Genomic DNA, 115343 nt, shown 5'->3' on the forward strand with positions numbered 1-115343 from the left:
CGCGCGGGGGGGCGGCCGCCCCCCCCCCGCCCCCCCCGCGGCGCGCCCCCCCCCCCCCCACACCGGCCCGCGGCCGGGTACGGGGGCTGCCCCCGTACCCGGCCGACGTTCGTGGTCAGCGCAACTCGTAGTCGGCCGGATCGACGGCCCGGGTGCGCCGCCAGTAGTCCTGGGCCGGGAACGGCCAGTTCTGCGCGGTCCGCCCGGCGGCGTTGACGAACCAGCTGCTGACGTTGGAGAAGCCCCAGGCCCGCTGGGAGTTCGCCTCGTCCACCCAGGTGTTGAACTCGCGGAACACCTCCGGGCGGACCTCCATGGCTCGGTGCCCACCCTGCACCAACCTGCGCACCGCGTCGACGAGGTAGGTCACCCCGCACTCGGAGAAGTAGATGATGCTGCCGCCCTGCCCGGACAGGTTGGTGTTCGGCCCGTACAGACAGAAGAGGTTGGGGAAGCCGGGCACGGTCAGTCCCAGGTACGCGCGTGCGTCGCCGCTCCAGTAGTCGTGCAGGTCGACGCCGTCGCGCCCGGTCACGGTCATCGGGGCAAGGAACTGCGAGGCTTGGAATCCGGTGCCATAGATGATCACGTCGGCCGGGTGCAGCTCGCCGTCCGCGTCGCGTACGCCGTCCGGGGTGAGCCTGTCGACGGCCGTGGTAACCAGGCGGACGTGGTCGCTCTTCAAGGTGGCCAGCCACTTGCCGTTGTCGCGCAGCACCCGCTTGGCTCCGACCGGGTAGCGCGGCAGGAGGAGTGGCAGCAGGTCGGGGCGGTCGGTCAGCTGGCTCTCCAGATATGTCGTCAGCGTGGCGCGCAACTGGTCGTTGAGCGCCGACACGGCACGCTCGCTGGGTGGATAGTCCGGGTCGACGACCCAGCCCTCCAGTACGCCGCGCAGGCCTGGCGCCAACAACCAGAACCGCTGCCACGCCGCGTAGTACGGCAGGTGTTCGTAGAGCCACTGGACGCCGGCCGGAACCGCGTCGTGGTAGTGCGGGGTGGGCCGCAGCCAAGGCGGGGTGCGTTGCAGGACGGTCAGTCGGCTCGCCTGCTTGGCCACCTCCGGAATGAACTGGAAGGCGCTGGCACCGGTGCCGATCACCGCGACCCGCTTGCCCGTGAGGTCCACGCGGTGATCCCACCGGGCCGAGTGGAACGCCGGACCGGCGAACTCCTCGCTGCCCGGGAACTGCGGCACGTGCGGGCGATTGAGCTGACCGACGGCGCTGACCAGGACTGTGCACTGCTCGGTGCGTGGCCCGTCGGGAGTGTCCGCGGTCAGCCGCCACTGACCGGCCGCTTCGTCCCAGTGCGCCGCGCGGATCTCGCTGTTGAAGCGGATCAGGTCCAGCAGGCCGTGCTGTTTGGCGAAATCCCGCAGATAGGACAGCAACTCGTCGTGTTTACAGAAGTGGTCGGGCCAGTCGGTACGAGTGGCGAACGAATAGCTGTACAGGTGGCTGGGCACGTCGACCCGGCAGCCCGGGTAGTGGTTGTCGAACCAGGTGCCGCCGAGGTCGGGGTTCTTCTCGTAGACCACGACCGGCACGCCCGCCTGGGTGAGCCGGTGCGCTGCGAGCAGTCCGCTGAGGCCGGCGCCGATGACGACCACCCGGGCGTCTCGGTCCGGGGCCACCTGGTCGAGCCGCCAGTCGGGCGCCTTCGGGTCCTCGCCGGGCAGGATCAACTCCTGCTCAAGCAACGGCACAAGGTCCTCGGTGTCGCCGCCCATCGCCCAACTGGTGACCCGCCGCAGCGTGCCGCGGTCGAGCCGGGGCACCGCGGCTCCTTCGCGCAGCCGCCGCAGCGCGTTGAGGGCGAGTTCGCGGGCATGATCCTGCTGTTCGTCCGTCAGGCCGCCCTGTGGCAGGAAGAGCCAGCCGTTGGGTCGCAGATCGTCACGCAGGATCGACAGGTCGCCGGTGAGGTGGGCGACGGTCATCAGTAGGGCCGGTGCCTCCGCGTCGCTCAGGTGGGCCCGCAGCGTGTCGTCGTCGGCGGTGATCGGCTTGATCGCCGGCATGGCTTCCCCCGGTGTCGTCGTCATGGGCCGGCCGGTCCGCCGTCAGCCGGACCGCGCAGGTGGTGAAAGCCACGGTCGAAGTAGACCGCTGGCTCGGTGTCTCCGGTAACCCGCACGTCGCAGACCGCGCCGACGAGGATCATGTGATCGCCGGCGGTGTGCCGGCTGTGCACCGCGCATTCCAGCACCGAGGCCGCGTCACCCAGCACCGTCGCGCCGCCGGCGGTGCGTTCGAATCCGCCGGCGGCGAACTTGTCGACGCCTTTGCCGGCGAAGCGCCGGGCCAGCTGGGTGTGGTGTGCGCCGAGGATGCTGACGGCGAAGGTCCCGCTGCTGGCGAACACCGGGTAGGAGTTCGCCGTGCGAGCCAGACAGACCAACAGCATCGGCGGGTGCAGCGAGACGGAACAGAGCGAGCTGGCGGTGAACCCGTAGGGCGTACCACTCTCGTCGTGGGTGGTCACGATCGCGACCCCGGTCGGGAACCGGGCCATCGCGTCGCGATAGTCGGCCAGGTCGAAGGTGGAGGCGCCGTCGACCGCGGAGTCGGTGGAAAGCATCAGTTCCTCCTGTCGGTTGCGGTCGCCCTCACACTCAGGACGCGGACCGCTGAACGAAACCGGTCACCGAGACTGTGAAGTCCTGCCGGTTCGGCCGGTAGGCGACGCAGTACTGCGTCGGGTACCAACCCGCGACCTCCCACGCGGCCGGCAGCTTGATGGGAGTGCAGGAGTTGGCGGCCCGCCCGGCGCCCAAGTCGTCGAACCAGGCCTTGTTGATCATCGGCTCGTAGAACGTGATGTCGCCGTCGAAGGCGCCGTACAGGAAGGTGTGGGTGAACGGTGCGCCGTTGAACTCGGGAGAGGCCGGATCGCCGAGGTGGTTGCCCATGCCGGGCACCACGGCGTCGATGTCCACGTAGCCGGCCGGCAGGTAGGCCGGCGGCACCGGCTTGCGGCCCCGCGCGTAGTCGTCGCAGTCGATCAGGTTCATCCCGCCGCACGGCCCGGTGCCGATCGCCATCGTCTCGGCTTCCTCCTGCAGATAGAAGTGCAGGTCGAAGTGGGGCACGCCGTAGATCGGATCGGGTGCGTGGCCGCGCGGGTCCCAGTTGAGCATGGCCCACTTGAACGGGCCGCCGACGCGCTGCCGGAAGCGTTGCGGCAACTGGAGCATGTACTCGTGCTCGTGAACGCACTCCGCGTCGCGGGTGATGGCGCCGTCGCCGTTGACGTCGTAGCAGTGCTTGCCGTCGGACAGTTCGGCCGGCAGCCCGGTGAGCATGCCCTTGTCGAAGACGAACGACATGCTGATCGGGCGCCTGCCGACGCTCTGGGTGGCGATCCGCACGCTGCCACCCGTACCGACCCGCTGGGCCGGGCCGTAGTCGGCGCACGGACCCGGGTAGGAGCGGGTGCCCTGGTAGAGGCGTTCCGCCACGCTCGCCGGCAACCGCAGGTCCTGTTCGATCTCCGGCCTGCCCAGCACCAGACAGACGTCGACGGCCTTGCCGGTGGCGTCGGCGCGCTGCGGCGCGGGTTCGTCCGACGCAGCCGAGTGTTGGGAGGAGGTGGTGTGTCCGGCCGCGGCGAGGTGCGGGGAGTGGGCGCTCTGGCCGGCCGCCGTTAAGGCCGCCGGCTTCCCCTCGCTGCGCAGCGGCTGATAGGAAAGAGTGAGGACCGCGGCGGCGGCGACCGCTACGGCGAGGACCCGGCGCATCGGCCAGGTACGCGGTGAAGTCATCGAATGTCCTTCGAGTAAGCGGGTCAGGCGAAACAGGCAGGCAGGCGTCCGTCGTTGAAGGCGACCATCTCGCCGAAGACGCTGACCACGTCGAGCGGGCGCCCGAGCGGTCCGTCGGCGAGTTCCGCGTACGCGCGGTGCAGGTTGCCGACGATCCGTTCCGGGTCCAGCAGGTGGTCAAAGGCGGAACGATCCGCCGACAGCGCGGTCTCCAGCGGGCTCATCCCCTGCGCCGCGCCCTCCTCGGCGAGTTGTTGGATCCAGCGCAGGTAGGCGAGGTTCTCGTCGATCACCTCGGGCCCGGCGAGGGGCCCGTGCCCACACACGATGACGCGCGGGTCGAGCTCCCGGATGCGCTGCAACGCCGTCACCGCGCCGCTGACCGAGCCCATCAGGTTGAACGGGGCCGCGCCGCTGAGCAGCACGTCCCCGGCGAACAACACACGGGTGTCAGGCAGCCACACCAGGACGTCGTTGGTGGTGTGCGCCGGGCCGACGTGGACAAGCTCGGCGACCCGGTCACCGAGGTGCACGGTGGCCCGATCGCGGAAGGTCAGAGTCGGCAGAGTGACCCGTACGTCACCCCACGACACGTCCGGCCAGAGCCCGGTGAGCGCCAGGCCGGTCTCGGCCATCTCCACCCGCGCCTGCTCGTGCGCGACCACTGTGGCCGTGTCGAAGACGTGGTTGCCGAAGTTGTGGTCGCCGTGATGGTGGGTGTTGACGACCAGTCGGCGCGGCCCGCCGAGGCCGCTGAGGGCCGCGTGCAGCCGGCGGGCCCGCTGCTCGGTGGCGAGTGTGTCGACGACCATCAGCGTCTCGGGCCCGGAGACCGCACCGGCGTTGCTGACGCACCACCCGCCGGGCAGCTGCAGGTAGGCGAAGACGCCGTCGGCGATCTCGACCAACCGCTGGCTGCCGGACGGACCGTCGGTACGGCTCACGCCGGCCATCAAGCTCATCGCGGAACGCCCTCGTCCGGCGAGACCGCCGCCCGTTCGCTCGCGTGGGCGCCGGCGTACGTCAGGGTGGCCCGGCTGTTGCGGCCGAGGGCCGCACGCAGGAAGCTCCGCGCGTCCGCCACGGTCTTTCCCGCGCCGAGCACGCTGGTGATCGCGGCCGGGTTGATCGCGACGGTGTGTTCCGCAACGACGAGCGACCCGCCCGGCCGCTCACTGAACAGCCATGAACCGCTGTGCCCGGTCAGCAGCGCCGGCGGGATCAGTTGCTTGTAGACGATCCGCTCCCCCGGCAGGCAGACCCGCACCGAACGTGTCGTGTGCGTGCTGCCGTCGCTGGTGACGGTCTCCATCTCCATGTCCTGGATGCCGGGCTCCTCTTCGCGCAGCACCACCCGCCGCACGTGCGGCAGCGCGTCCGGCCAGCGGTCGCTGCGGTAGACGAAGTCGTACACGTCGGCGGCGGTGCCCGGCAGCTCCACCTCGTCGGAGAAGGTGAAGACCAGGTCGTCGACGGGATGTTCGAGCTCGCCGATGCGGCCGAGGGCAGCCAGCTCACGCTCACTGTTGGCGTCCAGTGCCTGCTCGAGCAACGCCACCTGCCGTTCGCCGCCAGCGACCGAAAACTCGTGCACGAGCACGATCTCGGTGCCGCCGTCCGGCTGCGGACGGAAGATCCATTCACCGCTCATCAAGGTGACCGGTGGCTGGCTGTGCTCCTGGCGGAACGTGATCCGCAGGGCCTCCGGGTCCAGGGTGCGCCGCGAGGTCCAGCTCTTCACCGCGCCGTTGACCATCGCCCACAACTGGAAACGCTCGTGACCCTCGCCGCGTTCGAGGTGGTGGACGTGGATGCTGGGCTCGAAGATGACCGGCCAGCGGCTCACGTCGGCCACCAGGCCGTAGACGGTGGCGGCGGGCACCGCCACCACCCGCGAGTGCACCCGCCGGTGCGTCATGACGCCTCGACGAGGACGGCGTTCACCACGTCGACCACCGCGCGCGGCGTGTCCAGCTCCACGATCTGCTCATCGGGAATGCGGACGCCGTAGTCCTGTTCAATCCGTGCGGCGGTCTCCATCAGGGCGAGCGAGTCGTATCCGAGATCGTCGAACTGGCGGTCGGCGATGTCGCCGTTCAGGTCGGCCTCGCTCTCGCCGGCACACGCGATCAGGATGCGGCGCAGGTCGTCGACGGCGAAGTTGCTCATCGGTAGGTCTCCTTCTCGAGCGAATCGTTGACCCCACGGACGACGACGGCGGCGTTGAAGCCCCACAGACCGCGAGCCAGCACCAGAGCGGTACGGACCGGAGCGGAGCGCGGGGTGCCGCACACCAGATCGATGCCGTAGTCGGCGGGTACGTCAGCGGTCCCGGCAGTGGCGGGGATGACGCCGTCGCGGATGGACAGCAGGGCGGTGACCAGGTCGGTCGGACCGCCGCCGGAGTACAGCCGGCCGTAGAGCGACTTCGGCGCGGTGACCGGTACCTCGTTCGGGCCGAACAATCCACGGATCGCCTCGGCCTCGGCGGCGTCGGAGGCGGCGACACCCAGCGCGTCGGCGAACACCACGTCCACCTCACCGGCCTCGATCCCGGCGTCAGCCAGGGCCATCTCGGCGGCGCGGCGCAGGCCGGGCGGGCGGCCCGAGTCGGCCGGCGGATCGAAGGTGGACGCGTAGCCGGCGATCTCACCGTGCACGCGCTGCACGCCCCGGGCACGGGCCGCGGCGGCGTCCTCCAGGACCAGCACGGCGCCGCCCTCGCCGGGCACGTAGCCGCAGGCCGAGGCGTCAAAGGGGAGGTACGCCCGGGTGGGGTCGACGGCCCGGCTAACCCTCCCACTGGCGATCTGTGAAACCCAGCCCCACGGGTCGAAAGCGGAGTCCACGCCGCCGGTCACCATCAGCGCGGTGCCTCGCCGGACGGTTCGGCGAGCATGGCCGACCGCGTCCAGGCCACCGGCCTGCTCGGCGACGAGCGCACTGCTCGGGCCACGCATGCCGTGGCGGATCGAGATCTGGCCGGTGTTCACCGCGTAGAACCAGGCGAACGACTCGTAGACGCTGACCGCCTGCGAACCGATCGACCACAGCTTCTGGAACTCCCGGTGGGTGAACTCGAAACCGCCGGCGGCGTTCGAGGTGACCACGCCCATGTCGTAATCGGTCAACTCGGACGGGTCGACCTTGGCGTCGGCGAGCGCCCAGTCGGCGGTCACCAGAGCGAGCCGGGTGGACACGTCGGTCTGCGGCAGCAGTCGGCTGGGCAGGTGCTCGCGCGCCTCGAAATCGGTGATCTGGCCGGCCAGAGTGGCCGGGAAGCGCTGGACGTCGAAGCGGGCCAGCGGCGCGATGCCGCTGCGCCCAGCCAGCAGGCCGTCCCAGAACCGTTCGAGACCCAGCCCGCTGGGCGCAGCTACGCTCATGCCGGTCACGTACACCGGGGTGGTCATCGGGTCTCCTCCGGACGTCGCAGCACCATCGCGCTCTGGAAGCCACCGAAGCCGCTGCCCACCGTGAGCACGCTCGGCACTGCCTGCTCACGGGCGGTCAGAGGGACGTAGTCCAGGTCGCATTCGGGATCGCGGGTGTGCAGGTTGGCCGTCGGCGGGACCACGCCGTGCTCGATGGCCAGCAGCGAGGCGGCGATCTCCACCGAGCCGATCGCGCCGAGCGAGTGCCCGACCATCGACTTGATCGAGCTGATCGGCACCTCGTACGCGTACGGCCCCAGGCTGCGTTTGAACGCGGCTGTCTCGTGCCTGTCGTTCTGCTTCGTGCCGGACCCGTGCGCATTGACGTAGCCGACGTCGCTGCGATCCAGCCGGGCCTCGTCCAGCGCCACCCGGATCGCCTCGGCCATCTCCCGGCCGTCCGTCTTCAGGCCGGTCATGTGGTAGGCGTTGCAGCGTGTGGCGTAGCCGGCCAACTCGGCGTAGATGTGTGCGCCACGGTTGCGCGCGTGCTCGTACTCCTCGAGAACGAACATGGCGGCGCCCTCGGCGAGCACAAACCCGTTACGGGTCGCGTCGAACGGCCGGGACGCGTGCTCCGGGTCATCGTTGAGCGTGGTCGTCGCCTTGATCGCGTCGAAGCAGGCGACGACGATCGGGGTGATCGGCGTGTCCGATGCGCCGGCCAGCATCACGTCGGCGCTGCCCTCCCGGATCAGCTGCCCGGCATGTCCGACCGAGTCCAGGCCCGAGGTGCAGCCGTTGGAGACCATCGTGACCGGGCCCTCGGCCGCCACTGTCCAGGCCACCTCGGCCGGCATGACGCTGGGCACCAGGTAGTCGAACATGTGCGGCGACACCAGCTCGGGGTCGACGACCCACTTGCGGCCGCTGTCCGAGAGCACGAGGTATTCGCGTTCCAGGCTGGTCGCCGCGGCGACCGCGCTGCCCAGGCTGACCCCGACCCGGTACGGGTCGAGAGTTCCGACGTCCAGCCCGCTGTCCGCGACGGCTTCTCGCGCACAAACCACGGCGAACTGGGTGGCCCGGTCCATCCGGCGGGTCTCCCGAGGGGTCAAGCCCTCCAGCACCGGGTCGAAGTCGACCTCGGCGGCAACCTGGGACCGGTACGGCGAAGGATCGAAGAACGAGATCCGCCGGGTCGCCGTACGGCCCGAGCAGAGCAGATCCCAAAATTCCTTGGCACCGTTGCCACCGGCGGCACGGACACCGAGCCCGGTGATGACGACACGCCGCGTCACCGGGCACCGTCCGGACGTTCGCAAGTCTTCGAGGTGAGCATCGACAGGGTCCTCACTGCTCATCTTGGCAACCGCCCGGCGGGATCCGCGGCGGTGAACCCAGCGTGCGATGAACGGCTCGAACCCGACTGGAAGATCGATGGGAGCCACCGGCCGGTGGCTCCCATCGCGTGTCACCCGAAGATCGGCGGAGTGTCGCGGGACCGCTTCAGCTCGAAGAACCCGGGCGTGCCCGCGACCAGCAGGACGCCGTCCCACAACCGGCCCGCGGCCTCGCCCTGCGGGGCGGGTGTCACCACCGGGCCGAAGAAGGCGACTGTCGTACCGTCCGGTCCGGGTGCGTGAATGATCGGTGTGCCGACGTCGAGTCCGACCGGCTTGAGCCCGGCGTGGTGGCTCGCCAACAACTCGTCGTCGTACTCTTCGCTGCCGGCCGCCGCGGCCAGGTTCGGATCGAGGTCGATATCGGCCAGGGCGGCCCGGTACAGCTCGTCACCGGGCTGCTGCCCACCGGGATGGATCCGGGTACCCAGTGCTGTGTAGAGGTCGCGCAACACCTCGGGACCGGCGGTCCGGGCCGCTGCGACACAGATCCGCACCGGCCCCCACGCCTCTCGGCGCAGAGCGAAGTACACCTCCGGGCGATCGGCGTACTCCTGCGGCACGCTGTCGTTGTCGGCGTTCAGCACGGCGAGGCTCATCACCTTGAACCTGACGCGTACCGGCCGGACCTGCTCCACCTGGAGCAACCAGCGCGAAGTCACCCACGCCCACGGGCAGAGCGGGTCGAACCACATGTCCAGCGTCTGGTGATCGGTCATCGAGGAGCCCCTTCGGGTAAGCGGTGTGGCGTGCGCCGCGAAGGCATCGTGGCTCATCGCGCTCAAAGCCCGATCTCACCCACGTAGGCCCGCCACCTGCCGGCTCCGATCGTCGCACGGATGTCATGTTCGTGAATCCGTGCCGTGGTCTCGGTCAGTGACGGCAACAGCGGGTGTGCCGCGCCGGCCAGCAGCGTCACCCGCCCCGCTGGCGCCTGGGTCACCTCTGCGTGTCCTGGGATCGTGGGCAGAATTCGGTGACCTCGGTCAGCTTGTCGCCCATGTCGCAGACCTTGTCCCGCATGTTTCGGGTCCCACCGTTCTGCATGGCGTGCATCGCGTCGCACGCCTGCCGCCACGCCCGGCAGGCGCCGGGCACCTCGTCGAGGCCCAGGTGTGCTTCACAGAGCAGGATCGAGGCCTCGAACACGCTGATCCGGTTCTGCGCCTCGGCGGCCGCGTCGACTGCCCGTTCGAGGTGCTCCACGGCCCGGTGCTGCTGGCCCATCGCACCGAGACACTCGGCCATCGAGATGCGGATGTCGGCCTCGTCCGTCGTCCATTCGCTCTTCTCACTGCGAGCGAGCGCCTCGTCCAGGCACGACATGGCCTCGTCGAGAGCACCGAGCCGGACGAGCGAGCGGCCCTGGGCCGCCGATGCCCAGATCTCACCCTGCTCGATGCCGGCGGCACGGTACCGGGCCAGTGCTCTCTCGTTCTCCTCCAGCGCACGCTGGTGCTGGCCGAGCTCGGTGTGGATCCGGTGCAGGGTGGAGTGCACGACGCCCTGCTCCGCCAGCAGGCCGTGCTCCGCGAAGATCTGTCGCGCGCCCGAGAGCAGGTCGAGGGCCTCCGCGTGCGCGGCGAGGTAGGAACGGGAGTCGGCCAGGCTACACATGACGTGCGCCGCGCCGACCCGGTCTCCCCTGTCGCTGGCCGAAGCCAGTGCGACACGCATGATGTCCTGCCAGTCGTGGAACCGCCCGCTGCGCCGCAACCACGGCTGCATGGTGAGGGCCAACTGCCACCCGGCGATGCCGAAGTCACCCTCGGCGGCGCGCCGCACCGCCTCCGGCAACACCTCGCGGTGGTCGTCGAACCATCGCATCGCCTCGTCGTAGGTGGTGGGCTGCTCCGGCGCGACGCCGGCCGGCACCGGAGACGGCGCGACAATTGGGCGTTCCGGTGCCAGCACCATCGCCGCCCGGTATCCACTGTGCAGATAGTGCTGTAGGAGCCGGGTGGTCGCCGCCGCCCTGTCCGAGGCGGGCTCGTGCGTCAGAAAAAGCTCCTGCGCGTACGCCTTGACCAGCACATGCGACGTTAAGCGCCCCCTGTCGTCCTCGTCCAGCAGCGCCGCGTCGGCGAGTTCCCGCAGTGTCGCGCGCGCGACCGGCCCCGGGTGCCCGGCCAGGCTGGCGGAGGCCGCGGCCGACAGGCCGGGCGCCATGGCGGCGGAGGACAGCCGGAACAGTCGGGCGGCGTCCGGGCTGAGCTGGCGGTACGACCAGGCGAAGGCGGCCCGCGGATCCCGAACGCTGTGGCTGCTGGAGAAGGCGGCGAGCCGCTGCGTGCCGTCACGCAACTCCGCAGCCACGTCGGCGAGGGCGAGGCGCGGACGGGCACTCAGTCGCCCGGCCAGGATTGCCAGCGCCAGCGGTAGGCGACCGCACAGCTCGATGATCTCGTCCAGGATGCCGGCCGGCGAGGCGAGGCCCGCCACGGCGCGGTTCGGTGCGCTCACGAGCCGACGCCGAACCAGCTCACGGGCGGTCAGCATGTCCGGAGGGTCAAGGTGCAGCAGGTGGGCTCCGTCGATGGCGGCAAGCTCGACGAGCGGCTTGCGGCTCGTCACGAGGACCAGGCTCTCCGGCGAGTTGGGCAGCAGCGAGCGCACCTGCGCACAGTCGCTGGCGTTGTCGAGGAACACGAGGATGCTCTTGCCGGCGGTGAGGCTCCGGAACGTGCCGACCCGCGCGGCGAGCGTCTCCGGGATGCTGGACACGTGGACACCCTGCGACGACAGCAGTGACCCGACCGCGTCCCCGGCGGACACGCTCTCGTCCGTGGTCTGGTCGCCGCGCAGGTCCAGGTACAGCTGCCCGTCGGTGAAGTCGCCGGAAACCAGGTGTGCGAAGTGCGCGGCAAGCGTGGACTTGCCGACCCCGCCCATCCCGTCCAGAGCGACGATCAGGGGGCCGGTCCGACCGGCGCCATCCGATCCGCTGCGCAGAGCGCCGAGCGTCGCGAGTTCTTCGGTACGCCCGACAAAGGTGGGCAGGTCGGGTGGCAGCTGCGCCGGTCGCACCAGCGGCTCCGGCGGGAGGCGGTCGACTGTCTGCCCCCGACCGGCGCCCGCGGCGTCCTGGGCCGTCGTCGCCTGGGTGAGCACGTGCCGGTGCGCGGCCTCAAGCGCCGTCCCTGGATCGATGCCCAGGTCTTCCAGGAGGCGGGAGCGCACCGTCCGGAACACCTTGAGCGCGTCGGCCTGGTGACCGGCCGTGCCCAGCGCGGAGATGAGACTCGCCTGCACCGGTTCGTTCAACGGCGCCATCGAGGCGGCCAGGCGCAGGGGTTGCAACACACGCCCCGAACAGTTCAGCGACACCGCGAGTTCGGCTGCGGACACGCACACGTCGAGGAACTCGCGGTCGAGCGCGGCGAAGATCGACGTCGCGGCCGACCCGGCGGCGTACGTGTCGCCCGCCGGCCCGCGCCACAGCTGGAGTGCCTCGACGTAACTGTCGAGCGCCCTGTCGCGGTCCCCCAGCGCGAGACTCGCCCGGGCGGCGCTGGTGAACTCGCGGAAGCTGACCAGGTCGAGGGTGCCAGCACCTGGCGCGAACAGGTAACCGCCACCGTGCCGGCGCAGGTACGAGCCGGTTGCGCGCGGGGGCAGCGAGGGTTCCATCAGCCGTCGCAGGGTGCCGACGTACTTGTGGATGACGTTTGTGGCGCTGGTTGGCGCGTCCTCGCCCCAGAGCAGCTCGATCAGGTTGCTCACGCTGATCGGGCGCCCTGCTCGGGCCAGCAGCAGGGCCAGCAGATTGCCCTGCTGTCGGGGCCCGGCGCTCAACTCGACGTCGTCGCGCCAGATTCGCAGGGGGCCCAGGATCTGGAACCGCAGGCTGCCGCTGACCGGCCGTGCTCCGTCGTCGGCGTGACGGGCAGCGGCCGATTTCGACAATTCGAGCTCCTGTTTCACTTGACGGATCGTGAACATCCCGCTGCTCGCGGTACCGCCAAGTCTACGTCCGGCCACGCCGAACGGACTCGTCACTCAGGGCGAAACGGACGTCCGCGCAGCCGCCGGCATGGAAGGGTGGAAATACCCCGGCGGCGAGCCGTCGAGAACACCACGTCTGTCGGTACGAGCGCCGGCCATCTGTTTCGGCACGGATGGGGATCTGTGCCCCGCGCGCTGAGGTTGCCGGCTGGGCTGAGTGGTTCGGCGGGCGGCGTCGCGCTCGGGCGTGGCCGTGCGGATCTGTCCGGTTCGGCAGTCACCTGGGCTCGCCTGTGGACAGCACTGCTCCGAAAGCTCACTCAGAAATTGTCAACTACCTGTCGTCATCATCTGCCGGAAGGTATTCCTCGGCAAGGACAGGGCTCCATGACCGCGTCAGCAAGCAACACTCGGACCGACTCGGACCGACCCGGTGTGTTCAACAAGCCGTACGAATCCCGGCGCGCCCCGCAGGCGAAGCGGAGTACCGCCGCGCAACCGGGTCGCCGGAAGGGGCTGACGCTGTTCGCGTTGGCCCTGGGCGCCTTCGCCATCGGCACCGGCGAGTTCGGCAGCAACGGGATCATCCAACTTTTCGCCTCCGACCTGGACGCGTCCATCCCGGTCGCGACGTACGCGATCAGCGCCTACGCGTTCGGTGTCATGATCGGTTCGCCGGCGATCACACTGCTCGCGGCCCGGGCCAACCGCCGTACCCTGCTGCTGGGCCTGCTCGCGCTCTTTCTCGTCGGCAACGTCCTCTCGGCCCTGGCCCCGAACATCGCGGCCCTCGTCGTCTTCCGCTTCGTCACCGGCAGCGTGCAGGGCGCCTACTTCGGCGCCGGCGCGGTCGTCGCCGCGTACGTCTACGGGCCGGGCAAGGGCGGACGGGCCTTCGCGACGGTGATGGGCGGCCTGACCGTGGCCACCGTCCTCGGGTCACCGCTCGGCACCCTCGTCGGCCAGCACGCCGGGTGGCGCGCCACCTACTGGACCGTCATCGGCGTGGGTCTCCTGGCCGGCGCGGCGCTGCTGGCATGGCTGCCACGCACCGACGACCTGCACGGCAGCTCCGTGGCACGCGAACTCGGCGCCCTTCGGCGACCCAAGGTCTGGCTCATGGTCACGGTCGCGGCGCTCGGCATCTCCAGCATCTTCGCCGTCTACACGTTCATCGGGCCGTTCGTCACCGCCGCGGCGGGCGAGAGCCCGTCACTCATCCCCGTCGCCCTCGCCGTCTTCGGTCTCGGCATGGCATTCGGGAACTATTTCGGCGGCCGGGCCGCCGACAGGTACGGCAGCCGACCGCTCATCTACGGCTTCGGCTATGTCCTGGTGCTGCTCGCGGCCATCGGTTTCCTCGGCAGTGAGATTCTGATCCTCCTGCCGACACTGTTCGGCGTCGGAGCGACGATGATGTTCGCCATTCCCACCATCCAGGTACGGCTTACCGAATTCGCACCGGACGCGCCCACCCTCATGGGCGCCCTCAACCTGGCCGCCCTCAATCTCGCCAACTCGCTCGGCGCGATGGGTGGTGCCGTCACCATCGGCGCCGGGTGGGGAACCCTCTCCACGGTGTGGGCGGGATTCGTCCTCACCACCGCGGGCCTGATCCTCTTCCTCGCCACCCTGGGCCGGACCAGGGCACCCGTCAGGCCCGCGTAACGCCGCACGCCGTGCCGGTGGGCGGCCACACCCGCTCTCGCGCAGCCCTTCGATATCGCCGCGCGGTCGACTTTTCGCGCCCTAGACTACGAGCGTGTACGGCAGGGCCGTCCCACTGTCGGCGGGGGGAATTGAGTGCCATGCAATCTCGGTCGACGCCTTCCAGCCCGCAGTCGTCAGAACGCTCCGACGCGGCGAACGGCGGCGTCACCCGGGATATGCCACCGGAACTGGGCCCGGACTCGGTCGGCGTATTCGAAGGCCGGACCTTCATGTTGTCCAATTCGACAGGTGACGTGCCGACGGACTCCATCGCTGGTCTGGTCCACGACGACACCCGCTATATCAGCCGTTGGGAACTGACCTTCGACGGGAAGGCCCCGCTCGTTCTCAGTGCGAACCCCGTCGACGCGTACTCGGCGGCCTTCTTCCTCGCGAATCCCGAGATCGAGGGCCTGGAGGCGAACCGGGTCGGCGTGCGGCGGGAGCGGTTCGTCGGAGACGGCATGTGTGAGCGGATCACGGTGCAGTACTTCGGCGCCGAGCCGGTCTCCGTACGTCTGCGGTTGGCTGTCGGCGCGGACTTCGCCGACCTCTTCGAGATCAAGAAGGCGGGACGGAACAGGCTGCCCGACATCCAGCGTGACCACCGGTCGGACGGTTCGGCCCTGCGATTCTCGTACCAGAACTCGCACTGGTCGGCCGTCACGACCGTCGAGGCCGAGCCGCACGCCGACCGGGTCGAGGGCGACGCACTGGTCTGGGACGTGCGCCTGGGACGGGGTGACAGCTGGGGTTGCGAGCTGCGGGTGCTGCTGAACTGCCAAGGCAGGGACTACCTGCCGGTCAGCAGAACCTTCGGCGAGGAGCACGACCCGGGCGCCGACGACGCGGCGTGGCGGTGGAGGGCGAACAAGCCGGACCTCAGTACGGATTCGGGCCTGTTGCGCGACGTCTACCACAAGTCGGCCGGCGACCTGGTGTCGATGCGGATCGTCAAGGAGATCAACGGCGAGCAGGTCGTTCTGCTGGCCGCCGGCATGCCCTGGTTCCTGGCGGTGTTCGGGCGGGACACCCTGATCACCGCCTACCAGAGCATCAGTTGCGGACCGGACGTGGCCCGGGGGGCACTCGTCACCCTTGCCGCACACCAGGGCAACACCGTTGACGACTTCAGCGACGAGGAACCGGGAAAGATCCTGCACGAGTACCGGTCCGGCGAGCTGACGCAGCTGGGCATCATGCCGTACGGCCCGTGCTTCGGCGCGGCCGACACCACCCAGCTGTGGCTCATCCTGCTCTCCGAGTACTGGCGATGGACTGGCGACGACGCGTTGGTCCAACGGTTGCGTCCCAACGCCGACGCGGCACTTCGGTGGATCGACCACTTCGGCGACCGTGACGGCGACGGTTACGTCGAGTACGCCACGCGCTCCCCCGAAGGTATGCGCAACCACTGCTGGCGCGACTCACCCGACGGCGTCCAGTTCGCCGACAGCAGGCTTCCGTCCCTGCCGATCGCCACCTGTGAGATCCAGGGTTACACCTACGACGCGAAGCTCCGCGCCGCACAACTCGCCGACGGGCCCTGGGCCGACAGCGCGTTGGCGCGACGTCTGCGGGCCGAAGCCGCCGATCTGCGCGAGCGCTTCAACCGCGACTACTGGCTGCCCGCGCGCGGCGGCTACTACGCGATCGGCCTCGACGCCGACAAGCGCCCCATCGACTCGATGACCTCGAACATGGGCCACCTGCTGTGGAGCGGCATCGTCCCACCCGACCGGGCCGCCTCGGTGGCCCGGCAGTTGATGTCCGACCAGATGTTCTCCGGCTGGGGTGTCCGCACCCTCTCCACCGAGGACGTGGGATACAACCCCATCGGCTACCACCTCGGGACCGTCTGGCCACACGACAACTCGATCATCGCCGCCGGGCTCGCCCGGTACGGTCACCGCGACGCGGCGAACCGCATCGCCATGGCGATGCTGGAAGCGGCCGCCCACTTCGAATACCGCCTCCCGGAGGCCATTTCCGGGTACGACCGCTCGCTCGGCCGACGGCCGGTCCCCTACCCCACCGCCTGCAACCCCCAGGCCTGGGCCAGCGGAGCGCCCCTGCTGTTCCTGCGCACGATGCTCGGGCTGGACGTCGACAACGGGACCGTGGCCACCGATCCGCACGTCCCCGATGCCCTGGGCACCATTCGGCTGACCGGTGTCACCGTGCACGGCGCGCGAGAAACCATCGAGGCGTCCGGCTCGCGCCTATGATCGTCCACCTGAGGCGCACTCCGAGTCATCGGGTGGTGCGGCTCGCACGCAGGGCGGACAGCGCGTGGTGGTGCCGGGACCGGACCGTGCGGACCGGGACTCCGAGCACACGGGCTGTCTGGTGCGCGGTCCGTCCGGCCACATAGGTGTGCAGCAGCACGGCGCGATGTTCCTCGGGCAGTCGACGCAGCAGCGTGACCGTCTCGGCCGTGGCGACGGCGGCGTCCGCGTGATCCGGTTCGGGGACGTCGACCTCCGCATCGATCGTCTCGCGCTGGACGGCGACCTCCCGCAGTGATGTGACCGCCAGGTCGCGCGCCGTCGTCATCAACCAGTCCCGGACCGAGCCCTCCCCGAGGCGGTGGCGGTTGGCGTGCCGCCAGGCGCTGATGAAGGTCTCCTGGACGATGTCCTCCGCGAGGTGGTGATCCGTCACGAGAGTCCGGACGAACGTGAACAACGGTGCCGTGTGGTCGATCATCAGCTCGTCCAGCGAGAGAGTCTGGCCGGTGGCCGGGCAGGTGGGGTCTGCGGCTGTCATCTGGCGTCTGGCCTCCCGGGTGCAGGGGTGGGACCAGCCCCGCCAGCGACACCGCTCTGCCGCGAACGCAATGCGGTACCGGCGACCGGTCCCAGCTCAGACGCTACGTGCGGCCACCATCCAGCCTCTTGACGAACTCTTGACCGGCAGCGCCCCGTCCGGGTCGGGGCGCCCACCACCGCGCCACGGTCTGGTCACTTCGGGCGCGCGACGTCGATCTGCCCCGTCGACCTGACGGTCACCCAGGTCGTGACAGTTGCTCCGGCGACCTCCGCGGTGCAGGTGAACCGGTGTCCTTCGAGGACCGGCTGGTCCACCGGACAGGCGACGGTGTCCGCGTCGAGCCGGTAGTCCTCGCGAAGCACCGTCAGCACGTCTCGTTGCAATGCCGCGGTGTCGAGGACCTTCCGGTCCGACGACCCGGGCCGGATCACGGCCAGGACCGTCCCCAGCACGACCAGGAGGGCCACCGGCACGGCGACGGTCCACACGAGTCTCGGAGCGACCCGGCGCCTGCTCGCGCCCGATGCGGCCCTGGCCGGCCCCCACTGCGGCGGGGGCGCCGGCTTCCAGCGGGGCGCCAACAGGGTCGCCCCGCTCGCGCCGGCAGCGTCGGAGCTGTCGAAACTCCCGGGTGGGCTGCTCATGCTCGGCTCCTTGGGCTCAGCGGGCGGCGGGGGTCGTCGGCACGGTGACGACCTCCGGTAGCGGTTTCGTGCGGTCTCCGGTCGGGCTGACCGCGAACCAGGTGCCGCCGACCCCCTGGCCCTTGATGTCGCCGGGTGCGGCGTCCTTGGCGAACCGGTAGACGGGCCAGCCTGCGATGGTCACCTGGCAGGTTCCGTCGGGACGCTCGACGTACCCGACGAACTGCGGGTCGACGCCGTCCGGGTAGATCCGGCCGGGTGACGAGACGAGCAGCGGGGGCCAGGTCTTGGCGCAGTCACCAACGCAGGTCGCCTTCGACGGCTTCGCCGAGTCCTTGTCGAACCGGTAGAGGGTCATCTCGCGGCCGTCCGCGACGTAGGTGCCGATGTCGGCCTGGTTCATGGCCTTCAACTGGATCACGGAGATGCCCCGACCGCGGTCCGTGACACTCGGCAGCGGAACGTCGGACGGCCCGCTGAAGATCTGGACCCGGCGTTGCGTCTTCGCCACCGTCGGCGCCGGGACGGGGGTGACCTCGACCACCTGCGGGGTCGGGTCCGTGCTGGCGGCGGCCGATGGTGCCGACCCCGGGCCCTCAGACGGCGAGGCGGTGGCGCCCGCGCCCGCGTCGTCGCCGCAGGCGGCCAGCGCCGCCAGACTGATCAGTGCGATCGCGCCTCGTGCGATCCGCGCTTGCCCCACCATGTTCGCTCCCCCTCGTGCTCCCTGTGGGCCGGGCCTGTGCAACCGGTCCGGCACCCACACGAGTGACCCCACGAAACGGTTCACCGGGACCACCCACGCCGCGCCCGCCCAACAAGTCGGAGCCGCTCTGAACCAGATGGCGCGGGCATCCGTGTGGGTGGCGGCGTCGGCGGATGACGGTCCACAGGGGGATCGGCTCGCCGGCCCGAAAGCTCAGGACAGGAGAGAGACATGGCTACGTACCACATCGTCAGCGAGGACATCCAGGAGTCCGCGAGCTGGCTCCAGCAGAACATGCAGACCCTGCTGGACGGGATGACCCAGGCGAAGAGCAAGATCGACACTCTGATCCAGGGTGGCTACAACACCCCGGGCGCCCAGCAGCAGTTCGGTCCGTACTTCGAGGAGTACAAGGGCAGCGTCGACCAGACCCTGCACGGCATGGAAGGCATCAGCCAGTACCTCACGCAGGTCAGTGACGCCTTCTCCGAGACCGACACGCAGACCGCTGCCAGCCTCAGCCGCTGACGAACGAACGACCGGTCGGGGCCGCGTGGTGCGCACTCACCACGCGGCCCCAGCCGTATTCCCGACGGATCATCCGACCAGGAGATACCCGTGCGCCTGTTGCTCACCGTCACGGACCAGTCCACCTCTGCCACCGACTACCAGGTCGAGGCCGCCCTCGACTCCACAGTCGCGGAGCTCGCCGAGGCGCTTGCGGAGCGCCGTCCGGACTCCGGCACCCGAGCGCCGACGGTCTTCGTCGCCGGTGCGCCGCTGGACCCGGGGCTCACCCTCGCCGACGCGCCGCTGTGGCAGGGCAGCGTGCTCGAGCTGGACCGTCCCGCACCCGAGTCACCCCCACGTCCGCCGGGCCCACTGGAGATCCGGGTGGTCAGTGGCCTGGGCGCCGGCGGCCTGCACCAGCTCGACATCGGTGAGCACACCATCGGCACCGCCGACGACAACGACGTACGCCTGAACGACGCCTCGCTCGCTCCCGTGATCGCGCGGGTCCGGGTGACCGAGGACGGTGAGTGTTGGCTGCACCCGACCGAGCCCGGGTTGCTCCTCGATCGGGTGGAGATCGAGGACGAGCAGGTCTGGGCTCCCGGCGCGCAACTCGCCGCCGGTGCGTCCCTGCTGGAGCTGCGCCGCCCCGTTCGGGACGAAGCCGCGCTCCAGATCTCGGAGGATCGCACCGGCCTGGACTACAACCGTCCGCCGCGGCTGCTGCCCCCGGCGCGGACCACCCAGTTCACCCTGCCCGGGCCGCCCACGCCGCCCGAGCGACGGCCCCTCACGCTGATCACCGTGCTCGCGCCGGTCGTGCTCTCCGGTGCCGCGTTCCTCATCACCCGCAACCCGCTCACGTTGCTCTTCGCGATCCTGTCACCCCTGGTGCTGATCGCCGGCCAGATCGGCGCCCGTCGGCAGGGCCGGGCCACGTACCGCTCCCGACTCGCCGAGTACGAGAAGAAGAAGGATGGCATCAGCTCCGAGGCGCAGAAGGCGTTGACCACCGAACGGTTGGCCCGCCGGGACAACTTTCCGGACCCGGCGGCGATCGGGCTGATCGCCGTCGGGCCGCAGCGTCGGCTCTGGGAGCGACGTCGCACCGACCCCGACTTTCTCGAACTACGGGCCGGCAGCGCCGACCTGCCGTCCGAGGTGGTGCTCCGCGACCTGAGCCAGGACGAGAACCGGCGCGAGGTCCGGTGGAGCGCCCTCGACGTGCCGGCGACGGTGCCGGTACGCAAGCACGGCGTCGTGGGGGTGGCCGGCGGCGCCGTCGCCCGCACGACGGCCCGTTGGATGGTGGCCCAGGCGAGCGCGCTGCACAGCCCGGAAGACCTGCAGATCTACCTGCTGGCCGGTGCGGACGACGAGAAGGGCTGGTCCTGGGTCGGGTGGCTGCCGCACGTGCGGCCCCGCGACGGTCAGGACACCCTCGCCACCGTCGGCACCGACACCCAGACTCTGGCCCGCCGGGTGGCCGAGTTGGTGACCGTCATCTCGGCCCGGTCCGGAGAGCGGGCCAACGGCGCGTTCCGCGACATCCTCGTGGTGCTCGACGGGGCACGGAAGCTGCGGTCTCTGCCCGGCGTCACACAGATCCTGCGGGAGGGCCCGTCGGTCGGGGTCTTCGCGATCTGCGTGGACGCCGAGGAGAGGCTGCTGCCCGAGGAGTGCCAGGCCGTCATCTCGCAGCAGCCCGACGGGTCGCTGCTGGTGACCCAGACCCTCGCCGCCCCGATCGACGACGTCCACCCGGACGTCGTCTCGCCCGAATGGCTGCACCGGGTGGCGCGAGCCCTCGCGCCGCTGCGGGACATCGGTGGCGCGGACGAGGAGAGTGCGCTGCCCGGGGCGAGCCGGCTGCTCGACGTACTCGGGATGGAGCCGCCGGAGCCGGACGCCGTGGCGGCCCGGTGGACCTCCGGGGGTCGGACCACCGAGGCGGTGCTCGGCGTGTCACTGGACGGGCCCTTCTCCCTCGACCTGAAACGGGACGGGCCACACGCGCTTGTCGCCGGCACCACCGGCTCCGGCAAGTCCGAGCTGTTGCAGACTCTTGTCGCGTCGCTGGCCGTCGCCAACCGGCCGGACGCGATGACGTTCGTCCTGGTCGACTACAAGGGCGGTAGCGCCTTCAAGGACTGCGTCCTGCTGCCGCACACCGTCGGCATGGTGACCGACCTGGACACCCACCTGGTGAGCCGGGCGTTGACCTCACTCTCGGCGGAGCTGCGGCGACGCGAACACATCCTCGCCGAGGCCGGGGCCAAGGACATCGACGACTACGTCGCGCTGCTGCGCCGCGAGCCGTCCCGCGTCCCGATGCCCCGGCTCCTCATCGTGATCGACGAGTTCGCGTCGATGGTGCGTGATCTGCCCGACTTCGTGACCGGTCTGGTCAACATCGCGCAGCGGGGTCGGTCGCTCGGTATTCATCTCGTGCTGGCCACCCAGCGACCGGGCGGTGTGGTCTCACCGGAGATCCGGGCCAACACCAACCTGCGCATCGCCCTGCGGGTCACCGACAGCAGCGAGAGCCAGGACGTGTTGAACGCCCCGGACGCGGCCACGATCTCGAAGACGACGCCGGGCCGCGCCTTCGTCCGGCTCGCGCAGTCGTCGTTGGTGCCGTTCCAGGCGGGTCGGGTCGGCGGGTTCCGCCCCGGTGCCCGCACCACCGCTCGACCGGCGCCGTGGCTGGCACCGCTCTCCTGGCCGGATCTCGGTCGCTCGGCACCTCGCCGGCCCGGCGCCGCGGCCAAGGCGTCCGCCGAACTGACCGACCTCGCGGTGCTCGTGGAGGCGGTCCGCAATGCCAGTGACCGGCTCGCCATCCCGACGCAGCACAGCCCCTGGCTGCCCGCGCTGCCGTCGAAGCTGTCCGTGGACGCGCTGCCCACGGCCCGCGCCGGCAGATACCACCTCCCGCCGGTCGCGTACGGGCTGGTGGACCTGCCCGCCCAGCAGGACCAGGTGCCGTTGGCGCTGGACCTGGGGACGCTGGGGCATCTGCACGTCATCGGCTCCTCGCGCAGCGGCCGGTCCCAGACGCTGCGGACGATCGCCGGGGCACTCGCCCGCGTCCACTCCGCGGCGGACGTCCACGTGTACGGCGTCGACTGCGGCAACGGGGCGTTGTTGGCCCTCAACGGCCTGCCACACTGCGGGGCCGTGGTGCAGCGCACCGAGGCGGAACGGCTCGGCCGGCTGTTCGCCCGGCTTGTCGCGGAGCTGGCCCGGCGGCAGCAACTGCTCGCCTCCAGTGGCTCGGCGAGCATGGTGGAGTACCGCTCCGGTGCGGTCGAGGGTGAGCGACCGCCACACATCCTGCTGTTGCTGGACCGGTTCGAGGTCTTCGACAAGACCTTCGCCGACTACGACAACGGCACGGTCATGACCGGCCTGCTGACGCTGCTGCGTGAGGGCGCCGGGGCGGGCATCCACGTGGTGCTCGCCGGTGACCGGGCGATGTTCTCCAGTCGGATCTCGTCCACCACTGACGACAAGCTGGTGCTGCGGCTGACCGAGCGCGGCGACTACAGCATGGTCGGCATCAACCACCGGCAACTGCCCGACGAGATCGAGGCGGGCCGCGCGATCCGGGCGGCCGACGGTGCCGAGGCGCAGATCGCGCTGCTCGGCGACGACGTGTCCGGCCAGGGACAGGCACGCGTACTCGCCGAGATCGCCGAGGCGGCCCGGCAACGCGACGCGGACCTGACGGCCGCGGACCGTCCGTTCCGGATCGACGTGCTGCCCGACGAGCTGACGCTGCGGGACACCGAGACGCTCGCCCGGCCGAGCGAACCGCTCTGGACGATGGTGGGGGTCGGCGGCGACGAACTCGCCGCGATCGGACCGGACCTGGCGGTCATTCCGAGTCTGGTCCTGGCCGGGCCGCCACGCTCGGGACGCAGCACCGCGTTGCTGACCATGGTGGCGGGTCTGCTGCGGCAGGGGACGCCGGTGGTCGTGGCGGCACCCCGCCGCTCGCCGCTGCGCGAGCTGGCCGGCCTGCCCGGGGTGCTCGACCTGGTCGCGAGCGAGAACCTCACCTCCAAGGGGTTGACGGCGGCGCTGGAGGGCAGGACCGGACCGGCCGTGGTGGTGCTGGACGACGCCGAGTTGCTGCTCAAGTGCGATGCGGGAAGCGATCTCGGGGAGATCGCGCGGGCCGGTGCGGAACAGGGCCTCGGGCTGATCATCGCCGGCTCCATCGACGGGCTCTCCGGCGGCTTCGGTGGCTGGCACGTCGACGCCCGACGCAACCGGCAGGGTGCGCTGCTCAGCCCGCAGGGCCTCGGCGACGGAGAACTCATCGGCGCCAAGCTCTCCCGCGGCCAGCTCGGCGTGGGGCGTCTGGGCCGGGCACTGGTCCACCTGGGCGACGGCACGGTCCGCCTGGTGCAGATTCCGCGGACCGACCCGTCCGCCCTGCGGGCGCTGCTGGGGGCCGGCGCGGCCGAGGAGTGAGGTAGGCGCGCCGCGGCGGAAACGCTCAGGGGGACACCGGATCACCGGTGTCCCCCTGACCGCGCATGGCCGGATCACTCGCCGGCCGTGCGCTCCCTTGTGGACTCGGTCGCAGCGGCCAGCGCCGGGACGCCGTCCGCCCAGGTGAACTCCAGCGTCTCGGTGATCGCACCGAAGAGCCCGAAGATCTCCTCCGCCTCGGCGAGGTTCGGGCTCGATCCGGTGACCACCACGACGTCGGCCGAACCCGGCATCGGCACGACCGTGTGCATCACCGCGCAGCGCATCGTCGCGCCGTCCTGGGTGACGTTCTGGATGCCGTACACCCGGCCCACCGTGCCGATCCCGGAAATCTCGGCGGTGGTCACCCGCCGCCAGGTTCCGTCGGCCCGCGTCGGTTGCCCCACCGCGCTCAACGCCCCGAGGATGTCGCCGCTGGCCGGTGGGGTGGCCACCGCGACGAGCACCGTGGCGGTGAACGGGCCGTCCTCGTACAGCTGGAAGACGCCGGCCGCGTGGACCGCGCCGGAGCGTCGGGCCTGGCGTACCGATCGGCGCACCTGCTCGGCGAACCGTTCCGCCTGGTCCGCGGTGAACTCGGCGGCCACGGCGTGTCCCCGCGCCTCGTCGGCCAGTCGGTTCTCACTCGCCTCGTCGGCCGTGGAGAAGTCGTCCCACGCCTCGGGGGTACGCAGGTGAAACCCGGTCGGGGTCGACGCGGGAGCCCTGGTGTCCGTCGTTTCGCCGCTCACTGTGCCGCCCCCTGCTCCGGTGCCGTCAACGCGTTCGCCGTCTGGGTGTCGGCCTCCTTGAACGCGTCGGCGACGGCCTTCGCCGCGTCGCGCACGCCTTCGAGGTCCTTCGCCACGACATGCCGGCCGTCGCCCCACCGCTTCTCGAAGTGGTGGGCGGCATCCTCCAGATTGCGCTGCCCGAGCGTGTCGACGACCGCGCCCATCGACCTGATCGACGCGCTGTCCATCAGCTCCTTCGTGCGCCGCAGCAGTTCGTGGACCCGCTCCAGCTCCGCGCCGGGTACGTGGATCACGCTCATCGCGCCACCTCCCCGGCCGGCCTGCCATCCCGTTCGCTCATCTCCGCACCCCTCAGACGTCACGGCACCTGCGCGGTACACGGACCGGCGCGCGGAGCGGTTCAGCGGCGGTGAACCGATCTCCCGCCGGCTACGTGTGCGACTCGGCTCCCGGCGGACGGTTCGGGCGCCGGCCTGACGATGCGATGGGGAGGTTCGTCATGACGCGTCCGGGCGACGCCGAGTGGTCCGTGTTGCAGCTCGACTCAGATCCCGTGCCGGGTGACTCCGAGTCCTTCGAAGAGATCACCCGGGCATACCAGGAACTCGCCAGAACCACCCAGGAGGCCCACGACCTGCTCGCTTCCGGAAGCCAGGTCGACGTCGGCCAGGGCAAGGCGATGGACGCCTTCCGGGATCTGATCGGCAAGCTGCCCGGGCGGCTGGACGGGATGGCGAACTCCTACGCCGCGGCGGCGGACGCCTACCTGCGCTATCTGCCATCGCTGGAGGAGGCGCAGACGATGTCGCTGCGTGCCCTCGACCAGGCGCGGCAGGCGGCCGGAGACCAGCGGGCGGCGCAGGCGTCGGTCGCCTCGGCGGTGGCGGTGCTTGTCACGATGAACGCCGACACCGCGACCGCCCCGGACGCGAAGGAACAGGTCACCGACGACGCGAGCGCCGCCCGGAGCCGGGCGGCCGACGCCCAACAGGCGTTGGACGGGGCGAAGGCGCTGCTCGGCCAGGCGACAGCCCTGCGCGACCAGGCGGCCCGGACCGCCGCGGAGACACTGAACCAGCTGGCGAAGGACGCGCCGCAACGCTCCCTCTGGGACAAGATCGTCGAGGCGTTCCACGCGTTCGTCGACTTCCTCCAGAGCACGGTGATCGAATGGATCACCACGATCCTGGACGTGCTCTCGGTGGTCGCGTCGTTCATCTTCCCGCCCCTCGGTTCGGCGATCGGCTTCCTCTCCGGCGGCATCGAACTCGCCGCGGCCGCCCTCGGCGGCGATCCGGCCGAGATCGCCCTCGCCGCCGGTGGGCTGGCGCTCGGCCTGGTTCCGGGTGGACGGATCGTCAGCCGGGTCATCAAGCTCGCCAGCAAGCTCGGCAAGGTACGCCCGGGCAAGATTGCCGACGGCATCAAGGACAGCACCCGGGAGGTCACCGGAGGCGCCGCCGCCGCACCGGGTCGCGGCATCGACGCGAAGGTCACCGAGGTCGGCCTCGGCAAGACCATCAAGGGCGTGTTCAACCGGATCGACAACAAGGTGTTCGACCTGCGGTTCGCCCGGGATCTCAAGAACGCCAAGAAGAAGCAGGCGCAGGATCCGACACTCATCCTCGGTCAGAACAGCAAGGGGCACCTCAAGACGTTCCGCGCCTCGGACGTCGAGTCCACTCCCCTGGTCGACAACAACGGGAGGCAGATCGGCGTCCTCTTCCCGAGCCGGGCCACCGACAACGACAGCTTCACGAGTTGGGCCCGGACCGACGCCAACCTCGCCTTCGGCCGCAACATCGGCGGGTCGATCGCGGAGCCCGGCACCAAGGCGATCCGGCGGCTGCCCGGGACGGAGCCCAACTTCGTGGGCAACAAGTTCCAGGTCGCGCCGTGGGCCCGACTCAAGAGCGAACCCACCCTGGTCATCGCGCACGGCAACCCGAACGGTGCCGCCGTGCGGTTGAAGGACGGCAGCGTCCTGCACGTGCCGGGCGGGCAGTTCGCGAAGGTCGTGCACCACAACGAGATCTTCCGGGCCACCAACTCCGCCTCGGACCCCGGGAAGTCGATCGCCATGATCTCCTGCAACTTCGGCAACACCGCGGGCACCGGGGGGCAGGACTTCGCCAATGCCATGCGGGATCTCGGCAGCCAGCGGCGGATCTTCGCGGCGGACGAGACGGTGGTCACCACCGAGGGCGTGGACGTGGACGGGCTGTTGACCACCGCGGGCCGCCCCATCGCCACCCTGGCGGTGGAGAACGGCGGCAAGTTCACCCGCATCGATCCGAGTGGCAAGGGGGCGAGTTCATGAGCGAACAGGACGAGGGCGAGCGGCAGCGGCACTGGATGCTGCTGCTGGACGAGGAGTTGACCGGGCCCGCCGGCGGGGACGCCGACACGGCCGAGATGCCACCGGTGGAGACCATCGTCGGTGGCTGGCTGGTGGAGCCGGACGGCACCGTCGGCCGTTTCGCCGCCAACCCGCTGTACCGGCCGAAGGATCCGGAGGCGCCCACGAGCCCGGTGGACGCCGCCGCGCGACTGGTGGCCACCGGCCGCGCCGGCGTCGACGCGGTGCTCCTGGCGCTGCGGGACAGCCTCGTCGAGGTGGCGCTGGACAGCGAGGGTGCGGTCATCGTGACGCCGGCGCCGGACGACGTGCCCTGCGTGCTCGTCGCGACGAGCGCCGCGGACCAGGCCCGGGTCGACGCGGCAGACTGGCGGCAGGTCGACCTGGAGGAGCTGCTGACGCTGCTCCCCGACGGCGTCGACGTGCTGCTCAATCCGGGCGGGCAACGTGCCATGCGGTTGTTCGCCGACGCGTTGCGCGAGTTGGCCGAGGCGGGCGTCCCGGAGAGCGGCGAGCCCTGGCCGTACGCCCGGTAGGAGTGTCACTCCGCTGGTCTCGGGCGCGCCGCCCGAGACCAGCGGGTCGCCAATTGATGACCCAAAATGTCTCGAATCGGCCACGACGTGGGTGATCAGACAAGTTTTCTATTGATCAACAAGCGCTGACGACGGGGTGTGCATCCTGAGGACCCGTGAGCATCCGGTGGAGACGCCGGCGACGTGAGGGTCAGCAAAGGGTGGTAGCCATGGCGGGATCAGGACCTGTTCGTCGGCAGGAAGTGGCAGGCGAGGCGTTGGTCCGGTCCATATTCGAGGAGCACGGACGCGCGATGCTCGCCTACGCGACCCAGTTGACCCGGGACCGCGCCGCCGCGGAGGACGTGGTCCAGGAGGCGCTGGTGCGGGCGTGGCGTCATCCCGAGAGCCTCGTCAACGGAAAGGGCTCGGTCCGTGGCTGGCTGCTGACTGTCGTCCGCAACATCGTGACCGACACCGTACGCGCGCGAAACGCACGGCCACCGGAGGTCCCGGAGAGCCCGACCGAGGCCGCCGCCGAACGCGACCACGCCGACCACGTGGTGGACTCGATAGTGGTGACCGACGCGCTGAAGCACCTCTCCCGAGAGCACCGACAGGTGCTTGAGCAGGTGTATCTGCTCGGGAGTACAGTCGCGGAAGCCGCCCAGGTGCTCGGCATCCCGGCAGGTACCGTCAAGTCACGCACCTACTACGCACTCCGGGCGCTCCGCGATCTCGCCGAACGTCCAGCCGGGATGGAACGGCCTGCCTCATGACATCCGACAGCTCCTCGCCGCACGCCGACCACCTGGACGTCGGCGCTTACCTGCTGGGTGACCTCGACCCGGATGCGACCCGCCGCGCGGAGGAACACCTGGCGGTCTGTGCGGAGTGCCGGGCCGAGGTCGAGTCGTTGCGCAGGTGGGCCGGTGCGCTCGACAACGTGCCCGAGGTGATGCTGCTCGACGGTCCACCGGAGGACGGCGACCTTCTGCTGCAACGTACTCTGCGGCAGATCCGTGGCGAGGCGGCCGAGCAGCGCCGACGACGCCACGCGATGTCCGGCGTCGCCGCGGCGGTCGTCGCCTCCGCCGTCCTCGGGGGTGTCTTCTTCGGGCCGGCGGCCGACCGGGCGCCGGGCGTGACCGCGCAGCCGGCTCCGGCGTCCCCGAGCGGCACGGTTGACCGGGCGGCCCGCTCGGCCACCGCGACCGATCCGGCCACCGGCGCCCGTCTCGCGGTGGCCGTGCGGCCGGCCACCGGCTGGGTACGCGTCACCGCGACGGTCTCCGGCATTCCGCAGGGCCAGCGGTGCCGCCTGCTGGTTGTCGGCAGGGACGGCAGCACGGTGCTGGCAGGCAGTTGGTTGGTGTCGGAGAGGGCGGCCACCGAGGGCACCACCCTGGACGGCAGCGCCCTGATCGACCCGGCAGCGGTCGACAGTGTCCGGGTGGAGACCACCGACGGCAGGGCGTACGTCAGCGCGACGCTCTAGGGCCCTAAGGCCTGTCCCACACAGCGATGCGCCGGCCCGACCAGTGGCCGAGCCGGCGCGGTGCCGTGCCGTCGGGGTCAGCCCAGCCGCACCGAGACGACCGCGTTGTCGAAGCCGACAGTCCCCAGATCCGCGACGTCGCCGTTGATCACCTGCGAGCGGCCGGTGCAGTCCTTCCCCGCCCAGATCTTGAGCGAGCCCGGAGCGGCCACGGAGGACGCGGCCCCCGGTCGGTCCAGGTTCCGGCAGCCGGTGCCGGCCACACCCTGCGACCCCGCACCATCGCCGAAGGTGGGGTCGTCGAAGAAGACGGCGCTCGTGGCCGGAGGCGCCGGCGAGGCGTCCGGGGTGGGCTGCTCCCCACCGGGGACGCCGGCCTTCCCGCCGACCGGGGTCACCCCGAACCAGGTGCCGCCGACGCCCTGACCCAGGGTGTCACCCGGCTTGGCGTCCTTGGCGAACCGGTAGACCGCCCACCCCTTGATGGTGACCTGCCGGGTGCCGTCGCCGCGCAGGATCGTGCCGACGTCCTCCTTCTTGACCCCGGCGACAAAGATCTTGCCGCCCGGAGCAACGGTGACCGGCGGCCAGGTTTCGGCGCAGACACCATCGCAGTTCGAGACCGGCGGCTGGTTGCTGTCCCTGTCGAATCGATAGAGGGTCAGCCCGGCGCCGTTGACCACGACCGGGTCGAGCTTTCCCACCTTGCTCGCGGTCAACTGGGTCCAACGCTGGGCGGACTCCTGGGCGCTCCCGGTCGCCACCCCGCCGTTGCGCACCGCCCAGTCGCCGGTGCCCTCCGCCGAGTTGTTGGACTTGGCGGTGCCGGACACGAGCGCGGGGCCGGTCCCACCGCTCGGAGCTGCCGGCTGGCTGCTGCCCAGGTCGGCGGCCCGGGCCGGACCGGGCGGCACCTGGGACGAGCCGCACCCGGTGAGCGTCGCCGCGCCGACGGCCAGCACGGCGAGGAGGGGAGTCAGGTGGTTGCGTGTCATCGGGGATTCTCCAGCGGTCAAGCGGCTTCCAGGAGGTCCGGAAGCCGATCGACATCCACACGGAGCATGCCCGCGATCGGTTCAGGTCCGCCGGCCGTCGGGCAGCACGCAGCTGTCGTCAGTGCGGTGGCGGGTGAGCCGCACGATCCAGCTCTGCCGCCAGATGACGCAGCTTGGCCTGCAGGCGAAGGGGGCCGCCGCCCTGGAACGACCCCAGCACCTCCCGGGCGCCCGCCAACGCCGTGCGCGCCGCGCCCACGTCACCCATCGAGATCAGCAGCTCGGACAGGCTCACGAAGGCCTGGAAATGGTACGGCCCCTCGCCGAGCAGGCGCGCCGACTCGACGGCCGCCTCAAGCTCCTTGACGGCGTCCTCGGCGCGACCGAGCTTGACCAGGTTGTCCGCGACGAAATCCTTGTTCATTCCCTCCTCGTGCGGGCGCCCGACGCGGCGATTGATGTTCAGCGCCTCCTGCAGCACCTGGGCCGCGTGCTCGTACTGGCCCAGGCAGGTGAGCGATCTGCCCTTCGAGTAGAGGCCGCGCATCTCGGCCGTCTCGTTGCCCGCCGCACGGCAGAGCGACACCGCCGTCTCCGCGTACTCCAGGGCTCGCTCGTGCTCGCCGAGGCTGGTGCAGACCGCGTGCATGTTGATCTGGGTGAGCGCCTGCTCCAGCAGCATCCCGTTCGCCGCGAACACCGTCAGCGCGGCCGACAACAGATCAAGAGCCTCCTGGTCGGCCCCCTGAAACCACCGTGCGCCGGCCAGGCTGCGCAGCACGTGCGCCTCGCCGACCATGTCCCGATGGTCGCGCGTGGCCTGCAGGGCGAGCCGCATGACGTCCTCCCAGTCCTGGAAGTAACCGGCCCACTCGAGGTACTGCTGCATCGTGACCGCCAACTGCCAGGAGACGGTGCCGTAGCCCAGCTCGGCCGCGACCCGGACCGCTTCCCGGAGCACCTCGCGCCGCTCGGCGAACCACCTGTTGGCCTCCTCGTACGACGCCGGCTGCTCCGAACGCACACCCGGCTTCGGCGGGGCGGGTGGAATCGGCGGGCGGTTCGGATGCAGCATGACCTGCGCGTTGAAGCTGCTGTGCAGGTAGTACTGGAGCAGCCGGGTGACGGCGGCGCGCTGCTCGTCGACCGGATCGGTCGTTCGGAGCAACTCCTCCGCGTACGCCCGGACCAGCACGTGCGAGGTGTAGCAGCCCTTGTCGTGCTCCGACACCAGCGCCGCCTCGGTCAGTTCCTCCAACTCGGCCCGGGTCCGATCCGGGTCCCGTCCGGACAGGCTGACGCAGGCGCCGAGGGTGATGCCCGGGGTCAGCGCCACCGACAGCAGCCGGAAGAGCCGTGCCGCGCCGGGGGTCAGCTGCCGGTACGACCAGGAGAACGCGGTGCGCGGATCGGTGACGCCGACGCCGCCCGGGAACGCGGCGAGCCGTCGGGCGCCGTCGCGCAACTCGGCCGCCACCGTGGCCAGCGAGAGCTGGGGCCGTACGCTGAGCCGGGCGGCCAGGATCGACAGCGCGAGCGGCAGCCGGCCGCACAGTTCGATGATCTCGTCGAGGACGTCGGCGTCGATACCCTCGGCCGCACGGCTCGGCAGGACGGAGAGCCGGGTCGACAACATCCTGCGAGCGTCGGGCAGGTCGGGGACGTACGCGCGGTACAGGCGTGCGCCCTCGGAGGCCGAGAGACCGACAAGCGGGCGCCGGCTGGTGATCAGCACCAGGCTCTCGGCCGAGTTCGGGAGCAGCGGACGCACCTGCGACGCGTCGCGGGCGTCGTCGAGCAGGACGAGCATCCGCTTGCCGACGGTCAGGCTCCGGTACGTGCCCACCAGCGCGTCGAACGTGTCGGGTACCTCCGACGCGCGCACACCGAGGGCGTACAACAGCGAGCGCAACGCGTCCGCCGCCGAGACGGTGCCGTCCTCCCCCGCGTTGCCGCCCAGGTCGAGGTGGAGCTGGCCGTCGGTGAACTCGTCCGCGACCGAGTGCGCGAAGTGGGTGACGAGCGTCGACTTGCCCACGCCACCCATCCCGTCCACCGCGACGACCATCGGGCTGGTGCGCTGGCCGTCGCGCATGCCCAGAACCAGGTCGCGCAGCACCGTCAGCTCGAACGTCCGTCCCACGAACATGGGCTGGTCCGGTGGCAGCTGCGCCGGACGCACCAGCGGTGCCGGGAGCACCGCCGCGCCGGACTCCACGTCCGGTTCGGCCGCCTGGGTCAGCACCCGGTGCTGGGCGTTGCGCAGATCCCGCCCCGGGTCGATGCCCAACTCGTCGGCGAGCCGAGCGCGGATGGTCCGATACGCCTCCAGCGCCTCGGCCTGGTGTCCGGCCGCTCCGAGCGTCGTCACCAGGCTGGCGTGCACCGGTTCGTGCAGCCGTCCCATCTGCGCGGCGAGTCGCAGCGACGCCAGGACCCGCGCCGGTTGGCCGACACGGGTGGCGATCTCGGCGGCGGCGACGGCGGCGTCGAAGACCTCACCGTCCAACCCGGAGAAGGTCGCCATGGCTCCCGCGGTGTCGGCCAGGGTCTCACCGGCCGGTCCGTGGCAGAGTCGCAGGGCCTCCAGGTAACGGGCCAGCGCCTCCTCCAGCCGGTCGCCGCGCGCGCTCTCCGCCGCCTGCGCGACGAGCCCGCGGAACGCGACGAGGTCCAGCGTCGCCGGGCCCGCGGTGAAGCGGTAACCCGTGTCGTGCCTGGTCAGATACGAACCAGCGGCCCGCGGCGACAGGCCGGGCTCGAGGAGCCGCCGGATGGCACCGATGTACTTGTGGATGACGTTCACCGCGCTGGGCGGCGGGCTCGGTCCCCACACCAGGTCGATCAACTCGGTCATGGCGATCCTGCGGCCCTGGTGCGCGATCAGGAGGGCCAGCAGGCAGCGTTGCTGCCGAGGGCCCGCGTCGAGTTCGACGTCACCCCGCCAGATCCGGAGCGGGCCCAGGATCTGCAGGCGTAGCGCGTTCGAGTGGGCCAACCGTTGTTCCTTCGAGGTCGAATGACTCTCGAAACGTAGTCACGGTCAGTGGATCATTTGTTGACGTCGACTGGACCGGCCGTCACCGCGGCACGGTCCCGAGCCACCAGTAGCCCACGAAACAGGCGAACGGCGACAGCGCGAGCATCGCCGCGGCGACCCAGCCGGCACGCCGGTCACCCGGCCGGTGGGCCAGCAGCCACGTGTTCGTCGCGACGAAGGCTCCGCCCAGCAGCACCGCGGCGACGGCCAGGAAGACCACTGCCGCGCCGGCCTCGTCGCCGTCGATCTCGACGGGTGGCAGCCGTCCGGCGATCGTCGCGTACGTGTGGTTTGTCGGCGACGAGGTGGGGTGGTGTGCCGCGTACGCCAGCAACGACATGAGGACCGCGAGCGGGGCGACGGCGAGCAGGCCGAGAACGGCGTTGCTCAGGGCCGCCAGGGTGACCGTGACGTGTCTGCGCACCCGGTCAGCATCCGCCGACCCACTGCACGCGCGATGGACCACCACTTGATTCGGCGCCGAACGGCCCTCACGCGGTCCGCAGGGCGACCTTCAGCCAGCCGGGGCTGCGAACGTCGAACTCGCGGTACGCGCCGATCGCGTCGGTGAGCGGTTCGTGTTCCGTCACCACGTCCTCCGGATGGACCTGGCCGGACGCGACCATCGCCGCCAGTTTCGGGATGTACCTGGGATGATTGCCGTTGCCGGCCCGGACGGTGAGGTTACGAGCCATGGCCGTGCCGATCGGAAAGTACCGGTCGGCGGGTGGGTAGACCCCCACGATCCCCAGGGTGCCCACCTTCGCGAGGCTCTCCACCGCCCAGGTCTGCGCCTGGCTGGGCGCGTCTCCCGGCTTCCAGTGCCCGTCCACTCCCGCACTGTCGAGGTTCGGGGAGATCCTGCGCTGCTCCTCGCGGTTGCGCTCGTCGTCCCTGCCCGCGGCGGGGCCCGACTTCGGGCTCTCGCCGTCCACTCCGACCGCGTCGATGGCGCAGTCGGCCCCGATTCCGTTCGTCAACTCCATGATCGCCTCGACCGGATCGGTCTCGTTGAAGTTGATCACCTCGGCCCCTCGCCGGCGGGCGTGTTCCAGCCGGTCGGCGTGTCCGTCGATCGCGATCACCCGCGACGCGCCGCGCTGGTAGGCGGAGAGGATGGCGAACTGGCCCACCGGGCCACAGCCCCAGACGGTGACGATGTTGCCGTCGCTGGCGTCGGCCAGCACCGCGCCGAAGTAGCCGGTGGGGTAGATGTCGGACAGCGTGATGGCCTGCGCCTCGGTGACGTTCTCCGGCAGTCGGATCAGGTTGGTGTGCGCGAACGGGATCCGCGCGTACTCCGCCTGCAACCCGTTGAACGGGCCCTGCGCCTCGGGTGAGCCGGGCGAGCCCGTGCCGGCCCGCGGCCCGTACGGGTTGACGTCGTCGCACTGCGCGAAGAGCCCTCGGCGGCAGTAGGCGCAGGACCCGCAGCCCAGCACCGCCGAGATCACCACCCGGTCGCCGGGTTTGAGGTTGCGGATCTGCGGTCCCACCTCCTCGACGACCCCGACGCCCTCGTGGCCGAGGATCTTGCCCGGCTTCATCCCGGGCATCGTGCCCCGCACGAAGTGCAGGTCCGTGCCGCAGATCGCCGCCGTCGTGATCCGGACGACGGCGTCCGTCGGCGCCTCGATGCGGGGCTCGGGCACGTCGTCGACGCGGATGTCGCCGATGCCGTGCCAAACGACAGCCTTCATCGGGCGCCCCTCTCCCACACTGTGCACCGGCGTTCGAGCCAGCACACGCTGACCTTCTGACGAAATTCGGGGCTACCCGGGACACCGCACCGCAAACCCGCGCGAGACCGTCAGGCCGAGGACAGCAGCTCGGTGAGACGGAGGAGAGCGGCACGCATGCTGTCGGTGCCGCCGCCCTGCAACTCCCCGAGAACCACGCGGGCCCGCTCGAGCACCCGCGCGGCTCCGGGGACGTCGCGAGCCGTGATCAGCACGTCGGCCAGCTGCCGCAGGGCGTCGAACTGCAACGGCCGGTCCCCGACGCGGTACGCCGTCTCCGCCGAGAGTTCCAGCTGCTCGACCGCCTCGCCGACGTGTCCCGACGCGGCCAGGTTGCGGGCGATGGCGGTCCGGATCTCGCTCTCCTCACGGCCGCGTCCGATCCGCTGATTGAGTGCGAGGGCCTCGTTCAACGCCCGAGCTGATTCCTCGACCCGACCCAGCCCGGCGAACGACGTGCCGCTGAACAGGAGGCTGACGACCTCGGCCCGACGATTCTCCAGGAGGCGGGACAGCGACAGCGCCCTCGCGCTGTGGTCGAGGGCGAGGTCGTGCCGGCTCAGCGCACTGAATACCTGGTGGAAGTTGTTGTGCACGAGCGCCTGTTCCAGCCGCATGTCCCGGTCCTCGAAGATGCGCAGCGCCTCGCCGAGCAGGTGCAGCGACTCGTCGTTGGCTCCGAACACGTGACGGGCGCCGGCCAGGCTGCGCAGGACGTGCGCCTCCCCGACCTCGTCGTGGCTCACCCGTGCCGCGTACAGCGCCACCCGCATGACGTCCTCCCAGTCCTGGAAGTAGCCGGCCCACTGCAGGTACTGCTGCATCGTGATGGCGAGCTGCCAGGGTGCGATGCCGTACCCGATGTCGGCCGCCCGGTGGACCGCCTCCTTGAGCACCTCCCGCTGGCTGGCGAACCAGGCGATGGCCTCGTCGTACGTCTCCGGCTGCTCCGCGACCACACCGGGCAGGGGCGGCGGCGGCTCGATCGGCGTCCGGTTCGGCTCCAGCACCACCTGCGCGCGGAAACTGCTGTGCAGGTAGTACTGCAGCAGGCGGCTGATCGCCGCCTGCCGCTCGGCCGCCGACTCCTCGGCGTGCAGGAGTTCCTGCGCGTACGTCCGGATCAGCACGTGCGACGTGAGCCGACCGTCCTCGTGCTCGGTCACCAGGTCCGCCTCGATCAGCTCGGCCAGCTCGACCCGGGTGTCGTCGGCGTCGCGGTCGCCGAGACTCACGCAGGCCGCGGCCGTGACACCCGGCACCGGGGCCACCGACAGAAGCCGGAACAGCCGGGCGGCACCGGGACCAAGCTGCCGGTAGGACCACGAGAACGCGGTACGCGGATCACTGAGGCCACCCCCGTCGGGGAACGCCTCGAGCCGGCGAGCGCCGTCGCGTAGCTCGGCGGCGACGGAGGCCAGCGACAGTCGCGGGCGGACGGCGATCCGGGCCGCCAGGATGGCCAGCGCCAGCGGAAGCCGGCCGCACAGCTCGATGATCTCGTCGACGATCTCCCTGCCCGCCGTTCCGCCGGCCGGCAGGTCGGCGAGACGGCTTTCGAGCAGCCGACGGGCCGTCGGCAGGTCGGGCGGATCGACACGGAGTGGATGGGCCCCGTCGAACGCGGCCAGGCCGACGAGCGACCGCCGACTGGTGACGAGCACGAGACTGTCCGCCGAGTTCGGCAGCAGCGGACGCACCTGGGAGGCATCGCGGGCGTTGTCCAGCAGGACCAGGATCCGCCTGCCGGCGGTCATGCTGCGGTACATCCCGATCCGCGCGTCGAACCCGTCCGGAACGTCGGAGGCGGCCACGCCCACCGCGTGCAGGAGAAGGCACACCGCGTCGCCGGCCGGCCGACTCTCACCCTCGCCGAGGTGACCCTGCAGGTCGAGGTAGAGCTGCCCGTCGCTGAACTCGCCGGCCACCCGGTGCGCGAAGTGGACCGCAAGCGTCGATTTGCCGACGCCGCCCATGCCGTTCATCGCGACCACCAGGGGGCTGGTCCGTCCGACGGCCCTCATCCCGTTCACGAGGTCGTCCAGGATCGTCAGCTCGGGGTCGCGGCCCACGAAGAGGGGTAGGTCCGGCGGAAGCTGCGCCGGACGCACCAGGGGAATCGGCCGAGATATCCCGGGGACCGGACTCGGTTCCCCGGAGGGCGGCATCCCCGCCTGGGTGAGGGCCCGCCGCTGGGCGTCCCGGAGCTTGTGCCCAGGGTCGATGCCCAGCTCGTCGTCCAGGCGCGCGCGGATCGCGCCGTAGACCGCCAACGCCTCGGCCTGCTGGCCGGCCGCGGCGAGCGTCGTCACCAGGCACGCGTGGACCGGCTCGTTGAGCCGGCCCATCTCCGCGGCGAGCCGCAGCGGGGTCAGCACCCGCGCGGGCTGACGCACTCGCACGGCCACCGCGGCGGCGGCGACCGCGGCGTCGAAGAACTCGCTGTCGATGCCGGCGAAGGTCGCCGTCGCGTTGTCGATCAAGCCAGCACCGGCCGAACCGTGGCACAGCTCGAGAGCGCTGAGGTAGTGGTCGAGCGCCTCGGCGGGACGGTCCTGCCCCAGGCAGGACTTCGCGGCGGAGACGTGCCGGCGGAACGCGAGAAGGTCGAGCGTCTCCGGCCCCGCGACGAAGCGGTATCCGTTGCCGTGCCGCAGCAGGTAGGACCCGGCCGAGCGGGTGGGCAGATCGGGTTCGAGCAGGCGGCGCAGCGCGCCCACGTACTTGTGGACGACGTTCACCGCGCTGGGCGGCGAGTCCGGGCCCCAGATCAGACCCGTCAGGTCGCTGGTGCTGACGGGCCGCCCCGCACGAGCCAGCAGGACCGCCAACAGGCCGCGCTGCTGACGCGGGCCCGCCTCCATCTCGATCTCACCGCGCCAGAGCCGCAGCGGGCCCATGATCTGCAGGCGCAGCGCACCCGTCGGGGCCGGCTCCGGGGACCGGCCGGGGCGAACCGGCTCTTGTGCCGAATAACTTGACGGTGACTGAATCGAGCGTCCGTTCTTCCAGCTCTCGGGACAGCAGGGTGCCGCGAGCGGCAAGACGGACGTCGGGGTTGAAAACGGCACGAGGCGGGCCGCTCCGCGGACGGTGTGGTCCTGGCTTGTGTCGACGGGCATGTCCTGCAGATCCAGGCGGCAGGACGAAAGTTCGATCCGCTGAAGAAGTTTTTCACTGGCCGGAGCTAGCGTTCCGGCATGCTCCTACCAACCTCGGCACCCGCCTCGACCAGCGACGCGGAGCAGGTGGTCCGGGCCGCCCAGCAGGGCGACCCGCGAAGCTTCACGCTGCTGTTCGAGCTGCACTACGCCGGCATGCTCGCGGTGGCACACCAACTGCTGGGCGCGGTGCCCGAGGCCGAGGACGCCTGCCAGGATGCCGCGATCACCGCGTTCGGCCGGATCGGCGAGCTGCGTGACCCCGCCGCGGTCCGGCCCTGGCTGCACGCCATCGTGCGCAACAACTGCCGCAAACTGCTGCGCTCACGAAGACCCGTCCCGGTGGGCGTGGCCGGCGAGACCCTGCACGCCCCGGAGCAGGACGACCCGGTCGCCCGGATCGACCGCAGCGCACTGCGGGACTGGATCTGGCACGGACTGCACCAGCTGTCGCCGGCCGCACAGACGGTGGCGATGCTGCGCTACTTCACCGAGAACAACTCATACGAGCAGATCGCGGACCTCTGCGGGGTCCCGATCGGCACCGTCCGCAGCCGCCTGAGCGAAGCGCGCCGTCAGCTGGCCGAGGTCCTGCCCCGCGTACACGACGAGCGGCACGACGGGACCGCGGCGCTGCGGGCCGAACGACGCGAGGAGGCGACGACTGTGCTGTCCGCGGTGGCCGACGGTGCGCCGATGAACAAGGTGGCCGCGCGCTGGGCCGAGGACATGACCTTCTGCTGGCCGAGTGGCAAACGGACGATCGGCCGCGAACCGGTCTTCGCGGCCATGCGACGGGACTATGACTCCGGCGTCGCTCACCAGATCACCGCAGTGGTGGCCGGTGCGGGCATCACGATCTGGGAGAACGCCTTCGTCAACCCGCCGGAGGATCCGTTCCACTGCCCGCCCGGCGGGACCTGGCTGCTCCGCGAGAAGAAGGGCCTGGTGTGTGAGGTGCGCCTCCTGCACACCCCGCGACCGCCCCGCCCGGAGATCACTCCCCCGGCGAATCGAACTTCTGGCCGCCCGACCGGGTCCTGAGGGTATGACCACCCATTCCATCCACGACCTGGGCCCGCAACTTGCCGCCAACCGCCGCTACTGGTGCGGCTGGGCCGGTACGCGCCCCGACACCGACCTGCCGACCTACCGCACCGACATCCCCCACCCACTGCTCAACGGGGTCCTCCGCGTCCGCGGACAACAGCTCGACGACGCGATCGCGGAGGCGAGGAAGCACCTGACCGGCTCGCGGTGGGGCTGGTGGGTGGGCGCGGACAGCGACGAGGGCACCGCCGAGGGCCTGCTCGAGCGCGGCGCGGAGCAGATCGCGGACATGCCGATCATGGCCGTGGACGTGACCACCGTGGCCGAGGCCGAGGCGCCCGCCGATCTGTCGATCCGGACCGTCGTCGGCCCGGTCGGGATGCGGGAGTACGTCGAGGCCTACGCCGGGCCGCTCGGCATCTCCGGTGACCTGGGGATCGTCGTCGACCGGGAACTGAACTTCGCCTACCCCTACGTGGTCCGGCTCGCGGGCACCGTCGACGGCCGAACCGTCGGCACGTGCACCCTGTCGCTCGGCACCGACGTCGGCGCGCTGTACTGCATCGCCACCGATCCCGACTTCCGTCGGCGCGGCATCGCGACCGCCCTCACCCGCGAGGCGTTGCGCATCACCCGCGAGTCGGGGCGGCGCATCGCCACGCTGCAGTCGAGCGCCGAGGGTGAGCCGGTGTACCTGCGGATCGGCTTCGACACCGTTGCCCGCTATCGCCTCTATCAGCTCCCGGAGTGAGCTTGCGGCGATGCCGCCCCGGCCGCTCACTGCCGGCCGGGGCGGCATCGCCGCGCCCGTCACCACCAACGCGCATCGTGCCGTCCGGTCAGGGCCAGCTCGCCCGCCCGACGAGGCCGGCCGGGAACGCCGCCGCAGACCCGTAGGGCGAACTCGAGCACCACATGGCTGAAGCGCTCGGCCTCCTCCAGGTGCGGGAAGTGCCCGCTGTCGGAGAACTCGGCCAGGACCGCATCGGGAATGGCCGACCGCAGCATCTCGGCCGGCTCGGGGCCGAATGCGAAGTCGTGCACACCCGCCACGACAATCGTCGGTGCGCTGATCGAGGGCAGTGCGCCACGAAGGTCGAAGTCGGTGGCCGGCCTCGGCCAGCAGGGCAGCGCACCGAGGAGATGGGCGAACTCCGTGCGCCGCCGCCAGTAGTCGGCGAAGTAGGCGGGGAGGAGCTGCCAGAGCCGTGCGGTGCTCTCGTGCACCCAGCGGTCGGCGGGCCGGTCGAACGCGGCGATCATCGCTTCGGCATCGGTGCGGTCCGCGTGGGCCAGCGCGTACTGCCGGAGCTTCTCCCGCGCCGCTGCCCGGGTGTGGTGATCGGCCATGGGTGCGGTCGCGTACAGGATCAGCCCGGCGGTCCGGTCCGGGCGGCGCAACGCCAGACTCTGCGCGACGAATCCACCGTGCCCATGCCCCAGCACGAGCACCGGGACGTCGGAGAGGTTGGCAATCACCGCGTCGAGATGGTCGGCGTAGGTCTCGAGGTCGTACGTCGCTCCCGCCGGCAACCGGCTCGAACCGCCCGTGCCCACCGGCTCGAGATAGACCATCGTCAGACGGCGCTCGAGCAGTGGCATGCGCAGATAGTCTCCGGAAAGCCCCGGACCACCCGGATGTACGAAACAGAGCGGGCCGCGGCCACGAATGTGACAGATCAGGGAGAGGTCGCCAACCCGAACCGTGTGCGCCTTTTCCGAACCAGTATTCATTGCAGCTCCTCGGTGACCACGAATGACAATCAGCAGCCCCCCGGCAACCCCCAGGTCGAGCATGTCGGATCGCAGTTGATTTCCACTGACCATCTCCGACGCGGCCCGGGTGCACGATGAAGGGCAACCGGGTTCCCGGCTGCCCTTCATCGGCTCAACTGTCAATACCCGGTCAGGCGGTGCTGCCCACCCTGTCCAGGCCCAGACGACGGGCGTATCGGGTGTACGCGCCCGGCCCGAGCCGGGAGAGCACGAACCAGGCCGGACCCGGGATGACCGCCCTGAGACCCGCGACGTGCTCGGGGGCGCCGTCGCGCAGCACCATCCCGAAGGCCATGGGCAACAGGTTCTTCGGCATCGTGGCCATCGCGGCCGCGCCCACCTCGGCCCACTCCTTGTCGGTCAGGTATTTGTCGATCAACGCCAGCAGGTGCGTCTCCTCGGTGACCAGGTGCTCCAGCATCGGCGGAATCATGGCGTCGACGGCCGAGGCCAACGCATCACGGTCCGCCGACGTCGCCCTCCAGCGCCAGACGGTGGCCAGCCTCTCCACCTCGACAAGTGCCTCGTGCAGGCCCTCGTGCTGACGTTCCATGGTCTCGACCAACGGCGCGATCTCGTTCGGGCCCCGCTGCAGCAGTTTCGGCCAGACCTTCTCGTCCTCACCGGCGTGATGCAGGTTCAACAGACCGGTGAGGATGAGTACGTGCTCGGCGACCCGTGCGGCGGCGGCGCTGTCGTTGGCGGCAACGGTCCGGACGAGTGCCGCGGCAGCGGGAAACTCGCGTCGAAAGGCGCCGTGGACGAGGTACATGTCGCGACTATCTGCCATCGTTCTTCCTTCTTGATCCGTGCACGTTCGATGTGGGTCGGAAACGCCATCGCCCGAGTGTTCGAGGAGCGGGCGAGCATCGTTTAACGCGCGGCGTCGCGCAGTTGACTCCAGGGGCGACCCTCGTCGCCCGGGAGACGCGTGGTGCCGAAGCGTTCGTCGATCTCGGCGAGCTGTTCCGGGGTGGGATTCGGGCCGAGGCTGCCGAGTTCCTCGAAGAGTTGCTCGTTGCCGGCCGGCGCGCTGACGAACAGCAGCTTCCCGCCGGTCGGGGTGACGAACGTGTGATAGGCGCCCCGCGGCACGATGACAGTGGTTCCCGGGCCGCCGGAGAATTCGGCCTTGCCCACCCGGAAGTGGTACTCCCCCTGCAGGACGTAGGCGATCTTCATGAAGTCGTGGTGGGCGTGGGGCGGGTTCTCGACGATCACGTCGTGATGGAACACGAATGCCCCGAGTGCCCCACCAACCTCGGCGCCTCGCACGAGGATCTCCGGCCGATGCGGGCCGCCGAGTTCGACAAGCCTTTCCGCACCGGGCTGCACAGCCCACCCGTCCCGACCCCAGTCCGCCTGGCCCGTCATGGTCGCCCCCGTCTCGTGATTCCCGACTAGTAGGGCAAGTCAACGCCGCGGCACACGATTTCTAGTGAGTAAGGAGTTACTTCCGGCGACGGACGCCTCGGCAAGTACTTGCCGACGTGGAAAGTGAGTGCTAGCTTTCCGTACTAGCAAGTACTTTCTAAGACGAGGGAGTCACCTGATGAACACCCCTACACCCGAAGAGGCCCGAGCAGCTCTGCGGGACGTCGACCGGCGGCGGACCCAGACGGCAGCGGCGGCAGGCCGGTCCCGGTGGGGTTGGATCGTGGCCGGGGTCCTGATCGCGGCGTACGGAGTTCTCGCCGACCGTGAACCACAGTTCGTCCGCACCTGGGGCAGCGCCATCATCCTGCTGCTGCTGCTCGTCGCTCTGGTGGGCAACACCCGGTTGGGCGGCTCGCTGCTCCGCCGGCCGGTGCGTCCGCGCGTCACGCCCGACCCGGCGAGCCTGGTGGGGCTGCTGCTGGTGCTGGCCGTCCTGATCGTCGGCACGACGATCGCCGCCGCCCTGGAGGTCCCGCACGTCGCGCTGTGGAGCGGACTTGCCGGCGGTGTCCTGGTGGCCGCCGCGGGTCCGTGGTGGCAGCGCAGGATCCTCACCAGGGAGATCGGACGTTGACCGACCCGAAGCTGGACCCCGCGCTGCTCGATCCCACCCGACTGGCCATCCTGGCCCTGCTGGCGGGAACGGAATGGGCCGAGTTCGCCTTCGTCCGCGACTCGGTGGAGCTGAGCGACTCGGCCCTGTCCAAACGGATCTCGGCCCTGAGCGACGGCGGCTACGTCGAGGTGCGCAAGGGTTACGTGGGCAAGCGCCCGCGGACCTGGATCAACCTCTCCCCAGCCGGTCGCGCGGCGCTGAGCGCCCACATCGCGGCCCTGCAGGAGATCGCCACGCGGGTCGGCCGCCCCGATTCGACACCTGTCCCCGAGCAGCGCGGCTAGGCGTTGCCGCGGCGCTGGGTCAGGTGGACCTGTTCGAGGTCGAGGCCGTCCTGCACGCGGCGAAGCACCTCGTCGTCGATCTCGCCCCGGTCACGCATGCGGACGACGGTGTCGTGGCGGTGGTCGATGACCGCCAGATGCAGGTCGGCGTACTGCTGCTCGTAGTGGGCAGCGGCCTCGTCGGGCCCGGCGTCGGCGTCGCCGTCGCGCAGCACGCGCAGGCGGCGGTCGTACTCCGTTCGCAACTGCTCGTGCACGTCGTCGCTCGTGCCCAGCCTCGCGGCCATCTCGGGCAGCGACGCGAGGGCGTGCGCCATCGACCCGATCTCGGCCGCACGGCGCTCCCGCTCGGCCTCCCCGTCGGCACCCAGCCCGGCCCACCGCGTCACCCGGGGCATCAGCGGCGCCTGGAGCAGCAGGGTCGCGGCGATCACGACGGCCGTGACGAAGACGATCAGGTCACGGTCCGGGAACTCCGCCCCGGACGGCAGGGCATGGGGTACGGCCAGCGCCGCCGCCATCGACACGGCCCCGCGGAAACCGGCCGCCGACATGAGCGCCCGCGGCCTACCACTCAGCCGTCTTTCGCGTTGCTGCGGCCGGCGGTCGATCGCCCGGATCAGATACGGGCTGGTGAACAGCCAGCCGAACCGCACCGCGACGATGACCGCGCAGACCACGACCGCGACCAGCAGGCCGTGGGCCAGCCCGGTGCTGTCCAGCCCGCGGACGGCCGACTGCGCCTCCAGCCCCACCAGGACGAACAGCGCCGCGTTGGCCAGCATGGTCAGGAAGTCCATGACGGTCTGGACGTGCCGGCGGGCATTACCGGGGAACAGGCGCGGCGAGGCGCGGCCCACCCAGAGTCCACTGACCACGGCCGCGAGGACGCCGGACACCTCGGCCGCCTCGGCGATCAGGTAGGCGGTCAGCGGCGTCATCAGCGCCAGGAGGTTGTGCTGGAACGGGTCGCTCAGCCGGCGGCGGATCTGCAGGACGAGGAACGTGACAGCCACGCCGGCCGCGATGCCGCCGAGGTACGACAGGGCGAACAGGCCGGCCACCCGGCCCACGCTGAGGTGTTCCTCGCCGAGCGTGATCCCGACCGCGAGCGTGTAGATCACCAGCGCCGTACCATCGTTGACCAGGCTCTCCGCGCGCAGCATGGTCGCGATGCGGCGCGGCAGCATCCGGCCCAGGACACCGACCGCCGTGGCATCGGTCGGAGCCACCGCGGCGCCCAGCACCCACGCCGGTCCCCAGTCGAGCCCGAGCGCGTGCGCGGCGGTGGCCACCCCCGCCGCTGTCGCGACCACGAGGAAGGTGCTCAGCAACACGATGACCCGCAGGTTCCGGCGGATCTCGCGCAGCGAGGAGGTGAACGCCTCCCAGTAGAGCAACACCGGGAGGAACACCAGCAGGACGGCCTCGGGTGGCAGGTGCACCACACGCAGTACGGGCACGAACCCGAGAAGGACACCGGCGATCAGGAGCAGCACCGGTGGGGCGATCCGGAGACGACGGGCCGCGCCCGTACCCATCAGGATGGCGACGCCGACCGCCACCACCAATGCGAGGCTGGACATCAGGTTCCCTGTCCTTCGTCTCGGGCCGGGTGCTACGCCGCCAGCGGTTCGACAAGTTTGACGTGCCGTGGTGGACAGCGAGTGGAGGGCTTCTGCGCCCGCCGGTCGGGGATCCACTCGTCGTCAACAGACGGAACCTATCGTTCGAGCATGAGCACCGGAGACGCCGACGGCCCTGTCCTCGACACGGAGCAGTTCGACCGCCTCGCCACCTACGGCACCGAGGAAGAGGTCCAGCCGGGACAGGATCTGTACGCCGCCGGCGACAGCTCCTACGACTTCTTCCTGTTGCGCACGGCCACCGCCGAGGCCGTCCGCGACGCGACGGCGCTGGAGCCCGAGCGCCTCATCTACCGGCGCGGCCCAGGCGAGTTCCTCGGCGAACTGAGTCTCCTCACCGGGCAGCAGGTCTTCCTCACGGTCCGCGTCGTCGCGGCCGGGACTGTCGTCCGGATCTCGGCCCCGGAACTGCGCCGTGTGCTCGCCGAGCAGGTCGACATCGCCGACGTCCTGATCGAGACGTTTCGCGCTCGTCGTGAACTGATGCGCGGGGCCGCCGGCAACGCCCTGGAGATCGTCGGTCGACCGCACGCGGCGGAATCGCTGGAGCTGCGCACCTACGTGACCCAGATGCTTCTCCCGCACGCCTGGCTCGACGCGGCCTCGTTGTCCGGGCGGGCGCTCATGCGGACGGCAGGCGTCGGCGAGGACGACCTTCCGGTCGCGGTCACCGCCGGCCGGGTACTGCATCGCGCCACCCCGGGCACTGTCGCGGAGGCACTCGGCCTGACCTATGTCGCCACGGCGCGCAACCCCGACCTGGTCGTGGTCGGCGCCGGGCCGGCGGGGCTGGCCGCGGCGGTCTACGGCGCGTCCGAGGGCCTCGTCACCGTGTTGCTCGACGGCACCGGCCTGGGCGGCCAGGCGGCCAAGAGCGCGCGGATCGAGAACTACCTCGGCTTCCCCGCGGGTGTCAGCGGCGAGCAGTTGGCGCGGCTGGCGATGATCCAGGCGCTGAAGTTCGGCGTCCAGATCTACGCGCCCTGCGCGGTGGTGGGCCTCGACGTCTCGGACGAGTTGCGGCCCGTCGTGGAGCTGGCGGACGGCACCCGAATCGAGACGTCCGCGGTCGTCGCCGCCACCGGAGCGCGTTACCGACGTCTGGACATCGAGCGCTGGGCGGAGTTCGAGCAGAGCGGATGCATCCGGTACGCCGCCACGGAGCTGGACCTGCGCGGCTACGAGTCGCAGCCGGTGGCGGTCGTGGGCGGCGCCAACTCGGCCGGACAGGCGGCCCTTTCCCTGGCCGCACGCGGCTGCACGGTGCATCTGGTGGTGCGCTCGGCCGACCTCGGGGCGAAGATGTCGACGTACCTGGCCGACCGGATTCACGCCCATCCGCAGATCCACGTCCACACCACCAGCACCCTGCGAGAGCTTCAGGGTGACGACACACTGGCGGCGATCGTCGTGGCGTCGGAGGGCGAACGCGCGAGGTTGGTCTGCCGAGGGCTGTTCTGCTTCATCGGCGCCGACCCGGCGTCCGACTGGATGAAGGGCATCGCCACGGACGACGACGGTTTCGTGCTGACCGACAGCCGGCTGCCTCCCGGCACGCACCCGGCGCCGCTGCCGTTCCAGACCAGCGCTGCCCGTGTCTTCGCGGTCGGCGACATCCGGTCCGGCTCCACCAAACGGGTGGCCACCGCCGTCGGTGAAGGCGCCGCCGCGGTCTCCGCAGTGCACACCGTACGGGCCAGCTGAGGTTGAGCTCCGATCGATGTCGGCCGTCCGGCGGGCCCCTCGCAGTGGTCCCGCCGGACGGAGACGATCGAGGTTACGCGCCGGCCCGGCTCACCAGCGAGATCAGCTGATCCGCCGCCGGAGCCGAGGAGGCCGGGTTCTGGCCGGTGACGAGCAGCCCGTCGCTCACCACGTACGACTCGAAGTTGCCCGCCTTGGAGAACTCGGCACCCTTGGCGACCAGCTCGTCCTCGACGAGGAAGGGCACCACCTTGGTCAGGCCCATGTACTCCTCCTCGCTGTCGGTGAACCCGGTGACGCGCTTCCCGGCGACCAGGGGCTCGCCGTCGGGCGTCGCGCAGTGCCGCAACGCGCCCGGAGCGTGGCACACCAGCGCGATCGGCTTGCCCGCCGCGACGACCTGCTCGATCAGCCTGATCGAGTCGTTGTCCTCGGCGAGGTCCCAGAGAGGGCCGTGGCCGCCCGGGTAGAAGACGGTGTCGAAGTCGTCAACGGACACCGAGTCGAGCCGTACCGTCGTGTCGAGCTGGCGTTGCGCCTCAGCGTCCGCCGTGAACCGGCGGGTCTGGTCGGTCTGGAAGTCCGGCTCGTCGCTCTTCGGGTCCAGGGGTGCCCGGCCGCCCCGAGGCGAGGCGAGCGTGACCTCCCACCCCGCGTCGCGGAACCGGTAGTAGGGCGCGGCCAGTTCCTCGAGCCAGAAGCCGGTCTTGTGCCCGGTGTCGCCCAACTGGTCGTGCGAGGTCAACACCATCAGGACCTTTGTCATGTCCACTCCTCGAATCATCGGTCCGCTCCTACGTGCCCTGGTTCGCCGTGAACATTCCTGGGCCGAGGATGAGGCCGGTCACGGGTTGGTAGTTGTACGTGGCCGCGGTTGACGAATAGTTGACGACCGGCAAGACCGGGCGCCGATGTCGATGCGTGCCCTCTGACCAGCGGTTGGTCAGTCGGAATCAAGCGAATGTGCACTGGCCGCCCGTAGCCTTCCGAATGTGCGAGGCTGGCCGGTCGAATGCCCGGAGGCGCGAGTAAATACGCCGGTGGCCGCACTGACACAAACTTTCTACGGAGTGGTCGAGCCACGTCATGCCCACGATAAAGAAACCCCGAACCACGGCGCGTCGCATCGAGCAGGCGTGGTCGGGCAACCCCGTCAAACCGTCACTCGCCGACGATTCCGGAGCCGGTGAATACGGGAAGCTGTTCGCCTCCTTCACCGTCGACCCGCAGGGCACCGTCTCGTTGGCCGACCTTGCCAACCGGCTGCGCGCCTCGGGGATCTCGGACGCTGATCCGCGTCTGGCCCAGGTCTGGGGCGAACTGCGTCCCGCCGTGGGCGCCGACGGGCCGACACGCATCGACCTGACCCGCTTCGTCGCACTGTGCAGGGCGGGCGGCGGCGTCATCGAGAAAGCGCTTCGCGGGGATCTCGTCATTCCAGACTTCGCCGCGCTCCGAACGGAGATCTTCGCGATCTACGAGGGGCTCCGGGGTGTCGACGAGGGCCAGGTCGCCGACTACATCCCGCAACTGGGCCGCGTCGATCCGGAGAAGTTCGGGATCGCGTTGTGCACCACGGATGGGCAGCGCCTGGCCCTGGGAGACGCGGAGAGCGTCTTCTGCGTCCAGTCGGTCTGCAAACCGATCAACTACTGTCTCGCGCTGGAACAGCACGGTGCCGAGCAGGTCCACCGGCATGTGGGGCGGGAGCCCAGCGGTCGCGGGTTCAACGAGCTGACGCTGAACAGCGAGGGGCTCCCGCACAACCCGATGATCAATTCCGGGGCCATCATGTGCTGCTCGCTGCTGCGCCCCGGTTGGGAGATGGCCGACCGCTTCGACCACGTCGCCGAGACGTGGCGCAGGTTGGCCGGTGGCGGCGCGGTCGGGTTCAACAACGCCGTCTACCTCTCGGAACGCCGCACGGCCGACCGGAACTTCGCCCTCGGCTACTTCATGCGCGAGCACCGGGCCTTCCCGGACGGGACGGACCTCACCGAGACGCTGGAGTTCTACTTCCAGTGCTGCTCGATCGAGGTCGACGCGCGGTCGCTGTCGGTCGTGGCCGCCTCGCTGGCCAACGGCGGCGTCAATCCCCTCACCAGGGAGCGGATCTTCTCCGCCGACACCGTACGCAAGTGCCTGTCCCTGATGTCGTCGTGCGGGATGTACGACTACTCCGGGGAGTTCGCCTTCACGATCGGTCTGCCGGCGAAGAGCGGCGTCTCCGGCGGACTCATGATCGTGGTTCCCGGCGTGCTGGGCATCTGCGTCTGGTCGCCGCGCCTCGACGCGCTGGGCAACTCCGTCCGAGGGGTGGCCTTCTGCGCGGACCTCGTCAACCGGTTCAACTTCCACGTCTACGACTCCCTGGCCACCGGCGAGGACTCCGGCAAACGCGACCCCCGGCGCGGGCGCAACGAGGAGGAGGTGGCGTCGACCACCCGGTTGCTGTGGGCCGCCAGCCACGGTGACCTGGAGTACGTCCGGCTCGCGCTGGCGGCGGGAAAGGACCCCAACTCCGCCGACTACGACAGACGTACCGCGCTGCACCTGGCCGCCTCCGAGGGAAACCTCGACGTGGTCCAGTACCTCCTGGATCGCGGGGCCGATCCAACTCTGCGGGACCGCTGGGGAGGCACCCCGCTGCACGACGCCGAGCGAGGCGCACACGACCGGGTCGTCACGCTGCTCACGTCGGCGCTGGGCGTCGCGAGTCCGGCGGCGGACACCCACCTGGTGCGAACGGACGCGCCGCTCGCGGCGGTCTGAGCCGCCCGTTCGTCCGATCACGATTTCGACTGGCCATCCGGCCCGTTCACAGGAGAAAGAGACACATGGTCTACAAGGCTGAGTACATCTGGATCGACGGCACCGAGCCGACCGCGAAGCTGCGGTCGAAGACGAAGATCATCGCCGACGGCGTCGAGCCGGGTACCTGGGGCTTCGACGGCTCCAGCACCAACCAGGCCGAGGGCCGCAGCTCCGACCGGGTCCTGGAGCCGGTCGCCACCTACCCGGACCCGATCCGCGGCGGGGCGCACCTGCTGGTGCTGTGCGAGGTGTTCAACATCGACGGCACCCCGCACGAGTCGAACGCCCGGGCCCTGCTGCGCCCGGTGGCCGACCGGTTCGCGGCCCAGCAGCCCCTGTTCGGCATCGAGCAGGAGTACACGTTCTTCCAGGGCTCCCGCCCGCTGGGCTTCCCCGACGGCGGCTACCCGGCCCCGCAGGGTGGCTACTACTGCGGGGTCGGCGCGGACGAGATCTATGGCCGCGCCGTGGTCGAGAAGCACCTGGACAACTGCCTGGCCGCCGGCCTGACCATCTCCGGCATCAACGCCGAGGTCATGCCCGGCCAGTGGGAGTTCCAGGTCGGCCCGCTGTCGCCGCTGGAGGTCGCCGACCAGCTCTGGGTCGCCCGTTGGCTGCTGCACCGCACGGCCGAGGACTTCGGCATCTCCGCCACCCTCGAGCCCAAGCCCGCACGGGGTGACTGGAACGGCGCCGGCGCCCACACCAACTTCTCCACCGGCGCGATGCGCGAGAACTACGCGGCGATCATCGAGGCCTGCGAGTCCCTCGGCCGGGGCGACAAGCCCCTGCAGCACATCCGCAGCTACGGCGCCGGCGTCGAGGCCCGCCTCACCGGTGCCCACGAGACGGCCCCCTGGAGCGAGTACAGCTACGGCGTCTCCGACCGTGGCGCCTCCGTCCGCATCCCGTGGCAGGTGGAGATCGACAAGAGGGGCTACATCGAGGACCGCCGGCCCAACGCCAACGTCGACCCGTACACCGTCACCCGGCTCATCGTCGACACCTGCTGCACCGCCCTGGAGGCCGCCGACCTCGCCTGAGGCACCGGCCCCTCTTCCCGTACCAAATCCAACCGCCGCCGCTTTCGACGCGGCGGCGCTCAAGACGTGGAGTGCACCTCGATGCCAGAAGGCTTCGACGCGGGTGACACCGCATTCGTCCTGACCAGCGCCGCGCTGGTCATGCTGATGACCCCGGGACTGGCGTTCTTCTACGGCGGCATGGTTCGCGCGAAGAGCGTGGTCAACATGCTGCTGATGAGCTTCGTCAGCCTGGGCATCGTCAGCGTTCTCTGGGTGGCCTACGGATACTCGATCGCCTTCGGCGAGGACGTGGGCGGGCGCGGGCTTCTCGGTGACCTGTCCAACGTGGGCATGAGCGGAATCTCGGACACCACGTTGACCGGCAGCGTTCCGGTGCTCGCCTTCGCCGTCTTCCAGATGATGTTCGCCGTCATCACGCCGGCGCTGATCAGCGGAGCGATCGCCGACCGCGCCAGGTTCGGCGCGTGGATGCTGTTCGTCGCCCTGTGGGTGACAGTGGTCTATTTCCCGGTTGCCCACTGGGTGTGGCAGTCCGGCGGTTGGATCTTCAAACTCGGCGTGAAGGACTTCGCCGGAGGCACGGCGGTGCACATCAACGCGGGCATGGCCGCCCTCGGTGCGCTACTGGTGCTCGGCAACCGGGTCGGTTTCCGGCGCGAGTCGATGCGGGCGCACAGTCTGCCCCTCGTGATGCTCGGCTCGGGCCTGCTGTGGTTCGGTTGGTTCGGGTTCAACGCCGGATCGGCCCTCGCCGCGAACGGCACCGCCAGCGTCGCCTTCATGAACACGCAGGTGGCAGCCGGTGCCGGTCTGCTCGGCTGGCTCGTGTGGGAGCGGGTCCGCAAGGGCGGTTTCACCTCGCTGGGCGCTGCCTCGGGAGCGGTCGCCGGCCTGGTGGCCATCACCCCGGCCTGCGCGGTCGTGAACATCTGGGGCGCGATCGCCATCGGCGTCATCGCCGGCGTCGGCTGCGCCTGGGCCGTCGGTCTGAAGGACCGGTTCGGCTACGACGACTCGCTGGACGTCGTGGCTGTGCATGCGGTCGGCGGTGTTCTCGGCACCCTTCTCATCGGGGTCTTCGACGTGACAGACGGCCTCGTGGCCGGTGCTGGCGCGGGCCAGTTGCTGAAGCAGGCCATCGGCGCCTTCGCCGTCGCGGCGTACTCCCTGGTGCTGACCTGGCTGCTGGTCAAGATCATTGATGTGACCATCGGTTTCCGGGTGACGCGTTCGGACGAGGTCACCGGGGTCGACCAGATCCTGCACGCCGAGGACGCCTACGACCTCGGCACGAGGGAGGCGGCCGACGTTCCTGCTGGCGCCATCGGCACCTGGTCGCACTCCCCAACCGCCCGGCACCAGACCGTCGGTGGCTCCAGCGGGCCGTCGGCCCGCTGACCGGCCGCGTCGACGATCGCTGACCACGGATCGCCGGGGCTGCTGGACCGGGAGGGCGTACCAACCCTCCCGGTCCAGCGGCGCGCACGCTCGCGGTCGCGCTATGCCCGTCCGGCATCGAGGGTGAGATTGACGCCGTTGGCCGCCGGGTTCTCCAGCAGGAACACGCACCCGTCGACGATGTGCCGCATGGTGGGCAGTTCCCCGGTCAGGGAGACCCTGCGCAGGGGCTCGAGGACGGCCTGGTTGTCCACCCAGGCGGGGCTGTCGGCGACAGCACCGGGGTGGATCGAGTTGACCCGCACCGGCGCGAGTTCCACGCTCAGGGTGCGCACCAGGCCGACAATGCCGGCGTTGACGGTGGACAGCACGGTGGAACCCGGATAGGGCCGGTCCTTCGCCATTCCGCCGAACAGCAGTACGGCGGCATCGGGTGCGAGTCGCCCGTGCAGGGCCGCCACCACCGCCGCGTAGCCGACGATTTTGGTGGTCGCCAGCTCCACCGCCGCCGGGATCGCGAAGGACGCCACGGTGTTGCTGTCCCGAATCATTCCCGCGACGGCGAGACGATCGACCGGCCCCACATTCCGGAGCGCGTCCGCCACCGAGTCCGGCCGGGACAGGTCGAGCCCCGACCCGGACACCGGGCTTCCGGTCTCGGCTTCGAGCCGTGCCGCCTCGGCCTCGGCCCGCTGGACCGCCCGTCCGGTAATGACCACCTCGTTGCCCCGCCGGGCGTACTCGGCGGCCAGCTCGCGACCAATGCCCTGGGTGGCACCCACGACAAGAACTCTCACGTCTTCCTCACATTCTCCGGCACCGAAGTCTTGCGCTGAGTTCACGAACCTGGGCCCGCGGCGGTTCAGCGGGAAAACGTTCTCCAGCTCGTCCGGAGACCAGTCTCGGTCACTCGGTACGTGGTGCGCCTGACGTTGGCGCTGCCGTCCTTCGCTACCAGCCCTCAAGGAGATCCGTGCAGCAGGGGCTCCTCATCGATAGTCAGCACGACGACGTGGACCTGATGACAGCTGGCGGGCTTCGACTGCACCTGCGCCGGGCCACTCTCACCGACCTCGACGCGGTCAACCACCTGCACCGCTGGGAATGCTCCGCCGAGAGCCGCAGGGCCCGCTACCACGCGTCGCGAGACCGGATCCGCCACGCCGAGTGGCGGCACCTGATCGACCCCGATCGCGGCTACACGTTTCTCATCGCCGGTCCACAGCGGCCAGGGCTGATCGGTCTCGCCCACCTGTTGTGGCAGGACTGCGGACCGCCAGAGATCGCCCTGTTGATCGCCGACGCGTGGCAGGGTCGCGGAGTCGGCACCGCGGTGGCCGGGCACCTGGCCGGCCTCGCCGCCGCGCACGGTCACCCCGTCCAGCAAGCCCGAATCATGTCGGCAAATGGTCGGGCCATCCGCCTGGCGAGTCGCTTCCGCGCCGTCATCGACGACTCGGCCTGACGCCGCGTCGGCGGTCGTGGTGGGTGGAGCCCTCGCGTTCCCGCAGGATCACACCGAAGATCGCACTGGCGACCACGTCCTGGATCACCCGTAGCCGGGAATCGGAGAACTCGGTGCCGATCGCGCTGACCGTCCACGTCCACCAGGGCGCGGCAGCAGGATGAGGCCCTGACCGAGTCCGGTTGCGACGGTGCCCTCGGCGGGCCTGCATCCCACCTGCCCGAGCGGTTTCCCCGATCGCACAAAACGCCATATCCGATTCACCTGGATTTCATCGTTGGCACACCGGTTGCCGCCCCGCGCGAGATAACCCTTTTGGTCGCGATGAACGCCCACCTCGAATTTCCACCACGCTGATTGGTACCGATGTCTGAAGGAAACGGACATCGCGTCCTGGTCACCAAAATAAACACGAGAGACAGCACTCGGACGGGTTGACGACCCGGGTGAGATGGGCCAGGATTTCTCCTGTCGAAGGCAACGACGAAACTGTCCTGTAATCGCTCGCCAGCCGGGAGTCGGTTAATCGCCCTGGTGGATGCGACCCAAAGGTTGCGTCGCACGCGGTGCCGCAGACTCGGTCGAAAACCTGAGCTGACCTGGCACCGGACCGACGACGGCGTCGGTCTGAAGACCTCCACCAGTCGCTCCCACTCGATCCTGTTGATCCTCACCGCCGTTGCGACGGCCGTAGGCCCACTCGCCGCGGGCCTCGATTCCGCATGCGCAAAATCGAGTCCGCCGCAACGGCGTGCGCCAGGACCATTTACGGGGAAGGACTATCCATATTGCACATCTCCAACGACGAAGAAATCCTGCTGACACAGGAGCATGTGGCCGAGCGGGCCCGAGGCTGGCGTCGCTCCGCATTCGAAGATCTCAGTCTTCGGCTCAACGATCCCGACTTTCCGTGCATCTTCTCGCGGAACGCATTCAGGAAGAAGATCGTCAATTTCATCTTCGTCGACAGCGCGGACGGGGTGGGCACCAGACGCCTTGCCGAAGGACTCCGGCGCTATGTCGAGCTCGCCAACCGCTGGGACGGCCGCCTCGACACCGCGAGTCCCCTGGTGGTGGCGTTCGCGACGGATGCGGTGCGGGCGCGGACCGTCGAGGAGTACCACGCCTTCGGCTGGCGGATCCTCCACGACCTCCACGACCTCGACCCCGCCCCCTGGCCGGACGAGGTGGCGAGGGAACCCGACTCCCCCGGGTGGTCGATGTGCTTCAACGGCATGCCCCTCTTCTGCAACATGAGCAGCCCGGCACACCGGAAACGGCGCAGCCGCAATCTCGGCGCCCACTTCGTCATCGTCATCAACCCGCGTGCGCGGTTCGACGTCTTTGCCGGTGACACGCCCAGCGGCCGCAAGGTACGCGCCAACATCCGCGACCGCATCGGCCGCTACGACGGCACTCCCCACTCGCCGCACCTGAGTTCGTACGGCAGCGGTGCGCTCGAGTGGCTTCAGTACAGCCTCGCCGAGGCTGCCGACGAGCGGGCAGATCGGTGCCCGTTCGCGTCGGGCCAGCACGACACCGCCTCGTTCTCCGGCGGTCACGACCATGCTCCGGCCAGGAAGGATGCTTCTTGATGATCGACCTCATCGTCTCCCAGGGACGGGTGGCGGACCGAGCGGCGCGGATGATCGAGGGCGCTGCTCGTACCGCGCAGGCCCTGGCGGAGCGCTACGGGCTCTCCGCGCAGTACATCGGGAAACCCGCCCCGGCGGTGGACGACGACTGGACCCAGAGCCTGCCCCAGGCCCGCCAGACGCTGGACTCGATGGCGAGAGCGGTCACCACGAGCCTTGACGGCGGGAACCTTCCGGTTCTGCTGAACAACACGTGCTCCGTCAGTCTCGCCACGCTGCCGGTTGTCGCCCGGCGGTTTCCGGACGCGGTCGTGCTCTACATCGACGCGCACGGCGACTTCAACACCCCGGACACGACGGACAGCGGCTACCTCGGCGGCATGGTGTTGTCCGGCGCATGTGGCCTGTGGGACAGCGGCCACGGCGCCGGACTGAAGCCCGAGCAGGCGATCCTGGTCGGTACCCGCGACGTCGACCCGGGCGAGCGGAAGCTCATCGAAGCCGCTGGAGTACGCGTCATCCCCCCGAGCCAGACGACTGCGGAGAACGTCCTGGCCGCCATCGGTGACGCACGGGTATGGGTGCACATCGACTGGGACGTCATGGACCCGGGCGCTGTCCCCGCGGACTACACGGTGGCCGACGGCCTGCTGCCCGCGCAGATCCGGGCGATCTTCGACGCTGTTCCGAGGGAACGTCTGATCGGCGTCGAGCTGGCCGAGTTCAACGCCCCGGCGGACGAGGAGCAGATCGAGCAAGCTCTCGCCGTGATCCTTGACATGGTCTCCCCCGCGTTCGTCGCGGCCTGACGACGAAGGACGGTTCGCGCAATGCCCCTCTACGACAGCATCCTCGACACGATCGGCCGTACCCCGATCGTCCGGCTCCACCGGATGGCCCCGGCGCACACCTCGGTCTATGTGAAGGTCGAGTCGTTCAACCCCGGTGGTTCGGTCAAAGACCGCCTCGCCCTGGGCGTGATCCTGCACGCCGAGGCCACCGGGATGCTCAAACCCGGCGACACGATCGTGGAGTGCACCTCGGGCAACGTCGGCATCGCCTTCGCGATGGTGGCCGCCGCCCGCGGCTACCGGTTCGTGGCGGTAATGGGCGACACCTACTCCAGAGAGCGGCGCAAGCTCATCCGCGCGTACGGCGGAAAGGTGATCCTCTTCCCCGGAGCCCTCGGCAGCAGCGGCGGTAACCAGATCGCCGACGAGCTGGCCGAGAAACATGGCTGGTTCCGGGCCCGGCAGTTCGACAACCCGGCCAATCCGGCGTACCACCGGGAGACCACCGCTGCCGAGATCCTCGGCGACTTCGCGGGCAAGCGCCTGGACTACTTCGTCACGGGCTTCGGCACCACCGGGACGCTGACCGGCGTCGGCCAGATGCTCAAGGTGGCGCGCCCCGACGTACGCATCGTCGTTCTGGAGCCGGAGAATGCCGCAGTCCTGGCCGGCAAGGAATGGAACGTGCACCAGATCCAGGGTCTGGCCCCCAACTTCGTGCCCAGTGTCCTGGACCAGACCGTCATCGACGAGCTCGTGACGATGGACGAGGTCGTGGCGCGCGACACCGCACGCCGCCTCGCCGCCGAGGAGGGCATCTTCGTCGGCATATCGGCTGGCGCGACCCTGGCCACGGCGCTGCGGACCGCCGAGACGGCACCGGATGGTTCGGTGCTGCTCGCGATGCTTCCCGACACCGGCGAGCGCTACCTGTCCACCTTCCTGTTCGACGGCATGAACGAGGAGTCGGATGACGATTGGCTCGCCGCCCAGGACGTCGGCCGCGACAGCGCCTGATCGGGACCGCGCATGAGGGAGTTCATTCCGGCGGCCACCCGTTTCGTCACACTGCCCGACGGCTTCGCCATGAAGAGCGGCGGGGTGCTCGACGGAGCGCGGGTCGCGTACGAGGCGGTGGGGCGCTTGAACGAGGCACGCGACAACGTCGTCCTGGTCCTCACCGGCATGTCCCCTGACGCGCACGTCGCCGCGCACGACGAGGACCCCACTCCCGGCTGGTGGGAGCACATGGTGGGGCCGGGCCGGCCGATCGACACGGACAGGTGGTACGTGATCTGCGTGAACGCCCTGGGCAGCTGCAAGGGTTCCACCGGGCCGGCCTCGGTCGACCCCGCCACCGGCGAGCCCTACGGGATGACGTTCCCATCACTGTCCATCGAGGACATCGCCGACGCCGCCGCGGTGCTGGTCCGCGCCCTGGGGTTCGACACGCTCAGCTGCGTCGTTGGGGCGTCCATGGGCGGGATGAGCGCGCTCTCCCTCCTGGTTCGCCATCCCGGTCTGGCGCGCAACCTCATCAACATCTCCGGGGCGGTGCACTCGCTGCCCTACGCCATCGCCGTCCGCTCACTGCAGCGCGAGGCGATTCGGTCCGACCCCCGGTGGTCGCAGGGGCGCTATCGCGATGACATCCTGCACTACCCGCGGTCCGGGATGCGCCTCGCGCGCAAGCTCGGCATGATGACCTACCGCTCGGCGCGGGAGTGGGACCAGCGCTTCGGCCGTGCCCGGCTCACCGGCAAACGCGGGACGGACAACTGCCCCTTCGACCCTGAGTTCCGAGTCGAGGGCTACCTCCAGGCACACGCGGACCGCTTCGCCCACCACTTCGATCCCAACAGCTACCTCTACCTGAGCAGGTGCATCGACCTGTTCGATCTCGGCGAATCATGCGGTGGCACACCGGAAACGGCGCTGGCCGGGCTGAGCCTGGACGCCGCACTGGTAATCGGGGTGGAGACCGACACGCTGTTCCCGCTGCACCAGCAACGCCAGATCGCGGACGGTCTCCGTGAGGGCGGAACGGAGGTGCAGTTCAAGGCGCTGGAGTCGGACGAGGGGCACGACGCTTTCCTGGTGGACGTCGCCCGCTTCGGTCCACCGATCGCCAAGTTCCTGTCACTGATCTGGTAGTGAGGAGTAAGCCTTGTCCCTGATCCCCTCGAAGGTGGCGCTCGTCACCGGCGCCAACCGCGGCATCGGCCGTGAGATCGCTCGGCAGCTCGCGGAGAACGGCGTACACACCCTGGTCGCCGGTCGCCGCCCGGAGGCGGTGACGGAAGCCACGGCGAGCCTGCGAAGCATGGGCCTCGACGTCGCACCGCTCGTCCTGGACGTCACCGCGCCGGACACGATCGCCGAGGCCGCCGACAACGTCGGTGCGAAGTACGGCCGGCTGGACATCCTGGTCAACAACGCGGGCATCCGCGTCGAGAAGTACGGCAAGCGGCCCTCCGAGCAACCCATGGATCAGTGGCGCCAGACCTTCGACACCAACCTGTTCGGCGTCGTCGAGGTGACGGCGGCCTTCCTGCCGCTCCTGCGCCGATCCACGGCGGGCCGCATCGTCAACGTTTCCAGCCTGTTGGGCTCGCTGACCAGACAGAGCGACCCGACCTCATACGTGTACAGCGATGCCTTCAAGTCGCTGCCCGCCTACAGCGCCTCCAAGAGCGCGGTGAACTCCTGGACGGTGCACCTGGCGTACGAGCTGCGCGACACACCGATCAAGGTCAACTCGGTGCACCCGGGCTACACCAGGACGGACCTGAACGACGGCGCGGGCGACCTCGAGGTCGCCGTCGGCGCGAAGACGAGCGTCGACATGGCCCTGCTCGGCTCGGACGGGCCGACCGGCAGCTATCTCCACCTCGGCGAATCACTCCCATGGTGAAGGGGTTCCGACAATGAGCAGACTCGCTCTGGTCACCGATCAGGTCAGCCTTCCGATCGACTACGACATGACCCTGCTGCGTGACGCCTGCCGTACCGCCGAGCTCGTCGCCGAGGTGTGTGACTGGGAGGATCCGACCGTCGACTGGTCTGGGTTCGACGCGGTGCTGCTGCGTTCGCCCTGGTCGTACGTGGATCGCCTACCGGCCTTCCTCGCCTGGTGTGAGCGTGTCGCGGCGGTGACGGATCTCCACAACCCGCTGCCGGTGGTGCGCTGGAGCCTCGACAAGTTGTACATGGCCGATCTCGCCGCCCGCGGCGTGCCGGTGGTGCCCAGCACGTTCGTCCGGCCGGGTAGCGACCCGTCCACGGCGGTACGGCAGTTCCTCGACGGTCATCCCGAGGCCGCGGAATTCGTCGTCAAGCCCACGGTGGGCGCCTATTCGAAGGACGTCCAGCGTTTCTCCCGCTCCCACGCGCCCGCCGCGACCGCCCACGTCGCACGGCTGCACTCCGCGGGCCTGGTCGCGCTGCTCCAGCCGTACCTCGAATCGGTCGACCGCGACGGTGAGACGGACCTGATCTATTTCGGCGGCGTCTACAGCCATGCCATCCGCAAGAGCCCGATGCTCCTGCCGGACGGCACGGTCAACGTGCCCACCTTCGAGAGCCGCACGCCCCGGAGGGCAGCGGACGATGAACGCGCCGTGGCCTCGGCGGCGCTGGCGGCGGCCGGCGCGCGGCTCGGGCTGGACCGTCCGCTGGTCTACGCCCGGGTCGATGTGATCCGCGGATTCGACGGCGCGCCTGTCGTGTTGGAACTGGAGTTGTGCGAGCCGTCGCTGAACCTGCCGTTCACCGACCACGGGCCGACGCGTTTCGCGGAGGCCATCGCCGGGCGGCTGGGGATCAGTGCTCGATGAGCAGCGGCGCGAGCCGGCGGATGGCGTCGTCGACGTCGGAGGCCGACGGTGCCGCGACATAGCTGAGCCGGACATGCCGGAGGCTGTTGCCGGTGGCCGAGAAGTTCGTGCCGGGTGTGATGGCGACGCCCTTGGCGAGAGCCGCGGGGACCAGCTGGTGCTCGTCGAGGTGCGCGGGAAGCGACACCCACAGGTGGTAACCGCCGCGGGGGCGACGGGCGAGAGCGTGGTCGCCGAAGGCCGCCAGAACGGCCTCGGTGGCCACCTCGCGACGGTGCGCCAGGGCGACACTGAGCGCTTTGAGGGCCCGCCTCCAGCCGGGGGCGGTCACCATCTCCAGCGCGGTCAGTTGCAGCGGAGCGGGCACGAACAGCATGTCGATGACGTGGGCGGAACGCAGTCGGGCCAGGACGGGGCCTCGGGCCGCGATCGCCGCGACGCGCAGGTTCGGCGAGCTGACCTTGGTCAGCGACCTGATGTGGACGACGGTGCCGTCCGGGTCGTCGGCGACCATCGGCGGCGGCGCGGTGGGGGCGTCGGCATGCGCCATGTGCCGGGCGAAGTCATCCTCGATGACGAAGGCGGCGTGCCGGCGGGCGATGGCCCGGATCTCCTCCTGCCGGGCCGTCGAGACGCTTGCCCCGGTGGGATTCTGGAACAGCGGCTGGACGATGATGACGCGCGCGCGGGTGCGAGTGAGGGCCCGGTCGAGATGATCCGCGTGCAGACCGTGGACGTCCATGGGGACCGGAAACGGCCGCAGGCCCGCGGCATGGGCGGCCGCGATGGCGCCCGGGTAGGTCGGCGATTCCAGGAGGACCGGATCTCCCGGCTGGGCAAGTGCGCGCAGCGCGATGGCCAGCGCACTCTGCCCCGCCGCGCAGACCAGGATGTCGTGACGACCGAGGCCGCCGCCGATGTCGGCAGCGAACCAGTCGCGCAGCTCGGGCAGCCCGCCGGCGGGCGGGCGGTCCCACGCCTCCGTGCGTCTGGCCGCACGCGACATCGCCGTGGCCAGGGTGCCCAGTGGCTGTAGCCCGGGATGAAGGTAGCCACCATTGAGGTCGACGATGTCCGGCCCGGCCGTCGACAGTGTCTGCAGCAGCGCGGGCGCCTGGAAGTCACGCAGGGCACCGATCGAGGCTCCTTCGGCCCCCACCGGGTCGAGGGCGGCCTCCTGCCAGGACGTGTCCCCGGTGCGGGCTGCCGGCCGGGCCGCCGTGCGGTACGTCCCGGCGCCGGGGCGAGGTGCGATGAGTCCGCGCTGGGCGAGCAACGCCAGCGCCGCGGAGACGGTGGTGCCGCTCGCGGCGAAGCGCCGCACCAGCTCGCGGTGGGTCGCGACGCGGGTGCCCTCCGGCAGTAGCGCTATTTCCTCTGCGATGGACTCTGCCAGGAGACGGGGACTGCTACTGTTTGACATGAGTACGGAGAATAGCGCTATCACCCTGGTGCGGATATCACCACTCGCGAGCGGGACGATGTTCGCCGCGCTCGGTGTGCTGAGCTTCTCGTTCAGTTTCCCGGCGACCCACTGGGCGCTCGACGGGTTCGGGCCGTGGAGTGCCACCGGGGTTCGCGGAGTCCTCGCCGCGGTCATCGCGCTCACCGCTCTCCTCGCCACCCGCACGCCGTTGCCGGCCGCCGGCGACTGGCCGGCCCTCGCCGTGGTGGCAGCCGGCTGCGTGATCGGCTTCCCGCTGCTCACCACCTTCGCTCTGCAGACCTCGACCACGGCCCACTCGGCCGTCGTCATCGGTGCGCTGCCCATGGCCACCGCGACGATCTCCGCGCTACGCACCGGGCGTCGCCCGTCGAAACTGTTCTGGGCGGCCGCTTCGACAGGCGCGGCCACGGTCATCGCGTTCACCCTCTCGCAGAACCACGGCCGGCCAACGATCGCCGACCTCTACCTGTTCGGCGCGCTGCTGGTCTGCGCCGCCGGCTACGCGGAAGGCGGGCGGCTCGCCGCGCACATGCCCGGCTGGCAGGTCATCGCCTGGGGGGTCGTTCTCGCGGCACCGGTCAGCCTCGCCGTGTGCGCGGTCGCGCTTCCGCAGGAGCCGGTGCGCCTGACGGCCGAGGCAATCGGGGGTATGGCGTACCTCGCGGCCATCTCGCAGTTCGGCGGGTTCGTGGTCTGGTATCGCGGCATGGGCCTCATCGGGGTGGCCCGGGCCAGCCAGCTTCAACTCGCCCAGCCGCTGCTGACCCTGGTGTGGGCCGTCCTCCTGCTGGGTGAGCACCTCAGCGTCATGGTGCCGCTGACCGCGACAGTCGTCCTCTGCTGCATCGTCGTCACACAACGGGCCAGGACGGCATGAATTCGCTCAAGCAGACCAGGCCCGAGCTCGTCCACCATCTCGTCCCGGATGCGCTGTGGGAGCTGTTCCGGCAGGTGGTGCCGGTCACGGTCGTGCGCCGGCCGCAGGGTGGCGGCCGGCGCCGCGCGGACGACCGGCAGGTGCTGGCGGCCATCGTGTACGTCGCCGGCACCGACCGCGCGTGGCGGCAGATCCCCGAGAGCTTCGGGGTGTCCTGGCCGACCGTCTACCGGCGGTTCGCGGAATGGCGTCAGGCCCAGGTGTGGACCCGCCTCCTGCAGTTGATCGCGGAGATCCACCACGAGAACGACGAGCTGAACTGGTCCCGTCGGGCGATCGGGGCGGTGTATTCGCGAGCGGCACGGGACGGACGTTGATGCTCGGCTCGGCCAACCAGCCGGGTCCTGGTTGATCGACTCGGCTTCCTGGAAGTCGGGGCATCCGGGTCGCTGGGACACCCCGACTTCGGGGAACCCGAGTCGAGGCGGTCGGCAGGGCAGCGTAAGAGCGAGGCGATCACCTACCCTCGGCTACGGCACGTTCTGCGGGCCAGTGAGCACCAACGAGGGAGAACGCCGTGAACGACGAGGTCACCCAGTACATCAACAAGACGCAGCCGTGGCAGATCGAGGTCTGCGAGAAGCTGCGCGCGATGATCGACCAGACCGTTCCAGGCGTGGAGGAACGACTCCAGTACGGCAAGCCGCACTTCCTCAAGAACGGCCACTACGCGGCCGTCATCGCGGTCGCCAAGGCCAAGGTCTCGTTCATGGTGTTCAACGCGGCGGACGTCCCCGAGGTCAAGGGATTCCTCCGGGCGATGGGCAACGGCGAGCGTAAGACCGTCGATATCACCGAAGGGCAGGACGTCGACTTCGGCGCACTCGCCGCCATCCTGGGAAAGACCAGCGCTGCCCTGTAACTACCCGCGTGCCGCGATCGAGATTGTCCGGAGTCGTCCGCCGGGCGGTGCCGGACCGCCGTTACAGCCAGTCGTGTTCGCGGGCGTAGCGGGCCGCTTCGTGGCGGGTCCGGGTCTGGGTCTTGCGCATCGCGTTGGAGAGGTAGTTGCGGACGGTGCCGGGCGCGAGGTGGAGCCGAGCGGCGATGTCGGCGACCGAGTAGCCCTCGCCGGTGACCCGCAGGACGTCGGCCTCCCGATCGGTGAGGGGGCAGTCCTCGGTGACGGCGAGCGCGGACACGTCCGGGTCGATCCAGCGTTTCCCCGAGTGCAGGGTGGCGATGACCGAGGTGATGTGGGCTGGCTCGGCGCCCTTGCTGACGAAGCCCTGGACGCCGAGCCTGAGCGCTGCTGCCCGTACTCCTCCTCACCGTGGTGCAGGTGACCGCGATCCTGACCGCCCTGGCCGTGGTCGCCGGCGAACCGGCGAACGTCGCCCTGCTGGTGGTGGCGGTCCTCGCGACCGCGGCCATGATGATCGGCCTGGCGCTGGCCACGGCCGGGCTGACCAACTCCCCCGAACACGCCCAGGTCACCACCCTCCCCGTTACCCTCGGGGTGATCGCCATGGCCAGTTGGGTGGGCATCTCCGGCACCGAGAACCTCGCCTGGCTCAAGCGGCTGCTGCCCGGCGGCGCGGCCACCGAACTGACCATGAACGCCTGGAACGGCGGCGTCGCCGTGACCGACTCACTGCTCCTGCTCGCGCCCACGCTCGGTTGGGTCGTCGTCGCCGTCGCCCTCGCCACCCGCCTCTTCCGCTGGGAGCCCCGCCGATGACGATCGAACGCCGGTCGGACGCCCCGACCCTGGCAGAAGATCTCCTACTGCTCCTGTTCCAACCCCGATCCGGGACCATCGCAGGAGAGGGCACCCTCTTCTACGTCCTCGGTGGAGCCGTCCTCGCGGACCTCGCCCTCGGCGAGCACCTGGGCACGGCGGAGCGGGGGCGGCTCAGAAGCGTGGCGGGTCACCCACCGTCGGATGGCCTGCTGCGTCCGGCATGGGACTACCTCGCCGAGAAACCGAGAGGGGTGCAGACCGCACTCGCAGCGATCGGTCCGAGCCTGCGCAAGCCGGTGTTGGAGCGGCTCATCGCGCGAGGCGACATCGTCCAGGAGCCCCGTAGGGTGCTCGGCCTGTTCCGGACGACGGCCCTGCGCGACGGCAGGACCGAACGACGGGCCCGCCTGCTCGCCGACGTTCGGCGGGTCCTCGTGGACGGTGCCGAACCGCAGGCCCGTGTCGCCGCGCTCACGGCGCTGCTCTCGGCGAGCGGAACGCTCCCGCAGTTCCACCGCGAGATCCCGTGGACGTCATCGGTGATCAACCGAGCCAAGGAACTCGAGCGGGGCGACTGGGGTGCCGATGCCGCAGCGGCAGCCGTGACCCGCACCGTGACGGCCACCGTCGTCAACAGCGCCATCGCGGCCATCACCGTGCTTCCTCGAAGCTAGGGCGTGTGTCAAAGCGCCGGCCGGCCTACGGCGGGCCCAGACGACGACCGGCCGCGTTGGACCGCCGTCTGGACTCCGCCTCGGCTCGACCGAGGACTTGACACACGCCCTAGGGCCGCCCGGTTCGTCAACGCCGAGCGCACGAGGTTCACCGCCTCCGGCCAAAGTCTGGGCGGGGTCAGCGCACACTTCCCACCTCATGTGGTGCTCGTCGGCCCATTAACTGGTCCCACCCGTTCGACCGGGGCTGGTAGCGTCCGCCGAACATGAAGATCATGGGGGAAACATCGATGAACCGAACTCGACTCGTCCTGACTGGCGTGGCGGTTGCGGCGGCGATCGCGATGTCCGGCTGCGATCCGCAGCCCACAACTGAGAGCACCGCGACCTCGCCGTCCCCGGTGGCATCGAGCGCCGCCCCGACCGTTGGTGCGGCCACCACCGCGGCCAGCAGCGTGGCCAACGACGCGACCACAGTGAAGGCCTGCGCCGACATCAAGAAGGACATCAAGGACAACGCGGCCAAGATCGGCAAGGCCGAGAAGATCGGCCCACCAGCCGGGCACTTCGCGGTCAGTGCACAGTGGGCCGCCGGCTCGGTCGCGATCCTGGCGCACTCGATGGGTGCCAGCCAGGCAGTCACCGCCGCCTCCGAGAAAATCCAGAACGAGATGATGAGCCTGAGCGACGCGTACAACGAGTCCGCCGACGCCAAGCCCAGCAAGAAGGCCCTGGAAGCCGCCATCAAGGAGCTGGACGCCGCCTGCTCCGCCGCCTGACCGGTTCGACCATGCGATCGGCGGTGACCGTCACCCGGCGGTCACCGCCGATTCACATGTCCGTGCGGCCTGCGGCACCCGGGTCAGCGGCTTCTGAGCAACCCACGGTCAGCCTGCGCGACGCCCAGCGCGCTACCGCGAGGAGCGGCGCGCTGTTCCCGGCCGGCCGCAGATCCTTTCAGGGCCTGTGTCAAAGCCCCTGGCCGGCCTGAGGACTTCGACACAGACCCTGGGTACGTGGCTCCCGGACCGCGGACCGGGAGGTGCCGGCATTGTGGTCAACTGGGCCGAGGCATCGAGTCGCTACCGGTCCCAATCGGATTCCGCTGCTGCTCCGTCAGGTGTTGACGGATCGAGTGGGCGACGGCGGCCGCCCATACCGCGCAGATGACGGTGTAACAGCCGTAACGAACGGTTGCCGGGGCATCGAACCAATCACCGCGAAGCAGGGTTCGACTGTTCGTCAGCACGATCATGCCGCCGACCGCGGAGCCGAGCACCCGGGGCGGGACCTTGCGTACGAGCCAGGCCGCCACCGGCGCGGCGACGACCCCGCCGATGAGTAGGGCGACGACCCAGCCGAAGTTGATGTTCTCCGCACCGATCCCCACCAGGAAGCCGAGGCTCGCCGCGACGGCGACCAGAAACTCGCTGGTGTCGATCGATCCAATGACCTTGCGTGGTTCGAGCCTGCCACTGGCCAGGATCGCCGGGGTCCCGATCGGTCCCCAGCCACCGCCACCGGTGGCATCGACGAAGCCGGCGAGCAGGCCCAGCGGACCGAGGAATCGCTTGCGAAGCGGCTTGCCCACGTTGCCTCGAGGCAGACCGAAGGTGGTGAAGCGGACCAGGAGGTAGCTACCGAGGGTGAGCAGGATCAGCGACATGATCGGTGCCGCCGCGTCGGTGGAGAGGTTGGACAGGAAGGTCGCGCCAGCGAAGGCGCCAACCGCACCAGGAATGCCGATCCGCGCGACGACCTTTGCGTCGACGTTGCCGAACCGCCAGTGGGCAGCACCGGAGGCGAGGGTGGTGCCGATCTCGGCCAGGTGCACGGTGGCCGAGGCGGCGGCGGCATGAACGCCGACGGCGAGCAGCAGGGTTGTCGAGGTCACGCCGTAGGCCATGCCGAGGCTGCCGTCGACCAGTTGGGCGCCGAGGCCAACCAGGGCCAGCAGGAGGATTTTGCGCATGAGGGACCACCAGTTCGTCGAGGGCAGGTGGGGTGGGGAGCTGAGGGCTCGGGTTTGGACAGGCGGGTGGGCGGCCCGTCGGCGGGGTCTTGCCGGTGCGGTGATCGCCGACAGGCACCCGGCGGTGCCGCTGGGCACGCGCAGGCGTTGCGGCCCATCGACCCCGAGGGGTGTCGAGGAACGGACGTACGGAGGGATGGCGTGGGGCTCATGTCCTTGAAGGGCTCGCGAAGCACGGCCGGCGCGGCTCGGTGGAACGGACCGGGCCCGGCCGGCGATGGTCGGTTCACGACGGTCCCCGGGCCGCTCCGCGCGATGACAAGGCATTTTGTCGGTCGATTCCCCCCCTCTCCGGTCGGCATTCCGCGCATTCGACGGGGGCCCGGCCCAGACAAATTCCATACCCGGCAGATAGGAATGGTTCCGGCCCCAACCAAACCGACCAGCTAAGAGTGCTTTTATAAGCCTGATTGGCAAGGCCATAGTGATCGACATCACTTTTTTGGGGTGGCCGGCAACATATTGGAAATCAAATTAAGTGGATAGTTAACACGATGGCCCATGGCAGGGTCGAAGTTGTCGGCCATCCGCCCAGGTCAGGCTGGCATGCCCCGACAGACGGAAGATGTCTCGTGCTTCAGCGGGCTGGCCGGAAGAATCAGCAGGCCAGCGCCCTGGTTAGACAGAGTTAACTGAGCCGTAACTAAGCTGGCTTAACTTAATTGGAGCCCGAGATTGACTAACGCCAATTATCGCGGGCCACCTCCGCGGTTGATCATTTGATTCATACGGTCGCGTCCGAGAACCGTCGCCACATGAATTGGGAGTCCGATGAGCCCTGCACCGAACACGCGCGATCTGGTGATCGCGATCAGCGCCGGTAGCCTCCTCGAACCCAGTCCCGGCATCGTCACGGCCGCCCGCCACGGCGGCGGTCACGGCGTCCTGGACCTCGCCTCCGGCGACAGCTGGACACTCACCGCCCTGGCCCAGGCCACCGCCGGGTCGAGCGAGCCGATCGGCGTACGCGTGCCGGCCGGCTGCACCGCCACGCAGGCTGACGTGGACCGGGCCGGCCACGGCCTGGTCGATCTCGTTGTCGTACCGCTGGACACACCGTGGCAACTGGCCGACGTGGTTGACAGGTACCGGGTGCTGGTCGAGGTGACCAGCCTCGACGACGCTCGGCTGGCCGTCGCCGCCGGGGCACACGGGCTCATCGCGCGGGGCATGGAGGGTGGCGGCAGGGTCAGCGAGCTCAGCTCGTTCGTCCTACTCCAGCAACTGGCCGCAGCCGACGGCATCGACCTGCCGATCTGGGTCGCCGGCGGCATCGGCCCCCGCACCGCCGTCGCCTGTGTCATCGGCGGCGCGGCCGGCGTCGTCCTGGACAGCCAGCTCGCCCTCATGCCGGAGTCCGAGCTACCGGCGGACGTACGGGGCGCGATCCGCCGGATGGACGGCTCCGAGACGGTCCTGGTCGACGGCGTACGCGGAATCCGCCGAGGCGGTCCGCACGACAGCGCCTCACAGCTGCTGCCGATCGGCCAGGACGGCTGGCTCGCCGCCGTCTTCGCCCGGCGCTGGCCCGACACCGCCGCAGCCGTACGCGGAATCCGCGCCACCCTGCTCGAAGCGATAGTCGAACCGGCCGCCGGGGACGCCCTGGTGCCTGGTGCCGCCCTCGCCGACGCCCTCAACGTACGGATACCCGTGGTGCAGGGCCCGATGACCCGGGTCAGCGACGAGGCCCCGTTCGCGGCCGCGGTCGCCGCCGACGGTGCGCTGCCCTTCATCGCGCTCGCCCTGTCTGGCGCGGAACAGTCCCGCCGGGTGCTCCGGGAGACCGCCGACCGGCTGGGCGACCGGCCCTGGGGCGTCGGGGTGCTCGGCTTCGCGCCCGACGAGTTGCGCGCGGCACAACTTGCGGCGATCCGGGAGATCAGACCCGCGTGCGCCATCATCGCGGGCGGCCGGCCGTCGCAGGCCACCGAGTTGGAGCGGGACGGGATCAACACCTTCCTGCACGTGCCGTCGCCGGGGTTGCTGCGGCAGTTCCTGCGGGCGGGCGCACGCAAGTTCGTCTTCGAGGGCGCGGAGTGCGGCGGCCACGTCGGCCCGCGGGCGAGCTTTCCCCTGTGGGAGGCGCAGCTGCTGGTGCTGGAGGAGTTCCTGGCGGACACGCCGGACGATGCCGGGCGGCTGCAACTGCTGTTCGCGGGCGGGATCCACGACGCGCGGTCGGCGGCGATGGTCGCCGCGATGGCGGCTCCCCTGACCGGGCGCGGGGCGCAGATCGGGTTGCTGATGGGGACCGCCTACCTCTTCACCCGCGAGGCGGTCGAGGAGGGCGCGATTCAACCCCTGTTCCACCGTGCGGCCATCGCCGCCACCGGCACGTCGCTGCTGGAGACCGCCCCGGGACACGCGACCCGGTGCCTGCCGAGTCCGTTCGTCGACGACTTCCACGGCGTGCGGGAGGAACTGGAATCGGCCGGGGTGGAGAACCGCCAGGTCTGGGAACAACTGGAGCTGCTGAACGTCGGCCGGCTGCGGATCGCCAGCAAGGGCGTACGCCGGGAGGACGACGGCCTGGTGGAGGTCGACGAGGCGGTCCAGGCCGTCGAGGGGATGTTCATGGCCGGCCAGGTCGCGGTGCTGCGCCACGCACCGACCACGGTCGCAGAGCTGCACGAGCAGGTCACCACCGAGGCACGGGAGTTCCACGCGGTACGGACCGCCGCGCTGCGCGCCGAACTCACCCCACCGGCAGTGCCGGTCGACGAGCCGCCCGCGCCACTGGACATCGCCATCGTCGGCATGTCCTGCGTCTTGCCCGGCTCCCCCGACCTGCACACTTTCTGGCAGACCGTGCTCGGTGGCGCCGATGCGGTCACCGAGGTGCCAGCCGACCGGTGGGACGTCGACACGTACTACGCGCCCGAGGTGGGCCCTGGGCAGGCGGGTCGGATCAGCGTCTCCCGATGGGGCGGGTTCATCGAGCCGGTCCCGTTCGACGCGATCCGCTACGGCATTCCCCCGGCGGCGCTGAGCAGCATCGACCCGACCCAGTTGCTCGCGCTCGAGGTGGCACACCGGGCGCTCGTCGACGCCGGATACCCGTACGACGCGGCCGGCGCGGACCACAGCCAGACCGGGGTGGTGTTTGGTGCCGAGGCCGGCAGCGACATGGGTCACGCCCAGACGCTGCGGACCATGCTCCCGGCCTACCTGGGTGACGTGCCGGCCGAACTGGAGGACCAACTCCCCACGGTCACCGAGGACAGCTTTCCCGGTGTGCTGGCGAACGTCATCGCGGGTCGGGTCGCCAACCGCCTCGACCTCGGTGGCCCCAATTACACAATCGACGCCGCCTGTGCCTCGTCGCTGGCCGCGATGGACGCCGCGTGCAAGGAACTCAGCGCCGGCAGCAGCGACCTGATGATCTGCGGTGGCGCCGACCTGCACAACGGCATCAACGACTACCTCATGTTCACCTCCGCGCACGCCCTCTCCCCCACCGGGCGGTGCCGTACGTTCGACAGCACCGGCGACGGGATCGCCCTCGGCGAGGGGGTGGCGTGCGTCGTACTGAAGCGGCTGGCCGACGCCGAACGCGACGGCGACCGGATCTACGCCGTGATCAAGGGCGTGGGGAGTTCCAGCGACGGACGGGCGCTCGGGCTCACCGCGCCGAGGGCGAGTGGACAGCGGCGCGCCCTCGACCGGGCCTACCACCGTACCGGCGTCTCGCCCCGGGAGATCGGTCTGGTCGAGGCGCACGGTACCGGCACCGTGGTCGGCGACCGTACCGAACTGGAGACCCTGACCCGGTTCTTCGACGAGGCCGGCGCGGAGCCCGGTAGTTGCGCGCTGGGCTCGGTGAAGTCGCAGATCGGGCACACCAAGTGCGCGGCCGGCCTGGCCGGCGTGATCAAGGCGAGCCTCGCGCTGTACACCGGAGTCAAGCCACCCACCATTCACCTGACCCGGCCGAACCCGGCGTGGAGCCCGGAACGCAGTCCCTTCGCGTTCTACACCAACGCCCGCCCGTGGGTGGCGCCGGCAGCCGAGCGGCTGGCCGGGGTGAGCGCGTTCGGCTTCGGCGGAACGAACTTCCACGCGGTGCTCAGTGCGCACCCGAACGGCCTGGAGCCGCGGCACACGCGGCAGTCCTGGCCGGCGGAACTGTTCTGCTTCCGTGGCGCCGACCGGCCCGCCGCCCAACTGCGGGTACGGCGACTGGTGGAGATGCTGTCGAACCGCGACGAGCTGGGCAGGCCGTGGTCGCTGCGGGACCTGGCCGCGTCCCTGGCCGACGAGGCGGACCACCGGGCGGGCGCGGTCCGGATCGCCATCGTCGCCCGCGACCGGGACGAACTCGCCAAGCTGTTGGACCGGGCCCTGGCCGGCGAACACGACCCGGCGCGCGGACTGGTCCAACCGCCGGACGAGCCGGGGCCGGGCAAGGTGGCCTTTCTCTTTCCCGGTCAGGGAAGCCAGCGGCCGGGTGCCCTGGCCGAACTGTTCGTGGCGTTCCCCGAGATACGGCACTACCTGCGCCTCGGTGCCGAGTGGGCGGACCTGCTCTTCCCGCCGTCGGCGTTCGACCCCGAGACGGCGCGCGAGCAGGAGGACCGGGTACGCGACACCCGGGTCGCCCAACCCGTACTGGGCATCGGCGGCCTCGCGGTCGACCACCTGTTGCGTCGGCTGGGCGTCCGACCCGACCTGACCGGCGGACACAGCTACGGGGAACTGGTCGCGCTCTGCGTGGCCGACGCGTTCGACCCGGAGACCCTGCTCGCGCTGAGCCGGGAACGGGCCGAGGCGATCCTCGCCGCCACCGGCGACGATCCGGGCACCATGGCAGCGGTCACCGCCAGCGCCGAGCAGGTCGACCGGGTCCTCACCGAGGCGGGACTGGCCGGCGAGGTTGTCCTGGCCAACCGGAACGCGCCAACGCAGGTGGTGATCTCCGGGCCGACACCCGCCGTCGGGTCGGCGGTGTCGGCGCTGCGCGCGGCCGGGCTGTCGGCCCGGGGACTCTCCGTCGCGTGCGCGTTCCACAGCCCGGTGGTGGCCGCCGGCACCACACGTTTCGCCGAGTCGCTCGCCGCCAGGACGGTACGCGAGCCGGCGATCCCGGTCTGGTCGAACCAGACAGCCGCCCCGTACGACGGTGACGCCGACCGCGTACGTGCACAGCTCGCCGCGCAGATCGGTGCACCCGTGCGTTTCGTCGAGCAGATCGAGTCGATGTACGCCACCGGCGCCCGGACCTTCGTGGAGGCCGGCCCCGGTCAGGTCCTCACCAAACTGGTCCGGGCCGTCCTCGGCGACCGGCCACACCTGGCGGTCGCCGCCGAACCACGTCCCGAGGAGGGGCTGCGCGGCTTCCTCGTCACCGTCGCCCAACTGGCCTGTGCCGGCGTACCGGTTCGGACTGGCTGGTTGTTCCAGGGCCGCGACACGGCGGCCCTCGCGACGGTCGAGCCGGTTCGGCGTCCGTTCTGGACGATCGACGGCCAGCTCGTACGCGACCAGTTCGGAAACAGCTTGCCCGGCGGGATGACACCCCCACGACGGATCAAGGAGTTGTCGATGACCGCATCGAACGGGACCACCTTCGGTAACCGGGACGGCCGCGACGAGTTGCTGAGCGAGTTCCTGCGCACCAGCCGGGACATGATCGCCTCGCAGCGGGACGTGATGCTCGCCTACTTCGGCGACGGTGTGGGTGGGCGGCTGGTGTGGCAGCCCACCCAGGCGTACCCGCCCGTGGTGCTACCGGGTCAGGAGAGCGAGGTCGCCCAGGTCACGACGACGGTGGTGGCGGCCGCTCCCCCGGCCGCACCGGCGGTCGCGGTCGACGTGACCGCCGTACCTGTCGCCGCGTCCGGTCCCGACTTCCAGACCGCGATCCTCGACGTGATCAGCGAACGCACCGGCTACCCGGTCGACCTCATCGAACTCGACCTCGACCTGGAAGCCGACCTCAGCATCGACTCCATCAAACGCGCCGAAGTCGCCGGCGAGGTCGCCGCCCGACTACGCCTCGCCGTCGAAGGCGACGAAGCCGAACTCGAAGACCTCGTCAAGGCCCGCACCGTACGCACCATGGTCGACTGGCTCAACCAGAAGATGCGGTCGACGACGAGCACCACCGTGATCCACGCGACCGCGGTACTCGGCCCGGCGAGCGGGTCGGCGCACTCCAACGCTCTGGTCGCGACCAGCACGGTCGTGCTGACCCGCCCCGACTTCCAGACCGCGATCCTCGAAGTGATCAGCGAACGCACCGGCTACCCGGTCGACCTCATCGAACTCGACCTCGACCTGGAAGCCGACCTCAGCATCGACTCCATCAAACGCGCCGAAGTCGCCGGCGAGGTCGCCGCCCGACTACGCCTCGCCGTCGAAGGCGACGAAGCCGAACTCGAAGACCTGGTCAAGGCCCGCACCGTCCGCACCATGGTCGACTGGCTCAACCAGAAGATGCAGGGGCAGGCCGTCGGGGCACCGTCAGCGGGTATCGGCACGCTGACGCCGCCCGTAGCGCGCGCGCTCACCACCGCCGCACCCGCGCCGATGACGGCGCCGTCCGGCGGAGCGCCCTCGGCGCTGGCCACGATGAGTCCGGCCAGCGCGCCCGCGCCGATCTCCAGCGCACCCGCGCCGATCGCCTTCGTCGCCGACACCGTGGCGGTCGCTCCGGAGGTCGCCGCCGCCGGCCGCCTGGGGATCACGCCGAAGCGGCTCCTGCCCCAGCCAGGGGTGATCGCGGGTCCGCCCGGGGCGGACGCCGGTTCGCCGCTCGCCGGGACCAGTTTCCTCATCACCGGCGCCGGCCCGGCGCTCGCGTACCTCGCCGAACTCCTGCAGGAGCACGGAGCGGGTGGGCAGACCGGTGTGGTGGACGGGAAGGAGGCCGATCAGCTCGCCTCCTTCGACGGGCTGATCCTGCTCGACGGGTTGACCGGCGCCGGCGCCCCCCTGCTGCCGGAGATCTTCCCGTTCCTCAAGCGGGCGCTCGCGACCGGTCCACGCTGGCTGCTGGCGGCCGGGCCGGTTGGCGGGGCCGACCGTACCGACGGACTCGCCGGCCTGTTCCGCACCATCGCCAGGGAATACCCGCAGGTCACGGCCAGGTACGTCGAGGTCGACGCGGCCGCCGACCCGCAGCGGATCGCCCGACACCTGCTCGACGAGCTGCTGGTCGGCGGGGACGCACCGGTTGTCGCACGGGACGAGACCGAGCGGACGGCGGTCGACCTCGCACCGGTGCCGCTGGGAGCGGTGGCAACGAGCGGTGCTGGGCCGGCCGGTGACGGTGCCTCCGAGGCCGCGGCGATCGGCCTCGACCGGGATTCGGTGGTCGTCCTGGTCGGCGGGGCACGCGGGATCACGCCGTGGTTCGCCCGTACGGTCGCCATGGCGAGCCGCTGCCGGATCGAGTTGGTCGGCCGTACGCCGCTGCCGACCGAGCCGGAGGATCCAGACCTGGTGTCGGCCCGGGACAAGGCGTCGTTGCGTGCCGCGCTCGCCCGCCGGGGGATGCGGTCACCGGCGGAGATCGAACGCGCCGCGCAGGCGGTCCTGGCCGCCCGTGAGGTCGAGGCCACCCTCAGCGAGCTACGGGAACTGGGCAGCGAGGTGCGCTACCACGCCCTCGACGTGCGGGACGCGTCGGCGACCCGGGGCCTGCTACTGGATGTCGAGCGTACGCACGGCCGGGTCGACGGCGTCGTGTACGCGGCCGGCATGATCGAGGACAAGCTGATCGCCGAGAAGGACCCGCAGTCGTTCGCCCGGGTGTTCGGCACCAAGGTGGACGGTGCCCGCTCGGTGCTGGCCGGGATCGACGAGCTGGGCTCCGCACCCCGCTTCGTGGTGCTGTTCGGCAGCATCGCCGCGGCGTACGGCAATCGGGGTCAGGGCGACTACGCCGCGGCGAACGACGCGATCGACGCGATCGGCACCCGGTGGGCGGACGCCACCGGCAACCGCTGCCTGACCGTGCACTGGGGCCCCTGGGCGCCGGGTGCCGGGCATGGCGGGATGGTCACTGACGAGCTGAGCAGGGAGTACGCCCGCCGCGGCATCGAACTGATCGACCCCGAGGCGGGTGCGTTCAGCTTGTTGAGCGAGCTGGCCTGGGGCGATCCGAAGATCAACTCCGTGGTCTACACCGCCTCGGGCTGGTGATCGTGCACGAGGTGCGGCGGCGCCTGAGCCGCCTCCCCGGCAGGCCCGTCGACTGTGCAGCGAGAGGTCGAGGATGAATACGAGCACCGATCGGCGCGACCCGGTCGCGATCGTCGGGATGGCGGCGGTGATGCCCGGCGCCGGTGACCTGGAAAGCTACTGGCGCAACCTGGTCGACGGCGTGGACGCGATCACCGACGTGCCGCCGCACCGGTGGGACGACGAGTTCTACGACCCGGAGCAGGCCCACCGACCGGACCGGATGTACTGCCGGCGGGGCGGGTTCGTCGACGAGTTCGCGAACTTCGAGCCGCTGCGGTTCGGCATCATGCCCGCTTCGGTGGCGGAGATCGAACCGGACCAGCTCATCGCCCTGAACGTGGCCGCCGCCGCGATCGACGATGCCGGCGGTGCGGACCGGCTGCCCGGCGGCGACCGGGTGGGTGTGATCCTCGGGCGAGGCGGCATCCTCAGTCCGGCCCAGGCCCGCTACGCCCAACGGGTGCGGATGTCGAGCCAGGTCATCCAGGTGCTGCGGGAGCTGATCCCGGAGCTGGACCAGAGCCGGCTCGACCTGGTACGCGAGAAGTTCGACGAGCGGCTCGGCCCGTACCAGCCGGAGGGGACGATCGGCCTGGTGCCGAACCTGGCCGCGTCCCGGGTGGCCAACCGGCTCAACCTGCGCGGTCCGGCGTACACCCTGGATGCCGCCTGCGCGTCGTCGCTGATCGCGGTCGACCAGGCGATCACCGAGCTGACCAGCGGGCGGTTGGACGCGGTCCTGGCCGGTGGTGTGCACCACGTGCACGACATCAGCTTCTGGTCGGTGTTCAACCAGTTGCGGGCGCTGTCCCGGCGCGGTGAGAGCCGGCCGTTCCACCGGGAGTCCGACGGCCTGCTGATCGGCGAGGGCACCGGTGTGGTCGTCCTCAAGCGGTGGTCCGACGCGGTCCGGGACGGCGACCGGGTGTACGCCGTGATCCGGGGCAGCGGGATGTCCAGCGACGGCCGCTCGGCGAGCATGTTCAACCCGGCCTCCTCCGGACAGGTGCTGGCCATCCGGCGGGCCTGGGAGGCGGCCGGGCTGGACCCGACCGCGCCGGACGCGGTGGGGTTGCTGGAGGCGCACGGCACCGGCACGCCCACCGGCGACGCGGCCGAACTGGTCTCGGTAGCCGAGGTCTTCGGACCGCACTCGGGTGACGGCCCGCGCCCGGTGATCGGATCGGTCAAGTCGATGATCGGGCACACCATGCCGGCCGCCGGGATCGCCGGCCTGATCAAGGCCACGCTCGCCGTACACCGGGGGGTGCTGCCGCCCACGCTGCACTGCGACGATCCACGCTCGGAGATGGCGGCGACCCGGTTCGCCCCGATCGCGACCGCCCAACCCTGGGAGAGCGACGGGCCGCGTCGCGCCGCGGTGAACGCCTTCGGCTTCGGCGGCATCAACGCACACGTCATCATCGAGCAGCCGCCCGAACCGGCCGGCAGCCGAAACCGGCCGGCCGGCGGCGTCCCGGTGACAGCGGGTGTCGCAGGAGGCGCGGCCTCGGCCACGGCCGGCTCGACGACTGTCGAGGTCACCGAACCGGACCAGGTGCTCTGGCTCGCCGCGCCGGATCCGGTCCGGTTGGCCGGACTGCTGGCCCGCGACGACCACGAGGTACGGGCCCTCGGCACCGCACGGGCCCGGAGCAACAGGCCCGCCAACGGGGCCGAAACGAGCCGGATCGGCATCGTCAACCCCACGGACAAGCTGCTGGCCGTCGCCCGCAAGACGGTGGCCCGAGGTCAGGCATGGCGGGGTGGGCGGGACATCTGGTTCAGTCCGTCGCCGCTGCTGGCCGCCGGCACCGGACGTCTCGCCTTCGTCTTCCCCGGCCTGGAGGCCGAGTTCGCACCGCGTACCGCGGATATCGCCGGGCACTTCGGGCTACCGGACCAGCAGTGGTCCGCGGCGGACCTGGGCCGGCACGGCGCCGGGCTGATCGAGGTGGGCAAGCTGCTCGACGAGGCACTGCGCCGCATCGGCGTGCTGCCGGACACGGTCGCGGGACACAGCATCGGCGAGTGGACCGCCGCCGCGACAAGCGGACAGATCAGCACGGCCGAGATGGACGAATTTCTGGAGCTGTTCAACGCCGACTCGGTCGAGGTGTCCGGGTATGTCTTCGCCGCGGTGGGAGCCGGCGCGGAGCGCGTCGCCCCGATGCTCGGCGATTTCCCGGGGGTGGTGCTCTCCCACGACAACGCCCCGGCGCAGTCCGTGGTGAACGGCCCCGAATCCCAGGTGGACCGCCTCGTCGAGGCGCTGCGTACGGAGAACGTGCTGTGCCAGAAGCTGCCGTTCCGGTCGGCCTTCCACACCCCCGTGTTCGCCGACGGCCTCCAGTCGATCGGCGCGGCGCTGCGCCGCTGGGAGGTGCACCCGACCCGGATACCGGTCTGGTCGGCGACCCTGGCGGCACCGTTCCCCGCCGACGAGGCACAGGTCAACGCGCTGTTTGTCCGGCACATGATGGAGCCGGTCTGGTTCCGTCAGACGGTGGGCGCGATGTACGACGCCGGCGTGCGGGTCTTCCTCCAACTCGGCGCCGGACAACTCGCCTCGTTGATCAGCGACAACCTGCGCGGGCGTGACCACCTCGCGATGCCGGTCAACGTGAAGCACCGCAGCGGGCTGGACCAGCTCCGCCGGGTCGCCACCGCGCTCTGGGTGGAGGGCGGCAGCCCGAACCTGAGCGCGCTCGATCCGCCAGCACCGGCGAAGACGACTGGGAAACCGGTACGTCGTGGCCCGTCGATTCCGCTGGACCTGGGTGGACCACTGGTCAGGCTCGGGGCGGGAGCCGCCGGTCTGCTCGGCGTGTCCGTGAACGACACCCGGCCGGGCCACCTGTCCGCCGGTCCGCCGGCTCACGGTGCGGGCGCCCCGGTCGACGCGTCGGCGCCGGCCGGGACGCGCGAGCCGGAGCCGGCGGGCACCGGCGGTAACCCGGCGACGGCGCTGGCCGCACTGCACCGCCTGGCCGGACGGTCCAGCGCGGCGGCGGAACTCGCCGCACTGTTGCAGGACACGGCCCGGGACGCGGTCAGCGTGCTGGACGCCGCCGCACCCGCGCTCCGACCACACCGGCCGGCGGCACCGGTGGCGCCGCTGGGAGGTGTCACGCCACCTCCGAGCGTCCCGCCCGTGACACCCACCGACGCCGCCGTCGTCGTCGGCGCAGGCAACGGCAACGGCAACGGCAACGGCAACGGCAACGGCAACGCGGGCACGGCCCGGCGGATCACGTTGCGAGTCTCCGTCGAGACCATGCCGTACCTGCGGGATCACTGCTTCTTCGTCCAACCACCGGACTGGCCGAACGTGGAGGACCGGTGGCCGGTGGTGCCGGCGACCACCCTGGTCCAGCACATGGTCGACGCGGCGGAGCAGGCCGTGCCGGGCATGCGGGCGGTGGCCGTACGCGACGCCAGGTTCAACCGTTGGCTGATCGCCGAGCCGGCGCAGGACGTCGAGATCACGGTGAAGCCGTCCGGTGACGGCCTGGTCTCGGTCACCTTCGGCCCGTACGCCCGGTCGACCGTGGAACTCGCCGCGGACTATCCGGCGGACGCGCCCGAGGTGTGGCGGCACGATCCCGCGACCGAACGGCCGCCCCGGATCAGCGCCGAGGAGATGTACGCCGAGCGGCTGATGTTCCACGGCCCGCAGTTCCAGGGTGTCACCGCCGTACACGCCCTCGGCGACATGCACGTGCGGGGAGTGGTCACCGCACCCGTGCCGCCGGGGGCGCTGCTGGACAACGCGCTGCAGCTGATCGGCAACTGGCTCATCACCACCCAGCCGTTCCGTACCGTGGCGTTGCCCGTGGGCCTGGGCCACATCCGGTACTTCGGTCCCCCGCCGGCACCCGGTACGGCCTTCGAGTGTGTCGCCCGGGTGCGCTCGATCGACGACGCACAACTCGTCGCGGACACCCAACTGGTGGTCGGCGACCGGGTGTGGGCACAGATCGACGGCGCGGTGGACCGACGCTTTGACAGCCATCCGCAGGCGCGGCCGGCGGAACGGTTCCCCGAGCGGCATCCGATGTCGCTGATCCAACCCGAGGGCTGGACGATGGCCTTCGACTGCTGGACCGACCTGGTCACCCAGGGCATGGCCGCCCGCGGCATCCTGGGCTCGGCCGCGTACGCGGACTACGAGCGGCAACCGGCCCGATCGCGCAAACAGTGGCTGCTGGGCCGGATCGCGGCGAAGGACGCCGTCCGGTTCCGGTTGTGGGAGGACGGCCACAGCGACATCTACCCGATCGAGCTAACGGTGGGCAACGATCCGAGCGGGCGGCCCCGGGTCCACGGACGTCCGGGCCGTGACCTGCGCGACTGCGACGTCTCGCTGGCGCACTGCGCCGAGATCGGGGTTGCCATCGCGAAACCCCGCGATCCGGCGTCGCCACCCGACGCGCCGGGCGTCGGCATCGACGTCGCCGAGATCACCGACCACCCCGAGAGCACCGTGCACTTCGCCCTGTCCGATGCGGAGACGGCCCTGCTGGACTCGCTCGGCGGCGACGCCGAGGGCCGGCGGCGGTGGTTCACCCGGTTCTGGGCGGCCAAGGAGGCGGTCGGCAAGGCGGAGGGAACCGGACTCGACGGGCGCCCTCGCCGCTTCGCCGTGCAGAGCGCCACGGACACGGTGCTGACCGTCCAGATCGACGAGCGGAACTACCTGGTTGAGCACCGCGAGGTCGGCAACCCTGACGACCTGACGCCCCGACGGTACGTCGTCGCCTGGACCTGGGGCCCGCGGACCGGGGCGGTGGCTGATCAACCGTGACCGGCACCCATTCCCGACCATTCGAAGGAGTACGCCCCATGGCCGCCTCGCACGCCGACATCCTCGCCGAACTCACGGAGATCATCTACGCGGTCCTCGGGGACTTCGCCGCCGATGAACCCATCACCATGGACACCACCTTCCGCGACGACCTCGGCATGGAGAGCATCGACGTCGTCTCCCTCGCCGGCCGGCTGCAGGCCCGGTACGGCAACACCGTCAACTTCGCGCATTTCGTCGCCAAGCTGGACCTGGAGACCGTTGGTGAGTTGCGGGTCGGGCAGTTGGTCGAGCACATCGCCCGCTCCCTCGACGCGGACGGGTCCGGCCGGGACGTGCCGACCGGCGCCAGCCCCACCGTCGTCGAGGCGGTCCACTCGTGACGATGATCCGGGCCAACGGGATCGAGGTGCACATCGAGCGCCTCGATCCACCGGCCGACGGGCCGGGCGGGGGCAACGCCGGGCGGGGTGATCGACCGGCCACCCTGGTGATGATCCACGGGATGGCCTCCGACAGCCTCGCGAGCTGGTATTTCACGCTGGCCAAACCCCTGGCCGATGCCGGGCTGCGGGTCCTGATGTACGACCTGCGGGGGCACGGCCACAGCCAGCGCCCGCCCACCGGCTACGCCCTCGACGACTTCGTCGACGACCTGTCGGCGATGCTGACCGAACTCGACGTCACCGATCCGGTGCACCTGCTCGGCAACTCGTTCGGCGGCACCATCGCGTTCGGCTACGCGATCCGCCACCCGGACCGGGTCGCCTCCGTCGCGGCGATCGAATCGTCACCACCGACCAGGGCCTGGATGGCTCGGGTCGCGCGCCGGCTGGACCGGGCCACCGACCTCCTGCCCCGGCCGGAGGCGTTGGCACAGATCAGCGCTGGTCGGGGGGAACGGGTGGCCCGCCGGGCACGGGCCACCGGCGAGATGCTCGCGACGACCACGCTGGCCAGGGACCTGCCGGCCAGTGCCCTGCCCAGTTCCGCGCAGATCAGCGCGATCGGCGTACCGGTGCTCTGCCTCTACGGCGCGAACTCCGCTGTCGTCGAGCTGGCACCGGCCGTGGTCCGGCTGCTACCGCAGACGCGGTCCGTGGTCCTACCCGGCGAGAAACACACAGTCCTGGTCGACCGGCCGGAGGCGGTCCGCCGGCTCGTCCTGGCCTGGCTCCGCGAGGAGTGCTCCGTTGAGGTGGCCGAGGTGGCCACCGCCCCGTGACAACCCATCGTGCAGGAGGTCCTCGGATGGACACCCCGGTCCCCGGCAGGTCGATCATCATCAGCAACGGCCGGTGCGGCTCGACGCTGCTCTCGGACCTGATCGCGGAGCAGCCCGAGACGCTCTCGGCGCAGGAGTTCTTCATGTCCGTCGCACCCTGGGCGCGCAGTTCCGAGGTCCTTACCGGGGCCGCGTACTGGGCGGTGCTGAGCAGCCCCAAGGCGGAGCTCGCCACCCTCTTCCGGATCGGGTTGCCGCCGAAGGAGGTGCGCTATCCGCTGACCGGTCGGTGGGCGGACCGGATGACCGAGCTGCCGCGGATCCTCGCCATCACCCTGTCGAAGCTGACCGCCGACCCGGACCGGCTCTTCGACCAACTCGCCGAGCGGGTGCCGGACTTCCCGACGCAGTCGGTCGGCGATCACCACCGGATGTTCCTCGACTTACTGGCCGCGGTGACCGGCAAGCGGCGCTGGGTCGAGCGTTCCGGCGGGTCGAGCCATGTCGCTCCGTACCTGTTGCGGGCATTTCCCGAGGCGAAGGTGGTGTACCTGACCCGCGACCGGGAGGCGACCGCCCGCTCGATGAGCCGGCACTCGTCGTTCCAGCTGATCCAGCTGCGGGTGGAGTTCCTCGGCCGGTGCGGGCTGGATCCGTTCCGGATCGAGCCCGGCCAGTCGGTGCCCGAGGATCTGGAACGGTACCTGCCGGACCGCCTCACCGCCGACCTGCTCCGGGATCGGGGTCAGGACCTGCGCCGCTATCTCGGTCTGAGCGCGTTCCTGACCAGCCAGGCCGAGCAGGCGCTCACCGACCTGCCTCCGCGACATCTGCACCGGATGAGCTACGAGGACCTGGTCGCCGACCCGGTCGGGCAGCTCGGCCTGTTGGCCCGGTTCCTGGAGTTCGAGGACGGGGCGGACTGGGCACAGCGGGTCGCCGGACGGGTGGTCGGTCCCGCTCGGTCCCGCGAGGTCGCCGCGGCCTGACCCGCAACAGTGCCCCACCAATCGTCATGACTTCGTCGAACGAGAGGAACCATTTGTGAAACCATTCCGGATGTCGGGCCGGCGACCGCTCGCCGCGGCCGCCGTACTGGGACTGCTGTTCGTGCTCGCGGCACCGGCGTCGGCCGCCGCGGCGATCGAGGCGGATGCGCCGGGTGCGGCCGGACATCAGCCGAGGTACGAGCGGAAGCTGATCGGGAAGGGCACCCCGGACGAGTGCTTCGCCGGTGTCGGTGTGGCCTATCCAGCCGGTCCTCCGTGCGCCACCGGTCAGTCGAAGGTGAACCAGTCCTACCTGTGGGGCATGACCCAGACCGCGCAGAGCCTGTGGTTCGGCACCGGAGCGAACGTCAACTGCCTGACCAGCGGGCGCAACCTGCGCAACACGACGCCGAACCTGAATGACGACTGGGTGTGCGAGTACGGCGAGAGCCAGATCGCGAAACGCAACCCGACCCTGCCCGCCACTCTTGGCGACCATCGCCCGCCCCGGCTGTACACATACGACAAACGTTCGCGGCAGTTGACGGAGAAGACCGACGCGGTGAAGAACGCCTCCACCACCGACGCCAACCGGCTGAGCACGACTGCCGGAATCCGGGCCGCCGGCACCCATCAGGGGGTGGCGTTCCTGGGTGGGCCCGCCCTGGGCGAGAGCATCAACCTGTTCGCCTTCGACACCGGCACCGGCGCCTTCCTCGGGTCGGTGAACCTGCTGGCGTACGGCAACATCCGCCACTTCGTGGTGGCCGACGGCGCGCTCTACGCGGGTGTCGGGGTGGGCGCGAACGGCGGCAACCGGGGGCACGTGCTGCGGTGGACCGGCTCCCGGAGCAACCCGTTCAGTTTCGTCGAGGTCGCGAACCTGCCGGCCCAGGCCGCGGATCTCACCGTGCACGACGGGCGGATCTTCGTGACGACCTGGACGGGTTCCGGTGACGACGCCCTGGCGGCGGCCGTGCCCGGCACGACCGACGAGCCGCTGTCCGGGGTCGCCGGGGTGTGGATGAGCCCGAAGCTGTCGCAGGGGGAACGCGGCCTCACGCCGGCCGACGCCGACAGCTGGACCCAGGTCTGGTCGGTCGACGGGTACGAGCCCGAGCCGGTGGTGGCCCGCACCTACGCCCTGGGTGGGCTGGCCTCCTTCAACGGCTATCTCTACTGGGGCACGATGCACGTGCCGATGAAGGCGACCACCGTGCACATCGCGACCTACCCACCGGCGGACGAGACCGCGCTGCGCGCCACGGTACGCAGCACGCAGCGGGCGATCAGCATCTTCCGAGGTAAGAGCTTCGGCGGCAGCCACCAGCGGGTGGACCTGTTGTACGGCGCACCCCAGTTGCCCGCCTACGACCCGGCGGGCAACGGCGGCGCGGGCCTGTGGGCCGCCGCCTCGACCGGCTACACCCCGCTGTACGGCCCGTCTGGCATGGGTAACCCGTACAACAACTACACCTGGAAGATGGTGGTAGCCGGCGGGAAACTCTACGTGGGCACCATGGACTGGAGCTACATCTCCAAGGACCTGGGCCAGGAGACCGCCCGGCTGTTGGGTGTCACCGGTCCGGCCGCGGCCGAGCTCGGCGACGCCTCCGTGTTGGCCGACGACCCCCCGCCGGCACCGGTCTACGGCGGCGACCTCTTCGTGTTCGACTCGACCAGCAAGCCGGCCACCGTGGTGGACAACAGCGGGCTCGGCAACTACCTGAACTACGGGATCCGCAACATGGTCGCCGACGGGTCGACCCTCTACCTGGGCATGGCCAATCCGATGAACCTGCGTACGGACCCCGCCGACGACGTTCCCGAGGGCGGCTGGGAACTGATCCGGCTCAGTGTGCAGCACTGTTAGCCGGTTGGCCCCGCCCGTGCGTCGTGGGCAGCCACGGGCGGGGCCGACCGCACGGATACACCATCCAGTACAAATCCTTACAAATCCCGAACATCCCTATGCCAGGGTGCGAATATGACGCAAATTAGTAGATCTTGGACTAGCCGCTTGGTTCGGTATGGCCGGTGGCGACACCTGCTCGCGGTCCTGCCGCTCGTCGGAGCGCTCACCCTGCTGGCCGGTTGCGGGATGTTCCGGGACGACCCGAAGCCGCACGACGTCGGGCCGGTGTCCACCATGCCGAGCGGCACCTCGACGCACACCCTCGTGATTGACGGGCAGGAGCGCGGCTTCCGCCTCTACCTACCGGCGAACCTCGCCCGGTCGACCGGAGTTCCGTTGGTGGTCATGCTGCACGGCGCGCTGGGCACGGGCAGTCAGGCCGAAACCGCGTACGGCTGGAACGCGATGGCGGACCGAGAGGGCTTTGTCGTCGCGTACCCCGACGGGTTGAGCCGTTCCTGGGCGGTGAGCCCGGACTGCTGCGGCCCGCCGGCCCGCGACGGCGTGGACGACGTGGCCTTCATCCAGCAGCTGGTCTCCACCGTGGCCGACCAGCTTCCGGTGGACCGCGCCCGGGTCTACGCCACCGGGATCTCCAACGGCGGGATGCTCGCATACCGCCTGGCGTGCGACACGAAGCTGTTCGCCGCGATCGGACCGGTGGCGGCGACCCAACTCGGCCCCTGCCCATCCCCCGCACCGACCTCCGTGATCCACATCCACGGGACGGCGGACCAGACAGTGCCGCTCGACGGTGGTCCGGGCAAACGGGACAACGACGGGACCGGACGCAATCCGGTCAAGATCGACGGCCCGCCCATCCCCGACCTGCTCGGCCAGTGGCGGAAGACCGACGGATGCGACGCGCCGGTGACCACCGCCTCGGGCCTGGTCAGCACCTCGACCGCCACCTGCCCCGGGGGACGCGCTGTCGAGTTGGTCACCGTCGACGACGCCGGCCATCAGTGGCCCGGCGCCGCCGGCCCCAGACCGGAGGCGCAACGCCTCCTCGGCCTGGATCCACCCGCGACCGCACTGGACGCGACCGAGACCATCTGGCGTTTCTTCGACACACACGCCCGAACCGGCGGCTGACCCGACCGGCGCCCATCCACCCGACAACTCAGGACAGGGAGCAGCAGATGCCCAGCAGTGGTGGCGGCCCGGCCGCGGTCGAGGTCTCCGACCTCGTCAAACGCTATCCCGGGAGCACGACCCCAGCCGTGGACGGGCTGTCCTTCACCGTGGCCCCCGGCGAGATCTTCGGGCTGCTGGGACCGAACGGTGCCGGCAAGTCGACCACCATCGGCATCCTCACCACCCGGCTGCGGGCGTCCGCGGGCCGGGCGTTGGTCGGCGGGGTCGACGTGGTCGGCGACCCGGTCGCGGCCCGTGCCCAGTTGGCCGTCGTACCCCAGCACAACAACCTGGACCGCTCGCTGACGCCACGACAGAACCTGCTGTACCACGCCGCGTACCACGGTGTCGGCCGCGCCGTACGCAACGCCCGGGCCGATGCGCTGCTGGACCGTTTCGGCCTGACGGATCGGGCGGACAAGCGGATCGAGGCGTACTCGGGCGGCATGGCGCAACGGCTCATGATCGCCCGGGCACTGATCCACGAACCGGCGGTGCTCTTCCTCGACGAGCCCACCAACGGGCTCGACCCGCAGTCCCGCCGAACGATCTGGAGCCAAATCCGTGAGATGCGCGGGCGTGGCGTGACGGTCGTGCTGACCACGCACCAGATGAACGCGGCCGCTGCCCTGATCGACCGGGTCGGCATCGTCGACCAGGGCCGGCTGCTCACCCTGGACACGCCGGGCAACCTGGTCAGAGGGCTCGCCGGACGTTCGATCCTCGACCTGACGGTCACCCCGGCCGCGCATGACGAACCGGACGAGCTGTTGCGGGCGCTTTCCGAGGTCGCCGGCGTACGCAAGGGTGAACGGCTCGCCGCGGCCGCACCGCCCGGCGGTGGCGCCGCCAACCTCCGCTCCGGCCTCGGCCTCGGCCTCGGGGGCGGCGCGGGGTTCGGCGCGGGTACGCCGGCCGCCGCACTGGCCGCACTGGCCCGCCGGGAACGGGCGGTCGCCACGCTCACCCCCGACCCCGGCGGGCGTCAGCGCGTCCGGATCCGGCTGCATCTCGCCACCGACCCGGCCACCGTGCTCGGGCCGGCGCTCGCCATCGTGACCACACGGTCGGCGACCCTCACCGACGTCCACATCGCCGAGCCAAGCCTCGAAGACGTCTTCATCGGACTGACCGGAAGGGACCCACGGTGACCGACCTCGACGCTCCGCCGGCAGCGGCGACGAGCACCACGGCGACACGTCCGAGACCCAGCGCGCACCGGGTCTTCCTGGCCATCCTGCGCCGGGACCTGCTGGTCACCGGTAAGGAACTCTGGGTCATCCTGGTCCAGGTCGGCCTCACCCCGCTGTTCATGCTCTTCGTCTTCGTCAAGGTGCTCGGCGGGCAGGGCGTCGTCGCCGGGAACTTCGCCGACCTGTTCCTGCCCGGCATCATCGCGCTCGCCGCGCTCACCACCGCGTTGCAGAGCGTCGCGCTGCCACTGGTGAAGGAGTTCGGCTTCACCCGGGAGATCGAGGACCGGCTTCTCGCCCCGCTGTCGACGAACCTGGTCGCCGTCGGCAAGCTCGTGGTCGCGATGCTGCGCGGGCTCATCGCCGCAGCCCTCATCTACCCGCTGGGCGCGCTGATGGTCGGCTCGGCACCCTGGCAGCCCGGACGACTGCCGATGGTCCTGCTGACGGTCCTGCTCGGCGGATGGATCGGGGGCGGCATCGGCATGACATTGGCGACGATTCTGCCCATCCAACGGATCAACATCACGTTCTCGCTGGTCGTGACCCCGATCATCTGGACCGGTTGCATCCACTACCCGTGGCCACGGCTCTCCTCGATGCCCTGGTTCCAGACGGTCACCGCCCTCAACCCGATGACCTACGTCTCCGAGGGCGTACGCGGTGCCATGTTGCCCGGCGTCGCGCACATACCGGCCTGGGTCTGTCTGCTGGTCCTGACCGGGGTGGCCGCGATGGTCACGGTCACCAGCGTACGAAGCTTCAGTCGGCGTGCCGTCCAGTGAACGGCACGGTCCACGCGTCTACCGGAGGTGCTCGTCGATGAACGTGCTGGAACCCCCCAGGTCCGAAGCCCCCGCGTCGGATGGCGCGTTCGCCGCCTGGCTGGCCGAGCGGGCCGGCCGGTTGCTGCTGCGCGTCCGCGCCGAACACGGTCACGCCGACCCGGTCGCGTTGAAGCGCGCGGGTGACCGGGCGTCGCACCAACTGCTGCGCGATGAACTGGCCCGGTGCAGAAGCGCCGACGCCGTGCTCTCGGAGGAGGACGACGGCGCACGGCAGGCCTGGGCCACGGATGCGGCCGGCCCCCCGCCGGAGCGGCTGGCCGCCAACCGGGTATGGATCATCGACCCGTTGGATGGGACCCGCGAGTTCTCCGAGCCGGGCCGGACGGACTGGGCGGTGCATGTCGCACTCTGGCAACGGAACGCGGCGACGGAGCACCGCCTCGTCGCGGGGGCCATCGCCCTGCCGGCCCAGCACCGTACCCTCGGCACCGAGACACCCCCACCCCCGCCGACGACGCTCAGCGGTCGGACGATCCGGTTGGCGGCGAGTCGGAGTCGGCCGCCGGCGTTCCTGACCGAGTTGGCGGCCCAGGTCGGGGCGGAGTTGGTCCCGATGGGGTCGGCGGGGGCGAAGATCGCCGCGGTGATCAGTGGCGAGGTCGACGCGTACGTGCACGCGGGCGGTCAGTACGAGTGGGATTCGGCGGCGCCGGTGGCGGTGGCGACGGCCACGGGACTGCACGCTTCCCGCATCGATGGATCAGCGTTGAGCTACAACGAGGCAGATCCGCGGCTGCCGGATCTGGTCGTGTGCCAGCCGGAACTGGCCACCCCGCTCCTCGCCGCGCTGCGGCAACACCTGACCCGCACGCCGGCAACGGCAGCCGGCTGACCCCCGATGGATACGGTGGACATGACCACTCCGGCGGCGTACCAGGTGTCGCATCTGGACGCGCTCGAGGCGGAGAGCATCTTCGTCATACGCGAGGTGGTGGCCGAGCTGGAACGCCCGGTGCTGCTGTTCTCGGGTGGCAAGGACTCGATAGTCATGCTGCGGTTGGCGCAGAAGGCGTTCGCACCGGCCCAGATCCCGTTCCCGGTGCTGCACGTCGACACCGGGCACAACTTCGACGAGGTGTTGGACTACCGGGACCAGCAGGTGGCGGAGCTCGGCCTGCAGTTGGTGGTGGCGAGCGTGCCGGAGGCGCTGGAGGCGGGCCTGGTCCGCGAGCCCGCTGACGGGACGCGCAACCGCATCCAGACGCCGGTGTTGTTGGCCGCGCTGGAGAAGTACCGGTTCGACGCGGCGTTCGGTGGGGCGCGGCGGGACGAGGAGAAGGCCCGGGCCAAGGAGCGGATGTTCAGCTTCCGGGACGACTTCGGTCAGTGGGATCCGAAGAACCAGCGGCCGGAGTTGTGGTCGTTGTACAACGGACGCCACCACCGGGGTGAGTCGATCCGGGTGTTCCCGTTGTCGAACTGGACCGAGCTCGACATCTGGCACTACATCGCCCGACAGCGGTTGGCTCTACCGTCGATCTACTTCGCCCACGAACGTACGGTGATCGAACGCGACGGGATGCTCTACGCGGTGAACGAGTTCATCGCGCCCCGAGGGTCGGAGGAGCCGTTCAAGGCGCGGGTGCGGTACCGGACCGTCGGTGACGCCTCGTGCACGGCGGCGGTGCTGTCCGAGGCGGACACGGTGGACCTGGTGATCGAGGAGGTCGCGGCGACCCGGATCACCGAGCGCGGGGCGACCCGGGGTGACGACCGGGTGAGTGAGGCCGCGATGGAAGACCGCAAACGGGAAGGCTACTTCTGATGAGCAGCACCGCGGTTCCGGTGGCCGAGGGCGCGGCGCCCGAGGGGCGGGCGATGGACCTGTTGCGGTTCGCGACGGCGGGCAGCGTCGACGACGGTAAGTCCACGCTGATCGGCCGATTGCTCTACGACACGAAGTCGTTGTTCACCGACCAGTTGGCGGCGGTGGAGGCGGTCAGTGCGGCCCGGGGCGACGAGTACACGAATCTGGCGTTGCTGACCGACGGCCTGCGGGCGGAGCGGGAGCAGGGCATCACGATCGACGTGGCGTACCGGTATTTCGCCACACCCCGGCGGAAGTTCATCATCGCCGACACACCGGGCCACACCCAGTACACCCGGAACATGGTCACCGGTGCCTCCACCGCCGACCTGGCGTTGATCCTGGTCGACGCCCGTAAGGGTCTGGTCGAACAGTCCCGCCGGCACGCGTTCCTGTGTTCGTTGCTGCGGGTGCCGCACCTGGTGTTGTGTGTGAACAAGATGGACCTGGTGGACTGGTCGCAGGAGGTGTTCGAGCGGATCTCGGATGAGTTCACGGCGTTCGCGGCGAAGTTGGAGGTGCCGGATCTCGCCGTCGTCCCGGTCTCGGCGTTGCACGGCGACAACATCGTGACGCGCTCGGAGCACACTCCGTGGTACGAGGGCCCGTCGCTGCTGCACCACCTGGAGCGGGTGCACATCGCCTCCGACCGGAACCTGGTCGACGTCCGGTTCCCGGTGCAGTATGTGATCCGCCCGCAGTCGACCACGATCACCGACTACCGGGGTTACGCCGGGCAGGTCGCTTCGGGTGTGTTGAAGCCGGGGGACGAGGTTCTGGTTCTCCCCTCCGGGCTCACCTCCCGGGTGGCGGGGATCGAGACGGCGGACGGACCGGTCACCGAGGCGTATCCGCCGATGTCCGTCACGATCCGGCTGACCGACGAGATCGACATTTCCCGGGGGGACCTGATCTGCCGGCCGAACAACGGCCCGGCGGTCGCGCAGGACATCGAGGCGATGATCTGCTGGATGGACGAGAGCACCCCGCTGCGCCCCGGCGCGATGTACGCCATCAAGCACACCACCCGCACCGCCCGGACCGTGGTCCGCGAACTACACTACCGGCTCGAGGTGAACTCGCTGCATCGTGACGAGGCCGCCACCGAACTCGGACTCAACGAAATCGGCCGTGTCCGCCTGCGTACGACCGTCCCGCTCCTCGCCGACGAATACCGGCGTAACCGCACCACCGGCGGTTTCATCCTCATCGACGAAACCACCAACCGCACCATCGCCGCCGGAATGATCGTCGACACCAACTGACCTACGGAAAGGGCCCTTCCCGCCACCGGAAATCGGAGCGGAAAGGGCCCTTTGTCACGTCTCAGAGCGTCAGGGTCCAGGTGTTGATGTAGCCGGTGTCACCGGAATAGACGTCACGCACTCGAAGCAGCCACGTGCCGTTCGCCGTTTCGGAGGAGAGATTCGCGGTGTAGGTGGCGATGACGTTGTCGGCACCGTCGAAGAAGCCCTGGTTCTTCAGCCGGTAGGCCGTACCGTCCGGTGCCACCAGGTCGATGATCAGGTCACCACGGAAGGTGTGCACGATATTGACCGCGATCGTGGACGCCGAGGAGGCGTTACGGTCGCAGCCGGCGATGACAATACCGCTGGTCACCGCCGTGTTGCTGTCCGGAATCGCCACATCGGTGCCGTTGGTGCCCGAGCAGCCGCCGCCACCCGAGCCGGTCACCGTCAACGAGTACGTGGCGCTGCGCGCACCCGCGGTACCCGTACCGGTGACGCTGACGCTGTAGGTGCCGGACGGAGTGCTCGCCGAGGTGGCGATGGTGAGCACGGACGAGCCGCCCGAGGTGACAGTGGCTGGACTGAACGAGGCGGTGGCGCCACTCGGCAGCCCGCTCGCCGACAGGCTCACCGACTGCGCCGAGCCGCTGGTGGTCGCGGTGCTCACGGTGGCACTGACCGAGCCGCCCGGCGCGGTCGACCCGGCCGTCGGCGACACCCCGACGGAGAAGTCGTTGGCCGGTGGAGTGCCGTCGTTGACCACGTAGAGCAGCTTGTTCGGGGAATTGGTGCCGGGGTTGGTCACCACGTTGTTTGTCGCGTTGTTCACCAGGTAGTCCCGGACCTGCTGGGGGGTCCAGGTGGGGTTGGCGGAGGCGACCAGGGCTGCGGCGCCGACCACGTGCGGGGTGGCCATCGAGGTGCCGCTGATCGTGTTGGTCGCGGTGTTGTTGGTGTACCAGGCCGACGTGATCGACGAGCCGGGCGCGAAGATGTCCAGGCAGGTACCGATGTTGGAGAATGACGACCGGGCGTCGGTGCTGGTGGTCGAGCCGACCGTGATCGCCTCCGTCGTCCGGGCCGGCGAGGTGTTGCAGGCGTTGGCGCCGTTGTCGTTGCCCGCGGCGAGACCGTAGGTGACGCCCGAGTTGATCGAATTGCGGACCGCCGTGTCGAGCGACGCGTTCGCACCACCGCCGAGGCTCATGTTCGCCACGGCCGGCTTGATCGCGTTCGCGGTGACCCAGTCGACGCCGCCGATCACACCGGCGTTGGTGCCGCTGCCGGAGCAGTTGAGCACCCGTACGCCGACCAGTTGCACGCCCTTGGCCAGGCCGTAGGAGGAACCGCCGACGGTGCCGGCGACGTGCGTGCCGTGCCCGTTGCAGTCGTCGGCGGAGCCGCCGTCGACCGCGTCGTAGCCGCTGGTGGCCCGGCCGCCGAAGTCGTTGTGGGAGAACAGGATGCCGGTGTCGATGATGTACGCGTGCACGTTGGTCGCCGTGTTCGGATAGGTGTACGAGCTGTCGACCGGCAGGTTGCGCTGGTCGACCCGGTCCAGACCCCAGGACGGGGGGTTCGGCTGAGTGCCGGAGATCCGGACCGTGTGGTTCTGCTCGACGTACGCGACGTCGGGGTGCGCGGCGATCCTGGCCGCCGTCTTTGCGCCGGCCGTGATCTCGAAGCCGCGTAGTGCCGTGGCGTAGGTCCGAGCGATCGCTCCACCGTGCTGGCCAGCCAGTCTGCTGGCCGTGGCGCCGACCTGCGCCCGGCTCACCGCGCTCTCCTTGAACACCACGATGTAGCTGTCGACGACAGCCGTGGCGCCGCCGGCACTACGGATGACGCCCTCCGGTTCGGCCGCCACGGCCGGCGTGGCGGCCGTCAGGAGCAGCGTCGCGGCAGCGCCCACCACAGCCACTTTCCTCGGGAGATTCACTCTCCCCCTCCCTCCGATCGGCACTCGTTCGTCCACTCGCCCACGACGAGAGATCAATAGTTGCCGATTAGGAAGAGATTACTCAATGACGTCAGCAAAAGACAGGTGTCGAATCCTCTATATCACTCAAGAGATGGGGTTCAAGGTATGGAAAAAATTCATTCCACGGCACCGAGATTAGTGATCGACGGTCAAAGCCGACGACCGGTCAAGGCCGTCCCGATCGCGGTGTTCACAACCTCCGCCGCCCGCGTCTGGGACGCCAAACACAACCCAAATAGCCCTACAAGCGACACACCAGAACAACTTAACAAAGCACTATTAATGGCGTTGCCAGACCCGGGTTCCTGTCGGCCAGTGCCAGGCAGGTTTGACCCACGCCAGGACCGTCGATCACGCATGGATCACGCAATAGGTGGCGCGGGATCGTCCGCATGCCGTCTCCCGGCGCCCAGGGCGACACCCCGTCGGCAGCGTGCTGTCCACCGCGCGGGTCACCAACAACGCCTCGGTCACCTGGCCGGCGCCGGCGTGCTGACCTTTGTGAATATCGACTCGATGCTGCGCCGGGTCTACGGCACGACCGCTGCCCGACCAAGCATGGCCGGGGCGGGCCCACCTCCACTCCGGAGAGTGACTTTGGCAACACGCTTCTCTCGGGCTGCGGGTACTATGCCTGCGTGGGCGTATTCATGCGGCCGGGCGACGTCTTCCTGGCGGACTGCCCGGCACGGCTGGCTATCGAGCTGGTGGCGGACAAGTGGTCCGTAGTGGTCATCTACGGGCTCAGTCAGGGTCCCCGGCGGCACAACGAGTTGAAGGCGCTGATCGGTGGCGTGTCGTCCAAGGTGCTCGCCCAGACGATGCGGCGACTGCAGCGGCACGGATTGGTCGGACGCTCGGCCTTGCCCGAGCAGCCGTCAATCGCGCAATACGAGCTGACCCCGCTGGGGCAGACCCTGGTCGAGCCGGTGGAGATGCTGTCTCGCTGGGCCGAGCAGCACGGATCGGACGTGCTGCAGGCCCAGGGGGAGCAGGCCGGTGCCGTCGCGGTTACCTCGGAGTAATCGTGCGCCGTCTACCGTGGAAGAGACGGATGTGGCGGCGCGATGGGAGAGAACGGCAGATGGCAGTCGCGTTGGTGACGGGCGGCAATCAAGGGCTGGGCCTGGCCCTGGTGCGAGGGCTGTGCCGGGAGTTGGGGCCCGAGGCGCAGGTCTACCTGACGGCTCGCGACCCGGCGCGTGGTGAGCAGGCGGTGGAGCTGTTGCGTGCCGAGGGTCTCGCCCCGCGGCTGCACCCGCTGGACGTGACGGTGGAGGCCAGCGTCGCGGCGGCGGCCGACATGATTCGCGAGCGGCACGGCGGGCTGGACGTGCTGATCTCCAATGCCGCGGCCCGGATCTCGCGGGACCTGCCCCCTGCCGAGCAGGTGGCCGAGTTCGTGGACACCAACAACCACGGCACATATCGCATGCTCCACCACTTCCTGCCGATCCTCAACGAGCACGCCCGGCTGCTCGTGGTGGCCAGCGCGTTCGGCTCGCGGCGGCACCTGCCCAGACCGCTGTGGAGCGCCTTCGACACCGACCGGATGAGCCTGGAGGACGTCGAAGACGTGATGGACGAATACGTCCGCCTGGTGCAGAAGGGCGAGGCCGACGCCCGGGGCTGGCCGGGCTGGATCAACATTCCGTCGAAGGTCGGCCAGGTGGCGTCGGCCCGGGTGGCCGCTCGGATGGTGGAGCGCGACCGGCCCGGGCGCGACGTCTACGTCGGCGCGGTGTGTCCCGGCCTGGTCGACACCGATGCCTCCCGCCCCTGGTTCGATGACATGTCGTCGGCGCAGAGCCCGGACGAGGCGGCCCGAGACGTCGTCTGGCTGGCCACCCGGCCGGCCGGCAGCACGCCGCCGGCCGGCGAGCTGGTGCAGCACCGGACGGTCTTGTCCTTCGGATGAGCTGGCCTCGGACGCCGCGACCGGCGTTTGCCGGTCCGGTCCGGTCGCGGCGCCCGGGCGCCCGGGCGCCCGCGCTCAGCCGGCCTGCTGCTCCTGCTGCTGGGAGCGGATCTCCAGCTGGGCGAAGGCGTAGGCGGCCGACACGAGCGTCATGTGGTGGTGCCAGCCGCGCGACGAGCGGCCCTCGAAGTCCAGCAGGCCGTACCCTTCGCTCAGGGTGTCGACATCCCGCTCGCGGCGCGCGGCGAGCTGGGCCAGGGTGAGCACGTGACCCACCTGCGACTCCGGCAGGCCGGTCAGCCAGAAGTTGGCCGCGCCCGATGCCGCCGCTGACCAGACGGCCACGAGCAGGCAGTCGACCCCGCCGCCGGAGCCGGCCACGGTGCCCGGCAGCCGGACCGGCACCGTGGTGACATACGAGCGGCGCAGGGCGGCGTCGTGCAGTTGCCGCCACATGATCGGTTGCCGGCGCGCGGTCGTCTCCTGCACCAGCGAGCGGATCTGGGTCAGCCCGAGCCTCGCCCCGCCCGGGAGCGACGGCTGGGCCTGCTGGCGGAGCACCGGCATGCTGCCGTTGACTTCGACGACGAACGGCAGGCCGCGCTGCCGCAAGCCCTGTAGCAGTCGTTCCACGCCGGTGACGTGCCGCAGCCCGACCAGCAGTGGACGCACTGGTACCGCCGCCGCCACGTCGTCGGCCATCGCGAGCACGTGGCCCCACTCGGTCTGCTCGCTCGGGCCCGCTTCTCTGCGGCCAGGGAGCCACGAGCGCGCCCCGGTCCCGGCCGGTGAAGGCAGCACCAGCCGCCAGTCGACGGGCGCGCTCGTCTCGGCGTCCGATAAGAACAGGCCCAGGCCGTACTGGCAGTTGAGGGTGCGGCCGGTCTGGGGGACGTAGCGGCGGGCGACACCGGCGGTCTGGCCACCCCGCTTGGGGATGTATATGGGGCGGATGAGCCACGCGTGCGTGGTCATGCGCTCGTCGACGTAGCGGGCTGTCCGGCGGCGGACCGGGGCCCAGTCCCAGGGGCTCTGGTTCACGAACTGCTGCAGAGACTGGACGGCGTCCGGGGTGTCAGCACCCTCCGCGATGCTTCGGACCGAACGCCGGCCGTTGCCCAGCAGCAGGCCGCGTATGTACGTCTCGCCCCAGCGCCGCTGGTCCGCGCGGGGCATCTCGGCCATGATCTGGTGCGCGAACCGGGTGAGACCGTCGCGCGCCGGTAACAGGGCCGTCTCGGTCCATGGGTGATAGGGCATCGTGGTACCTGTCTCTCGTTCGCCGGTCACAATGTTCATCGATATGGCAGCGTGAGGCGCAATGATTACAAAACGTTGTCGGCGTTCCATGGCCGCGTCTCTTCGTCACTACCGGCGATACTTGTTGTCACGCTCCGCAAGGGCGTCCCCGTCATCGCCTGCCGGGCCTGTCGCACCGGTGCGGCCGTCGTCGTCGCGAAGGGCACCCAGCGACATCCGGTCGGCGAGAAGCCGGTCCGACCGCACCACCTCGGCCACGTCCCGCTCCCGGCCGGCCGGGACGACACTGTCCGGCAGATGCAATCCATCCACTCCGTAGTCGTGCACCCAACACCGCAGCGCCTCCCGCAGGAACCACCCGTCACCCTCCGCGATGCGCGCCGCCGAGCTGATGTCGAGCAGCACTGCCAGTCCGGCATCGCGCAGGTGGCGGATCAGCGCCCGGCACTCCCCGTCCGGCCGGTCGCCCGGGCCGGCGGCGGCGAACAGGCCCACCGGGAGCCCGCCGGCGCCGGGCGCGAAGCGGTGATGGTCGGCGGCGAGCACACCGGTGAGCACCACCGCTCGGACGCCGTCGCGGAGGAACTCTGGGATCCGGTCCGCGAGCGCCCGATACCCACCGGTGCTCAGCGCCGCCGTGGCCACCGGACCGTCCGGCACCGGCGTGCCGGCACCGGGCAGGGCCGGGGCACGCCCCGGCGTGATCCGGCAGCGCCATCCGTCCGGGCCGTCCGGGCTCCGCAGCAACACCCGGGCGTACGGGTCGAGCACCGCCCGGCCGTCCTGGACGTAGTGGTAGTCGACCAGGTCGGGGGCCAGCCCGAGGACGACGACGCTGAGCAGGCCGCCGTCGTGGCGGACGTCCGGCATCGGCACCTCGGTCAGCCGGCGTCCCTCGTCCGGGTCCACCAGGACCAGCGAGGTCTGCCGGGCGGCGCCGGCCGGCACGGTGAACTCCACGCCCCCGGCCAGCAGTCGGGTGCCACCGAAGCCTGCGGTGCCGGGCCGCGACCGCAGGCCCCCGTCACCGGCCACGGTCGACCGCTCGCAGGGTGGCTTGCACGGTGAGCCGGTGCGCGGAGCGGGGCAGCCGCACGAGCAGCGCCGCGGGGTCGAAGTCGGTGAAGTCGGTGCCGTCGATCCGCACCCGCTCCAGCCGCACCCGGCCCCGGGGCAGCACATCTGGGGCCACCCGCAGCAATCCGTCCGGGAAGCGGGCGTCGGGTCGCGGGTTGAACCACAGGTTGAGCGGTTCCCCGCGCACCAGCAGGTCGCCGTACACGGTGGCCAGATAGGCCAGTTCGGCCGAGTGATACATACTCATCGAGTGGCTGCCCTTGGCGCGCTCGTCGCCGCTGCGCAGATACGGGATGCCCCCGGCCTGCACCGCGAAATACACGCCGCCGGCCTCCTGATCGAGAAAGAAGGCGTTGTAGAACGCCGCGGCCTCGCGCGCGTGCTGCAGGTGGTCGAGGCCGTCCGGCCCGACCGGCCCGTGGTGTGCGGCGCCGCTGAGGTACGCGAGGATGGCCTGTTCCTGCTGCCACCACGCCTTGCGGTCGTGCCAGACGAACTCGTGCCGGCCGCGGTGTGGCCGGCGGTGCAGCACGTCGTACCAGCCGCCGCGGTAGGGGTCTCGGCCGATCGCCGGCAGGTCCGCCGCGAGCCGGGCGGCAACCGCCCGGTATTCGGCCTTGCCCACCAGCGCCTGCATCCGGTGAAGATTCCAGACGATCTTCAGGTTGTGGCCGACCACGCCGTGGTCCTGTTGCCATCCCCACCCGGTGTCCGGCGTCCAGTCCTCATGGAAGCGTTCCCGGACCAGCGGCAGCCCCGCCGGATCGGGGAAGTGCTCCACGATCATGTCGAAGGTGTGTTCCAGCATCCGCCGGTAGCGTTCCTCGCCGGTCGCCAGGTAGAGGTTGAACAGGTAGGCGGGTGCGTGGTCGCCGACGGAGTTCCAGTTCTTCCGGGACCGATTCGGCCCCAGCGAGGCGGCGTGCGGGTCCAGATCCACCGGGTCCACATGCGAGTAGTAACCACCTCGTCGGGGGTCGGCGTAGACCGTCTCGAAGAGCCGGACGGTGCCCTCGATATCGGCCAGCAGCGCCGGATCGCCGGTGACCCGGTAGGTCTGCACCAGCCCGACGAGCGCGTAGATCTGCTCGTAGGCGGCCAAGGCGCCGGCGTCGTCGCCGAACTCGGAGGCAAGCACGGCGCGGCGTGGCCCGGGACCCACGTCCAACGCGTGCTGCCAGTAGGTGACGGCACGCGCGGGATCCACCACCCGCAGGTGCCGCTGCTGGTATTCAGCGCCGCGCTCGGCCACGTCCAGGAAGTCGGCGTCCCCGGTGAGCAGGTAGGCGGTCGCCATCCCGTACACCAGGCGGGCGAGCGTGTCGGTCTCCTGGCGGTCCCCGGTCAGCCGGGCCCCGGCCAGGTCGACGCCGGTGCGGTAGGCGGCGAAGTCGGCCGGCCCCGTCCCGAACTGCGCCCGGCGGTAGAACTCGGCCAGTGACCGGAGCTGGCCGACCCACCACCCGGGCCGCTCGAACAGGTACGGCTCAGTGGCGCTACCGACCACCACGATCTCCTGTGGAGTGTGGCGCACCGAGCCGGCCTCGACGTACACCGGGCCGTAGGCGAAGATCAGCCGGCCCGGCACCAGCTCGTCGCCGAGCCGCCCGGTGACCGAGACCCGTTCGGAGCCCAGGTTGTGTAGCAACCGGGCATCCGTGGTGTCGGTCAGGTGCAGCGATACGATGTCGCCGCCGAAGGTGCGCACCCGGATCCGGCTGCCGTCACCGGCCACGACGTACCCGCCGACGGTGTCGGACATGGTGCGCGTGGCGAGTGGCTCAGCGCTCACCGTGACCGCCTTGGCCCGGCTGAGGGTCCCGGTAGCCCTGACTGACCTCGACCACGACGCCGTCCGGGTCGGCGAGCCAGACGGTGCGCCAACCGGGGATGAAGCCGTCGAAGTCCAGCGGCCCCAGGGTGATCCGGGCGGCGGGGCCCATCGCCCGCACGAACTCGTCGACGTCCGCGGTCTGGAACGCGATGTGGCGCACCGTCCCGGGAGCCGGCGGCCCGTCGGCCGTGGGCTGTCCCGCCTCCTGCACCGGCTCGCGCGGGCCGAACAGCTCCAGGTAGACGTCGCCGGAGCGCAGGAAGACGATCTGGCTGCCGCCGAGGTCGAAGTGCTGGGTGCGCCGGAAGCCGAACCACCGGGTGTAGAACTCCTCGGTGTCGCCGAGCCGGCGGCAGTTCAGGGCCACGTGCGAGAAGCGGGTCACGGCAGGATCTCCTCGGTCGCGAGAATGCGGTCGATGACGGTGCGGGCGAAGACGTGGGCCTGCTCGACGGTGCGACCGGTCACCAGGTCGCCGTCGACGACCACGTCGCTGCCGACGTAGTTCGCGCCCATGTTGCGTACGTCGCCGACCAGGTTGTTGTGGCAGGTGACGGAACGGTCCTCGATCAGCTCGGGGGCGGTCGACATCAGCCACAGGCCGTGGCAGATGAAGCCCTTGACCAGGTGGGGGAGCCGGAACGCGCGGCGCAGCAACTGCACGGCGGGTGCCGGGCGATCGACGTCCTCGGTGTAGCGGAGCCGGTCCGCGACCATGCCGGCCGGCACGATCAGCGCGGAGAGCCGGGCGATCTCGGCGAAGTCGAGGCGTTCCAGGTCGCCGTCGACGGTCAGCGGCGCCCGGTATTCGTGACCGGTGAAGGTCAGCGAGTCGTTGCCCCACAGCCGGGTGAGCAGGACGACCTCGGCGCCCTCCTCGGCGAATCGCAGGCGGTAGTAGGAGATTTCCGGCTCGACGTAGTCGCTTTCGAGCAGGATGCCGATTCGGCGCCCGACGAGGCGACCGCGTTGCGGGTGGTATCCGTGTGTGGTCATCGTGATCTTTCGGGGAAGGGCCGGGCCGGCCGCCGTCCGGCGGCCGGCCCGGCTGTGCGGGAGGAGATCAGACGGTGACCCGGCGGCCGTCCGAGCCGACCGGCGACCACCACTGGTTGAAGTTGGTCACGCCGTCGCCGAAGATGGCGCCGCGGCCCTCGACGATCCGCCCGTTGACCCACTTGAGCAGGTGCAGGCCCTCGATCTGCAGCCGCTCGAACGGCGACTCGGCACCGGCCGCGGCGTGCGCCCGGGTGCCGGAGGTCCGGTTCACGTCGATGGAGTAGCCCTCGTCGTTCACCAGGATGGTGACCGGGTCGATGACGAACGAGCCGCCGGAGGCCTCCTGTACCTTGTCGATGAAGTCGAGGAAGGTCTCGAGGCCCTCGTGCCAGCCGGCGTACTGGTGGTTGCCGGGGGTCAGGAAGCGGACCTCCGGGTCCCAGTACTCGGCGGCCCGGGCGCGGTCGCCGGACATCAGTGCGTCGTAGGCGTCCTTGACGCGCTGCGCGGTGAGTTCGGACATGGTGGTCTCCTTGTCTCGTGGTGCTCGGTGGTCCCGCGGTGCGCGGGTACCGGAAGGGCTGCCGCCGCGGGCGCGGCGGTCAGAGCTCGGCGGAACCGGGCATCGGGGCCAGGTCGTCCACCGCGTAGGAACGGATCCGGGGCTGGCCGTCCTGCAGGACAACCGACCAGGTCTGGCTGGCGTCGAAGCCGAGCCACTCGCTGGTCGCCGCAGGCGGGTTCCACACCCGGGCCTGCCAGTTGACCAGGACCGAGACGTCGGCGTGCAGCGGCGAGAGCAGCTCGACATCGACCCGCTTGACCTCGTGGATCTCGTCGAAGAACCGGTGGGTGACGGTGTCATACCAGCCGCCGAAGTCGTCCTCGGTGCGCAGGGTCGCCTCTGGGAACTGCATGGTGAGGCCGTTGTCGGCCAGGTACGGCAACACGGCATCGAGCGGGTCGTGCCGGTCCAGGGCGTCGTACCAATCCTGGACGAGCCGGCGGACGGATTCGACGCTCAGGGCGTCGGGCATGGTCTGCTCCTTCGGGTGCTGATGGTCAGTCGGTGACCAGATCGATGAGGAACGGGCCGGGGGTGGCGAGCAGTTCCTCGACCGCGGCCGGCACCTCTTGCGGGGTGCTCACCCGCTGAGCGGGCACCCCGAGCGAGCGGGCGAGCGCGGCGAAGTCGATGGCGGGCCGGGACAGGTCGAACGCCCCCGGGTGTAGATGGGCGGGGATGCCCTCATCCCGCCAGTACTGCTCGATGTTGAGGTCGAGCAGGCGGTAGCGACGGTTGTTGCAGATCACGAACTTGGCGGCGATGTCGTGCCGAGCGGCCGTCCACAGCGCCTGGATCGTGTACATGCTGCCGCCGTCGCCGGTGAAGCCGACCACCTGCTGACCCGGGCGGGCCAGCTTGACGCCGAGCGCACCGGGGATACCGACCCCGAGCGAACCGCCCCGGGTCTGGAAGAATCGGCCCGGCACCCGCGGCGGTGCGTGCACCGCCAGCGGGCCCGACTCGGTCAGCGCCTCGTCGAAGATCACCAGGTCGTCCGGCGCCCGGCGGACCAGCGTCTCGACGAACCGGTTCATCAGTCCCGTGCCGGCGCCCGGTTGGTCGCCGGGCGGCGCCGCGCCGTCCCAGCGCGGTGGTCGCTGCCGGCCCGGCCGGTCCAACCGGGCGGCGAGACCGGCGAGGGTGAGCCTCGGGTCGGCCACGACACCGAGCTCGACCGGGTGGTTCTTGGCGATCTCGTACGCGTCCAGGTCGACGTGCACGATCCGGGCGTCCGGCGCGAACGGGCTCGTCAGCTCCGGGAACACCTCGGGAAAGACGTAGGTGCCGACGATGAGCACCGTGTCGGCGTCCGCCACCGTCCGGGCACTGTCCGCGCCGAACATGTGCCCGAGCTGCCCGCCGTACAGCGGATGCCGACTGTCGACGTTGACCTCCGAGGAGTTCACTCCCCACATGGGCGCGCCGAGCAGCTCGGCGACCGCGGCCAACTCCCGTTGGGCGCCGCTGGTGGCGACGCCGTCGCCGAAGAGCACGAGCGGGCGGCGGCCGGCGGCCAGGATCTCGGCGGCCGCGGCGAGCACGGCGGGCTCGGGCAGCACCCGGGTGTCCGGGATGACCGTCGGCACCACGGGATCGGTGACGATGGCGTCCAGCACGTCGGCCGGCACCACGACCAGCACCGGGCCCCGGGGCGGGGTCATCGCGATCTTCACGGCCCGCCGCATCACCCGCAGCAGCGAGGCCGGGTCGATCACCCGGGTCGCGTACTTGGTGACCGGACGGGCCATGGCGACCAGGTCGGCGGCCATCTGCGAGTCCATCGCGTCGTACCGCACTCCGGCCTCGCCGGCTAGCACCACCAGCGGCGACCCTCCCCGCTTGGCCTGGTAGAGCATGCCGATGCCGTTACCGAGCCCGACGCCGCTGTGGAGCTGGACCAGCGCGGGGCGCTGGGTGGCTCGGGCGTACCCGTCGGCCATGCCCACCGCCACCGACTCGTGCAGAGTGAGCAGGTAGTCGATCTCCGAGTTGGCGATCTCGTCGATCAGCCCCTGTTCCACGGTGCCCGGATTGCCGAACATGTAGGTCAGGCCGTCCGCGGCGAACTGCTCCACCAGGGCCGCCTTGCCGGTCCGCGGCCGTACGGCCGGACCGTGGCCCGTGCCCGCCGTGCTCACCAGCCGTCCCGCCGCAATCCCTGCTCCAGCGTCTCGACCAGCTTGGCGCCGGCCAGCGCCGAGTCCGGCGTCGAACGCGCGGTGATGAAGGGGTAGTCGACGATGACCGACAGTTCCTTGCCGACGTTGCCGTGGAATTGTCCGTCCGGTCCGGTGGCGTCGCGCAGGATGTACTCCAGCGGGTACGGCGGCGGGCCCATGTTGAAGTCGACGCCCAGAAAGCCGGTCCCGTCCTTGTAGTCGTACTCCTTGGGGTGCCCGGTCACATGCTTGCCCGCGATGATGCTGGCCCGCGTCTCCAGGTCCCGGGCGAAGGCGAGCACCGTAACGCCGTAGCATTCCGCGAGAATGGGCTTGTCCGCGGCCACGAAACCGAGTACGGCCTCGTGCAGGCGTTCGTTGTTGGCCATGTCGACGATCGGTCCGCTGCCGCCGACCAGCACCAGGGCGTCGAAGCTGGCGACCAGGTCACCGACCGAGGCACTGAGCTCGCGGTAGTATTCCTCGAGCCGGCGCAGCGGGTTGAGCGAGCTGAGATACGGGCGTTCGGGGATCAGATCCGCGATGCTCAGCGGGTTGTCCAGCCGGGACGACTCGTCCAGCCGGCGACCACGGTTCGCCATGTCCACGGTGGTGACCGAGCGGCCCAGCGGAGGGTCGATGTAGTCGGGGTCCAGGCTCGGCGGCAGTGCGTGCGCCCGGCGCCCGTTCGCCGTGGCGAAGGTGACCTGGTAGCCGGCGCTGTCGAATGCCTCGACCGGCCCGACCAGTTCCTCCGCCCAGTAGCCGTACTCGGAGAGTACGACGAGAATCCGTCTGCTCATTAGAGCTCCCTTTGGGTTTGTGCGAACTGGACAACCTCGCCGCTGCGTTCGTCGGCGGCTCTGTTGTTCGCCTTGCCCTTCCGAGTTAAGCGACGGACTGCGCCGGAAGCCATGACTGCGGCCCCTTTCGCGAACAAGTTCAGCGACTACACGGAATCGCAGTTGAACATGACTCACGGAGCCGGTGAAGCACTTGCGCATTCACGCCAGGAACTGCCAAATCATCGATTAGGGCCGGTTGTGGCGCTCGCTACGGGCGAAACCCGCATATACATTGCGGTACCGATCTGTAACAAGGGTCTAGTTATACTGGTATCAGCCTTGCTAGTAGCAGGGGAAAAGCCTGCGTGGGTCGATGATGGGGGCCAGGACAATGGACGACGCGGCACGCCGCAAGGAGCTGGCGGCCTTTCTGCGGGCACGGCGGGCGGAGCTCAAGCCTGGTGACGTGGGTCTGCCCGACGGCGTCAACCGGCGCCGGACCCCAGGGCTGCGCCGCGAGGAGGTGGCGCAGCTGTCCGGTGTGGGCCTGACCTGGTATACGTGGCTTGAGCAGGGCCGTGCCATCCCCGCCTCGCGTCAGGTCATCGACGCGCTGGCGACGGCGCTGCGGCTGGGCGACGAGCACCGCCGGCACCTGTTCGTGCTGGCCAGCCTGTCGCTGCCGCCCGCACCGGGCGACGACAAGCCGGTGCTGGCGGCGGTGCAGCGCATGCTGGACGCGGTCACGCCCAACCCGGCCTACATCATCGACCATCGGTTTGACGTGCTGGCCTGGAACGCCGCCCAGTCCGCACTGTGGCTCGACTTCGCCGAGATCCCGGAGGACGAGCGCAACCTGGTGCTGCTGCTGTTCCGCGATCCGGGCGTACGCCGGCTGCTGCTCGACTGGGACGAGACCGCCCGCATGATCGTGGCGCAGTTCCGGGCCGCCGCCGGGCAATACCCGGGCGACCCCCGCTTCGCCCAGGTCGTCGACCGGTTGTCCCGCGACAGCACCGAATTCCTGGGCTGGTGGGAGTCCTATCCGGTGGCGGAGTTCAGCATGGCGGTAAACCGGCTCGCGCACCCCCGGGCCGGCGCGTTGGAGCTGGACCTGTCCCACCTGCGGCTGGTGGAGCACCCGCAGTTCTGCATGGTGCTGCAGACCCCGGTGCACGAGGCGGACGCGCGGGCGCTGAGCGACCTCCTGGCCGCCGCGACCTGACCCGCCCCGGGTTGCCCGTGTCGGTAGTCGACACAACGAGCACCTGTTATTGGCCGTGACCCCGCGCCGCTCCGCACTGTCGGTGACACACCGACAGCGAAGGAGCAGACGTGAGTCTGAGACTGGCCATTGAGGACATCGTCCCGGCCGTGGGGGCCGGCCGCTTCCCGGCCAAGGCAGTCGTCGGCGAACGGGTCGACGTGGGAGCGACCGTCTACCGGGAGGGCCACGACGCGGTCCGCGCCGAACTGGTGTGGCGCCGCCCCGGCGAACGCGGCGAGCACCGCCGGCCGATGGAACTGACCGACGCGGGTCTGGACCGCTGGTCGGGCGCCCTGGTCCCGGACCACAGCGGCTACTGGACCTACCGCGTGGATGCCTACAGCGCGCCCTGGCACACCTGGCGCGACGCGCTGACCGCGAAGCTGGCCGCCGGCTTCCCGGCCGGCGAGCTGGCCAACGAGCTGGCCGAGGGGGAAAGGCTGCTGCTGCGGGCGGCACGCCGGGTGCCGGGCGCGGACGGCCGTCTTCTGCGCGCGGCGGCACGGGCCCTGCGGGACCGGCACGCCGCTCTGCCGCAGCGGACCGAGCCCGCCCTGGACGCCGCCGTGCGGCACATCATGGACACCCGCCCACTGCGCGAGCTGCTCACCCGCGGGCCCACCCGGCGGCTGCTGGTCGAGCGGGAGCGGGCGCTGACCGGCGCGTGGTACGAGCTGTTCCCGCGCTCCACCGGCGGTCTCGGCCCGGACGGCCGCCCGGTGCATGGCGACCTGCGCACCGCCGCCGCCCACCTGCCCGGCATCGCGGCGATGGGCTTCGACGTCCTCTATCTGCCACCGATCCACCCGATCGGCCGGTTGGCGCGCAAGGGCCGGGACAACGCCGCGACCGCCGCCCCCGGCGACGTCGGCTCCCCGTGGGCGATCGGGGCCCAGGAGGGCGGCCACGACGCGATCCACCCCCGCCTCGGCTCGGCCGCGGACTTCCGGGCCTTCGTCCGGGCCGCCGCCGACCAGAGACTGGAGGTCGCGTTGGACCTCGCCCTGCAGTGCGCCCCGGACCATCCCTGGGTCACCGAGCATCCCGAATGGTTCACCACCCGCGCCGACGGCAGCATCGCCTACGCGGAGAACCCGCCGAAGAAGTACCAGGACATCTACCCGCTCAACTTCGACAACGACCCGGCCGGGCTGCGCGCCGAGATCCTGCGGGTGGTGCTGCACTGGGTGGGCGAGGGCGTCCGGATCTTCCGGGTCGACAACCCGCACACCAAGCCGCTCAACTTTTGGCAGTGGCTGATCGAGCGGGTCAAGCAGGCCGACCCGGACGTCGTCTTCCTCTCCGAGGCCTTCACCCGCCCCGCCGTGCTGCACGGGCTCGCCAAGGTCGGCTTCAGCCAGTCCTACACCTACTTCACCTGGCGGACCACCAAGGCGGAGCTGACCGGCTACCTGCGCGAGCTCACCGCGGACGCCGACCACCTGCGGCCCAACCTGTGGGTCAACACCCCGGACATCCTGCCGGGGCACCTGGCCGGCGCGCCACCGGCCGTGTTCGCCATCCGCGCGGCCCTGGCCGCCACCCTCGGTCCGTCCTGGGGCATGTATGCGGGCTTCGAGCTGTATGAGAACACCCCGGCCGGTCCCGGCCGGGAGGACTATCTGCACAGCGAGAAGTACGAACTGCACTACCGCCCGCCCGCCGGCGCCGATTCCCGGCCCTCGCTGCGGCCGTGGATCACCCGGCTGAACCGGCTGCGGCACCGGCACCGCGCCCTCGGCCGGCAGCGCGGACTGGTCTTCCACGACGTGGCGGACGACCAGCTCCTCGCCTATTCCAAGGTGGACGACCGCACCGGCGAGATCGTCCTGTGCGTCGTCACCCTCGATCCCGTCCGCCGGCGGCAGGCGCCGCTGCGGCTGGACGCCCAGGCTCTGGGCCTGTCACCCGACCGGCCGCTGCGCCTGCGGGATCTGGCCACCGGCCGGAGCCGCACCTGGCACGACAGCGCAGCCGTGCGCATCGATCCCGCCGTGGCGGTCGCCCGATTCTTCACCCTGGAACAAGCATGAACACCACGTCACCGGCCGCGCAGGTGTCCATGGTCGCCCCCGAACCCGAGTGGTATCGCAGTGCCGTCTTCTATGAGGTCCTGGTGCGCGCCTTCCAGGACAGCAACGGGGACGGGCTGGGCGACCTGCGCGGGCTGACCGAGCGGCTGGACTATCTCCAGTGGCTCGGCATCGACTGCCTGTGGCTGCCGCCGTTCCTGCACTCGCCACTGCGCGACGGCGGCTACGACATCAGCGACTTCCGCCGGGTGCACCCCGCGCTGGGCACCCTCGACGACTACGTACGCCTGCTGGACGAGGCCCACAAGCGGGGCATCCGGGTGGTCATCGACATGGTGATGAACCACACCTCGGACCGCCACCCCTGGTTCCAGGCGTCGCGCACCGACCCCGACGGGCCGTACGGCGACTTCTACGTCTGGAACGACAACGACGACCGGTATTCGGACGCGCGGGTCATCTTCGTCGACACCGAGACCTCCAACTGGGCGTACGACCCGGTGCGGCACCAGTTCTACTGGCACCGCTTCTTCAGCCACCAGCCGGACCTCAACTATGACAACCCGGCCGTGCAGGAGGCGATGCTCGACGTCCTGCGCTTCTGGCTCGACCTGGGCACCGACGGTTTCCGGCTGGACGCGGTGCCATACCTGTTCGAGGCCGACGGCACCAACGGTGAGAACCTGCCGGCCACCCACGCCTTCCTGCGCCTGGTGCGCAAGGTGGTCGACGACGAATACCCGGACCGGGTGCTGCTCGCCGAGGCGAACCAGTGGCCGGCCGACGTGGTCGAGTATTTCGGCGATCCGGCGACCGGCGGCGACGAGTGCCACATGGCGTTCCACTTCCCGCTGATGCCGCGCATCTTCATGGCGGTGCGCCGCGAGTCACGGCTGCCCATCTCGGAGATCCTGGCGCAGACGCCGGCGATCCCCTCCGGCGCGCAGTGGGGCATCTTCCTGCGCAACCACGACGAGCTGACGCTCGAGATGGTCAGCGACGAGGAACGCGACTACATGTACGCCGAATACGCCAAGGACCCGAGGATGCGGGCCAACATCGGCATCCGCCGCCGCCTGGCACCGCTGCTGGAGAACGACCGCAACCAGATCGAGCTGTTCACCGCCCTGCTGCTGTCGCTGCCCGGCTCGCCGGTGCTCTACTACGGCGACGAGATCGGCATGGGCGACAACATCTGGCTCGGCGACCGCGACGGCGTGCGCACCCCGATGCAGTGGACGCCGGAACGCAACGCCGGCTTCTCCTCGTGCGACCCCGGGCAGTTGCACCTGCCGCTGGTCCTCAGCCCCAGCAACAGCTACCAGTCGGTCAACGTGGAGAACCAGCTCGCCCACACCTCGTCGCTGCTGCACTTCACCCGCCAGTTGCTCGCCGTCCGCAAGCGGCACAGCACCTTCGGCGTCGGCGACTTCCACGAGCTGGAGGCCACCAACCCGAGCGTCTTCGCCTACCTGCGCCGGCCGCGCCACGCGGACGGCACCGAGGACGTCGTGCTGTGCGTCAACAACCTCTCGCGGTTCGCCCAGCCGGTCGAACTGGACCTGTCCGCATACGCCGGATACCGCCTGACCGACCTCATCGGCGGCGTGCGGTTCCCCAGCCCGGGCACCGACAGCTATCTGCTCACCATGCCCGGACACGGCTTCTACTGGTTCGCCCTGCGTCCCACCGAGGAGGGTCGAGATGACTGATCCGACACACACCCCGGTCAACGCGGCACACCTGGCCGCCTGGCTGCCCGAGCAACGGTGGTTCCGCGCCAAGGGCCACGCCGTCCGCGAGGTGCGGCCGGTCGGCTCCGTGCCGCTGAGCGGCGACGGGGACGGGCCGGCGTCCCGGCTCGACCTGCTCGAGGTGCGATTCCACGATCGCGCCCCGCAGCACTACCAGGTGGTGCCCGGGCTCGACGCCGTACCGCCGTACCCGGCTGCATCCGGCGCCGTCCCGGTCGCCGCGCTGGCTTTGCTGCGGGCGATAGCCAGTGGCGCCGAGCGCGGCACCACCCGCTTCCGGCCCGAGCCCGGCGCCGGCCTGCCGGACCGGCTCGGCCCGCGGCTGACCGCGGCCCTGTCGGACTCCGGGCCGCCGGCGCCGTCGCTCGTGCGGGTCCTGGCCGCCGAGCAGAGCAACACCTCGATCGTGTATGACGACGAGGTCATCCTGAAGATCTTCCGCCAGGTCGAGCCGGGGCTGAACCTCGACCTGGAGCTGCACCGGGCGCTCACCCGGCTGGGCTCCGGCCACGTCGCCCCGCTGCTCGGCGCCGTGGAGGGCGAGCTGCGGGGTGAGCCGACCACCCTCGGCATGCTCAGCGGGTATGCCCCGCATGCCGTGGACGGCTGGGCGATGGCCCTGGCCAGCGTCCGCGACGTGCTGGCCGACGACGCCCCGGCGGTGGTGGCGCGCTCGGGCGGCGACTTCGAGTTCGAGGCCCGCCGAATCGGAGCCGCGGTCGGGGAGGTGCACGCCGATCTGCGCACCGCCTTCGGTGGCGACGTCGCCGACCCCGCAGACGTGGCCGCGGGCTTCGCCGCCCACCTCGACGAGGCCGTCGCTGTCGTGCCCGCGCTGCGGCCGCACGCCCCGTTCCTGCACGCCCGGTACCGGCGCCTCGCCGGGTTGTCCACGCCGGTGCCCATCCAGCGGGTGCACGGCGACCTGCACCTGGGTCAGCTCCTGCGCACCTCGCACACCTGGTGGCTGCTGGACTTCGAGGGTGAACCCGCCCGGCCTCTCGCGCAGCGCCGCGCGCCGCGCTCGCCGCTGTATGACGTCGCCGGGCTGCTGCGGTCCCTCGACTATGCGACGCACTATCCGGTGCGCGACGAAGCGCCGGACGCGGACGCGGTCCGGCGCCTGAGCCAGTGGTCCGCGCTCAATCGCGAGGCGCTGTGCGCCGGGTACGCGGACAGCACCGGCACCGATCCGGGGCGCAGCCGGCAACTGCTGGAGGGTTACGTGCTGGACCGGATCGTCTACGAGGTGGTCTACGAGGCCACCGTCCGGCCCGCCTGGCTGCCCATCCCGCTCGCCACGCTTGACCGGCTCGGCACCGGGACGCCGCGGTGAGCGCCGGCACCGAACCGGCCGTGCGCGCGGAGCTGGACGCCCTGTGGCGCCGGATGGGGGCGCACCCGGACGTCGCCGGCGGGCCGACCCGATTCCGGGTGTGGGCGCCGGCCGCCGAGGCCGTCGATCTGGTGTGGTGGCACCCGGGCGTCCGGCCGGTCCAGGAGGCGATGACCCGCTCGGCGGACGGTTGCTGGGACACGGTGGTGCCGCGGGCCCGGCCCGGCGTCCACTACCGGTTCCAGGTTCACGGCCGCGACGGCACGGTCCGGCACAAGGCCGACCCGTGGGCCCGCGAGGTTGTACCCGGGGAGCCGCACACGTCGGTAGTCCCGGCCCCGTCGCGGCACCGGTGGACCGACGCGGACTGGCTCGCCGGGCGCCCGCGGCGGCACGCCCCGGTCTCGGTGTATGAGGTGCACGCCGGATCCTGGCGCCCCGGCGCCGGGTTCCGGCGGCTGGCTGACGACCTGGTGCCGTACGTGCGCCGGCACGGCTTCACCCACGTGGAGCTGATGCCGGTCACCGAGCACCCGTACGGCGGGTCCTGGGGCTACCAGGTCAGTTCGTACTTCGCGCCCAGCGCACGGTTCGGCGGCGCGGACGAGTTGCGCCACCTGATCGACCGGCTGCACGCCGCGGGTGTCGGCGTGCTGCTCGACTGGGTCCCGGCGCACTTCGCACCGGACGACTGGTCGCTGGCCGACTTCGACGGCGGTGCGCTGTATGAGCCGTCCGACCCGGACCGGGCATGGCACCCGCTCTGGGGCACCAAGACGTTCGACTACCAGCGCCCGCAGGTGCGTGACTTCCTCGTCGCCAGCGCGCTCTACTGGCTGGAGGAGTTCCACTTCGACGGGCTGCGCGTCGACGCGGTCAGCTCGATCACCCGCCGCGACTTCCTGCGCGAACCGGGCGGGTGGGCCGGCGGCGACGTGCTCGACCGGCCCGGAATCGACTTCCTGCGCGAGCTGACCGGCGCGGTACGCCGCCGGCATCCCGGCGCGCTGCTGATCGCCGAGGAAGCAGGGCTGACCGACGGGGTCACGGAGCCGGTGGACGCCGGTGGCCTCGGCTTCGACCTGTGCTGGGACCTCGGCTGGGCGCACGACACCTTCACGTACTTCGCCGCCGGCCCGGACCAGCGCCCGCACCTGCGGGAAACGCTCGCCGCCGCCGTGGATCGCGCCGCCGCGCGCCCGGTGGTGCTGCCGGTCAGCCACGACGAGATCACCGCGCCGCACGAGCCGCTGTGGCGTCGCGTGCACGGCGACGGCCCGGATGCCGCCGCGGCGCTGCGGGCCCTCCTGGCGTTGCAGTACGCCACGCCCGGGGTGCCCCTGCTGTTCATGGGCGCGGAGCACGGCGGCGCCGAACCCTGGCGGGAGTGGGCCCCGGTGGACCCGTCGCCGTTGCTCGACGCCCCGGGCGGCGAGCTGTATCGGGGGATGGGCCGGCTGGTCACCCGGCTGAACCGGATCTGCCAGCAGGTGGCCGCCGGACCGGAGCCGGTGCGGTGGTGGCGGCGTCCCGGCCCGGGCGAGCCGCTGCTGGCGTTCGCCCGCGACCACGGCGACGGCGTGCTGCTCTGCGTGGCGAACCTGACTGACCGGCCGCTCGGCTGGGACGCGGTCGCCGACCCGCGGGTGTGGTCGGTGCTGCTGGACACGGCGGACGAGCGCTACGGGGGCGCGGGACGGCCCGCAGGGGCCGGGATCGCCCCGGGCGCAGTCGTCTGGCTCACCGCCGCACGCACCAACCTGGCACCCACAATGCCAGGATGAACGGTGCCCTGGGTGGCCGGACCGCCCCGGGCAACACTGAACCGCGCGGGCGGGCTTCGTCGGTATGACGGGGCTCGCCCGCTTCCAGTTTCCGGCACGCCGCCGGCGCCGGATCCTTCGCCGAGCTGTTGAGGAGCGAGCACCATGCCACTACGCCAGCTGCCGACCGTGCTGATCACCGGCGCCACCGACGGGCTGGGCCGCGGCCTGGCCGTCGCCCTCGCCCGTCGCGGCGCCACCGTGCTGGTGCACGGCCGCTCGGCCGCGCGCATCGCCGCCACCGTGCGCCAGGTGCGGGCGACCGGCTCTGGCGAGGCGCGCGGCTACCGGGCGGACTTCTCCTCGCTGGCCGGGGTGCACGCGCTGGCCGATCAGGTCGCCGCGGCCGAGCCCCGGCTGGACGTGCTGATCAACAATGCCGGCATCGGCGCCGACGTGCCCGGTGGCACCGCGCGCCTGGAGAGCGCCGACGGGTTCGAACTGCGCTTCGCCGTGAACTACCTGTCCACCTATCTGCTCTCGCACCGGCTGCTGGACCTGCTGCGTCGCTCGGCCCCGGCCCGTGTCATCAACGTCAGCTCGGCCGGGCAGACGCCCATCGACTTCACCGACGTCATGCTCACTCGCGGCTACGGCGGGCGCCGGGCATATTGCCAGAGCAAGCTGGCGCAGATCATGTTCACCTTTGACCTGGCCGCCGAGCTTCAGGGCAGCGGAGTCACCGTCAACGCCCTACACCCGGCGACGTACATGCCGACGAAGATGGTGTCGACCCCGATCAGCACCATTGCGGACGGGGTCGAGGCCGTGTCCCGGCTGGCTCTCGACGCCGATCTGGATGGCGTCACCGGACGCTACTTCGACCAGCTCCGCGAGGCGCAGGCGCATCCCGCCGCGTACGACGAGGCCAACCGGGCCTGCCTGCGGTCGCTCTCGGCGGAACTGACCAACCGATCGCCGGTCTGACCGGATGCGCGGATGCGCGGCGCGGCCGGCAGCCGCGCCGCGCATCCGGTGGCCCCGTCCGCGGGGGCGGGCGGCAGGGCCGGATCGGTCGGTCTTAGGAGGTGCGGTCGGCGCGCGTCCGGAGCATCACGGCGCCGATCACGGCCGCGATCACGGCCGCGATCGCGGTGCACACGAGCGAATACCGGAAGCCGGAGAGCAAGGCCGCCGGATCGCTGACGCTGCCGGTGGTGCCCTCCGGCAGCAGCGACGCCGTCCGCGAGGCGGCGATCGCGGCGAAGGCGGCCGCGCCGATCGCCGCGCCGAGCTGCTGCGAGGTGTTGAGCAGCCCGCCGGCCAGGCCCTGCTGGTGGTCCGCCACGCCGGCGGTGGCGGTGATGCTGATCATGACGACCGCGGCGACGTTGCCGAAGCCGATCAGCGCGGTGCCGATCAGGATGTAGGCCAGGGAGTTCTCGGCCGGGAGCGTGGCGACCACGAACGCGCCGACCGCCTGCAGCAGGACGCCGAGCAGCATGGCCCGGGTCAGGCCCAGCTTGCCGGCCAGCTTGGCCCCGGTGAAGCCGGCGACCATGGCGGTCAGGCCCAGCACCGCGAAGCTGAGCCCGGTCTCCAGCGGGCTGTAGTCCTTGATCCGCTGCAGATAGAGGGTGAGCACGTAGGTGATGCCGACGAAGGCGCCGATCAGCAGGACGTTGACCACGTTGGCGCCGACGATGCTGCGTACCTTGAAGATCTCCAGCGGCACCAGCGGTTCCGCCGAACGGCGCTCGGCCAGGACGAACAGCGCCAGCAGCACCAGGCCCAGCGCGAACGACCCCAGGGTGCTCACCGACAGCCAGCCCTCGGTGTTGGCGATCGAGAAGCCGTAGACGATGCTCACCGCGGCGCCGGTGATGGTGATCGCGCCGGGCACGTCGAGCCGGGGGCGGGGGCCCGCGGCGGCGGTCGGGCGGGGCACGAGCACCGGGGCGAACAGGGCCGTGGCGAGGCCGATGGGCACGTTGACGAAGAAGACCCACTCCCAGCTCAGCGCGTCGGTCAGCACGCCGCCGAGGATGACGCCGGCGACGAAACCGAAGGACAGCACGGCGCCGTACGCGCCGAGCGCCCGGTTGCGCTCCTTGCCCTCGGGGAAGGACGTGGTCAGCAGGGAGAGGGCGGCCGGCGCGACCAGGGAGGCGGCGAGGCCCTGCAGCCCGCGCAGGATGATCAGCTGGGTGGCGTCCTGCGCGAAGCCGGCCAGCAGCGACACCACGGAGAAGGCGACCAGGCCGATGATGAACAGCCGGCGGCGCCCGAACAGGTCGGAGATGCGGCCGCCGAGCAGCAGGAAGCCTCCGAAGCCGAGGGCGTAGGCGCTGACCACCCACTGCAGCGAGCCGTCGCTGAAGGACAGCTGGCGCTGGATCGTCGGCAGCGCCACGTTGGTGATGGAGAAGTCGAGCACGATCATGAATTCGGCCATGCACAGCAGGAGCAGCAGCAGGTTGGCGCGCACGCGCGACGGAGGCGCCGGCGATAGGTCCGCCGTCGCTTCCCGACCCGATGGCACTGATTCGGCGAGATTGGACACCGCGGGACACTCCTTGCAGACAGTGGACAGGTGAGTCTCACTGTCCGCCGGCGCGGCCTGGGCAAACAGATCAGCAGATTTGCTGGTAGCGGTGGTACCACTCAGCAGTGGTGTCCGGCGGGTACCTCTATCGTTTCCCCACTTGCCGGACCGCTCGGCCGGCCGAGACAGCGGAGGACATGATGAAGATCGGCATCCTGGGTACCGGCACGATGGCACGCACGCTGGGCGGGCGCTGGGCGGCAGCGGGCCACGACGTGCTGGTCGGCGGACGTAGCGCCGCCAAGGCGCAGCAACTGGCGACCGCCCTGGGGGCGCGGAGCGGTTCGCTCGCCGACGCGGCGCAGGCGGCGGACGTCACCCTGTTGGCCGTGGCGTATACGGCCGTGCCGGAGGTCCTCGACGCGGCCGGGGCGGGCCGGGGTGCACTGACCGGCAAGGTCGTCGTCGACTGCACCAACCCGGTGGAGTTGACGGGTTTCTCGGTCACCTCCGGCGCCACCTCGCTGGCCGAGCAGATTCAGCAGCGCACCGGCGCCCGGGTGGTGAAGGCGTTCAACCTCTGCGAGGCGAAGGTCTGGCAGCTCGACCCGCCCGCCTTCGACGGCCGGCCGCTGGTGGTCCCCTTCTGCGGCGACGACGAGGAGGCCCGGGCCACGGTCGGTGCGCTGATCGAGGATCTGGGTTGTGCGCCGCTGGCGGTCGGCGATGTCACGTACGCCCGGCATCTGGAGGCGATGGCCGCGCTAGTCATCTCACTGCTGTTCCGAGGACACGACCCGTACACGGTGTTCAACCTCGTCACGGCTGCTGACGAAGCCCGAGGGAGGGTGGCCGGGGCGCCTGCGCAGCGCTGAAAGAGCGTTCCAGGCACCTAGGCCCAGGGGTCCTGGTATCCGCCAGGACCGCCGGGGCGTTCCGCCTGCGGACTCGGCGGCCCGGGTGGCCTAGGCCGCGAGTTCTACCGCGGAGTGCGCGTCGCGGAGGTCGGCGGCGACAAAGTCGGCCACTCCTCCCTCGGCACGGATCTGTTCCACCACCTCCAGTCCTCGTTCGGCATTACGCCCGGAGACGATGACACGGACGCGCAACACGCGCTGGCGATCGTCGACCGGGATGGTTTGGCCGGGCTCACCATGCGCTCCCTCGCGGCCTCACCGCAGACCGGCCCCATGACCCTCTACAACTACGTCGAGAGCCGCGAAGCGCTTGAGGAGCTTGTGGTCGACGCCGTCTCCGCTCGCGTCGCGCTACCCGGGCCGACCGACGACTGGCTGGCCGAGACGCGGGCCGTGGCCACCGCTCTGTGGCGCACCTACCGCGCCCATCCGGCAGTCATTCCGCTCATACTCCCCCGTCGCACCTCGTCTCGCGCCAGCCTCGTCCCCACCGAGACGCTCGCGGCAGCACTCGCTCGCGGCGGCCTGAAGGGCGTTGACCTCTTCGTCGCATTCCGCGCCGTCTCGGCGTTTGTCACGGGTATCGCGCAGAACGAGCTGGCTGGTGCGCTGACGCGCGAGAAGGATCCCGCCTCCGCCGCCGCGCATCGAAGCACTTGCGCAGGGCGCACTACCGACCCTCGCCGAGCTGGCCCCGGTCGGGGCAGAGTTCACCGGCCAGGAGTTCGAGCGGACGTTCCCGCATCCTCAGCCACCCATCATTGGCGCGTCCTGCGCGAGAGCGGGGTGCTGTTCGCCCGCAGGCAGGGCCGAGTGATCCGCGACGACCTGGATGCCAGGTTTCCCGGCCTGCTCGACGCCGTCCTCGCCGCCATGGCGAGCGGAGGCCACTCACCCACCATGCACGGCACTCGGTAGCCGCACGCTGTCCGTGCGCTGACACCGGCATCCAGACGAGGTGCGAGCGCCGTCGAAGAAGATCGCTTGACGCTTTTAGTTAACGCCACTAACCTGTAGCTAGCATCATTAACCAATCCTGTGGAGGTCGTCATGACCGAGTCCTTAAGCATCGCCGGTAACAACCTCGCCTACGAGGTGTCCGGGCAGGGCCCTCTCGTGGTCCTGGCGCACGGCATCGGCGACAGTCGGCACTCCTACCGTTTCCTCGCTCCGGCCCTGGCCGGCGCCGGGTACCGGGTCGCCAACGTCGACATCCGCGGCTGCGGCGACTCCAGCCTGGGCTGGGACGGCTACAGCCGCACCGACATCGCGGGTGACCTCGTCGCCCTCGTGCGCCACCTCGGCGGTCCGGCCGTGATCATCGGCCAATCGATCAGCGGCGGCGCGGCGACCATCGCGGCGGCCACCGCGCCCGATCTGATCAACGGCGTCATCGAGCTGGCGCCGTTCACCCGCGTACAACCCTTCGATCTCGGCGGGCTGATGCGGGTGAAGCGCTTCCGGACCGGTTACAGCCAGATGGCGCAGGTCCTGATCCGGGGAAGTCTGGCGAGCTGGAAGAAGTACCTCGACGCGGCGTACCCGGTCAAGCCCGCCGACTGGGACGCCGAGCTGAGGCGCATCGAGGCGAAGCTGAGCGAGCCCGGCCGGATGAAGGTCCTGCAGGCTATGTGCAAGACCAGCCCGACCGACGCCGGCGCGCAGCTGGCCAACGTCACCTGCCCGGTCCTGGTCATCGAGGGCAGCCTCGACCCCGACTGGGCCGACCCCCGCGCCGAGGGCGAGAAGATCATCGCCGACCTGCCCAGGGGCATCGGTGAGCTCGTCGTCATCGAGGGTGCCGGTCACTACGCACACGTCCAGACGCCGGATGAGGTCTTCGCGCTGGCCCGGCCCTTCCTCGACAAGACGCTGGCGAATGCCTAGGGCCCGGCTCACCGCGCAGTCGGTCACCGAGGCCGGCGCGGCCCTGATCGATGACATCGGCTTCGAGAACTTCAGCATGGGCCTGCTCGCCGAACGGCTCGGAGTCAAGACCCCCGCGCTCTACAAACACGTCACCAGCCAGGCCGATCTCGCACACCGGATAGCTGTCCTGGTCATGGCCGAGTTCGCTGACGCCATTCGCGACGCCATCCAGGGAAGGGCCGGCAGCGATGCCCTCGCCGCCGGGGCGCAGGCGATGCGGACCTACGTGCAGAAACACCCGGGCCGGT

General features: G+C 70.5%; 94 protein-coding genes (1 of these 94 running past the window's edge). 53 read left to right on the forward strand and 41 right to left on the reverse strand.

Annotated features, from left to right (window positions below; all coding sequences use genetic code 11):
* Positions 1 to 115: 115 nt before the first annotated feature.
* From AB0B14_RS28755 to AB0B14_RS28805, 11 genes are all read right to left on the reverse strand, one after another.
* Positions 116 to 2047, reverse strand: a complete 1932-nt coding sequence (locus AB0B14_RS28755; RefSeq protein ID WP_357525210.1) for an FAD-dependent oxidoreductase — start codon at positions 2045 to 2047, stop codon at positions 116 to 118.
* Positions 2044 to 2583: a flavin reductase family protein gene (locus AB0B14_RS28760; protein WP_357080942.1), complete on the reverse strand. Its 540-nt coding sequence runs from the start codon at positions 2581 to 2583 to the stop codon at positions 2044 to 2046. The genes AB0B14_RS28755 and AB0B14_RS28760 overlap by 4 nt, the downstream gene beginning before the upstream one ends.
* Positions 2584 to 2617: 34 nt before the next feature.
* On the reverse strand, positions 2618 to 3766 hold the full coding sequence (locus AB0B14_RS28765) for a hypothetical protein (RefSeq protein WP_357080939.1): 1149 nt from the start codon (positions 3764 to 3766) through the stop codon (positions 2618 to 2620).
* 23 nt (positions 3767 to 3789) lie between these two features.
* Positions 3790 to 4728 (reverse strand): MBL fold metallo-hydrolase, encoded by a 939-nt coding sequence (locus AB0B14_RS28770; protein ID WP_357525212.1) that lies wholly within the window; start codon positions 4726 to 4728, stop codon positions 3790 to 3792.
* Positions 4725 to 5684 (reverse strand): aromatase/cyclase, encoded by a 960-nt coding sequence (locus AB0B14_RS28775; RefSeq protein ID WP_357525214.1) that lies wholly within the window; start codon positions 5682 to 5684, stop codon positions 4725 to 4727. The genes AB0B14_RS28770 and AB0B14_RS28775 overlap by 4 nt, the downstream gene beginning before the upstream one ends.
* On the reverse strand, positions 5681 to 5935 hold the full coding sequence (locus AB0B14_RS28780; RefSeq protein ID WP_357080933.1) for an acyl carrier protein: 255 nt from the start codon (positions 5933 to 5935) through the stop codon (positions 5681 to 5683). The genes AB0B14_RS28775 and AB0B14_RS28780 overlap by 4 nt, the downstream gene beginning before the upstream one ends.
* The gene (locus AB0B14_RS28785) at positions 5932 to 7179 is read right to left on the reverse strand and encodes a ketosynthase chain-length factor (protein WP_357525216.1); all 1248 of its coding nucleotides are present in this window, start codon (positions 7177 to 7179) and stop codon (positions 5932 to 5934) included. The genes AB0B14_RS28780 and AB0B14_RS28785 overlap by 4 nt, the downstream gene beginning before the upstream one ends.
* On the reverse strand, positions 7176 to 8441 hold the full coding sequence (locus tag AB0B14_RS28790) for a beta-ketoacyl-[acyl-carrier-protein] synthase family protein (protein WP_357080927.1): 1266 nt from the start codon (positions 8439 to 8441) through the stop codon (positions 7176 to 7178). The genes AB0B14_RS28785 and AB0B14_RS28790 overlap by 4 nt, the downstream gene beginning before the upstream one ends.
* Before the next feature lie 173 nt (positions 8442 to 8614).
* Positions 8615 to 9262, reverse strand: coding sequence for a disulfide bond formation protein DsbA (locus AB0B14_RS28795; protein ID WP_357080924.1), 648 nt, complete (start codon positions 9260 to 9262; stop codon positions 8615 to 8617).
* A 62-nt stretch (positions 9263 to 9324) separates the two neighbouring features.
* On the reverse strand, positions 9325 to 9486 hold the full coding sequence (locus tag AB0B14_RS28800; RefSeq protein WP_357525218.1) for a hypothetical protein: 162 nt from the start codon (positions 9484 to 9486) through the stop codon (positions 9325 to 9327).
* Entirely contained in the window at positions 9483 to 12467 is a 2985-nt protein-coding gene (locus AB0B14_RS28805) for a BTAD domain-containing putative transcriptional regulator (RefSeq protein ID WP_357525221.1), read from the reverse strand. Before AB0B14_RS28805 ends, AB0B14_RS28800 begins: the two co-directional genes overlap by 4 nt.
* A gap of 408 nt (positions 12468 to 12875) precedes the next feature.
* On the opposite strand from AB0B14_RS28805, the gene AB0B14_RS28810 reads away from it, so the two are divergent.
* Positions 12876 to 14156: an MFS transporter gene (locus tag AB0B14_RS28810; protein WP_357525223.1), complete on the forward strand. Its 1281-nt coding sequence runs from the start codon at positions 12876 to 12878 to the stop codon at positions 14154 to 14156.
* A 218-nt stretch (positions 14157 to 14374) separates the two neighbouring features.
* Positions 14375 to 16426, forward strand: a complete 2052-nt coding sequence (locus AB0B14_RS28815; RefSeq protein ID WP_357525225.1) for a glycogen debranching N-terminal domain-containing protein — start codon at positions 14375 to 14377, stop codon at positions 16424 to 16426.
* 25 nt (positions 16427 to 16451) lie between these two features.
* Here the strand turns inward: AB0B14_RS28815 and AB0B14_RS28820 are convergent, their stop codons facing one another.
* The 3 genes from AB0B14_RS28820 to AB0B14_RS28830 all read right to left on the reverse strand — a co-directional run bounded on the left by AB0B14_RS28820 (position 16452) and on the right by AB0B14_RS28830 (position 18320).
* Positions 16452 to 16967, reverse strand: a complete 516-nt coding sequence (locus AB0B14_RS28820) for a sigma-70 family RNA polymerase sigma factor (protein ID WP_357073941.1) — start codon at positions 16965 to 16967, stop codon at positions 16452 to 16454.
* Positions 16968 to 17161: 194 nt separating this feature from the next.
* Complete coding sequence (locus AB0B14_RS28825; RefSeq protein ID WP_357073938.1) at positions 17162 to 17614, reverse strand: DUF4333 domain-containing protein; 453 nt, start codon at positions 17612 to 17614, stop codon at positions 17162 to 17164.
* Positions 17615 to 17630: 16 nt separating this feature from the next.
* Positions 17631 to 18320: a hypothetical protein gene (locus AB0B14_RS28830; RefSeq protein ID WP_357073935.1), complete on the reverse strand. Its 690-nt coding sequence runs from the start codon at positions 18318 to 18320 to the stop codon at positions 17631 to 17633.
* Positions 18321 to 18551: 231 nt separating this feature from the next.
* Between AB0B14_RS28830 and AB0B14_RS28835 the strand changes: the two genes are divergently transcribed.
* Together AB0B14_RS28835 and AB0B14_RS28840 are read left to right on the forward strand one after the other, a co-directional pair.
* Positions 18552 to 18848, forward strand: a complete 297-nt coding sequence (locus AB0B14_RS28835; protein WP_007457407.1) for a WXG100 family type VII secretion target — start codon at positions 18552 to 18554, stop codon at positions 18846 to 18848.
* Between the two features lie 90 nt (positions 18849 to 18938).
* Positions 18939 to 23315 (forward strand): FtsK/SpoIIIE domain-containing protein, encoded by a 4377-nt coding sequence (locus tag AB0B14_RS28840; RefSeq protein WP_357525227.1) that lies wholly within the window; start codon positions 18939 to 18941, stop codon positions 23313 to 23315.
* 74 nt (positions 23316 to 23389) lie between these two features.
* On the opposite strand, the gene AB0B14_RS28845 is transcribed toward AB0B14_RS28840, so the two are convergent.
* Together AB0B14_RS28845 and AB0B14_RS28850 are read right to left on the reverse strand one after the other, a co-directional pair.
* On the reverse strand, positions 23390 to 24067 hold the full coding sequence (locus AB0B14_RS28845) for a hypothetical protein (RefSeq protein WP_357525229.1): 678 nt from the start codon (positions 24065 to 24067) through the stop codon (positions 23390 to 23392).
* Positions 24064 to 24369, reverse strand: a complete 306-nt coding sequence (locus AB0B14_RS28850) for a hypothetical protein (protein WP_357073925.1) — start codon at positions 24367 to 24369, stop codon at positions 24064 to 24066. The genes AB0B14_RS28845 and AB0B14_RS28850 overlap by 4 nt, the downstream gene beginning before the upstream one ends.
* Before the next feature lie 200 nt (positions 24370 to 24569).
* Here AB0B14_RS28850 and AB0B14_RS28855 point away from each other — a divergent pair, with 200 nt between their 5' ends.
* The 4 genes from AB0B14_RS28855 to AB0B14_RS28870 all read left to right on the forward strand — a co-directional run bounded on the left by AB0B14_RS28855 (position 24570) and on the right by AB0B14_RS28870 (position 28442).
* Positions 24570 to 26390: a hypothetical protein gene (locus tag AB0B14_RS28855; protein WP_357525231.1), complete on the forward strand. Its 1821-nt coding sequence runs from the start codon at positions 24570 to 24572 to the stop codon at positions 26388 to 26390.
* Positions 26387 to 26965, forward strand: a complete 579-nt coding sequence (locus AB0B14_RS28860) for a type VII secretion system-associated protein (protein WP_357525233.1) — start codon at positions 26387 to 26389, stop codon at positions 26963 to 26965. The genes AB0B14_RS28855 and AB0B14_RS28860 overlap by 4 nt, the downstream gene beginning before the upstream one ends.
* Positions 26966 to 27174: 209 nt before the next feature.
* Complete coding sequence (locus AB0B14_RS28865) at positions 27175 to 27723, forward strand: sigma-70 family RNA polymerase sigma factor (protein ID WP_357073916.1); 549 nt, start codon at positions 27175 to 27177, stop codon at positions 27721 to 27723.
* Positions 27720 to 28442: a zf-HC2 domain-containing protein gene (locus AB0B14_RS28870; RefSeq protein WP_357073913.1), complete on the forward strand. Its 723-nt coding sequence runs from the start codon at positions 27720 to 27722 to the stop codon at positions 28440 to 28442. The genes AB0B14_RS28865 and AB0B14_RS28870 overlap by 4 nt, the downstream gene beginning before the upstream one ends.
* Positions 28443 to 28519: 77 nt before the next feature.
* Here AB0B14_RS28870 and AB0B14_RS28875 read toward each other — a convergent pair whose 3' ends face one another.
* From AB0B14_RS28875 to AB0B14_RS28895, 5 genes are all read right to left on the reverse strand, one after another.
* On the reverse strand, positions 28520 to 29437 hold the full coding sequence (locus tag AB0B14_RS28875) for a hypothetical protein (RefSeq protein WP_357525235.1): 918 nt from the start codon (positions 29435 to 29437) through the stop codon (positions 28520 to 28522).
* Between the two features lie 118 nt (positions 29438 to 29555).
* Positions 29556 to 32435, reverse strand: a complete 2880-nt coding sequence (locus AB0B14_RS28880) for a BTAD domain-containing putative transcriptional regulator (RefSeq protein ID WP_357525237.1) — start codon at positions 32433 to 32435, stop codon at positions 29556 to 29558.
* Between the two features lie 82 nt (positions 32436 to 32517).
* Positions 32518 to 32901, reverse strand: a complete 384-nt coding sequence (locus AB0B14_RS28885) for a hypothetical protein (RefSeq protein ID WP_357525239.1) — start codon at positions 32899 to 32901, stop codon at positions 32518 to 32520.
* 67 nt (positions 32902 to 32968) lie between these two features.
* Complete coding sequence (locus AB0B14_RS28890; protein WP_357525241.1) at positions 32969 to 34177, reverse strand: alcohol dehydrogenase catalytic domain-containing protein; 1209 nt, start codon at positions 34175 to 34177, stop codon at positions 32969 to 32971.
* Between the two features lie 110 nt (positions 34178 to 34287).
* Positions 34288 to 37116 carry a BTAD domain-containing putative transcriptional regulator gene (locus tag AB0B14_RS28895; RefSeq protein WP_357525243.1) on the reverse strand — a complete coding sequence of 943 codons (2829 nt, stop codon included), beginning with the start codon at positions 37114 to 37116 and terminating at the stop codon, positions 34288 to 34290.
* A 300-nt stretch (positions 37117 to 37416) separates the two neighbouring features.
* On the opposite strand from AB0B14_RS28895, the gene AB0B14_RS28900 reads away from it, so the two are divergent.
* Both AB0B14_RS28900 and AB0B14_RS28905 read left to right on the forward strand, forming a co-directional pair.
* On the forward strand, positions 37417 to 38421 hold the full coding sequence (locus AB0B14_RS28900; protein ID WP_357525245.1) for a sigma-70 family RNA polymerase sigma factor: 1005 nt from the start codon (positions 37417 to 37419) through the stop codon (positions 38419 to 38421).
* 4 nt (positions 38422 to 38425) lie between these two features.
* Positions 38426 to 39178 carry a GNAT family N-acetyltransferase gene (locus AB0B14_RS28905; protein ID WP_357525247.1) on the forward strand — a complete coding sequence of 251 codons (753 nt, stop codon included), beginning with the start codon at positions 38426 to 38428 and terminating at the stop codon, positions 39176 to 39178.
* A gap of 59 nt (positions 39179 to 39237) precedes the next feature.
* Here AB0B14_RS28905 and AB0B14_RS28910 read toward each other — a convergent pair whose 3' ends face one another.
* The 3 genes from AB0B14_RS28910 to AB0B14_RS28920 all read right to left on the reverse strand — a co-directional run bounded on the left by AB0B14_RS28910 (position 39238) and on the right by AB0B14_RS28920 (position 41577).
* Positions 39238 to 40311, reverse strand: coding sequence for an alpha/beta hydrolase (locus AB0B14_RS28910; protein ID WP_357525250.1), 1074 nt, complete (start codon positions 40309 to 40311; stop codon positions 39238 to 39240).
* 22 nt (positions 40312 to 40333) lie between these two features.
* Positions 40334 to 40993 carry a hemerythrin domain-containing protein gene (locus tag AB0B14_RS28915; protein ID WP_357073889.1) on the reverse strand — a complete coding sequence of 220 codons (660 nt, stop codon included), beginning with the start codon at positions 40991 to 40993 and terminating at the stop codon, positions 40334 to 40336.
* An 83-nt stretch (positions 40994 to 41076) separates the two neighbouring features.
* Positions 41077 to 41577: a cupin domain-containing protein gene (locus tag AB0B14_RS28920; protein WP_357525252.1), complete on the reverse strand. Its 501-nt coding sequence runs from the start codon at positions 41575 to 41577 to the stop codon at positions 41077 to 41079.
* A 178-nt stretch (positions 41578 to 41755) separates the two neighbouring features.
* On the opposite strand from AB0B14_RS28920, the gene AB0B14_RS28925 reads away from it, so the two are divergent.
* Positions 41756 to 42214, forward strand: a complete 459-nt coding sequence (locus AB0B14_RS28925; RefSeq protein WP_357073883.1) for a hypothetical protein — start codon at positions 41756 to 41758, stop codon at positions 42212 to 42214.
* The gene (locus tag AB0B14_RS28930; protein WP_357525254.1) at positions 42211 to 42540 is read left to right on the forward strand and encodes a transcriptional regulator; all 330 of its coding nucleotides are present in this window, start codon (positions 42211 to 42213) and stop codon (positions 42538 to 42540) included. The genes AB0B14_RS28925 and AB0B14_RS28930 overlap by 4 nt, the downstream gene beginning before the upstream one ends.
* On the opposite strand, the gene AB0B14_RS28935 is transcribed toward AB0B14_RS28930, so the two are convergent.
* Positions 42537 to 44126, reverse strand: coding sequence for a Na+/H+ antiporter (locus AB0B14_RS28935; RefSeq protein WP_357525256.1), 1590 nt, complete (start codon positions 44124 to 44126; stop codon positions 42537 to 42539). The two genes, AB0B14_RS28930 and AB0B14_RS28935, sit on opposite strands and share 4 nt — an antisense overlap.
* A 150-nt stretch (positions 44127 to 44276) precedes the next feature.
* Here AB0B14_RS28935 and AB0B14_RS28940 point away from each other — a divergent pair, with 150 nt between their 5' ends.
* A complete protein-coding gene (locus AB0B14_RS28940) occupies positions 44277 to 45890 on the forward strand; it encodes an FAD-dependent oxidoreductase (RefSeq protein WP_357073873.1) in 1614 nt (537 codons plus the stop codon).
* Between the two features lie 73 nt (positions 45891 to 45963).
* Here AB0B14_RS28940 and AB0B14_RS28945 read toward each other — a convergent pair whose 3' ends face one another.
* Complete coding sequence (locus tag AB0B14_RS28945; RefSeq protein ID WP_357525258.1) at positions 45964 to 46656, reverse strand: type 1 glutamine amidotransferase domain-containing protein; 693 nt, start codon at positions 46654 to 46656, stop codon at positions 45964 to 45966.
* 320 nt (positions 46657 to 46976) lie between these two features.
* Between AB0B14_RS28945 and glsA the strand changes: the two genes are divergently transcribed.
* The 3 genes from glsA to AB0B14_RS28960 all read left to right on the forward strand — a co-directional run bounded on the left by glsA (position 46977) and on the right by AB0B14_RS28960 (position 51148).
* Complete coding sequence (glsA, locus tag AB0B14_RS28950; protein ID WP_357073867.1) at positions 46977 to 48662, forward strand: glutaminase A; 1686 nt, start codon at positions 46977 to 46979, stop codon at positions 48660 to 48662.
* A gap of 65 nt (positions 48663 to 48727) precedes the next feature.
* Positions 48728 to 49747, forward strand: coding sequence for a glutamine synthetase (glnII, locus tag AB0B14_RS28955; RefSeq protein WP_357073864.1), 1020 nt, complete (start codon positions 48728 to 48730; stop codon positions 49745 to 49747).
* Positions 49748 to 49828: 81 nt separating this feature from the next.
* Positions 49829 to 51148 (forward strand): ammonium transporter, encoded by a 1320-nt coding sequence (locus AB0B14_RS28960; RefSeq protein ID WP_357073861.1) that lies wholly within the window; start codon positions 49829 to 49831, stop codon positions 51146 to 51148.
* A 101-nt stretch (positions 51149 to 51249) separates the two neighbouring features.
* On the opposite strand, the gene AB0B14_RS28965 is transcribed toward AB0B14_RS28960, so the two are convergent.
* Positions 51250 to 51945: an SDR family oxidoreductase gene (locus tag AB0B14_RS28965; protein WP_357073858.1), complete on the reverse strand. Its 696-nt coding sequence runs from the start codon at positions 51943 to 51945 to the stop codon at positions 51250 to 51252.
* A gap of 176 nt (positions 51946 to 52121) precedes the next feature.
* Here AB0B14_RS28965 and AB0B14_RS28970 point away from each other — a divergent pair, with 176 nt between their 5' ends.
* From AB0B14_RS28970 to AB0B14_RS29000, 7 genes are all read left to right on the forward strand, one after another.
* Entirely contained in the window at positions 52122 to 52613 is a 492-nt protein-coding gene (locus AB0B14_RS28970; protein ID WP_357073856.1) for a GNAT family N-acetyltransferase, read from the forward strand.
* A gap of 788 nt (positions 52614 to 53401) precedes the next feature.
* A complete protein-coding gene (locus AB0B14_RS28975; RefSeq protein ID WP_357073853.1) occupies positions 53402 to 54208 on the forward strand; it encodes a YqcI/YcgG family protein in 807 nt (268 codons plus the stop codon).
* Entirely contained in the window at positions 54208 to 55017 is an 810-nt protein-coding gene (locus tag AB0B14_RS28980) for an arginase family protein (RefSeq protein WP_357073850.1), read from the forward strand. Before AB0B14_RS28975 ends, AB0B14_RS28980 begins: the two co-directional genes overlap by 1 nt.
* 21 nt (positions 55018 to 55038) lie before the next feature.
* The gene (cysK, locus tag AB0B14_RS28985) at positions 55039 to 56016 is read left to right on the forward strand and encodes a cysteine synthase A (RefSeq protein ID WP_357073847.1); all 978 of its coding nucleotides are present in this window, start codon (positions 55039 to 55041) and stop codon (positions 56014 to 56016) included.
* Positions 56017 to 56028: 12 nt separating this feature from the next.
* Positions 56029 to 57153, forward strand: a complete 1125-nt coding sequence (locus tag AB0B14_RS28990) for a homoserine O-acetyltransferase (protein ID WP_357073844.1) — start codon at positions 56029 to 56031, stop codon at positions 57151 to 57153.
* A gap of 13 nt (positions 57154 to 57166) precedes the next feature.
* Complete coding sequence (locus AB0B14_RS28995) at positions 57167 to 57913, forward strand: SDR family oxidoreductase (RefSeq protein ID WP_357073841.1); 747 nt, start codon at positions 57167 to 57169, stop codon at positions 57911 to 57913.
* A gap of 13 nt (positions 57914 to 57926) precedes the next feature.
* Entirely contained in the window at positions 57927 to 58835 is a 909-nt protein-coding gene (locus AB0B14_RS29000) for a hypothetical protein (RefSeq protein WP_357073838.1), read from the forward strand.
* Here the strand turns inward: AB0B14_RS29000 and AB0B14_RS29005 are convergent.
* The gene (locus AB0B14_RS29005) at positions 58822 to 60258 is read right to left on the reverse strand and encodes a PLP-dependent aminotransferase family protein (protein WP_357525260.1); all 1437 of its coding nucleotides are present in this window, start codon (positions 60256 to 60258) and stop codon (positions 58822 to 58824) included. The genes AB0B14_RS29000 and AB0B14_RS29005 overlap by 14 nt on opposite strands.
* Here AB0B14_RS29005 and AB0B14_RS29010 point away from each other — a divergent pair.
* From AB0B14_RS29010 to AB0B14_RS29020, 3 genes are all read left to right on the forward strand, one after another.
* The gene (locus AB0B14_RS29010; protein WP_357525261.1) at positions 60257 to 61159 is read left to right on the forward strand and encodes a DMT family transporter; all 903 of its coding nucleotides are present in this window, start codon (positions 60257 to 60259) and stop codon (positions 61157 to 61159) included. The genes AB0B14_RS29005 and AB0B14_RS29010 overlap by 2 nt on opposite strands.
* Positions 61156 to 61536: a transposase gene (locus AB0B14_RS29015; protein WP_357073830.1), complete on the forward strand. Its 381-nt coding sequence runs from the start codon at positions 61156 to 61158 to the stop codon at positions 61534 to 61536. The genes AB0B14_RS29010 and AB0B14_RS29015 overlap by 4 nt, the downstream gene beginning before the upstream one ends.
* 200 nt (positions 61537 to 61736) lie before the next feature.
* Positions 61737 to 62081 (forward strand): DUF1801 domain-containing protein, encoded by a 345-nt coding sequence (locus AB0B14_RS29020; RefSeq protein ID WP_357073827.1) that lies wholly within the window; start codon positions 61737 to 61739, stop codon positions 62079 to 62081.
* A gap of 61 nt (positions 62082 to 62142) precedes the next feature.
* Here the strand turns inward: AB0B14_RS29020 and AB0B14_RS29025 are convergent, their stop codons facing one another.
* Positions 62143 to 62361, reverse strand: a complete 219-nt coding sequence (locus tag AB0B14_RS29025; RefSeq protein ID WP_357525263.1) for a LuxR C-terminal-related transcriptional regulator — start codon at positions 62359 to 62361, stop codon at positions 62143 to 62145.
* Positions 62362 to 62501: 140 nt separating this feature from the next.
* Between AB0B14_RS29025 and AB0B14_RS29030 the strand changes: the two genes are divergently transcribed.
* From AB0B14_RS29030 to AB0B14_RS29040, 3 genes are all read left to right on the forward strand, one after another.
* Positions 62502 to 62900, forward strand: coding sequence for a hypothetical protein (locus AB0B14_RS29030; protein WP_357525265.1), 399 nt, complete (start codon positions 62502 to 62504; stop codon positions 62898 to 62900).
* Positions 62897 to 63577: a GPP34 family phosphoprotein gene (locus AB0B14_RS29035; RefSeq protein ID WP_357525267.1), complete on the forward strand. Its 681-nt coding sequence runs from the start codon at positions 62897 to 62899 to the stop codon at positions 63575 to 63577. The genes AB0B14_RS29030 and AB0B14_RS29035 overlap by 4 nt, the downstream gene beginning before the upstream one ends.
* A 290-nt stretch (positions 63578 to 63867) precedes the next feature.
* Complete coding sequence (locus tag AB0B14_RS29040) at positions 63868 to 64356, forward strand: hypothetical protein (RefSeq protein ID WP_357525269.1); 489 nt, start codon at positions 63868 to 63870, stop codon at positions 64354 to 64356.
* A gap of 278 nt (positions 64357 to 64634) precedes the next feature.
* Here AB0B14_RS29040 and AB0B14_RS29045 read toward each other — a convergent pair whose 3' ends face one another.
* Entirely contained in the window at positions 64635 to 65549 is a 915-nt protein-coding gene (locus AB0B14_RS29045; protein ID WP_357525271.1) for a sulfite exporter TauE/SafE family protein, read from the reverse strand.
* An 831-nt stretch (positions 65550 to 66380) separates the two neighbouring features.
* Here AB0B14_RS29045 and AB0B14_RS29050 point away from each other — a divergent pair.
* The 12 genes from AB0B14_RS29050 (at position 66381) to AB0B14_RS29105 (ending at position 88985) form a co-directional block, all read left to right on the forward strand.
* Positions 66381 to 73757, forward strand: coding sequence for an SDR family NAD(P)-dependent oxidoreductase (locus AB0B14_RS29050; RefSeq protein WP_357525273.1), 7377 nt, complete (start codon positions 66381 to 66383; stop codon positions 73755 to 73757).
* Positions 73758 to 73830: 73 nt separating this feature from the next.
* Positions 73831 to 78606 carry a beta-ketoacyl synthase N-terminal-like domain-containing protein gene (locus tag AB0B14_RS29055; RefSeq protein WP_357525275.1) on the forward strand — a complete coding sequence of 1592 codons (4776 nt, stop codon included), beginning with the start codon at positions 73831 to 73833 and terminating at the stop codon, positions 78604 to 78606.
* 38 nt (positions 78607 to 78644) lie between these two features.
* Entirely contained in the window at positions 78645 to 78989 is a 345-nt protein-coding gene (locus AB0B14_RS29060) for an acyl carrier protein (RefSeq protein ID WP_357525277.1), read from the forward strand.
* Between the two features lie 2 nt (positions 78990 to 78991).
* Positions 78992 to 79831 (forward strand): alpha/beta hydrolase, encoded by an 840-nt coding sequence (locus tag AB0B14_RS29065; RefSeq protein ID WP_357525334.1) that lies wholly within the window; start codon positions 78992 to 78994, stop codon positions 79829 to 79831.
* A gap of 26 nt (positions 79832 to 79857) precedes the next feature.
* On the forward strand, positions 79858 to 80820 hold the full coding sequence (locus AB0B14_RS29070) for a hypothetical protein (protein WP_357525279.1): 963 nt from the start codon (positions 79858 to 79860) through the stop codon (positions 80818 to 80820).
* Positions 80821 to 80890: 70 nt separating this feature from the next.
* Positions 80891 to 82693: a hypothetical protein gene (locus AB0B14_RS29075; RefSeq protein WP_357525281.1), complete on the forward strand. Its 1803-nt coding sequence runs from the start codon at positions 80891 to 80893 to the stop codon at positions 82691 to 82693.
* 147 nt (positions 82694 to 82840) lie between these two features.
* Entirely contained in the window at positions 82841 to 83830 is a 990-nt protein-coding gene (locus AB0B14_RS29080; protein ID WP_357525283.1) for a PHB depolymerase family esterase, read from the forward strand.
* 47 nt (positions 83831 to 83877) lie between these two features.
* A complete protein-coding gene (locus AB0B14_RS29085) occupies positions 83878 to 85023 on the forward strand; it encodes an ABC transporter ATP-binding protein (protein WP_357525285.1) in 1146 nt (381 codons plus the stop codon).
* The gene (locus AB0B14_RS29090) at positions 85020 to 85850 is read left to right on the forward strand and encodes an ABC transporter permease (RefSeq protein WP_357073784.1); all 831 of its coding nucleotides are present in this window, start codon (positions 85020 to 85022) and stop codon (positions 85848 to 85850) included. Before AB0B14_RS29085 ends, AB0B14_RS29090 begins: the two co-directional genes overlap by 4 nt.
* Before the next feature lie 37 nt (positions 85851 to 85887).
* On the forward strand, positions 85888 to 86745 hold the full coding sequence (locus AB0B14_RS29095) for a 3'(2'),5'-bisphosphate nucleotidase CysQ (protein WP_357525287.1): 858 nt from the start codon (positions 85888 to 85890) through the stop codon (positions 86743 to 86745).
* 21 nt (positions 86746 to 86766) lie between these two features.
* Positions 86767 to 87678 (forward strand): sulfate adenylyltransferase subunit CysD, encoded by a 912-nt coding sequence (gene cysD, locus AB0B14_RS29100; RefSeq protein ID WP_357525289.1) that lies wholly within the window; start codon positions 86767 to 86769, stop codon positions 87676 to 87678.
* Complete coding sequence (locus AB0B14_RS29105; protein ID WP_357525291.1) at positions 87678 to 88985, forward strand: GTP-binding protein; 1308 nt, start codon at positions 87678 to 87680, stop codon at positions 88983 to 88985. Before cysD ends, AB0B14_RS29105 begins: the two co-directional genes overlap by 1 nt.
* A gap of 61 nt (positions 88986 to 89046) precedes the next feature.
* Here the strand turns inward: AB0B14_RS29105 and AB0B14_RS29110 are convergent, their stop codons facing one another.
* Positions 89047 to 90891, reverse strand: coding sequence for a S8 family serine peptidase (locus tag AB0B14_RS29110; protein ID WP_357525336.1), 1845 nt, complete (start codon positions 90889 to 90891; stop codon positions 89047 to 89049).
* A gap of 698 nt (positions 90892 to 91589) precedes the next feature.
* Between AB0B14_RS29110 and AB0B14_RS29115 the strand changes: the two genes are divergently transcribed.
* Positions 91590 to 91976, forward strand: coding sequence for a helix-turn-helix domain-containing protein (locus tag AB0B14_RS29115; protein WP_357073771.1), 387 nt, complete (start codon positions 91590 to 91592; stop codon positions 91974 to 91976).
* A 59-nt stretch (positions 91977 to 92035) separates the two neighbouring features.
* Positions 92036 to 92869 carry an SDR family NAD(P)-dependent oxidoreductase gene (locus AB0B14_RS29120; protein ID WP_357525293.1) on the forward strand — a complete coding sequence of 278 codons (834 nt, stop codon included), beginning with the start codon at positions 92036 to 92038 and terminating at the stop codon, positions 92867 to 92869.
* Between the two features lie 75 nt (positions 92870 to 92944).
* Here AB0B14_RS29120 and AB0B14_RS29125 read toward each other — a convergent pair whose 3' ends face one another.
* From AB0B14_RS29125 to AB0B14_RS29165, 9 genes are all read right to left on the reverse strand, one after another.
* Positions 92945 to 94129, reverse strand: coding sequence for a transposase (locus AB0B14_RS29125; RefSeq protein ID WP_357525295.1), 1185 nt, complete (start codon positions 94127 to 94129; stop codon positions 92945 to 92947).
* A 108-nt stretch (positions 94130 to 94237) separates the two neighbouring features.
* Positions 94238 to 95164, reverse strand: coding sequence for a hypothetical protein (locus tag AB0B14_RS29130; RefSeq protein WP_357525297.1), 927 nt, complete (start codon positions 95162 to 95164; stop codon positions 94238 to 94240).
* Entirely contained in the window at positions 95154 to 96998 is a 1845-nt protein-coding gene (locus tag AB0B14_RS29135) for an AGE family epimerase/isomerase (protein ID WP_357073759.1), read from the reverse strand. Before AB0B14_RS29135 ends, AB0B14_RS29130 begins: the two co-directional genes overlap by 11 nt.
* Positions 96988 to 97425: a VOC family protein gene (locus tag AB0B14_RS29140; RefSeq protein ID WP_357073756.1), complete on the reverse strand. Its 438-nt coding sequence runs from the start codon at positions 97423 to 97425 to the stop codon at positions 96988 to 96990. Before AB0B14_RS29140 ends, AB0B14_RS29135 begins: the two co-directional genes overlap by 11 nt.
* On the reverse strand, positions 97422 to 98036 hold the full coding sequence (locus tag AB0B14_RS29145; protein ID WP_357073753.1) for a DJ-1/PfpI family protein: 615 nt from the start codon (positions 98034 to 98036) through the stop codon (positions 97422 to 97424). The genes AB0B14_RS29140 and AB0B14_RS29145 overlap by 4 nt, the downstream gene beginning before the upstream one ends.
* Before the next feature lie 67 nt (positions 98037 to 98103).
* On the reverse strand, positions 98104 to 98562 hold the full coding sequence (locus tag AB0B14_RS29150; RefSeq protein ID WP_357525299.1) for a nuclear transport factor 2 family protein: 459 nt from the start codon (positions 98560 to 98562) through the stop codon (positions 98104 to 98106).
* Positions 98563 to 98641: 79 nt separating this feature from the next.
* Positions 98642 to 99076: a hypothetical protein gene (locus AB0B14_RS29155; RefSeq protein WP_357525301.1), complete on the reverse strand. Its 435-nt coding sequence runs from the start codon at positions 99074 to 99076 to the stop codon at positions 98642 to 98644.
* A gap of 25 nt (positions 99077 to 99101) precedes the next feature.
* Positions 99102 to 100745, reverse strand: a complete 1644-nt coding sequence (locus AB0B14_RS29160; protein ID WP_357525303.1) for a thiamine pyrophosphate-binding protein — start codon at positions 100743 to 100745, stop codon at positions 99102 to 99104.
* Complete coding sequence (locus AB0B14_RS29165; protein WP_357073741.1) at positions 100742 to 101569, reverse strand: type 1 glutamine amidotransferase domain-containing protein; 828 nt, start codon at positions 101567 to 101569, stop codon at positions 100742 to 100744. Before AB0B14_RS29165 ends, AB0B14_RS29160 begins: the two co-directional genes overlap by 4 nt.
* A 373-nt stretch (positions 101570 to 101942) precedes the next feature.
* On the opposite strand from AB0B14_RS29165, the gene AB0B14_RS29170 reads away from it, so the two are divergent.
* From AB0B14_RS29170 to AB0B14_RS29195, 6 genes are all read left to right on the forward strand, one after another.
* Positions 101943 to 102776 carry a helix-turn-helix transcriptional regulator gene (locus AB0B14_RS29170; RefSeq protein WP_357073738.1) on the forward strand — a complete coding sequence of 278 codons (834 nt, stop codon included), beginning with the start codon at positions 101943 to 101945 and terminating at the stop codon, positions 102774 to 102776.
* Positions 102777 to 102886: 110 nt separating this feature from the next.
* Entirely contained in the window at positions 102887 to 104851 is a 1965-nt protein-coding gene (locus tag AB0B14_RS29175) for a maltotransferase domain-containing protein (RefSeq protein ID WP_357525305.1), read from the forward strand.
* Positions 104848 to 106563, forward strand: a complete 1716-nt coding sequence (gene treS, locus AB0B14_RS29180) for a maltose alpha-D-glucosyltransferase (RefSeq protein ID WP_357073732.1) — start codon at positions 104848 to 104850, stop codon at positions 106561 to 106563. The genes AB0B14_RS29175 and treS overlap by 4 nt, the downstream gene beginning before the upstream one ends.
* Complete coding sequence (locus tag AB0B14_RS29185) at positions 106556 to 107941, forward strand: hypothetical protein (RefSeq protein ID WP_357525307.1); 1386 nt, start codon at positions 106556 to 106558, stop codon at positions 107939 to 107941. The genes treS and AB0B14_RS29185 overlap by 8 nt, the downstream gene beginning before the upstream one ends.
* Positions 107938 to 109725, forward strand: a complete 1788-nt coding sequence (locus AB0B14_RS29190) for an alpha-amylase family glycosyl hydrolase (RefSeq protein WP_357525309.1) — start codon at positions 107938 to 107940, stop codon at positions 109723 to 109725. The genes AB0B14_RS29185 and AB0B14_RS29190 overlap by 4 nt, the downstream gene beginning before the upstream one ends.
* Positions 109726 to 109869: 144 nt before the next feature.
* Positions 109870 to 110691 carry an SDR family NAD(P)-dependent oxidoreductase gene (locus AB0B14_RS29195; protein ID WP_357525311.1) on the forward strand — a complete coding sequence of 274 codons (822 nt, stop codon included), beginning with the start codon at positions 109870 to 109872 and terminating at the stop codon, positions 110689 to 110691.
* 94 nt (positions 110692 to 110785) lie between these two features.
* Here the strand turns inward: AB0B14_RS29195 and AB0B14_RS29200 are convergent, their stop codons facing one another.
* Positions 110786 to 112192, reverse strand: coding sequence for an MFS transporter (locus AB0B14_RS29200; RefSeq protein ID WP_357073721.1), 1407 nt, complete (start codon positions 112190 to 112192; stop codon positions 110786 to 110788).
* Between the two features lie 257 nt (positions 112193 to 112449).
* On the opposite strand from AB0B14_RS29200, the gene AB0B14_RS29205 reads away from it, so the two are divergent.
* From AB0B14_RS29205 to AB0B14_RS29220, 4 genes are all read left to right on the forward strand, one after another.
* On the forward strand, positions 112450 to 113124 hold the full coding sequence (locus tag AB0B14_RS29205; RefSeq protein WP_357073718.1) for an NAD(P)-binding domain-containing protein: 675 nt from the start codon (positions 112450 to 112452) through the stop codon (positions 113122 to 113124).
* Positions 113125 to 113238: 114 nt separating this feature from the next.
* Positions 113239 to 114084: a TetR/AcrR family transcriptional regulator C-terminal domain-containing protein gene (locus AB0B14_RS29210; protein WP_357525313.1), complete on the forward strand. Its 846-nt coding sequence runs from the start codon at positions 113239 to 113241 to the stop codon at positions 114082 to 114084.
* Positions 114085 to 114216: 132 nt separating this feature from the next.
* Positions 114217 to 115053, forward strand: a complete 837-nt coding sequence (locus tag AB0B14_RS29215) for an alpha/beta hydrolase (RefSeq protein ID WP_357525315.1) — start codon at positions 114217 to 114219, stop codon at positions 115051 to 115053.
* Positions 115046 to 115343, forward strand: the 5' portion of a protein-coding gene (locus AB0B14_RS29220) for a WHG domain-containing protein (protein ID WP_357073710.1). The gene runs 287 nt beyond the window's last position; only the first 298 of its 585 coding nucleotides appear in the window; it begins with the start codon at positions 115046 to 115048; the stop codon falls past the right edge of the window. The genes AB0B14_RS29215 and AB0B14_RS29220 overlap by 8 nt, the downstream gene beginning before the upstream one ends.

The organism is Micromonospora sp. NPDC049171 (assembly GCF_040648275.1).
Classification (GTDB): domain Bacteria; phylum Actinomycetota; class Actinomycetes; order Mycobacteriales; family Micromonosporaceae; genus Micromonospora.

Bases quoted from the DNA above. Each gene is read 5' to 3' on its own strand.
- AB0B14_RS28910 (WP_357525250.1), bottom strand. From the start codon at position 40,311: ATGAAGGGCAGCCGGGAACCCGGTTGCCCTTCATCGTGCACCCGGGCC.
- AB0B14_RS29155 (WP_357525301.1), bottom strand. From the start codon at position 99,076: ATGCCCGACGCCCTGAGCGTCGAATCCGTCCGCCGGCTCGTCCAGGAT.
- AB0B14_RS28900 (WP_357525245.1), top strand. From the start codon at position 37,417: ATGCTCCTACCAACCTCGGCACCCGCCTCGACCAGCGACGCGGAGCAG.
- AB0B14_RS29170 (WP_357073738.1), top strand. From the start codon at position 101,943: ATGGACGACGCGGCACGCCGCAAGGAGCTGGCGGCCTTTCTGCGGGCA.
- AB0B14_RS29040 (WP_357525269.1), top strand. From the start codon at position 63,868: ATGAACCGAACTCGACTCGTCCTGACTGGCGTGGCGGTTGCGGCGGCG.
- treS (WP_357073732.1), top strand. From the start codon at position 104,848: ATGAACACCACGTCACCGGCCGCGCAGGTGTCCATGGTCGCCCCCGAA.
- glnII (WP_357073864.1), top strand. From the start codon at position 48,728: ATGGTCTACAAGGCTGAGTACATCTGGATCGACGGCACCGAGCCGACC.
- AB0B14_RS29145 (WP_357073753.1), bottom strand. From the start codon at position 98,036: ATGACCACACACGGATACCACCCGCAACGCGGTCGCCTCGTCGGGCGC.
- AB0B14_RS28905 (WP_357525247.1), top strand. From the start codon at position 38,426: ATGACCACCCATTCCATCCACGACCTGGGCCCGCAACTTGCCGCCAAC.
- AB0B14_RS29015 (WP_357073830.1), top strand. From the start codon at position 61,156: ATGAATTCGCTCAAGCAGACCAGGCCCGAGCTCGTCCACCATCTCGTC.
- AB0B14_RS28865 (WP_357073916.1), top strand. From the start codon at position 27,175: ATGGCGGGATCAGGACCTGTTCGTCGGCAGGAAGTGGCAGGCGAGGCG.
- AB0B14_RS28945 (WP_357525258.1), bottom strand. From the start codon at position 46,656: ATGACAAAGGTCCTGATGGTGTTGACCTCGCACGACCAGTTGGGCGAC.
- AB0B14_RS29050 (WP_357525273.1), top strand. From the start codon at position 66,381: ATGAGCCCTGCACCGAACACGCGCGATCTGGTGATCGCGATCAGCGCC.
- AB0B14_RS28830 (WP_357073935.1), bottom strand. From the start codon at position 18,320: ATGGTGGGGCAAGCGCGGATCGCACGAGGCGCGATCGCACTGATCAGT.
- AB0B14_RS29125 (WP_357525295.1), bottom strand. From the start codon at position 94,129: ATGCCCTATCACCCATGGACCGAGACGGCCCTGTTACCGGCGCGCGAC.
- AB0B14_RS28990 (WP_357073844.1), top strand. From the start codon at position 56,029: ATGAGGGAGTTCATTCCGGCGGCCACCCGTTTCGTCACACTGCCCGAC.
- AB0B14_RS28760 (WP_357080942.1), bottom strand. From the start codon at position 2,583: ATGCTTTCCACCGACTCCGCGGTCGACGGCGCCTCCACCTTCGACCTG.
- AB0B14_RS29105 (WP_357525291.1), top strand. From the start codon at position 87,678: ATGAGCAGCACCGCGGTTCCGGTGGCCGAGGGCGCGGCGCCCGAGGGG.
- AB0B14_RS28920 (WP_357525252.1), bottom strand. From the start codon at position 41,577: ATGACGGGCCAGGCGGACTGGGGTCGGGACGGGTGGGCTGTGCAGCCC.
- AB0B14_RS29150 (WP_357525299.1), bottom strand. From the start codon at position 98,562: ATGTCCGAACTCACCGCGCAGCGCGTCAAGGACGCCTACGACGCACTG.
- AB0B14_RS29195 (WP_357525311.1), top strand. From the start codon at position 109,870: ATGCCACTACGCCAGCTGCCGACCGTGCTGATCACCGGCGCCACCGAC.
- AB0B14_RS28835 (WP_007457407.1), top strand. From the start codon at position 18,552: ATGGCTACGTACCACATCGTCAGCGAGGACATCCAGGAGTCCGCGAGC.
- AB0B14_RS28780 (WP_357080933.1), bottom strand. From the start codon at position 5,935: ATGAGCAACTTCGCCGTCGACGACCTGCGCCGCATCCTGATCGCGTGT.
- AB0B14_RS28890 (WP_357525241.1), bottom strand. From the start codon at position 34,177: ATGAAGGCTGTCGTTTGGCACGGCATCGGCGACATCCGCGTCGACGAC.
- AB0B14_RS28810 (WP_357525223.1), top strand. From the start codon at position 12,876: ATGACCGCGTCAGCAAGCAACACTCGGACCGACTCGGACCGACCCGGT.
- AB0B14_RS28870 (WP_357073913.1), top strand. From the start codon at position 27,720: ATGACATCCGACAGCTCCTCGCCGCACGCCGACCACCTGGACGTCGGC.
- AB0B14_RS29215 (WP_357525315.1), top strand. From the start codon at position 114,217: ATGACCGAGTCCTTAAGCATCGCCGGTAACAACCTCGCCTACGAGGTG.
- glsA (WP_357073867.1), top strand. From the start codon at position 46,977: ATGCCCACGATAAAGAAACCCCGAACCACGGCGCGTCGCATCGAGCAG.
- AB0B14_RS28855 (WP_357525231.1), top strand. From the start codon at position 24,570: ATGACGCGTCCGGGCGACGCCGAGTGGTCCGTGTTGCAGCTCGACTCA.
- AB0B14_RS29065 (WP_357525334.1), top strand. From the start codon at position 78,992: ATGATCCGGGCCAACGGGATCGAGGTGCACATCGAGCGCCTCGATCCA.
- AB0B14_RS29165 (WP_357073741.1), bottom strand. From the start codon at position 101,569: ATGAGCAGACGGATTCTCGTCGTACTCTCCGAGTACGGCTACTGGGCG.
- AB0B14_RS28795 (WP_357080924.1), bottom strand. From the start codon at position 9,262: ATGACCGATCACCAGACGCTGGACATGTGGTTCGACCCGCTCTGCCCG.
- AB0B14_RS29010 (WP_357525261.1), top strand. From the start codon at position 60,257: ATGAGTACGGAGAATAGCGCTATCACCCTGGTGCGGATATCACCACTC.
- AB0B14_RS28925 (WP_357073883.1), top strand. From the start codon at position 41,756: ATGAACACCCCTACACCCGAAGAGGCCCGAGCAGCTCTGCGGGACGTC.
- AB0B14_RS28850 (WP_357073925.1), bottom strand. From the start codon at position 24,369: ATGAGCGTGATCCACGTACCCGGCGCGGAGCTGGAGCGGGTCCACGAA.
- AB0B14_RS28815 (WP_357525225.1), top strand. From the start codon at position 14,375: ATGCCACCGGAACTGGGCCCGGACTCGGTCGGCGTATTCGAAGGCCGG.
- AB0B14_RS28825 (WP_357073938.1), bottom strand. From the start codon at position 17,614: ATGAGCAGCCCACCCGGGAGTTTCGACAGCTCCGACGCTGCCGGCGCG.
- AB0B14_RS29035 (WP_357525267.1), top strand. From the start codon at position 62,897: ATGACGATCGAACGCCGGTCGGACGCCCCGACCCTGGCAGAAGATCTC.
- AB0B14_RS28820 (WP_357073941.1), bottom strand. From the start codon at position 16,967: ATGACAGCCGCAGACCCCACCTGCCCGGCCACCGGCCAGACTCTCTCG.
- AB0B14_RS29185 (WP_357525307.1), top strand. From the start codon at position 106,556: ATGACTGATCCGACACACACCCCGGTCAACGCGGCACACCTGGCCGCC.
- AB0B14_RS29085 (WP_357525285.1), top strand. From the start codon at position 83,878: ATGCCCAGCAGTGGTGGCGGCCCGGCCGCGGTCGAGGTCTCCGACCTC.
- AB0B14_RS29070 (WP_357525279.1), top strand. From the start codon at position 79,858: ATGGACACCCCGGTCCCCGGCAGGTCGATCATCATCAGCAACGGCCGG.
- AB0B14_RS29060 (WP_357525277.1), top strand. From the start codon at position 78,645: ATGGCCGCCTCGCACGCCGACATCCTCGCCGAACTCACGGAGATCATC.
- AB0B14_RS28770 (WP_357525212.1), bottom strand. From the start codon at position 4,728: ATGAGCTTGATGGCCGGCGTGAGCCGTACCGACGGTCCGTCCGGCAGC.
- cysK (WP_357073847.1), top strand. From the start codon at position 55,039: ATGCCCCTCTACGACAGCATCCTCGACACGATCGGCCGTACCCCGATC.
- AB0B14_RS29000 (WP_357073838.1), top strand. From the start codon at position 57,927: ATGAGCAGACTCGCTCTGGTCACCGATCAGGTCAGCCTTCCGATCGAC.
- AB0B14_RS28960 (WP_357073861.1), top strand. From the start codon at position 49,829: ATGCCAGAAGGCTTCGACGCGGGTGACACCGCATTCGTCCTGACCAGC.
- AB0B14_RS29120 (WP_357525293.1), top strand. From the start codon at position 92,036: ATGGCAGTCGCGTTGGTGACGGGCGGCAATCAAGGGCTGGGCCTGGCC.
- AB0B14_RS29005 (WP_357525260.1), bottom strand. From the start codon at position 60,258: ATGTCAAACAGTAGCAGTCCCCGTCTCCTGGCAGAGTCCATCGCAGAG.
- AB0B14_RS29055 (WP_357525275.1), top strand. From the start codon at position 73,831: ATGAATACGAGCACCGATCGGCGCGACCCGGTCGCGATCGTCGGGATG.
- AB0B14_RS28940 (WP_357073873.1), top strand. From the start codon at position 44,277: ATGAGCACCGGAGACGCCGACGGCCCTGTCCTCGACACGGAGCAGTTC.
- AB0B14_RS29095 (WP_357525287.1), top strand. From the start codon at position 85,888: ATGAACGTGCTGGAACCCCCCAGGTCCGAAGCCCCCGCGTCGGATGGC.
- AB0B14_RS28895 (WP_357525243.1), bottom strand. From the start codon at position 37,116: ATGGGCCCGCTGCGGCTCTGGCGCGGTGAGATCGAGATGGAGGCGGGC.
- AB0B14_RS28915 (WP_357073889.1), bottom strand. From the start codon at position 40,993: ATGGCAGATAGTCGCGACATGTACCTCGTCCACGGCGCCTTTCGACGC.
- AB0B14_RS29205 (WP_357073718.1), top strand. From the start codon at position 112,450: ATGAAGATCGGCATCCTGGGTACCGGCACGATGGCACGCACGCTGGGC.
- AB0B14_RS29045 (WP_357525271.1), bottom strand. From the start codon at position 65,549: ATGCGCAAAATCCTCCTGCTGGCCCTGGTTGGCCTCGGCGCCCAACTG.
- AB0B14_RS28785 (WP_357525216.1), bottom strand. From the start codon at position 7,179: ATGACCACCCCGGTGTACGTGACCGGCATGAGCGTAGCTGCGCCCAGC.
- AB0B14_RS28775 (WP_357525214.1), bottom strand. From the start codon at position 5,684: ATGACGCACCGGCGGGTGCACTCGCGGGTGGTGGCGGTGCCCGCCGCC.
- AB0B14_RS28860 (WP_357525233.1), top strand. From the start codon at position 26,387: ATGAGCGAACAGGACGAGGGCGAGCGGCAGCGGCACTGGATGCTGCTG.
- AB0B14_RS28980 (WP_357073850.1), top strand. From the start codon at position 54,208: ATGATCGACCTCATCGTCTCCCAGGGACGGGTGGCGGACCGAGCGGCG.
- AB0B14_RS28875 (WP_357525235.1), bottom strand. From the start codon at position 29,437: ATGACACGCAACCACCTGACTCCCCTCCTCGCCGTGCTGGCCGTCGGC.
- cysD (WP_357525289.1), top strand. From the start codon at position 86,767: ATGACCACTCCGGCGGCGTACCAGGTGTCGCATCTGGACGCGCTCGAG.
- AB0B14_RS28935 (WP_357525256.1), bottom strand. From the start codon at position 44,126: ATGTCCAGCCTCGCATTGGTGGTGGCGGTCGGCGTCGCCATCCTGATG.
- AB0B14_RS29075 (WP_357525281.1), top strand. From the start codon at position 80,891: ATGTCGGGCCGGCGACCGCTCGCCGCGGCCGCCGTACTGGGACTGCTG.
- AB0B14_RS28765 (WP_357080939.1), bottom strand. From the start codon at position 3,766: ATGACTTCACCGCGTACCTGGCCGATGCGCCGGGTCCTCGCCGTAGCG.
- AB0B14_RS28755 (WP_357525210.1), bottom strand. From the start codon at position 2,047: ATGACGACGACACCGGGGGAAGCCATGCCGGCGATCAAGCCGATCACC.